This is a genomic window from Flavobacteriaceae bacterium, from assembly GCA_014075215.1.
Taxonomy (GTDB): domain Bacteria; phylum Bacteroidota; class Bacteroidia; order Flavobacteriales; family Flavobacteriaceae; genus Polaribacter.
Map to the genome: position 1 here is coordinate 3,457,981 of CP046177.1, position 115,343 is coordinate 3,573,323.

A 115,343-nucleotide genomic window follows, 5' to 3' on the forward strand; every position below is an offset into this window, starting at 1 on the left:
CCTTTTGATAAGGCTACTTCGTCGATAGATAATCGAGTTCCTATATTCTCAGGGAAGATCAACCACTCTTTGGCATGAGACTTTTCCTTCCACTGTTTAAACTCACTCAAATAATCTCGATACTGCCTTTGGAACTTCTTCCCATTCACGCCATAGATTCTTGCAATGGTTTTGCAATCACTCTTCTCAGTATCGACTAATCTCTTTTAAAAAAGCAGCAAACTCACCTGTCATGCGAGTTCCCTGAGCTACTAGATTCCAATCTCTTTGAATGATTTGCCTAGTCTCTTTATCTAACCATCTACGTCGCCTTACGTGAAGATACACAGTGTTTCCACGCAAAGGAAAGTCTTCAATAGTAATCTCTTTGTGGAAACCATGAGCAATTACATTAGGATTTATGACTTCTTTAGGAACAACATTACGCTCTTCAAAATACAAATGAAGTTCCTCATTTCGATGAGTGTGTCTTACCAAATCAAAATGTTCTACGAGCATCTCAGGTAAGATGAATTTTAAAAGGTCTAAGGATAATTCCAATCTCTGTTTTTTTTTACAAAGATCAAAACTTTAATTCAATCCACACAAAACTTTTGACCCTGATCCCTAATTGCTTCGTTTCACTCGCAAAGACACACTTCATTCAATCTTCAATTAACAATTAATCTTCATCTGAACTCACACACAACTTTTGTGACTGATCCTTTTAATACTTGTCGATTTTTCCCCTGGCTTTTTTCCACCTCTAAAAAATCGCCAATTATTAAAACGGTTTACCTCCGTTTTAAAAAGATGAGGATTTATAGAAAGGGTTATAGCAGGGAGATAAATCGTCAGCTTTTTAAAACCGACAAGCGATAGTGCGTTCAGCATCGGAACTACATCGTTTATGGTAAGTTCTTCCCTCTGTGATATCTCAAGTGTTTTCCGTACTGATTTTAAAAACTGTAAACTCATTTTAGGATTGATTCCGGGTTGTAAATCTATTTTAGGATTTAGCTAAAAAAACGGTAAACTTTTTGTAGGATAATAGCCCACTATGTATTTCCCTTTTTTGATTGGTACCGCAGAGTTTGTAGAGGCCAACGCCGATTGAGTGTTCTGCGTTGTACGCAAAACCAGCGCAGCGAAAGCGCAGCGCCAAAGCCGACTTGGACACAGGGGCTGTGAACGATTAAGTGAGCAGCGTGGACACGCCACAAGCATTTTTTTGTTCCTTGATTTAAAAAATAAAAAACTCCTTTTAAAAAAAAATGCGCAGTAGGCTTTGGCACCAGCGGCTGCGCCAGATAAGCAGCGGTGGATTTTTGTAGGCGACCCATGAGCCGTTAACAAAAATACAGAGGAGCTGCGAGTGAGCGGAGCAGAAGCAGGGAGGCAGCAGCTTTTTTTTGGACAAAAACGGCTGTAAGCCGATGTATTTTTTTTTGGCCAAAAAAAAGTGCTGCACAGAGGGGCGTAGCGAACACCTTTGATTCCGCTACTAAAGTTTGTTTCAAGTTTGAGAAGTTTCAAGTTACAGCAACTCTTAAATCACCCACTAGAAGCGGTATACTATCCATTTTTCTTATGGCGCTATAAATAAAATTGATAATAGAAGTTCCGAACTTGGGGTTCCGGATTCCGGGTTTAATTCGATTCTTTTTCTTTAATCCTGTAAACATAAGCACATTGTATTTTCCCTACAATCTCGACCAATTCTCGATCTACTAACTCAGTTAAATAACGGTAAGCAGTACTTTTAGTTTTTCTAAGCGCTAAAGCTGCTTTTCTACTGGTAAATTCGCGGTCGTAAAACTGCCGGTAGATTTCTTTATAAAACCAACGGGTAGCTGCAGGTAATAAAACATCTCGCTGTTTTAATTCTAATTCATTCTGCAGAAAATAAACAGCATTGCCTAAATCTTCTCTTGTGGCATACAATCTTCCGTATTTATCTTTATCTCTATACAACTCATTGATCATCGTAAAACTCTTGACCGTCTGATCAATGATTTGTAAATGTACTTTGGTAAAGCTCTCACTGTAGGCCAATAATTTGTTGTATGGATTGACCACTTGCCTGTTGGGATACATCAGTTTGATAATCAGATTAAAATCCTATGTGGTATTTTCTGTGGCTGTTTCTTTTGATTTTTACATAGCGTCCTACACGCTGTTTTTTGTAGCAAAGTTTCATAATAGTGAATGGGTAAAGGGTGATTTTTATAGCAATTTTATTTTTCCTTATATATTCTTGTTGTGGAATTTTGGAACGCTACTACTTTATATATTCATTATCAGTGTTTTGACCGTTCCAAAAGCGTTCCTTTTCCGTTCCATAGCGTTCCAAACATATACTGTTTTTAGGCGTTTTTTTGGTTTTTCCTGTAATTATCTATCTGATTGTAGAGATTCTCCCGGATTTCTTGTCGTAATTTCTCCTGATTGTCCAGATACACGATTTTATACACAAAGGTATTTCTACTTTTTGTAGTGCTTTTTTGGATGTATTCCAACTCTTGCAATTCGGTAAAATAACGGAACGTCTGTGTTTTACTAATGCTAAACTCCTGGCGTATTTCTCGTTGTGTAAACTCAATCTCTACCGGCATCTTGTCTTGCTTTGCTGCTTTTTTAGTAATGGATTCTTTTAATCTTTCATAGAACTGGCGAAGGATGCCATCGAGTTCATCGGTCTTTAAGACAATGCTTTCAAACATCAAATCTACGGCTATCTTTACATCGTCTAATGCTGTGATTAATACTTGCTCTGCTTTACGTTGATACTGATGCAATACCGTAATTTGTGCAATAAAGTCATGGAGCATTTGGGTAAGACGTCTACGTCCTTGAGTACTTTTAGGTAGATGTAAGCGGTAACTATTTTGTACCGGGTACGCCTCTAACAGATGTACCATATTTTGAAGTTCTTGTATCGCTTTTGATTCACTCTCATCGGTAATCATCTTGGAGGCTTTTTTTGCCATATAATCCAGTACCTTTTCTGTCTGTGCTTCGCTCTCATTAATGGCCACGGTAAACACTCTACTTTGGTTATCCTCGTAAATATGGAACCTGGTAGTAGTGGATATGCAACAAAAAATGGTACAAAAAGTTAAGCTACATTTTTGATTTGATATAATTTTTCAAATTCGATGATATTTTTGTAACCAAGAGCAGAATGTCTTCTGTATCTGTTGTACCAAGTTTCTATGTATTCAAAGACTTTAATTTGAAGACTTTTGTTGGATATAAACTTATTGTCTATCATTAGTTCTGTTTTGATTGTTTTAAAAAAAGATTCAGCTACTGCATTATCCCAACAGTTTCCTTTTCTACTCATACTGGGTGTTACATGATAACTTTTAAGGATATTAACAAACGCATGAGATGCGTATTGTACACCTCGATCAGAATGAAAAATCATACCTTCACAAGGCATTCTGTTGTTTACAGCCATTCTCCATGCAGCAATGATAGTTTGTCTTGCTTTGAGTCCATTGCTCAAAGACCAACCAATGACTTTACGATCAAACAGGTCAATAATTACCGTTAAGTACAGCCATCCTTGTGCAGTCTTTAAATAGGTAATATCAGAAACCCATTTCTGTGCAGCAGCGGTAGCTTTAAAATCTCTATCCAATACATTATCAGCTACTGGATATTGATGCTTAGAATCTGTCGTGACAACAAATTTCTTTTTACGAACTGCTTTAATCCCGTGTTTTTTCATCAATCGTGCTACCCTAGACCTAGATACTTTAAACCCTTTAGCTTTGAGTTCCTCTGTAATTCTAGGACTTCCATAAGTAGATTTACTTCGCTCACAGATACGGTGAATCTCAGAGAGTAGCATACGATTTTTTCCATCTCTATCTGATGGAACATAATTCTTACTCCTGTAATAACTTGTTTCTACTAATTTTAAAAATTTTACACATCTTCCCAACCGGATATTCTCTACTGTAATCTTTGATAAATTTCAATACTTCCGATCGCTCTTGGAGAAGATGCTCACGGCCTTTTTTAAGATATCCCGCTCCATGGTAACATCCTTGAGCTGTTTACGTAATCGCTCTAACTCTTTCTGATCTTCTGTGAGTTGTTTGACGCCATTACCGCTAAAAGCTAAATCAGGACGCTGTTCTAATTCTCTACGCCATCTGTAAATAAGATCTGCACTGATTCCCAATTCCATGGCAATCTGCTTTGTGTTACCTCGTACATTGCTTAATTCTACTGCTTTAATTTTAAACTCTTTACTGTATTTTCTTCGTTTCATATGGTTAAGTTATTTTAGATAAAATTAGCTTAACTCTTTGTCACTCTAAATGTAGCAAGTCCAGAACCTTCTGCAATGAATGAATAATCATTTTTAATCGCTCCCTTTTTAGTCTTCTTATCTCGCCATCGTCTTGTTTTTATATGTAGATAAACTGCTTTACCGCGTATGGGAAAATCTTGAATCTGTTTACTGCTAATAAAACCTTTGGACTCATAATTACCCTTTGAGTAACCCTCTGGTAGAATATTCTTCTCTTCTAAATAAATGTGAAAAGCATCCTTTTTAACTGAAATATCTCCTAATTCTTCAAAAAATACAATATCAAAATGAAGTAATAAATCTTGAGGGAGGATAGATGCTAATAATTCTAAATGCATCGTCTTTTTTTATGCATCTAAAATAATCAATCCCCATAAATTGTCGTTGACCCAGAAAATCTTGCCGATCACAATGCAGTTGTTTGTAAAGCAAAAAAGGAAGCCTCTAAAATACTGCCATGGGTACATATTGCCATAAGTAATGCAAAGAGGCTTCTACCGGACATACACCACTCAATAGGAAGTGACTATCTACAAAGCTATCTTGATGAGTTTTGCTATAAATTCAACAGAAGATACTTTGATTCTGTCTTTGATAGGATGTTAGTGGCAGCGCTAGAATACAAGTGGAAAAAGAATGTGCAAACTATCGGATAGTCATTATAAAAAATACACTTTTTCATTGATTTTGTAAACTAATTAGTTAACTTTGTGTTGTGATAAGAAAGATTACAACGTACAAAAACTATTTCATAGATTTTTACAAATCACAAGAGCCTAAAGTTCAAGAAAAGATTGAATATGTTCTTGACCTTGTTCGTTTTGAGCGGCAAGTGCCGAAAAAGTACTTCAAATCATTGGTTAGTACAAATGGAATCTATGAAGTAAAAGTAATAACAACGTTTAAGAGTATTAGAATTCTGTGCTTTTTTGACGGAGGGAATTTGGTTGTACTGACTAATTGCTTTTTAAAGAAAACACAGAAAACACCAAGGCGAGAAATAAAACTGGCTGAACGATTAAAAAAAGAATATTTTAACAATAAAAAAACGTGAAATGAATAATATAACTGATTTTGAAGACATACTCATCGCAAAATATGGTAAAAAAGGAACAACTATGCGTGATAAATATGATGCTGACTCATTGGCGTTCAGACTTGGGGTTATGTTAAAGGAAGCACGTAAAGAGGCAAATTTAACACAGGAGGAACTTGCTGAACGAACAGGAACTAAAAAAAGCTATATATCACGAATTGAGAGAGGATTGAACGATATCCAAGTTTCAACATATTACAAGCTAATTGAAATTGGACTTGGGAAAAATTTAACAATATCAATCAGATGAATACAGCTGAGAAAATTGAAAGATACTTTCAGAAAGACAACTATCAATGATTACTTTTACAATCTTTTTGCAAATTTTTGAGCCATTTCATTAAGATAATAAAGACCCTTTTCCATTGCTTCATTTATATCTTTAGAATAATTTAAAATAGCATCTGAATAATGAACTCCAAAATTTTTAAGAATCTCTGTATCTAAATCTATAATTCCACAAAATGAAGCAACTTTTATATTTTCTTTTTTAGCTGATGATATCACTCCTTGAATTGTTTTCCCAGACAAAGTTTGTTTATCTAATTTTCCTTCTCCAGTGATAATCCAATCAGAGTTTCTTATATTATCGTTAAAATCAGCCAAGTTTTTTACAAGTTCAATACCTGATTCTAAATTTCCATTTAAAAATACTTTAGAGGCAATTCCCATTCCTCCTGCTGCACCGGCACCTTTTACAGATTGTACATCAATATTATAAGTTTTCTGTATAATTTTAGAAAAATCTTGTAACCCTTTATCTAAAAGTTTGATATCTTTTTTAGAAGCTCCTTTTTGAGCTCCATAAATATAAGCCGCTCCGTTATTACCATATAATGGATTGGTAACATCACAAGCTATTTTAAATGTTATATCCCTTAAACTCGGGTAAACATTCTCGGTGTTAATAGTTACAATTGATGATAAATTTGACCCTATTGGTTTTAGTTCTTTACTGTCTTTATTTAAGAACCGATATCCAAGTGCAGTAGCCATTCCAATACCACAATCGTTAGTTGCACTACCACCAATACCTAAAATAATTGTCGTTGCTACTTTATAAATTGCATCTAAAATTAGTTCTCCAGTACCAAAAGTAGTTGCATTTTTACAATCAAATTCTTGTGACTTTAAGAGTTTTACTCCGGATGCTTCTGCCATTTCTATAAATGCTGTTTTTGAAGTTTCAGCAAATAAATAGGACGCTCTTACAGGTTTAAAAAAAGGGTCATTAACAACCACACTAACAGTCTTCCCTTTTAGATAATAATTTACTATTTCAATGGTACCATCTCCCCCGTATTCTATGATAAAAACAAGTAAAAGTTGAGATATTATTTTTACTAATTTATGCAGCAAATTTAAAAGTATCTACATAGGGTGTTTGTCGTTTGACAACGGCAAACACTCTTGCTATTAATTTGTTTCTAATAATGTTAACGGTACTCATTTTACTTTTGCCTTGTTTTATTCTTTTATGATAGTATAATTTCATTTCTGGGTTATGTTGTATAGCAGAAATAGCGCACATATTAATAATTGCTTTCAATTTTTTATTAGCCAAATGAGAGACTTTTGTACGTCCTTTAATACTAGTTCCAGATTGGTAAGGAAAAGGAGCAACACCACAATAAGAGGCAAACTTTCTCCAGTTTTCAAATTTTGAAAAATTGTCAGTAAACACAATCATCATTATAGCAGTTTGCATTCCTATACCTTTAACACTAGTAACAAGTTTATAGGTTTCTTTTAACATTATATTTTGGTCAATAATAGCTTGCATTTGAGTATTAATCTTGTGTATTTGTTTGGTTAGTTCTGCAATCATTTTTTGTTGAACGTCAAAGATTATTTTATACTCTTTTGCTTTATAAATTCTTTTTTGTTCTTTCAAAGTAACTTTAAAACCAGCTCTTTGTTTGTTAAGTTTTGTCCTTAAAGATAAGAGACTTTTTAGTTGTAATATACTTCTTTTAGGTAGCTTACTGGGTTTAAGTTCTTCTTTTAATCGATACCCATATAGAGCAATGCGTTTGGCATCAATTTGGTCATCCTTTCCACGAGCAATACCAATAGATCTTTTAATTTCTAAACCAGAAGCTATGAAAAAAGATAATTTTTGTTCAGTTAAAGACACAGATAATAAATGAGAGTACATTCCTGTATGTTCAAATACAAACATGGTTTCTTCTTTAGAGAAAGACGAATTTTTAAAACTCCACTTTAGCATTAATTTAAATCCAGATTTACTGTTCTCAAACTGTTGAACAATTTGTTTAGAATAGATACAAACATCAATTAATAATTTACTGACATCGATTCCGATAATTTCATTTGTTTTCATAATTTTGTAATTAGATATTAATAATAGTTACTTAAACTAAGACCTTTAATAAGGGCAGAAACTGAAATTCTATATGGTTCTAAGTAACTTTTAAAAAGAACGGAGACTAATACGGGGGATGGCTCTAAAAAGCTAGCTGGCCGCTAAAGTTCACTCCGTTCTTTTGTGTTTTTGGTTATCAACAAAATAAGAGTTATTAACAAAGAAAAAAAGAAGCAAAAAAAGAAATTTCATCATAACTATTATGTTTTTATTTTAAGTAATTATTTCTATTTGCTAATCTAAAGGTCAGCCAAAGGCAATTTTATAATTTCTGCTTCCGGGAGAATTGCTTCAATCCCTTCTGCCACCGCATTACAAAATTCTAATGCTGTTAGTGAATTTTTAAACTTATCCGGGGCTAATACAAATTTCAAAAGACTGTTTTTTAACTTAAAACTTTAACTACCAACAAAGAGATCAAATAAATAAGAATAAAGTATCCCACTAAAATAATTACTTCCCGCTTTCCGGCTTTATAAAATACCATTTGTAGATTTTTATTGGTTTCTTTTTTGATAAGGATGCTTATAGTATAAGCCACAAATAATGTCACAAAACAGCCTATTGCATTCCACCAAAACCAAAATACATTTGGTACATATAGCCATAGATACATATTAAAAAATACACCTGCCACAATACCAATATTTGCCCCTAAAGCATGTGTTCTTTTCGTTAGAATTGCCAATACAAAAGCTGCTAAAATAGGACCGTAAAAAATAGAACTTATTTTATTAATGACCTCTATAACAGTCCCTTCAATATTTCCTGCAAAAAAAGCAAAAAATAAACAAACCACCCCCCAAAAAACAGATAACAATCTAGAATATGAAACGTATTCTCTATCTGACATATCGGGTTTATAGCGTTTGATAAAATCTTCTAGAGACACTGCTGACAGTGAATTTACCGTAGAACTTAATGATGACATGGCAGCAGACATAATGGCTACAATAAGAATTCCAATCACGCCATTTGGAAGGTATTTTATGATAAATACAGGTACCATTAAATCTGCTTTTTTCCCCTCTAAACTTCCAATATTTGTTTGATAAATACTTTCCATTAATGTCTGAAAACTACCGTCTTGTAATAATAGAGTTCCTAAAACTAGCCCCATGATACAATAGGTAAGTGTAATTGGAAAACGAAGCAAACCATTTGCTAAAAGCAGTTTTTTAATGGTAGGCATTCCTTTTGCAGATAATAACCGTTGTGATTGTGTTTGATCTGTTCCATAATAAGATGCATACAAGAAAAACCCTCCGATAACCATAGGCCAAAACCCAAACTCATCACTTTTATCTGCATTATTAAAACCCCATTTAGAGAAATCTATCGCTGTTAAACGGCTTTTATCTACATGCGTTAAAAAGTTTTCAAAACCTCCTAACTCGCTAATACCGTACACTAAACAAAGAACAATTCCAAAGAACAAAATACACATTTGTATCACATCTCCCCAAATAACGGCTTTCATTTCCCCTTGGAAAGAATAAATTAGGGTAATTACTCCTATAACTAAAACGGAAATCCAAAAATTAATACCTGTAGTTGCCTGTAAAATAAGTGCCATAGTATAGACCATAACTCCTGTAGCTACGGAACGACTTATTTGAAAAACAAAACTGTGGATATGCAACAAAAAATGGTACAAAAAGTTAAGCTACATTTTTGATTTGATATAATTTTTCAAATTCGATGATATTTTTGTAACCAAGAGCAGAATGTCTTCTGTATCTGTTGTACCAAGTTTCTATGTATTCAAAGACTTTAATTTGAAGACTTTTGTTGGATATAAACTTATTGTCTATCATTAGTTCTGTTTTGATTGTTTTAAAAAAAGATTCAGCTACTGCATTATCCCAACAGTTTCCTTTTCTACTCATACTGGGTGTTACATGATAACTTTTAAGGATATTAACAAACGCATGAGATGCGTATTGTACACCTCGATCAGAATGAAAAATCATACCTTCACAAGGCATTCTGTTGTTTACAGCCATTCTCCATGCAGCAATGATAGTTTGTCTTGCTTTGAGTCCATTGCTCAAAGACCAACCAATGACTTTACGATCAAACAGGTCAATAATTACCGTTAAGTACAGCCATCCTTGTGCAGTCTTTAAATAGGTAATATCAGAAACCCATTTCTGTGCAGCAGCGGTAGCTTTAAAATCTCTATCCAATACATTATCAGCTACTGGATATTGATGCTTAGAATCTGTCGTGACAACAAATTTCTTTTTACGAACTGCTTTAATCCCGTGTTTTTTCATCAATCGTGCTACCCTAGACCTAGATACTTTAAACCCTTTAGCTTTGAGTTCCTCTGTAATTCTAGGACTTCCATAAGTAGATTTACTTCGCTCACAGATACGGTGAATCTCAGAGAGTAGCATACGATTTTTTCCATCTCTATCTGATGGAACATAATTCTTACTCCTGTAATAACTGTTTCTACTAATTTTAAAAATTTTACACATCTTCCCAACCGGATATTCTCTACTGTAATCTTTGATAAATTTCAATACTTCCGATCGCTCTTGGAGAAGATGCTCACGGCCTTTTTTAAGATATCCCGCTCCATGGTAACATCCTTGAGCTGTTTACGTAATCGCTCTAACTCTTTCTGATCTTCTGTGAGTTGTTTGACGCCATTACCGCTAAAAGCTAAATCAGGACGCTGTTCTAATTCTCTACGCCATCTGTAAATAAGATCTGCACTGATTCCCAATTCCATGGCAATCTGCTTTGTGTTACCTCGTACATTGCTTAATTCTACTGCTTTAATTTTAAACTCTTTACTGTATTTTCTTCGTTTCATATGGTTAAGTTATTTTAGATAAAATTAGCTTAACTCTTTGTCACTCTAAATGTAGCAAGTCCACTGATTAATAAACGCGAGGAAGCATCAAAACGTTTTTCTAAATATTCATAGACACTTACAATTCCGGAATTGTATAAAGTAGGGATAATTGCAATTAATAAAAATGCCATGGCTAAGGGAACCCCAAATTCATAGGTTAACCATTGCAAACCTCCACCATCTTTTAATCCAACAAATGCAGGGGCAGAAATAAAACTAATAGCAGACAATTGAGTTGCCATTGTAGATAAACTTAATGGAAACCAACTCATAGACTGCCCCCCTAAAAAGTAATCTTTGGAATTTTTGTTTTCTTTAAAAAAATACCCTATCCCTAAGAAAGCAAATAAATATGCTACAATGATAATATAATCTATGTAATTCATAATTTTGAAATTTTAGCTTTTAATTGTGTTTTTACAGTAGTAAACCATTCTTCCCTCAAAATACTCATCAGAATAGCATCTGCTCTTCCTTTTCCATTAATAGCAGGAAACATATTTCTTAAAACGCCTTCTCTTTGACATCCTACACTTTTCAGAGCTGCTATACTAATTGTATTATCCATATAAGCTCCAAAACCAACCCGTTCAACCTTTAATTCTTCAAAAGCAAATTCAAATAATAAGTATTTACAATGTTTATTAATGCCTTTTCCTCTAAAGTTTTTTCCATACCAAGTATACCCTAATTTTATTGTTTTTAATTCTGCTGAATATTCATAAAATCTTGTAGTTCCTGCATATTGATTTGTAATTTTATCAAAAACAATGAAAGGATATTCTTTCTGCAAATTTCTATTTGCTATTGCATTTTCAACATATCTTGTTATGTTTTTAATACCATTCCCTTTTTCAAGAAAAAAAATCCAAATGTCCGGATCATCAGAAATTTCTAAAAGAATTTCTGTGTGTTCTAATTGAAGAGGACTTAATGTAATGAAATCATTTTCAAAAATAAATTCTTTTTTGAAGTCCAATTTTTTCAATTAGAAAATCAATTATTTAACATATCAATTACCAAAGCTGCACTCCAAGAAAAATCATTTCCGCCATACCCGGCATTTTCTTTTAGATGGACTTCTTTTCTAGAATCAAAATATTCATAAAATCCATTTTTCTGAACTATTTCAATTGTATCTTGTTTTATACGCTCAGCAATATCATAATATCCATAATGTTTTAAACCATAAAAAAGCATCCAATTAAGGTTTACCCAAACCGGTCCTCTCCAATACTTTTTAGGGTTGAAAAGGTGACTCGTAGGATCGAAAGAAGCACATAAATATTGGTTTTTATTTCCAAATTTATCTATCATTATCTTTACCACTGTTGCAGCTCTCTCTTTTGAAGGAATAGTTGCAAACAAAGGAGAAAAAGAAGAGGAAGTTAGATATCTAAGAGGTTTCTGATTTCTTAAATCATAGTGAATATAAGCCCCAAGTTCTTCATCAAATAATTTATCATTGAAGGACTTCTTACTTTTTTCTTGCCATTTTTTTAATTGTTCAATCTTGCCGTTATTATTACCTAATAATTTATATAAATAAAGTAAACTCTCATTCGATTTTATAAGCATCGCATTAAACATAGGATCTTGTACTAAAAAAGGAGATAATTCTGCAATTTTCTTATCATCATAATTCTGCTTTTTAGCAAGCTCTATAATATGCAAATAATAGTCATATTCCCTTTTTGAAGGTCTTTCCGAAGTATCTACATGCATGGTATCTCTTCTTTCAAAACTATATTCAGGAGGATTCATAGTTTTCCACACATCATCCCAAATAGGAGAATTATCCGTACCTGACTCCCAATTGTGATAGATATAAACTAATCCTTCATTTTGTGGATCTCTGTTTTGATATAAATAAAGATGATTTGCATACACTTTATCTATAACCATTTCCAAATAGTGTAAAGTCTGTTTTTTATTTTTACTAATTTTATATATTTCTTCTAAAACAAAACCTATAACAGGAGGCTGTGTCATTCCTGTAGATTTATATTTTTTTGATGATAATGGATGCAAACTGGACTGATGAAAATCTGCTCCGGGAAAATAGCTGTCATTTTCGGTATGAAAAACAATATGTGGTATAAAACCATTATTCCATTGAGCATCTAACAAGGTGGTGATTTCTCTTTCTGCTTTTTGCATATCGAAATATGCAAAACCAATTGCAATAAAGCCGGAATCCCATTTCCACTGAAAAGGGTATAGATTTGCACAAGGGATGCTAAAACCATTTTTCCAGTTATTATTTAATATTTTTACAGCTCTGTTTTGTAGTTCTAACATTTTACAATTATAATTAAAATACTCACTATCCACATACTCCGTGGATAATGAACTCATCTTGACTTTTTCTATTTCCTAAAAAATGAATGAAATTCACCTATATTTCGTTACTTTTCTTACCTATAGCGCTGCTATAGCTTTCAAAAAGCGTCTTATCTGGTTAAATTTCAGCTCATTTTTTAGGAAATAGAAAAAGTCAAGATGAGTTCAATGAGTATTTGCTAAAATCAAAGTTTAACTTTACTTTATTATTCTTAACAAACTATTAAAAGTTTAATGTTGCTGTTAAAAACATTCTTCTAGGTAAAATAGGTCTTCCAAAGAAAAACTCACCATCTGTAGATTGCCCTGCAATTCCGGCTCTGGGATTTCCTTCAGTTAAGCCGTCACTATCAAATAAATTAAATATAGAAAGCCCCACTCTAAGTGAATTCGTATTTTGAGTTTTAAAAGTATACCCAACGCCTAACCTTATAATAGAAATCGCATCCAGTTCAACACCATTTGTATCATCTGTGAATTTTGCTCCTGTATGATTTACAGATAATAGTGCATCAAACTTTTGATCGTCATAGGCCAAACCTAAAGTACCTAAAATACTTGGTTGTCTAGCCAGTTTGTTTCCAACATTAGCTTCTGTTGAAGTATTGTCTATCAAATTTTCTTGAAGGTTTTTTGTTATTTCATGATTTTGATATGTAAATGTTGCAAAAGCAGCTAATTCATTAGTAAATTTATAATTTCCTGTAGCTTCTAATCCAAGTGTTTTGGTAGATTGGTTTGATCGTGACTGATCTACAAGCTCTCCATTTACAATTGCTTGACCTATCTTTATTCGATCACTCAAACTTACATAGAAAGCAGCTAAAGTTCCTGAAAATTTAGATGCTCCAAACTTTGCTCCAATCTCACCCTGTAGGATTTTCTCCATGCTATAATTCGTGTTTCTAATTCCCGGAGATGGGGCAAAACCTCTTAGTTGAGGTATGAAATAGCCTTTTGAAAAATTGGCATATAAATTGGTAGACGGAGTCAATTTGTACAGCCCTGCTAAAGAAAGTGCCCAGTCTGTAGCATCCACATTACCCGTTGTAAAGCTACCGTCTGCAAAACGAACCGTGCTCAACTCTGTAGTTAATTCAGAATTACTATATACTTGAGTATTTTCTAAACCTCCGTTTCTAAATATTCCCTTTGTATTTTCTATACGTATACCAACATCAAAGCGCCATTTATCAAAACGCATTTCATCAGTAAAATAAAATGCAGTTCTACTTTGGGTTAAAAACCTGTTTGATGTCATTCCAATTCTATTGTATAAACCTCCGTCAGAATAAATGACATTTCCTCCGCCGGCATCTGTGTACGTCAAATTTACCAATCTTGGGATTATTATTAAATTCCGAAAGTACTCTATATTGGTAATTTATATCTTCTGCTTCAGTCCTTGCAACGTACATACCACCCGTTAGTGTATGATTTCCATTTGGTGAATTATAAATAAAGTTAGCCTCACCGGAATAATCTGTCATTGGTCTTAATCTGTCTACATGTAAATTTTCTACAACCAAATCCGATGCACTTATTTGATCTCCTGATCCACCTTGATATGTTGCACTATACCCTATATTACCCGGTGCTATTGCAGAAGCATAATTGCTTAAAGTGATTGGATTTCCATAATTTCCGTTTCCACCAACATACAATGCAAAATTGTGCTCATAATCAGCATACTTTATTTTAGATTTAAACTTTAAGTTATCACTTAGGTTGTAATCAAAATCAGCCAAAATATAGCTTCCTTTTGTATAAACACCATCATCAATTGGACTTTCATACACCCCTCCCGGTGTTAAAAATGAGGTATTGGCTAATTCTCCGGAGAGCAGTTGCTCTACCGGACTGCCATCATTACCTGCAATACGTTCTCTTGATCCACCTTGTAATGGCAGTGGTAAGAAAAACTGTGCACGGTCATTAATGTATTGCCCATGAATAGTTAAAGACCCATTATCAAATTTTTGCTTAATGTTACCTCTTAGCTGGAAACCTCTCGTATCTAATCCTGTTTCAATGGGTCCGTTATCTTTTCTTACAAAACCGGTAAATGCATAATAGGTGTTTGAATCTTCGCCACCTAATTGGCCTCCGGTATAAAAATCAGTTTTTAAACGACCTCTACTCCCATACTCCATATTAATAATATTCTCATCATTGGAGTCACCTGTTTTGCTTGTGTAGTTGATCATCCCTGCAACTGAACCGGGACCATAAAGTATAGATGCCCCGCCTCTTACAAATTCAACCCCTTTAAACCCAATATCAGGACGTGCATATACGTCATGCGCCGAGGAGTTTAACCCAAATGTACTCATCAATGGCATTCCATCATACATTAAAGGATTAAATACATACTGACCCCCGGAAGGCAACCCTCTGACAAATAAGTTAGTGGCTGTTTCACCTCCACCTCCTTCAGCAGTAATACCCGGAACACTTCTTAATATATCTGCTTGACTATTTGCAGAAAGTCTTATAATTTCTTTTTGTTTTAAGGAACTTATAGACATTGGAGTTTCCTTTTGGGATCTGAAAGTCGCAGAAGCTGTTAATACAATTTCATCTAAATTGTTTCCCTCAATTAAAACAACCTCTACAGTAATTGTATTGCCATCCAAATTCACATTTTTTTCGAATATTTGATACCCTATAAACGACACTTGTAGTGTTTGTTCTCCTGAGCTTGTTGTCGTAAAATTGAAATTTCCATCAAAATCAGAAGTCGTCTCGGAAGCTGTTCCCTTGACAATAATAGTTGCTCCGGATATAGGCTCTCCAACATTATCTTTCACGGTTCCTTGTATTTTTGTTTGTGCTGATATTGTAGCAAAACAAAAAAAGGATAGTAATAGTAGTAAATTTTTTTTCATTGTTTTATTTATTAATTGATTTGGAGTAAATCTAATGATAACGACATCACTATTTTTGTTTATTTTTGGTCAAAGTGACCGCAAACGTTTGCAGTAACGTTTGCAATTCCTATTATTAATTTTTAAATACATAAAAATGAAAAAAGAAATCCCAACATTAAAAAAAATGGCACAATTACTGGGCCTTTCTATTTCTACAGTATCAAGAGCGTTGAATGAGCATCAGGATATTAGTGCTGAAACTGCTGAAAGAGTCAAAAAATTGGCAAAAAAGCTCAATTATATGCCCAATATTTTTGCAAGAGGTTTTAGAGATCATAAAACAAACATGATAGGAGTTATTGTACCTAATATTATCTCTTATTTTACATCTACAATTATCAAATCTATTCTATTGCAGGCAGAATTAAAAGGATATAGAGTTATTATCTCTGAAACCAACAATGATGTTAGAAGAGAAAAAGAAATGTTGCAAACCATGTTGCAATTTGGAGTGGACGGAATTTTAATGTCTTTGTCTAAAAATACAAAAAATATAGATCCTATATTATCCATTTTAAGTCAAAAACCATTAATCCTTTTCGATAAAGTTTCCAGTAAAATTCCGTGTACGCAAATCATTATTAATGAAGAAGAAGCAACATTCAACGCCATTGAGCATTTAATAAATATTGGTAAAAAAAGAATTGCTATTATCAAAGAGTTTGAATATTCATATAATTCCGAAAGACGTTATCAAGGGTATTTAAAAGCTTTAAAAGAATATAATATTCCTATTGATGAGCGATTAATTTTGAGTACAGATGATATTTCTCTAAAAAAAGGAAAACTTCTGGCAAGTCAATTAATTAGTTTAAAAAACAGGCCGGATGCTATTTTTTCTATTACAGATTCCGCAGCAATTGGTGTATTACAGATTCTAAAAAAAATCAATATAAGAATCCCTGAAGAAATTGCAGTAATTGGTTTTAGTAATTCTTTAAGTTCTACTATTGTAGAGCCAAACTTAACTACTGTTGATCAGCCTGGTAAGAGAATCGGTAAAATTGCAGTAGACCGATTAATAGAAGAGATTGAAGAACCCAAAGAATATTTAACAAATAAAACTATAGAGATACAAACTAATTTAATTATCAGAGAATCTACTTTTTTTTCCAGGGCGTGTTAACACTAAACGAGAATCATGGATTTTTTGCTGTTTTTTTGGATTTTGAGGCAGTTTTTGCAGAACATAGGCCGAGCTACGTTTAAAATAACTAACGAAAAAAGGCAGAAAAAGAGCAAAAAAGACAATTTTTGGCTTAGTGTTAACACGCCCTGGTTAAAATGGGTGCATAACATTTTGTCGCGAAATAGTTATTTTTAAGGATTAACTTTTAAAAGCGACACCATTATGATTAGCGAAGAGGAATTTTTAGCCCAAGCCAAGAAGCGTTATCAAGCGATAGCAAAATTATCAAACATAAAGAGTTACTATGATTACGAAAAGACTTTTGATCAAATATGGACGGACTATGGTCGAGAGGTTTTAGAGAGAAGTATAAGCGAACCATCTAAAGACAGGCGTAAAAAAAAACTTATCACGTTACGGAAAGATAGAGATTAACAACACTCATCCCTTTAGTGAAAAAGTCAATGGATTTAAGATAAGTCCCTATATGCAAAACAAAATGATTTATATTGGTCAAAACGATTGTTATGGAGATGGTCATGAAGTTTTATCGAATCTTCTAGGTGTTTCAGTCAATGCGATGCAGCTTTACAGAGTCACAGACTTTTATGGTGGTTTATTAGAGCAAGAAAAAGTATTGGAGGTTGATGCCGTTGAACCTGATATTCTTAAGGTAGATAACCAAGAGTGCATATATGCTATGGTCGATGGGTCGATGCTTTTCACTCGGGAAGAGGCTTGGAAAGAAGTAAAATTAGGCAGAATTTTTAAACAGAGTAGCTGTATGGACATATCAAATAAACGTGGATGGATACGCCATTCGTTGTATGAAGCATATTTAGGCAAAGCTGATAAGTTTACAGATAGAATGGATAGATACTTAGGCTGTTACAGGAGTATTGATAAGCGACTGATTTTTGTTGGTGATGGTGCTAGATGGATATGGAAATGGGTAGATCAACATTACCCTTTTGCCACACAAATATTGGATTGGTATCATGCTTTAGAACATTTACACGATTTTGCTAAGGTTTGTCTCTCTAATCAAGAGTCATATAACAGTTGGGTTGGTCAACAGGAGCAACTACTAAAAAACAGTCAAGTAAATCAAGTCATTGAGAATATCAAAAACTTAGAATTGACAAAGCAAAATCAACGTAAACAACAAAGCCAACTTATCACATATTATACCGAAAATAGGTCGCGTATGGACTATCAGCAATATCAAAATACAGGAGCAGGTATTATAGGATCTGGAGCCATAGAAGCAGCTAACAGGGAGGTTGTTCAAAAAAGAATGAAACTCTCTGGACAACGTTGGTCTAAAATTGGAGCTCAAAATATGCTCACATTAAGAACAACTAAACTGAGTGATAAATGGAACAAAGTAGTTAACCTAATCTGTACTGAGAAAAATAAAGCTGCTTAAAACGACAAAATGTTATGCACCCGTTAAAATCATTTAAAAAATGAATTAAAATTAATTAGTATTTTTATATCTTACATCGCTAAGTTATTAAAACAAAAACCGCTATGCTTAAAAAAGTCTATGGATCTGCCGTTTTTGGCATTGAAGCCACCACCATTACTGTTGAAGTGAATATTGATAAAGGAATTGGCTATCATCTGGTAGGGCTACCTGATAATGCAGTTCGCGAAAGTTCGTACCGGATTTCCGCTGCTTTAAAGAATAACGGTTATAAACTTCCCGGGAAAAAGATCACAATCAACATGGCACCTGCTGATTTACGAAAGGAAGGCGCAGCCTATGACTTAACATTGGCAATCGGGATTCTTGCTGCTTCCAGTCAAATAGTATCCGAAGAGATTGAAAACTATTTAATTATGGGCGAACTTTCGCTTGATGGTAGCTTGCAGCCCATAAAAGGTGCTTTACCCATTGCCATAAAAGCGAGAGAAGAAGGGTTTACATATTTAATTCTTCCAAAAGAAAATGCTAAAGAGGCTGCTATTGTAGATAATTTGGAAGTTTTGGGTGCAACAAGTATTTTAGAAGTCATTCATCATTTTGACGGGAAACACAAAATAGTACCTACAACTGTTGATACAAGAACAATGTTTTACAAAAATATCAATGCTCCCGAGTTCGATTTTTCAGATGTAAAAGGACAGGAATCCATCAAACGTTGTATGGAAATAGCAGCAGCCGGCGGTCATAATATTATTCTGGTCGGCCCGCCGGGAGCCGGAAAAACCATGTTGGCAAAACGGCTGCCCTCTATACTCCCGCCTATGACATTGCGCGAAGCTCTGGAAACAACTAAAATTCATTCTGTCGTAGGGAAAACCCAACATCATGGATTGCTGTATGAACGCCCTTTTCGTTCGCCTCATCATACTATAAGCGATGTTGCTCTTGTCGGTGGTGGACAATACCCCCAACCAGGAGAAATCTCTTTGGCTCATAACGGGGTTTTATTTTTAGATGAATTACCCGAATTTAAAAGAACAGTTTTAGAGGTAATGCGTCAGCCCCTGGAAGATAGAGAAGTCACAATTTCCAGAGCTCGATTTACAGTCAATTATCCCTCTTCTTTTATGCTGGTAGCAAGCATGAACCCTAGTCCTTCCGGATTTTTTAATGACGGTACGAATCCTTTCACCGGTTCGCCTCAGGAAATGCAACGGTATTTGAGTAAGATTTCAGGGCCTTTATTAGATCGTATTGACATTCATATTGAAGTAAATCCGGTTCCTTTTGAAAAACTCTCCGAAGAACGTAAGGGAGAGTCCAGTATCGAAATCCGAAAACGAGTTTCCGAGGCGAGGGAGATCCAATTAAAGCGATTCTTTGAATTTGAAACCATTCACTATAATGCTCAAATGAATGTCAAACAAATCCGGCAGTTTTGTGAATTATCTGCCGAAAGTAAAAGTTTATTGAAAACCGCTATGGAAAAACTCAATCTCTCTGCCAGAGCCTATGACCGAATTCTCAAAGTATCCAGAACCATTGCTGATTTGGCAAATGAAAAGGACATTCAGCCTCATCATATTTCAGAAGCGATTCAATACAGAAGTTTGGACCGTGAGGGTTGGTTGAGGTAGTCGGCACAACTGTTTTCTCCGGTGTTTGCTATTTTATATCATAAGCCAAAAAAGGCTATTTTTAGCGGTAAATTTAAGTCAAAAATGTATTAATTGAATGCCTGTTTAGATACCTAAGCAGAATCATTAAAGTATTTTTTAAACTCTTAAATCTTTCAATCTTTTAATTCATTAAATACCAACTAAGGATAAAAAAATAGCATTCCTCAGTACGCAGTCAAAAAAGATTATTAATTGTCATTAATTCCTTTATTCACAAGCTTTCTGATCAGCGATATCAGATCGTACGTAACAACAGCGCTATTTTGAAAGCTCATTTTTCCTGGTGCACATCAAATTTCGATAAAGAGATTAACCGAAGGTTTATAAGGAGAGCAGAAAAATTGAGAAATAAAAAATTGGGGTATTACTTTTCTATAGTAGAATTGTCATATCAAAATTACTTAGGAGAAATTGTTTTTTAAATAATAGAAATATCAATACTGTTTATGAATATCGTTTACAAATCAGAACGCTCTAACTTTCAATTGCATTATAGTCCGAAATCGTTATGTTTTATTATACTTTTCAACCTTTCATCACAAAGCACGCTCCCCAGTGTATGATTAGGATCGAACATACATACTACTGTCAAGTCAATCATTTAATGTCGGATAAAGTTTTTTTAGTTTGATTCTAGAATCTTTGGTTGTAAACTGCTAATTTATTTTTGCCTTTTTTTGATTTCTATACTTTACCCAAGCATTGACTTCTGTTTTGACCGTTTCAATATTGTCTATTCTTCTATTTAAACATTGTCCACCTAGTACGTTGAGTTCTATTTCCGCCATATTGAGCCAACTACCGTGTTTAGGTGTATATACAAACTCAAACCTATCCCATAACTTTTTTGCTTGTTCTGGGTTTAAAACGTTCATATAAGGAAGATGGCTTGTGTGTATTTAAATTATCCATAACGAGTGTTATTTTATTCGCATTAGAATAACTTTGAGCGATATCATTCAAAAAATCAGCCCAATCTAATTTTGTTTTTCGTTCTGTGACTTTGACTATTCGTTTTCCTGAAAGCGGTTCATTAGCCATAAAGATATTACAAACTCCATTACGTTTATATTCATAGTCAACAACCTTACTGCCATCTTTCAACCTTATTGGATGTTTGATCTCTCCAATGAGTTGTTTGAGTGATTCATCCATGCAAACTACCGGATTCCCTGAACAATAAGGGCGTTTATAAACATCTAACACATTTTCCATATTGGCAGCAAAATCAGCATTTTGATTTGGAGGAATCACCCAACCCTTAACTTTCCAGGGTTTCAACTCGTTTTTTTAAAACTCGACGAACCGTTTCATAAGACAGACTCTCTACATAATTTAATTCCACCATTTTGTCTGCTAGAAGTCGAAGAGACCACTTTGCCATCCCTTTGGGGGGTTCACTACAGGCTATCGATATAAGCTTTGCTTCTTTGCCTCCATCAATCTTCCTTTCATAAACACGAGTAGTCGATTTACGTTGCAAACAAGATTCAAAGCCTTCCTCTATAAAACGTCTCTTTACTCTGTCAATAGTTCGCATCGATATTTGTAGAACTTTTGATACTTCTTCATTGGTGACTAATCCCTCTGAATGAACTCCCTCATCTTTGTTTAAAAGAATATAAGCACTGCGATAAGTTTGACTACTATGCTTCCCCTTTGAAATGATTTGAGATAACTCTTCTCGCTCTTGCTTGGTTAAGGTTATTGTATATTTTTTTGCCATGGTTTCTTTCAAAGATACTAAAAATATACGACTTTTTATTCATGACTTGACACTAGTGTTTAGATAAAATTTCTCTTAACAGTAAGGAGTCTTTTTCTTTTTTTACAGTAATTACTTTTTGAATAGCATCATTAGGGATTGCAACAGATAGTATATAGTGTTTTATTTTCCATGAGTTTTTAGTCTTTTCCAAAACACCGGAACCTCTGCATATTCCCATCCAGGTATCTAATAACTCATCAAACCAAACTATTTTTTTTTCGGCACCTACATACATATTTCTTTCAACCGGCTTAAAAGACCATGCCTTTCCCCTGTCAAAATAAGGCTTGCTAAATTTTTTAAACTGCTTTTTATTCCAATTTTCAGAAGCATCAGTTCCTATAAATACGGAAGCACTATCCATTTTACTAAAGTAGTTACTAAAATCTGCATTCGCAGCAGACAAATGCCAATCATCTAATATAATATTAATTTCAACCTTAATTTCTGATGTATTTTGATTGCTGTTTTTTTCGTTACAGCTTACAAAAATCAAAAGTGTAAGTAGAAACTTTAATATATTTTTCATTTTCCGGATTCTTTGATATCTGATTTTAAATGTACTTCAAGCTATATATAATAATATCCACTTCTGAAAATACGATGCTTATTTTTAGGAGTGGATAATCTATTTAATTTAACCGCTTTTTACCTTTTTTTTATTCCAAGATAATTTTCTTTATAGCTTGTTTATTAGCACTGGTAATTTTTACAAAATATAATCCTTTACTATATCCTTTCAAATTTATTTCATGCTCATTTTGTAAAGTGCTTTCTTCGTTTAAGATCAATTTACCTAAATAATTATATACACTAATAGAAGCTTTTTCATTCGTATTCCAATGAATAGTAAATAGTTCATTTGACGGATTGGGATAAATGGACAAAGATTTTAATAACTCCTCGTCAGAAACAGATAGTACTCCGTTTATAACCAAATCATCAATCACTACGCCTTCTTCATTTACTGCCTGATCTGTTACAAATTTAAATCGGAAAATTATATTGGTTTCATTGGTAAATGCACCTAAATCATAACTGTAATCAGTTATGATTGCATTTGTATTTCCGGAAGGGTTGCTACTTTCTCCCAGCCCTGTCCATTGTCCCCCCGGCAATCCGTTTTCGATTGACGCACTTGTATACCAATTTGAATCCGAAGCACTTCCCAGAATACTCCAGCTTACTCCACTATCTGTTGAATACTCGGCAACCAAATAATCCCAGTTGTTTTCTATATCGAAACTCATTTTAAAGGCTAAAACAGGGCTTGTAAGTGTACTTAAATCGTAACAATTGGTATATAAATAGCTTATCGTGTTATCAGGATAATTTCCACTTGCTGCGGTGATGTACACTTTATTTCCCGAACCGGCAGCGTTAAGTAGTGTTTTTCCCGGCCTTGCTATTACAAAAAGAGAAGTGTTAGTACTTCCTGTAGTTACAGATGCAAGTGCATCATTCGTATTATCTTCAAATGAATTTACAGTGGCCGGAGTCGTATTGGAGCTATTCACTAAAAAAGGTATATCCAACGTATTATTAGATGCATATGCATCTCCGGCAGTAGTTACTTCTATTGATATGGTGTGTGATCCGAAAGCTACCTGCATGTCCGGAATGTTAATATTCGTGTCCTCCCCGGAATTTAAGTTCCCGGACCAGTTAAATGTATTTGTAGCTCCCAAATCTACTGTATAGTTAACAGTAATGGAAGTTAAAGGGTTAGCTCCTTTATTTCTTACGGTTATATTAGGAGAAATAGTAGTACTGCAATTTACCTGATTTGAAGGGGCGTTAATTGATAAGAGTCTTACATCTGCAGGAGGCAGTTGTTCGGGAATGTCAGTTTGAAAAACACCTCTGCCGTATGTTGCTGCTATCAACTTTGCTTCTTCTTCGTTAATTTCCAAATCTCTGATAGCTACATTGGGCAGATTGTTATCAAATACTTGCCAATTGCTAATATCGTCATTAATTGTATAAACCCCTAAAGCAGTTCCCAGATATACGGAATTATTGCCACTTCTTTCGTGATGTCTTAACACAAGTTTTGATTCTAAAGGTAAATTACCGGTGATATTAGAAAAAGTAGGAGTGGCACTTAATAAGTTCGTTATCTTATAAACAGAACTATTGGTAACTATCCAGGCAGTATTCTCGTCGGTGTGACTAACTTCAATAACATTTATAATACCATTAGCAAATGTTAACTGTGTAAAATTAACTCCTTTGTTGGTACTTCTGTATAAATCGCTTCCCATACTCACATAGATATTGTCATCATTTTTAGGATCTATTTCTATGTGTTGTAAATCTCCAAAAAAAGTTTCATTGGATATTTTTGTCCAGGCGCCATTTTCCAGTTTGTATAAATTTCCATATCCCGCATAAATTTCACCCTGGCTATTAGAAACCATAGGAGTAACCCACCTGCCACCACTATCTCCTGTTCCTGTCTCTTCTGACGGTGCTCCTATACCGTTATTACGTGTCAGGCCTCCATCTTTTGTTTCATATAGAGCACCTCCATATTGAATAAACCCAAAATAATTTTTTGGATCCAAAGGATTTACCGAACAATCCATACCATCCGCACCATGATAATTGTTCCAGTTATTTTGATAACGTGCATACCCTCCGTTATCCTGAAGGCCTCCCACAATATTTCTATGATTTTGAGCTGCAACAGCTATTCTGTAGAATTGACCAACCACTATGTTTTTCGTTAAATCCGTAAACTTAGTACCATCATTGGTAGAAACATATACTCCCCCGTCTGTTCCTGCAAAAAGTTTACCTCCTATATAACGCATAAAATGAATATCTGCATGGGTATAAGAATCCTGAGTAGGAGCATTCCAACTATTGATTCTTGTAAAATTTCCTCCGCCATCAGTGGATCTCCAGATATTTAAAACTCCTACAAACACTGTATTGGGTTGTGTATCAGAAACTGTTAACGCCAGATCAAACCAAGCTTGAGAGCTGCCAAAAATATCATCCGTTTCGACAGTTTTTGTAAAACTCACACCGCTATCTGTAGATTTATATACACCATTAAATGCATATGTATTAGCAGCAGCACTTACAAAATATACCAAATCGGGATCAGCGGGAGTGACATCTATAACGATTCTTGCCGAATTGGAAAAACCTGCAATAGTAACTGATGTAAAATTTTCTCCTCCGTCGGTAGATCGGTAAATAGTACTTCCGGAGGCAGCATACCAGGTAGAAGCATCATTGGGTTTCATTTTAAGGTCTATGATATTCGCATTTAATTTTCTTACCCAATTGGTTCCTCCATTCGTTGTTTTATATACTCCCGTACTCGTAGCTACCAATACCGTTTCATGGTTACTAGGGTGAATATAAATTTCATTCATTGAAGAAGCATTTAACGTTCCTGTATTATTCCACGTTGTGCCCCCGTCAGTAGATTTCCAAACGCCCACAGCACTGGAATCTCCGGCATCGTCATCACCGGTTGCGATATAAATAGTGTTAGAATCCGTAGGGTGTATGGCAATGCCTGAAACCCCTATTTGAGGTAAATGATCCGTTAACGGAGTCCAGTTAACTCCTGCATCCGTAGATTTCCATATTCCTCCTGCCGGTGCACCCGCATAATACGTATTTGAGTTAGAGGGGTCTACCGCTACTACATTTACACGCCCTTGCCCGGAAGACCAGGAAGCTGTATTTGTGTGACTATATGGCCCGACTGAAGTCCACATATTAGTAGAAGCAGCTCTTTGAGTAGCTCTCATTGCATTTTTCATCTCCCAAGCTTCCCATAAATCGTTAGAGTTAGAAATCGTTCCATCGGGCTTTATAAAAAAACTTGAGCGATATTTCCATCTTTCATAAGGTTTTAAACCACTTCCTTTTTTAAACTTATCTACGGTTTTGAAATAAGCTTCGGCTGCTTCAGTGATTTCCTTAAATGTCTTTTTACTGTTTTTTGAATCAGTAGCACCTGCATTCATCCAGGGTGCACTTTTTTGTAGCCCTTGTGTAAAACCATTTATAGAAAACACAAGTATACATATAAGTAATATATTTTTCACAATAGGAGTGATTTTAATTAATATATTGTCTATCGCGTAGTTCATTACTTTTTTGCTTTAACTATTTTAATTAATATTATTTACTTTGAATTTACGACTTTTTCTTTTTATATCCTTTTTTTAATAGGATATCTTCTTCACGGTTTGTGTTATTTTTTAATGGGATGCCTTTTTTAATAATACGCTCTTCCGCCTTTTGTCGGTTTTTATTCCATTTCCTGTCAGCATTATTTTTAGTATCTTTTATAATGACACCAAAATCTTCAATAATCACTTGTTCATTCAAATTCTTTTCTAAATAAACTGTGTTTATTTTTGAATTCATTGCAGAAAAAGCAGCTACTATGTTACTAATTTGATCATGTATTTCGTCAGCTTTTATTGACGAAATTTTCGTCATATCAGAAAGGCGTAAAGATTCATTTTCCAGTACATGTATTCTGGCTTTGAATGATAATGTATTTAAAGGTTCCGGTTTTATATTGCCTTTCAAAGCCTTAATTAAGGAACTTAACTCCAAAGCATTACTCAAGGCTTCATTTGGACTTGTTCGTTTAAATTTTTCCATAAATTCCTGAAGTACAATATAATGGCTCCAATCGGATAGTTCTTTTTCATTTGCCGTATCAATTTCAATTGGAATGACATACTCTTGAGGAATACTAAATTTTGATCCGGTTGCCGAGATTTCTTTTTTTTCCGGGGCACTATCTCCACAAGAAATAAAAATACTTACTACGAAAAAAAAAGGAAGAAAATTCATCTTATTATTTCAAGATCAAACACTTCAAAATTAATAAAAATCAAAGAATAAAGCGTTAAAAAATGTAAAATAAAATAATACAACTTTAAACACCTCACAAAATTTTCCTTTCTTTAGCTTTTATTTTTTAAAAATATGTAATTTAAGTACTTTTGAAATTAGAAAATCACAATTATTTATGAAAGAACGGATTTTAATTATTGGAGCTTGCGGCCAAATAGGAACTGAGTTAACAGCTCAATTAAGATCTATATATGGAAATACGAATGTTATTGCTGCTGATATAAGAAAAGGGGATGATTTAATGACCAACTCCGGGCCATTTGAAATTATAAATGCTACCAATAGAAAAGAGATTTCAACCGTTGTAAAAAAATATAAAATTACTCAAATATATCTGTTGGCAGCAATGCTTTCTGCCTCAGCAGAAAAGTATCCGGGTCAAGCGTGGAATTTGAATATGACATCTTTGTTAGCTGTTTTAGACATGGCAAAAGATAAGTCAGTTGAAAAAATCTACTGGCCAAGTTCAATTGCTGTGTTTGGACCTACCTCTCCAAAACAAAACATTTCCCAACAGGCAATTACGCAACCTTCTACGGTATACGGTATCAGTAAAATTTCCGGCGAGTTTTGGTGTAACTATTACCATAAAAAACACGATGTAGATGTGCGTAGTTTGCGATATCCCGGCATTATAAGCTGGAAAACCAAACCGGGAGGAGGTACTACAGATTATGCGGTAGATATATTTTTTAAGGCTGTTGAGGAAGGAAAATACAATTGCTTTTTAAAAAAAGATACCCGCCTGCCTATGATGTATATGAATGATGCAGTGGATGCAACCATACAACTCATGCAAGCAGATAAAAATCAAATTAAAATTAGGACATCTTATAATCTGGCTGCAATTGATTTTACTCCCCAGGAAATTGCTACCGAAATTCAAAAAATAATACCTGATTTTACCATTTCGTATCAGCCGGATTTCAGACAGGTCATCGCAGATAGTTGGCCTCAAACTATTGATGATTCCGAAGCCAGAAAAGATTGGAATTGGTCTCATCAATACGATTTAACAACTATAACTGCAGATATGATTCGCAATCTAACATCTAAAAATCAATTACCGGAAAATAAGTAACACTTTTTGAGGGTTGCAAATTAAAAAACGTAACTAACCCATATAAAAGCATAGCTAAGTTTTGATACCGTTGAGAAAACAGTAAAGGTTTTTATCTTTAACCGCAAAATTCATTTTATGAAGCGTTCTAAAAAGATAGGTTTACTTTTAGGCCCTGTTTTGTTTTTTTAGCATTCTTAATTTATCATTTTATTTGGTATCTGAAATAGGTGATGCCGTTATTGCCGTTGCTGCCTGGATGGTAATTTGGTGGACTACAGAGGCAGTGTATATTGCTGTTACTGCATTATTGCCACTGGTTTTATTTCCACTCTTAAAAGTAATGCCGGCAGCCGAAGTAGGAGCTAGCTAATGAGTAATGTTGCTTTGGTCGCTGTTCTGGCACCGGTAGTGGCAGGAATTGCTATCGGATTAAATATTCCTATACTAAATGTACTTATCCCGGTAACCATGGCATCCAGTTGTGCATTTATGCTGCCAATGGCAACACCTCCTAATGCCATAGTCTTTGCAAGTGGTTGTGTAAAGGTGAGACAAATGGTACAAGCAGGGATTATCTTAAATACTCTTGCTGTTGGTTTGTTAATTTTGTACTACCTTTTTGTAGTTCCGGTTATTTTTTAACCCGGATGATGCATTAGAACTTCGTAATGAAGGTTGAAATCGTGATAAAATATAGCGTTTTCCGGAATGTAGCGTAGCACTGCTACGGTTCATTTCAAAAAAGCAGTGGAGCGATATATTTTGAAACGATTTCAAGCTGTAATAGATTTTCTAATGCATCATTCTATCTAACTTAATTCCTGACACACTGATAATGTGCTAATATCGATTTTATGTTGTTTCATAATTTTTTTGAATTTGTCTTGTTTTGATTTGTTTTAATTTTTCTTTGTCTTGTTCTGAATCTATGGGATGATAGGCTTGTTTTTTGATAATCATATTCCATATAAGTATTGCTATTTTTCTGGCTATAGCTGTTATAGCTGCTGTTCTTCCTTTTTTATAGGCGATACGTTTAAAGAACTGAGCCAAATAACCTTCTTTTTTATTTTCTATGGTATTAGCTGCATTAGGCAAAGCTATTGCAAATTTATTTTTACCCTTAGGAGTTCTACTACTTAGGGTTTTACTGCCTGAAACTTTGTTATTGGTTGCTAGTCTTAACCAATTTGTAAATTTTTTGGCACTATCAAATTTATAGATATCGGTGCCTATTTCTGATAAAAAGCTTAGAACAGTGCTTATACTTACCGATTCAATAGCCATACAGAAAGTCTTTTTTGCATTCTAACCAAAATTCGGGCGGGGATCTTAATCACCATTCATACAATAGGCTTAATTATCGAACTCTTTGGCAAGTTAGCTCTTAACTGTCAAAGTGTAATCAGTTTCTTAAAATCCGGGTTTAATGAGTTCAATTATGATACGGTTTCAGATTAGAAAGTTTCAAGTTAAAATGCTCAACTTGTACAACTTTCAAACTTGAAATCTGGAACTTAAAACTATATTACCCACCAATTGTTGACATACTTTCGGAAATGCGTCCTTGTATACGACTGGCCTCTGCAACAAAACCATTTTTGGGTTTCTTTTTTACTAAAGACAAAAATAACTCCTTTACATCTTCATTGTCAGCTCCGTTTCTTAGGAAGTCCCGAATATGAAAGGCACCGTCGTCAAACAAGCAATTTTTAATAGTTCCTATCGGTGTAATTCTAATTCGGTTGCAATCTCCGCAAATAGTTCTGCTAAATGCAGGGATAATTCCTATGCTTCCTCTGTGGCCGTTAACACGAAAATTTTTAGAAGTCGATGACTTTTCCGAAGCGATCGGTTCAAGATGAAATTCGGTACGGATGGTTTCTAAAATACGGGTATAATTCCAATTTTCCCGGATATTGATCCAACCTTTTCCATTAAAAGGCATTTCTTCAATGAACCTGACAACGATGTCTTTATCTTTCGTTAAAGCAACAAAATCTACAATTTCATCCGTATTGAACCCTGCTTGCACAACCACATTTAGCTTTACATTTAAATGACTTTTTTCAAGTAACTCAAAGGTCTCGTATACTTCCGGAAACACATCACGTCTTGTAATTTGGAAAAACTTTTCTTTTTGCAAGCTGTCCATACTCAAATTGATGTTTTGCACTTTTTCCATTCGCTCCAGATCCGGAATATATTTGGAAATCATTGCTCCGTTGGTAGTAATATTGATGGTTTTTAATAAATCGTTAAATGATAATATTTCCAAAAAGCCCATAAAATCTTTTCGTACAAAAGGCTCTCCGCCGGTCAACCGGACTTTTGTTACTCCTAATTCTGTCAGTACCCGAACGATGCGATACATTTCCTTAAAAGTTAACAAATCTTTTCGCGGAGCAATTTCAATTCCGTGTGATGGCATACAATATTGACAACGCAAATTACATCGATCTGTTACGGCCAAACGGACATAGCTTATTTGTCTCCCAAAACTATCTATCAATTGTTTTTGCATACTAAAAAGGTACTAAATCCGGGTACAAAATAGTAGCTTTTGCTTCCGGCGAGCGAAAAATATCTTGGCTATAATGTTGTTTTATAATTCCTTTAAAATCTTCCGATAAAGAAGGAAACTCTTTGATAAAATCAGAAGAATGATCACTTTCGGATTGCTGCATATAACGATTCATGATTTGTAAAGAAGCGTAGGTTACAGTGGCGTTGAATTTCATAGTAGCCCCATACTTAATTGCAAAATGGTATATCTGTCTACCCATATGTTGTATGGATTGCTCTAATCTGTATTTCTTAATATGTATATAAGCCAATCTCAAATGAGCTTCGTGAGAAAAATAGAGCGGGGGAAATTTTCCTGACTTGAATTTTTCTTCGTAGATATCATCCGAATATCGATAATGTCTTTCCAACTTAATCAGGTAATTTCTTATGTAATAATCCGTATACGAATGCTCCTAAAATTGCTCCTAACAGCACAATTAAGATCATTATGGCTCCATGTCCGATTAACACAAAAACAGGGCCGGGGCATGCTCCTGCCAATGCCCAGCCTAACCCAAAAATACTTCCGCCGATAAAAGTTCTGATAAATCCTTTTTTCTTGGGCTTTACATGAATTGGATTTCCTTGAAAATCTCTGATAATGCCTCGTTTAAATAATTGCATGATGATGATTCCCAATACCACTGCAGACCCAATGATCCCATACATATGAAATGACTGAAATTTAAACATTTCATAAATTCGATACCATGAAACCACTTCTGATTTACTCAAAACAATTCCAAATACAATTCCGATAATTAAAAATTTTATATACTTCATGGCTTAAAATAATAAAGGAAATAGAAACCATACCATTAGCAATCCGCCGGCAAAAAAACCTGTTACGGCAATTAATGAGGGTACTTGTAAACTACTCAATCCTGTAATAGCATGACCCGATGTACATCCGCCGGCATATCGCGCTCCAAAACCAATACACAATCCTGCTACCAGTAAAATGCCAATACCTTTAAATGATGTTAGATTCTCCGTGCTAAATATTTCGGCAGGCAGGTATTGACTTCCGGCATCAGGAAAACCCAATGCTGCTAATTCTTTTATCGTTTCCGGATTTAAATCAATTGTTTGAGAAGGCATTAAAAATGTATTTGAAATGAATCCGCCCAAAATGATTCCGACTACAAAAATCAAACTCCACCGTTTTGCTTTCCAGTCAGTTTTAAAATAATCTGAAAACTTTCCCGCCCCTCCCATAGTACAAAATGTTTCCAGATTGGTAGAAATACCAAAGCTTTTTCCAAAATAGAACAGTAGCAGTAATACCAAAGCAATTGCAGGCCCTCCAATATACCAAGGCCAAGTTAGCGTTATGAGTTCCATAATTAAATTTTAAGTCATCAATATAGTACAGCAAGTTAGCGTATACGATTTAGATGGGCAATATTTTTTTGCTGATATAATCCATAATTATATTTGTAGCTCCCTTATTTTCCCGAACGTATTCTTGATTGATGTCCCCTGTTTCTTTTCTGTACTTTTTATCTGACTTTAATTGACGGAAAATACTTGAAAGCTCTTGTTGATTCTTTACGGAAAAACATCCTTTTAATGCTACCAAATCTACGGCCTCTTTAAACTTGCTAAACTGAGGCCCAATAACAACGGGAATCCCAAATGTAGCGGGTTCTAAAATATTATGCAGTCCTCCTTTTTTAAATCCACCGCCTATATAAGCAGTATCTGCATATGAATAAATAGCAGCTAATAACCCTATTGTATCCACTATCAAAACCTGATATTCCGAAAGATTGTACTTGTCTTTTTCAGAAAAAAGAAGAGTCTTCTTTTGAATTGCCGTAGTTAATTTTTGAATTCCTGCCGAATGGATATTATGTGGAGCAATAATAAATTTCTCATCTTCGGAATCGTTGATGTAGCGTACTAATAATGCTTCGTCTTCCGGCCATGTGCTCCCTGCGACAACGGTATATTGATGGTTTTTAAATGTTGAGATAGAGGGAATGGAATGATGCTGTTCAAGAATCGTAGTAACCCGGTCAAAACGGGTATCTCCGCTCACGGAAACATTATTAAAATGAATAAATGCCAATAGTTTTTTTGACGCCTCATCCTGCACAAAAAAATGATCAAATGCTTCCAACGAGTTTTTCATCCATTTTCCAAAAGGTGTAAAAAATATCTGGTTCTTTCTAAAAATTCCTGAGAGCAATAGAGTTGAAACAGCTTGTCTTTTCAATTCATGTAAAAGATTTGGCCAAAATTCGTATTTTATAATAATGGCGAGCTTGGGTCGGATCACGTTAATAAATTGCGATACCTTTTTTTTTGTGTCAAAAGGTAGATAACAAACAACGTCAGCCAGCTCGTAATTTTTTCTGATTTCATAACCTGACGGTGAAAAAAAAGTAATGAGTATTTTATAATCGGAATATTTTCTTTTGATTTCTTCTATTACAGGTCTGCCCTGCTCAAACTCCCCCAGAGAAGCAGTATGAAACCAAATAATTTTATCTTTTTTTCTAAAAACAGAGAGTTTTTGAAATGTCTTTTTTCGCCCATCTACAAATAACTTTATTTTAGCATTGAATAGTGCATACACCTTAAGAAATAAAAAAGTAAAATGCGCTATGCTGTTGTAAAGATTCATCAAGGTAAATATACTATAATGCGGTGAAAGGTTTCGATTTAAAATATCAGATGAAGAGATTTTGCTTAGGAAGAGGTTTTAAGGTTTTTATATTATTTTTAATAAGAAATAATTTTTTTTACCTCGCTGAAGCAGCACGTACTTTTCTGAAATTAAATTTGTAGTAGTAATGATAAAGCTTTCTTTTACTTTTTCTTTATTCACTGCAATTGCATTTTCTTTTAATGCTCTTCGGGCATCTCCGTTTGAAGTCATAAATCCTGTTTTTGCAGCCAATGCATCAATCATGCCCAGGCCATTTTCCATATCTTTTTTCGAAATAATTGCCTGCGGAACACCATCAAAAACCTCTAAAAAAGTCTGCTCATTCAACAATTTTAAATCACGGGCTGTAGACTTGCCAAATAAGATAGCTGATGCTTTTATGGCGTTCTCATATGCTTCTTTACCGTGTACCATGATCGTAATTTCTTCCCCGATTTTTTTTTGCAGCAAACGCAAATGCGGAGTTTCTTTGTGTTTGGTAATTAGTGCATCAATAGCTTCTCTGCTTAAAAATGTAAATATCCTAATATATTTTTCAGCATCTTCATCAGAAATATTCAACCAGTATTGATAAAATTTATAGGGAGAGGTTCTGCCTGTATCTAACCAGACATTTCCTCCTTCGGTTTTTCCAAATTTTGTTCCGTCAGCTTTGGTTACCAAAGGCACAGTTATAGCGTATGCTTTCCTCTGGGTTTTTCTTCGGATCAATTCGGTTCCGGTCGTAATATTTCCCCATTGATCGGCGCCTCCCATTTGAAGTGTACAGTTTTTCTCTTTGTACAAGTGATAAAAATCATATCCTTGAAATAATTGATATGTAAATTCTGTAAAACTCATTCCTTCTTTGGATGCTGCTCCCAAACGTTTTTTTACGGAATCTTTGGCTATCATATAATTTACGGTAATATGTTTTCCCGTATCACGAACAAAATCAATCAGAGAAATTGGTTTCATCCAATCGTAGTTATTTACTAATTCGGCAGCATTTTCCAGATGGATGTCAAAATCCAGAAATCGAGTTAGCTGGTTTTTTATTCCTGTGATATTTTTAGTTAAGGTTGCTTCGTCCAGTAAATTTCGTTCGGCAGATTTGCCGGAAGGATCTCCTATCATTCCTGTTGCCCCGCCAATCAATGCAATAGGTTTATGGCCTGCTCTTTGGAAATGCATCAGAATTAGTATTTGTACCAGGCTGCCAACATGCAGAGAATCTGCAGTAGGATCAAACCCAATATAACCGGTAGTCTTATTTTCCAGCAGATGCGTTTCGGTTTCCGGTATCATATCATGCAACAGTCCTCGCCAGCGTAGTTCTTCTACAAAATTTATCATTCTTCTACAAGATTTAAAAAAGTAAAGATACATTTATCCTTTAAAAAAACTAAATTAGCCGTATGATTTTAGTCACCGGAGGAACCGGTTTTTTAGGGGCTCATTTATTATATCATTTAACACAAAATGAAGATAGCATCAGAGCTGTTTACAGAACCGTTTCCGGCTTGGAAAAAGTAAAAAAAGTATTTTCGTATTATACGGAGTTTGCAGACACTTATTTTTCTAAAATCGAGTGGGTCCAAGCAGATATTACTTCTGTTCCGGAGATGATTCCTGCATTTAAAAATATTTCCAAAGTATATCACTGCGCTGCTCTTATTTCTTTTTATCCAAAAGAGTATATCACAATGAGAAAAGTAAATATACACGCTACGGCTATTATGGTGAATTTAGCAATTGATGCTAATGTTCAAAAATTATGTTTTGTGAGCTCTATTGCAGCATTAGGAGAAGGGCAAAAAGGAGTAGCGACCACCGAAGAAAATGAATGGGATACACATGGTAAAAATCATGGATATGCTATTACAAAGCACGGGGCTGAAATGGAAGTTTGGAGAGCAAGCCAGTAAGGGATTGATGTCATTATTGTAAACCCGGGAGTTATCTTAGGCGCGGGATATTGGAATACCGGTTCCGGAAAACTGTTTACTCAGCTATATAAAGGGTTTAAATTTTATACTGAAGGAATCACCGGTTTTGTAGGGGTAAAAGATGTTGTAAAATCAATGCATCATTTAATGGAGGGCACTGTCAAAAACGAGCAATTCATTTTGGTGTCGGAAAACAAATCTTTTAAAGAAGTTTTTTTTACAATTGCAGATGCATTTCATAAAAAAAGACCTTCATTTAAAATAAAACCCTGGCAAACGGCTGTTCTCTGGCGGGCGAACAAAATGTTGATGATATTAACAGGAAAAGAACCTTTAATAACAAAGCATACTGCAAAATCTGCTCATGAAAAAACATATTACTCTTCGGATAAATTCATTCAAAAAACAGGTTTTGCTTTTGAAAACATAGCAAATGTAATTAAAGAAACGGCTTCTTTATTTCTTCAAAAAAATACAGTTAAAAAGTCGAAAAGTATAAAAGTTCGAAAGTAATACCACTTATCACTTGAAATTACCGTAATAAAATGCTCTTTTTTCCTTTCTTGTTCGCTATAAAAAGAAACCGTAACGAATGCACGCTTTATTTTTCTAACTCCAATAAAGAAAAAAATCATCATTTTCTTTTACAGTAATTTCAAATAATAACTGGTATAAAAATATTGGCATGAGCATTGAGCATGTCCAAATAGGGTCTGCTGAAAAATACTACATTTCTGAAAGGCAATGACTTATAATAATTCTCTTGACAAAAAGTGCATGCCTTTTAACCTAACTGATGCTAAAACCTTGCATTTTGTTACACAATTAAAGAACATTTTTTTGTTGCTCAGAGGCACATCACTTTTGCAACTTTCTCAATTTGAAGTATTTATATACATCTACATCTTCGAAAATTACAAAATTAATGCACCTCTGAACTTTTCAGCAAGCCCTATATATGACGTCTGATATCTTTTTTTGATCGGATATTGGAAAGTTCGTGATGTTGGTTTTTATTTTTTCTAAAATAAAGCTATTTCCTCAGTTTTTAGAGGAATTTGCAGTACGGCTTTTTCATGTTAAAAGAAAAATATCCTCATTTTTTTTAAACACAACATTGGATATAAAGAAATATTTTTATAGGTTTGTTGTAGTGATAACTTTAATAACCCCTAAAATCTTTATCTTTTGAATAAATTTTTCCATTTTTTTTGAGTAAAACAATAGGCATAGTCAGGCAATAAATAAATGCCTGTAAAAAGAGATATTTGGTAGCCATTTGAAAACAATATTGCGTTAAAATCAGAGGTTCCGAAAAAAGAAAAGTTGTACATTGAAACAACAAAAGTCATTCGCTTAAAGAGATTTGAACATTATGAGTAAACAAAATAGTAAAATTGAATGAATACCAAAAACGGGAATAATTCCCAAACCTACAATTTGTAGGGTAATTTTTAAAACCTTTTTAAAATATGAAAAAAGTAGTTTTAATTTTTGTTTTTTTATTTGCATTAACAAGTTCTTATGCAAATAATTTTAGTAATAATGACTTAAAAATTTCAGAGATTGAAGACATATCAATTGAGAATGTTGCTTCTAATGATTTGGATTTTGAGTCATTATCTATTGACTTAATTAGTTTTACTTCTTCATATGAAGTAAAAAATAACTCAACCTCAATGAATACATTTCAAGCAGAAAATATTGAAGTTGAAGTTTTTGATTATTGGGTAAGATATTGTATTTACAGAAACGGTAGAAAATATTGTACTGAATGGGAGTATGTTATTGAACTTGAAGAAATAGTAATTATTGCTAATTAATCAATATCTATCTGGTCTTAATTAAGACCAGATAGATTATTACTTAAATATAGAAATATGAAAAATAAAATTTTATTTATTATGTTTTTTGGTTTATTCATTAATATGAATGCACAAAAAAATAATATTTGTGGAAAAATAGAATACACTTATACCATTAATTTAGATTATATAAATCAAGAAAAATATGAGTTATATTTTAATAGAAAAATTTCCTATTCAAAAGAAATAGCCATAACTAAGGCTGAAAATGAAAAATCACAAGAGAATAAACCAATGGGTACTCAAGTGAATATAGTTGTTGGCAGAAAAAATACAACAAGTAAGTTTTATTATAATTCAATAAATTCTTTTTTCTTTAGAGATAACTTTTTCGATGAAGTAATACTAGTAAAAGAAGAAAAATTTAAAAACTCTTGGAAATTACATTCAGAAACCAAAAAATTGTCTAATTTTTTATGCAAGAAAGCTACGATTCTATTTAGAGGCAGAAATTATACAGCGTGGTATACAGAAGAAATTCCTGTTTCATTTGGTCCCTGGAAATTAAGAAATTTACCAGGAATGATTTTAGAATTTTATAATACTGACAAAGTATTTCATGCAGTTGCTAATAAAATTAAAGTTGGAAATGATAATTGTTTTTTTGAGTTTGATAAAAAAGAGTTAGAGAAAGCTATAAATTTAGATGCTTATTTAAATAAAAAAGAAGAGTTGATTGATAATATGTTTGCTGAAATGTCTGCTAGAAGACCAAAAGGGTCTAAACCATTTAAAAGAGATAAAAAATGTGATGATTGCAGTAAAGAAATAGAAATATTTAATGAGAAAAATTAAACTATTAATTGCTTTTTTTTTATGTAATCTTACCTTTTCTCAAACTACTTTAAAAGGATTGATAAGCGATTATTCAAAAAATCCTATTTCGTATGTAAGTATTATGATAAAAGATAGTTTGAATAATAATATTAACTATACTTATTCTGACGAAAATGGAACTTATTTATTAGAAATTAATAAAAAAGGTATATATAATATGTCTTTTTCCTCTATGGGTTACAAAACAAAAATGATTGCTTTAATATTAAAAAAAGATAAAAGTGAAATTGTTAAAAATATTTCTTTGCAAGAACAAACTTTAGAATTAGATGAAATCATTATTCAATCAGAAAAGGTTATAAAAGTAAAAAAAGATACTGTAGAAATAAAAGTCAATAAATTTTTAAAAGGTAGTGATGCTACTGTAGAAGATTTGTTAAAAAAAATACCGGGCATTACTGTAGATATTGAAGGAACTATTAAAGTAGGTAATCAAGAAATAGAAAAATTAATGATAGATGGTGATGATTTTTTTGAACGAGGCTATAAAATATTATCTAAAAATATGCCTCCAGACCAATTAGAAAAAATACAAATTTTGCAAAAATATTCTAATAATAGGTTACTAAAGAATATTGAGGAAAGCGACAAAGTTGCGCTAAATTTAGTGTTAAAAGAGGATGCGAAAAGGCAATGGTTTGGTAATGTTTCTCTTGGTTATGATTTGCATTCAGTTAATAGATATCATCTTAAAACTTATATGATGAATTTTGAAAAAAAAAATAAATTTATTTTTTTTTCTAATTTTAATAATATTGGTTATAATGCAACTGGTGATATCAATCATCTCATCAAATCTTCAAGATTTGATGAGGATGCAAGCATAGGCGATAATCAAACTGTAAATTCATTACTAAACCTATTACTTAACAATCTTAATTTTAAAAAAGACAGAACTAACTTTAATAACGCAGAATTAATATCATTAAATGCCATTTTTAACCCAACAGAAAAACTAAAAACAAAAATTTTGGGATTTTTCAATTGGGACGAAACCAATTTTTTTAGAAAAAGCATTGACGTTGTTGATGTCAATGGAACAAATTTTACCAATACTGAAGATTATAAATTGCGTAACAAAAAACGAATAGCTTTTGGTAAACTTGATTTTACCTACAATATTTCAAAGACCAAAATGCTTGAAGCGACTACTAAATACAATAATGGCGATTTTAACGATAATTCTAATTTAATATTTAACGGTAATTCTACTATTGAGAACTTGCAGTATCAAAATACACTTTTTGACCAAAAAATAAGCTATACCAATAAGTTTGCAGACAAAAAAGTATTTTTATTGACTGGTCGTTTTATTGATGAAAAAACACCACAAAACTATACCATTAATCAATTTTTTTATCAAGATTTATTTCCTGCTTTTACCAACGCTAATAATGTAAAACAACAAAGCACTAACCAAATGCAATTTGCAGGTGTTAATGCACATTTATTAGACCGAAAAGCCAATGGTCATTTATTAGAACTTCAATTAGGTAATGAATACCGAAAAGACATATTATCTACTACTTTTTCACTTTTAGAGAATAATACCGTTTTAGAACAACCAATTGGCTACCAAAACCAAACCAATTATGTGTTCAATGATTTGTACTTTAAAAGCAAATACAGATTAAAACTTAAAGATTTTGGGATAGTCGGCAAACTAGATGTACATCAGCTTTTTAATAGTTTAGATAACAATAATATAAATAGTAATCAAAATCCATTTTTTGTCAATCCAAGTTTAGGTTTTGATTGGGAAATAAATGATAAAAACAAAATAACATCTTCTTACTCTTACAACACCACAAATGCAAAAGTTTTAGATGTCTTTAGTGATTTTGTATTAACTGGCTTTCGTTCTTTTAATCAAGGTACAGGAAATTTTAATCAATTAGAGGCTTCAAGTGTTGTTTTTAATTATCAACTTGGAAATTGGAGCGACCGTTTTTTTGCAAATACATTTATCCTTTACAACAAAAATCACGATTTTTTTTCAACAAATACAGCAATAGAACAAAACTTTACGCAGGCTGAAAAAATACTGATTGAAGACCGAGAATTTTTAAGCATCAATTCAAAATTAGATTATTACTTTAAATTTATATCGTCAAATTTAAAAGTAGATTTAGGCTATACAAAAAGTGAGTTTAAGAACATTGTAAACAATTCTAATTTAAGACAAGTAACCTCAAATAATTACAACTATGGTTTAGAATTGCGTTCTGGTTTTAAAGGTGTTTTTAATTATCATTTGGGTACTAAATGGACAACAACTGAAATAGAAACTACTATAAATAATTCGTTTACTAATAACGTGAGTTTTCTAGATTTATCATTTATTTTCAATAATAGACTAGATGTTCAATTACAATCAGAACGTTACTATTTCGGAAACTTACAAACTGACAATACCTATTATTTTTTAGACCTTGATGCAAGATGCAAACTCATTGATAACAAACTGACTTTGGGTTTAACTGGGAAAAACCTTTTTAACACCGAAAGGTTCAAGAATTTTATAATCAGCGACATCGGAACATCAACAACTGAATATAGATTATTATCAAGATTTGTACTTTTAAAATTGGAATACAGGTTTTGAAAGTTGAAACGAATAAAAACGGCTACCAATAACTAAGCGTATGTTGCGCCGATAGGCTAGCAATATACGCCTTGTTGACTGATTCGTTTTTGATTTTTCATCCCCTATGGGTAAAACGATTTTTAGATTCGTTTGCTGCTTATCAATTGGTCTTGATTACGAGGTTTTTTCTATTGTGAAGTGTTTTAAAAGTTTACCTATCATCACTTTATTGAGTTTATTTTACTTTTTGAGTCTCTTTTTCAGTGTTTTTTAGGGATATTCGTAAAATATTCAATTATTTGTTTTTCAGTAAATTAGATTAGATAAAGATCCCTAAAAAACCCCGAAAAGTGAGCAAAAAGCCCTAAATTCGGGGTAATCTTATTTTTTATCTATGACTAAAGTACGAAAATTATCCCAGTCAATCAACCAAATAAATTTCGAAACCCCCTCAGAGAAGTTTGAGAGTTATTATCAAAACTTTCTCGGTTCCGATTTGGGTTACCTCCATCAATCTATTCCATGGGGTTCACTTGCCCAATCGTTTAGCAAAAAGATCAAGCGAAGGTATACAGTGGCTGGAACAGCAACGAGAGTGGTACACCACCAAAGAGAAGCCCAAGGATCTTATTGTGAGCATAGACAAAAGGTATATCCGTCCTATAGTAAGGGGCAAGGAAACCAAGCGTGTTGAGTTTGGTGCCAAGGTCAATACCGTTCAAATCGATGGCATCAATTTTATAGAAAACTTAAGCTTTGACGCCTTTCACGAAGGTATCCGCCTGCAAAGCTCCGTCTATCAAGCCCAGTCCTTAACCCATACCAAAACCAAAGCTATTGCCGCTGACAATATCTACGTCACCAATGCCAACAGAAGTTACTGCACCAAAAACAATATCCAAATCAGTTTTGTCCCCAAAGGGAAACCTTCTAAAGACGCCCAACAACAAAAGCAATTAAGGCAAATCTTGTCCAAAGAAAGGGCTACCGGAATGGAAGGTAGTTTTGGAACCGAAAAACAGCACTACTCCCTTGACAAGATCAAGGCAAGAACACAGAAAACGGAAACCTTGTGGATCTGCTTTGGCATCCATACCGCCAATGCGGTAAGGATTGCCAAAAGGGTAAAGGATCAAAAAGCATCTGCCAAAGCTCGGCAACACGTAGCTTAACAATACCGCAAAAAAAACACTTTCTTAGCCAGGTCCATGGGATAACTATGTCTAAAAATCAGTGAAAAAAACACTTTTTGCCAATAAAAGCGTGCAAAAGCCTCAACGTATGGATATTCTTCTTGCTCAAAAAGAAAATCTTAGTGGAATATTAATCTTGATGGATAGTTTTACGAATATCCCTTTTTATGTCTTTAAGCGTAGCGGTCTTATATCTAAACTTTCGGATGCTATTGACTTTCCAACTTTTTAACTTTAAACTGTATTAAGCGTCATAGCCCGCCATTATTTTTTGGAGGCCTTTGCAAAATAGTGGTATATTCTGTGTTTGAATTGATTTGACTTCAAATTTCTTCCTTCCCGAAAATTTTAAATCCTCAAAACCACCAGGTTATTCCGGTTGAAAATGTTCTTCGGGCATCGAACTTTTTTGTCAAATCAATTTTGCAAAGGCCTCTTGTTTAATAAATCTCCCGAACCTTTTTTATATGTCTTATTTGGAGCTTCTATAGTTGTCTTTGGAGCTAGTTTTTTAATAGAATCTCTCCTGATAGAATCTTTTATCCGTCTTTCATCTACATATTTTTTCTTGTAATTTTCCAAATTACGTTTTACCTGTTCCAGTAATTTTTGATATTCATCTAATCTTGTTGTATAATAAAAATTACTTCTTTTGAAACGTGAGCTGTCAATTTTATACTTATTATATATCAAGGGAATATAATCCACTTTTGCCTGGAAATAACTATTTTTTAAGTCTCTGGAAGCACCGGCAATATACAAATCGGTAAGTAAAGAAACTATGGTATCTCTTGGAATTAAATCCTGAGGCTTTTTATAGATAGTATTACTGGTACAGGAGAAAAAAGAAATGATTATAATAATTAAAAATAGTCTTTTCATGTTGGCCATTATCTGTCAAAAGTAATTCTTCTTCCTTTAGTTACTTCATTAAATATTCCGTTATTATATGCTAAAGTTCCGTTTACAAAAGTATGTGTTATGGTTGATGAAAATTCAAGCCCCTCAAATGGAGACCAACCACATTTATACAATAGATTTTCTTTAGTTACTTGTTGAGGTTTTTCTAAATCTATCAAAACCAGATCTGCAAAATAGCCTTCTTTGATATATCCTCTTTTTTCAATCCGGAATATTTTAGCCGGATTATGGCAGGCTTTTTCTACTAATTTTTCTAAGGAAATAGTTTTGTCTTTCACTTTCTCCAGCAAAGCCAATAAGGCGTGTTGTACCAAGGGGCCTCCGCTGGGGGCATTTTTATAGTGATTCGATTTTTCTTTCAAAGTATGCGGCGCATGATCTGTGGCTATGATGTCTATCCTGTCGTCGAGCAGCGCATCCCACAAGCTTTTTCGATCTTGTTCGGTTTTTATTGCGGGATTCCACTTGATAAGCGTTCCTCTTGTTTCGTAGTCTTTATCGGAAAACCACAAGTGATGTACACATACTTCAGCGGTAATTTGTTTTTTTTCTAACGGGATATCATTTCTGAATAGGTTTGTTTCTTTAGCTGTCGATAGATGAAAGACATGCAATCTGGCTCCTGTTTTTTTTGCCAAAGCAATTGCTTTTGACGATGAAATATAACAAGCTTCCTCACTTCTGATAACAGGGTGTAATGTTACGGGAATATCTTCACCATATATAGCGGAATAATGAGCCGTATTTTTTTTGATTGTAGCCTCGTCCTCACAGTGTACGGAAATAATAAGTTTTGTTGATGAAAATATTTTTTCCAGTACGGTTTCATCATTTACTAACATATTTCCGGTAGATGAACCTAAAAAAAGTTTGATTCCGGCTACATTTTTCGGATCTGTTTTTAGCAGTTCGTCCAGGTTGTCATTAGTACCGCCAAACATAAAAGAGTAGTTTGCATACGACGTGTTTGCTGCTATCCGGAATTTTTCTTCTAATAATTCCTGAGTAGTTGCCTGGGGAATGGTATTGGGCATTTCAATAAAAGTGGTAATTCCGCCGGCAATGGCGGCCCTGCTTTCTGTCGCGATATTTGCTTTGTGAGTCAATCCGGGCTCTCTAAAATGCACCTGATCGTCAATTAATCCGGGAATTAAAAGTTTTTTATTGGCGTCAATAATAATAGCACCTTTTTGTGGAGTAATATGTTTGGTAATCTCTTTTATGTACTCATTTTCTATAGATACATCTCCAACAAAGGTTTGGTTATCGTTAACAATCGTTGCATTTTTAATTAAGTAAGCACTCATTTTAACCCGTTAAATCTCATTTTGATTACACCAAACAATGCTTCATAAACTATTGAGCCACTCATTTTAGATTCCCCTTGTGTACGGTCTGTAAAAATTACCGAAATTTCTTTAATATTAAATTTATGTTTCCATGCTTTAAATTTCATTTCTATTTGAAAAGCATATCCCACAAATTTAATTTTATCCAGTTCTATAGTTTCTAAGACATTTCTTTTATAGCATACGAATCCGGCAGTAGTATCGTAAATAGGAATTCCGGTTATTAAGCGTACATATTTCGAAGCAAAATAAGAAAGTAATACTCTTTTCATAGGCCAGTTTACCACATTAACACCTTTAGAATATCTTGACCCAATAGAAACATCTGCTCCCTCATACACACAAGCATTATAAAGTTGGATCAAGTCATTCGGGTTGTGAGAAAAATCAGCATCCATTTCAATGATATAATCGTATCCCCTCTCTATGGCCCAATAAAAACCGTGAATATATGCAGTGCCTAACCCATTTTTTTCAAGTCTGTTTTCAATAAAAAGGGTTTTGGGGAATTCATTCATTAGAGCGATAACAATTTCAGATGTCCCGTCCGGTGAATTGTCATCTACCACAAGTATATGAAATGCTTTTTTTTGATTGAATATGGCCCTGATAATGCTTTCAATATTTTCTTTTTCGTTATAAGTAGGTATGATTACTAAAGCGTCAGACATCTAAAATTTGAAAATATTAAAAGCAAATATACATTATTTAATTGCTAATTTTGTGTTAATTGCAGTTTCAAAAACGTCAATATGGAAGCAACAGAACGGGTATTGATATCTAGAGATTGGGTTACGTTAATGGTTTTAGTATCATTTTTTTTTCTGGCGTTATTGAAGTTCTTAAATCAAAAAAAATTAAGAGGCTATTTCTTATCATTCTTAAACAAGAGTTTTATAGAATCGGACTCTTTTGAAAACTCTTCTTTTTTTTCTGTGTTTAATATTTTTTTTTCTGTGTTTAGTTCATTGGTTTTTTCTTTATTTCTTACACAGTTTTTAGACTTTTATAAAGCATCAAATGAGCTAACTTTTTTAAATTTTTTGGTATTATTTTGTGTATTGTTTTTATTCCAATTGGTGCAAAATGGTATCCAGGTGGTACTGGTTTCTTTATTTTCGATAAAAAGTACTGCAATTGACATTTTATTTGTGAGTCAGAGAAGTTATTTGTTTTCCGGTTCAATCCTGATGTTTATTTTATTTGTCTTATATTTTTATACAGGACTGAACTTCAACTATATACTATTTGTTGTTATTGCTATCATCAGTCTGATGTCATTATTTTATATAAATACAAACAAAAAGCTGATTATTAACAAGTTGTTTTATTTTATTTTGTACCTTTGCGCGATTAAATTGGCACCATTACTGGTGCTGATTAAATTGATTTTATAAAACGAAAAGAATGAGTATGAAAGTGAGAACAATATTGGTATCGCAGCCGGCACCAAAAACAGAGACATCTCCTTACCACGATTTGTCTACTAAGCAAAAAGTAAAAATTGATTTCAGGTCTTTTATTCACGTAGAAGGGGTTACTTCCAAAGAGGTCAGAGCACAAAAAATTGATTTATCTAATTTTACGGCAATTATTCTGACAAGTAGGAATGCAGTAGATCATTTTTTTAGGATTGCAGAAGAAATGCGTTTCAAAGTTCCGGATGCTATGAAGTATTTTTGCCAGTCGGAAGCAGTGGCTTTTTATCTTCAGAAATATGTAGTATACAGAAAACGTAAAATTTATGTTGGAAACAGAACGTTTACGGAATTATGCAAGTTGATAAAAAAGCATAAGGAAGAAACGTTTTTATTACCCTCGTCTGATAGGTTGAAACCAGAGATTCCAAATTCGTTAGAGATGTTGGAAGTAAACTGGAAAAGGGCTGTTTTATACAAAACCATAGTTAGCGACCTCTCCGATTTGGAAAATGTTTTCTATGACGTATTGGTATTTTTTAGCCCGTCGGGAATTGATTCGTTATTTAAAAATTTTCCGGACTTTAAACAAAGTAATACCAGAATTGCAGTATTTGGAAATTCGACTATAAAAGCAGCAACTGCTGCAGGGTTAAAGTGCCATATTACAGCACCGTCGCCCGAGACACCTTCTATGGCTATGGCTTTGGAAAGATACATTAAAGAAGTAAATAAGAAATAAGTTGAGTTTTCTTAGTTTTTATGCAAATAAGGTAGCAAAAGCCTCTTCTATTTTTCCTGCCGGAATGAGTTTAATTGTACGTTTTGCCGGAGTGATTTTATTATACTTGGAAGTAACAAAAGTAGTATACCCTAATTTTTCGGCTTCAAGGATTCGCTGATCAATTTTAGAAACGGGCCTGATCTCTCCTGCCAAACCTATTTCCGCAGCAAAACAAACTTGAGGAGAAATGGCAATGTCTCGTCCGGAAGATAGTATGGCAGCAACAACTGCCAGGTCCATTGCAGGGTCGTTTACGTGTATTCCGCCGGTAATGTTTAAAAAAACATCTTTGTTTCCTAGTGCAAATCCGGCGCGTTTTTCTAACACAGCCAAGAGCATGTGCAAACGTTTTAAATGATATCCTGTGGCTGCCCTTTGCGGTGTTCCATAAACCGCACTACTAACCAATGCCTGAACTTCTACCATTAACGGTCTTATTCCTTCCAAAGTGGAAGCTATTGCCGTACCGCTTAAATCAACATCTTTTTTTGAAATCAATATTTCGGAAGGATTGGAAACTTCCCGTAAACCGTTGGATAGCATTTCATAAATCCCCAATTCAGCTGTAGATCCGAATCTGTTTTTTGGGGAGCGCAAAATTCTGTACGTATGATTCCTGTCCCCCTCAAACTGCAAAACAACATCTACCATATGTTCCAGAATTTTAGGACCGGCAATATGCCCTTCCTTATTTATATGTCCAATCAGCAGGACAGGAGTGGCGGTTTCTTTAGCAAACTTTATTAACTCGGCAGTAGTTTCTCTTATTTGGGAAATACTTCCGGGAGAAGCTTCCATAGTATTTGTATACAACGTTTGTATGGAATCAATTACCAATAGTTGAGGTTTTACCTCTTCAATATTCTTAAAGATTAATTGTGTATTGGTTTCGGTTAGAACTAAACAGTTTGAATGGTCAGGTTGTAACCTTTCTGCCCTCATTTTTATTTGAGATTGACTTTCTTCTCCCGATACATATAATACACTTTCGGAAATGTTTAGAGCTATTTGTAGAAGCAGTGTTGATTTTCCAATTCCGGGCTCTCCGCCTAACAGTATAACAGAACCTTTTACCATACCACCACCTAAAACCGTATCTAGTTCAACATTATTTGTAGTGATTCTCTCCTCGGGGTTTAATTGGATCTCATTTATTTTTAATGGTTTGGAAGTGCCTTTTGTATTTGTAGGTTGCTGCCAACTCCTTTTTTCTCCTTTTTGAATACGTTCTTCAACAATGGTATTCCATTCATTACATATACTGCATTGCCCCATCCATTTCGGATATTGAGTACCACAATTTTGACAGAAAAAAGTAGTCTTTATTTTAACCATTAAAAGTAGGTTTTATACATAGAAGGAAAATTTATTTAGGCGGCCTTATTATAAATAGGCAACAGTAAAAAAGCCAATCCGCCAAAAATAATAATCATAGCGGTTTGGGCAGACCACATAACACTTCCAAATGCAAGTGAAGGCTCTTCAGCTACTCCAAATAAATTAAAAGCCGTGGCTACAGCTATAGGGTATAACCCAACACCGCCGTTAGTGGCGGCAATACTTAACCCGCCGGCAATAAAACCGACCAAAATACCTCCAAAAGGGACATGCAATCCTTTGATGGCCGGTATGGTTGCCCAAAACATTAAAACATATAGTACCCAAATAAAAACAGTATGAAAAATAAACGCCCATTTTTTTTTCATCTTAAAAATACTGGAAACACCATCGATTAAACTAATGATGAAATTCTTTATTTTTAATAATATTCCTGATTTGGCTCTTTTAATGAAAGATAAAAAAATAAAAAACCCAACAGCTATAGTCAGTAATACAATGCTTATTTTGATTGGATTAAAATTTTCAATTAAAAGAGTATATATAAAATCGAATTGAAAAAAAAGTGTAATGATAATAATGACAAACATCATTATTAGATCTGCAATTCTCTCGGCAACTATGGTTCCAAAACCTTTTTCAAAAGGGATGCTTTCATAGTTTGTCATGACCGTTGCTCTTGAAATTTCCCCTGCCCTGGGAATCGCTATATTGACAAAATATCCGATTAAAACAGCTAATGTACTATTTACAAATCTCGGCTTATAACCCATAGGTTCTAATATGAATTTCCACCGATACGCTCTCGAAAAATGACTCAAAACACCAAAAAGTAAACCTAAGGCAATCCACCAGTAATTGGCATTTTTAAAATACTCTAAAAGTGTTTCAGGAGGAATGATCGTAAATAAATACCAAACTAGAAGCCCTCCAATGACCAGTGGCAGTATTACTTTTAAAAACTTTTTATGTCTAGGATTCAAAATTAGGCTAAAGTATTTGTTGTTTCATTTGGAAAAACCAATGCAGGGTTAAAGTTTTTAGCTTCTTCTAAATCCATATATGCATAAGCAATTATTATAAGAATATCCCCTACGGCAACTTTTCTGGCAGCCGCTCCGTTTAAAGTAATTTCACCCGTTCCTCTTTTGCCGGGAATGACGTAAGTTTCCAGCCGCTCTCCATTATTGTTATTGACAATCTGCACTTTTTCACCTTCTATGATATTAGCAGCACCCATCAAGTCCAAATCTATGGAAATACTGCCGATATAATTTAAGTCGGCTCCTGTTACTTTAACTCGGTGGATTTTTGATTTTACTACTTCAACTAACATGTTACAAAAATACTATTTTTTTAAATCTTATATAAATTACAAATTTTAAATTCACCATTACGGGCTCGGCTATGCGTAGTTCGGGATTTTGAAGCACTTCACTTTTAGTTTAGTACTTGGTTTATTTGATGCAAATAACTTCATTTTCAACACTTTGCCCGCATTACGTATAGCTTTTGTTGTGCCTCCGTTGTTATTTCTAAATATTATCACTATATGGCAATGTTTTAATATAATTTTCCATAAACAACCAATCAGGATTCCCGTCTTTTTTTGTTGGAAGCTTTATTATTTCATTTTTAAATTTATTCATAAATGCCTTACGTCCAAACTTAAATTTATATTGATTTTGTTTCATTATCGTAGTGATAAATAATGCATTATACTTGTTCAAATTAGGATTATGAAAAGCATAGATTTCGTCAGAGGCAGTAAACTCTCCGCTTACCCAAAAGGCAGTTCCAAAAGTAGAATAAACAATACAATCTTTTTCTACAAAAAGAGGATTCTCTATACTGTCAGTTAAGCTATTATTATATTCCGAAGCAGAATAATAAGGCATTTCACCTTTGATTCTATCTGATTCAATAAGTCGTTCTCCGTGTTTAATTTTTGTCCATAATTTTTTATCAATAAAGCTAAACTCTTTCCAATCACTCCTATCTATTGGTGTGCCTTTACTTTGATTTTTAGTATCTATTTTTCTAAAATTAATTTTATTTCTCAAAGATTTTATATACTCTTCCATATATTCAAAGTCAGGATTTCCATCTTTGTTAATTGGTAAGTATATTTTTTCTTTTTTTAATCTATCGTTACTTATTTCTCGCCCGAAATTGTATCTGTATTTTATTTTTTCAAAAATTGGTTTGAAGAATATTGCAATATGTTTGGTCAATTCCCTGTTTTTTAACCAAATAACAGTAACGTGGTCAGATGCGACAAATTCATAATCGTGATAAAACAGATAACCGACACTTCCACTATTTGAAAGTGTCATTTTGTTGTTATGAATTACCATATAGTCAGGAGGAGAAATGTAATTATCTACGCCATTATTATGAGCAGTTGAGGAGATATAAGCAATATCACCTGAAATCTGATTTTGTGTAGTTAATCTTCTCCCACGCCGGAACTCACAAACTTGACAAAATTTAAAATATTTATATTGCTTATTCATCTTGATTATTTTCGTAATAAGAACTAACTGCACCCAATAATTCGGTTTCTGATAAATCTTTGTCCAAAATATTCAAATCTTTTTTAACCTGAAAAATCATATAATCAGAAATAGATTTGATGAAATCGTCTTCATTCAGTGTTGAATAATCTGTTTTACTATGAGCATAAATTGTCCATTCATCTTTAGGTTTTATTTTTGTACGAACAAGTGTAATGTCATTGGGCGTTGAAGTTGGTTTTAATGCATCAAGTAATTGTTGTTCGATTGATGTCCATCTTCCATATACATCAGTTCTCCCTTTATTTTTGGCAAGAACAAAGCCGTCATCTCTTAAATCATAAAATACTACTTCATCGTTTTTGTAGTCAAAACTTCGGTTTGTTTCAAATACGGCTATTGCGGTATGTGTTGATGCATTAGGTTGAAATAGTTCCCCCGGTATATTAATTACATATTTTAACGTGTGTTTCTTCAGAATTTGTTCACGAATATTTTCCTCTTTGAAATAAGTAGATAAAGGAGCAATAATTATACCGTATCTTGAACAATTATCTAACATCTTTACTAAAAAAGTAATCTCTTTTGGAGTAGGGTCATTTTTATTCTCTTTACCACTATATGGTGGATTGATGAATCCAATAGTTGGCTTAAATTTATCTAACTCATTTTGTGCTTTTGGGTTTCGTATTGAATCGTAATTAAAAATAGATGATTTACCATCACCACGAAATAACATATTAGATATTGCACTAATATACATAGTAGGATTTAGTTCAAAACCAAGTAGTTGATTTTCTTTTACTTTCTTAATTGCAATATTTTTATCTGTACGATGACTTTTACTGATTTTATCAATTAAAGCATTCATCCCTGCAATTAAAAATGCACCTGTCCCGCAACAAATATCTACAATCCTATCATTATCTTTCAAATCTATTAACTTGGTAAATAGAGTAGTAATATGTCTTGGTGTAAGTACAATTCCCTTTTTTACATTTGAAACTCCTGCATATTTTAAAAATTCTTCATAAAATTTTCCTATAATATCGTAGTTGGAATTGCTTGCAAACTGATTTTCAAATAATGGAATTACTGCTGTTTCTAGCTCAATTAAAATATCTTTTAAAATACTTGTACTGTTCAATGTCTGGTCAGTAGATAGAAACGCTAATTCTGTGCTCAAGGCTTGAAGTTTTTCATCAGGAATACCTTCAATCTTAAGAATATTCTTTACTGTGTCAAGAACACGATTAGTAATTGTAGTAGATTGATATGTTTTATAGTGGTCAGGAAAATCATTAATGTAATTTTCAGAATTCTTTTCAACTCTATGTAAACAAATCATCAGTGCGGAAAGTAAAACAGGACGTTTTTGAGAATCAACACTACGTAGTAAATTGTTGATTTTCTTACTCGAACTACTTACAGTTGCAACAGCTTCTTCTTCATTTAACGAATTAAACAATGCCAAAAATTGTTCTTCATTCATAAAATTAGTAACCTGACTAAGCGGGATAATTTTATTTTGCTTTGTATCTATGGTATAGCAATTAAATTTATATTGATATTCCAACGACATATCTCCACTTACGGCAATGCCAAGAATTTTCCATTTATTAAAAAAATCTTTAAGATTATTCTTTAAGTTACTGTTGAAGAAACGACTTAAATACCATTTAATTCCACTTATAGCACCTTTTTCTTTATCGGGATTCTCGTGGTCTTTGATTGATGATTTTTCTTCAACTAAAACAAGAAATTTATTATGAACATCAACAAAAATTCTGTCAGGGTATCCTATTTTCTGGTTTTCCTTTTTTGAAGCTGTGCTTAAAACTTGTTTGATTTCATTAGTCAACTTATTTTCTGTTTGGCTATCATCCCAATCAGCTACATTATATCCTAATGATTGCAACTTTTGAGTAACACTTGGTGTTATATTTTTATCTTTTCGTGCCATAATTACAATTCTAATTTACCTTGTTTGGCGTTAATATTCTTATAATAATGTGCAGTACTTTCAGCAACGGCAAAAACATTGTCAGAACAATGATTTTTATATGCTTCTTTAGCAAATTTGTCAGCAAATAACAAATCGCGTATTTTCTGTAAGTCAATTTCAAAAATCTCAGAGAGTTTTTTTAGTTTTGATACACTAAACTTTTGAGTACCATTTTCTATACGGCTTATAGCACTCGAATTAATCCCAATTTTAGCTCCAAAATCAGTTTGTGTCCACTCTCTTTTTTCTCTCTCGGCTTTTATAAAATGTCCAAAACTTGTCATTTTCTATAATTCTATTATACGATTTGATGTATTTTTAGCAAATGTAATCATAATTTGCGAAATAATAGTCGAGATTTTTGTTTTTATCAGAGACTTAATATCGTTTTAGTGGATTCTTACAATGAGGCACAACGAGTTTTTATCTCCTAAATATCAACTGATTAAATTTAATTTTTGTGAAGTTAATTTTTAGATTCAATATAGTGAACTCATTTAAACTTTTTGGATGTAAGCGAACATTAGAAGTTTTTAGGGCTGTTGAAGGATTTTTTGAGTTTCATAGTAGCGCTACGGAAGGAAAAAAAGACAAAAACAGAGCGGAAAACAGTAATTTTTTAGCAAATTGAAAAAGTTTAAATGAGTTCAGTATAAAAAAGAAGAGATTTTTATAAAAAGGTGATATATTCCGTATTAAAATTGATTTGGCTGCAAATTTCTTCTTTCTTGAAAATTTTAAATCCTCAAAACCAACAGGTTATTACGGGTCAAAATTTTCTTCGAGCATCGAACTTTTTTGCCAAATCAATCCTCCAAAGGTCTCAAGAAGTTAAGCTTCCAGTGCAATATTGTCTATCAAACGTACTTCTCCTGCAAAAACAGCAATAAAGGCCCTGTATTTTTTAGCGCTTTCTTTGTTCGAAATTTCTTGTAAGGTAGTAGCATCGGCAATTGTAAAGTACTCTAATTTTAGAAAGGAATTGTTTTGAAATTGATTTTCAACCCATAGCACAATTTCTCCAACAGGCTTTTCTTTAAAAAGATGTGTTACTTTTTTTAAGGTAGCATAAATGAATGGAGCTTCTGATCGTTGTTTTTTACTCAATCTAAGATTTCTGGAACTCATAGCCAAACCATCTTCTTCTCTATGGGTAGGACATCCGCGTATTTGAACAGACATTTGCTGTTTTTCAACCAGTTTTTTTATAATCTGCAGTTGTTGAAAGTCTTTTTCCCCAAAATATGCTACATCGGGCTGTACAATTTCAAGAAGTAATTTTACAATGGTGCTAACACCATCAAAATGACCTGCTCTATATTTCCCTTCCATTTCAAGCTCTAGCCCTTCAAAATTAAAACACTTAGCCACAATACTGTTGCCATACATTTCATGTACTGAAGGAAGAAATAAAACATCACATTGTTCTTTTTTTAGGAGCTCAATATCTTGGTCGATGGTTAAAGGGTAATCGGTGAAATCTTTTTTATTGTTAAACTGAGTGGGATTAATAAAAATACTGACTACAGTGACGTGGTTATTTCTCTTTGATGCTTTTATCAGGGAAAGATGTCCTAAATGGAGTACGCCCATAGTAGGGACAAAACCTATGGAAAGATTTTGAATCTTTACACTTGAGAGATGGTTGATTAAATGATTCTTTGTCTTACAAATATACATTAATCTCGGTTATAGCATATATACAAACTTAGCATTTTAACAACAATTTTACATAAAAATTTGTAGTTTTGCACTTCTTGTAAAGATTAGGCTTAATGAAAGATAAGAGAATATTATATGTTTCTTCCGAGGTAATTCCCTATCTGCCTGAAACAGAAATAGCGTCAACTGCATTTAATGTAGCGAAAAACACACATTCTAATGGAGTGCAAACGAGAATATTTATGCCTCGTTTCGGAGTTATTAACGAAAGAAGGCATCAATTGCACGAAGTGATAAGGCTCTCGGGTATGAATCTCATTATAAATGATATGGATATGCCTCTTATTATTAAAGTAGCCTCTATTCCCAGAGAAAGAATGCAGGTATATTTTATTGATAATGATGAATATTTTAAGAGAAAAGCCATTTTTACTGATGAAGATGATGCGCTTTTTACTGATAATGATGAAAGAGCTATCTTCTTTGTCAAAGGAGTTGTGGAAACGGTTAAGAAACTAAACTGGGCACCGGATATTATTCATGTACACGGATGGATGGCTTCTTTACTTCCTTTATATTTAAAAGAATATTATCCCGAAGAACCTTTATTTACGGGGAGTAAAATAGTTACTTCCATATATAATAAAGGGTTTGAAGGCTCGTTAAATAAAAAACTAATCGATAAAATTCGGTTTGATAAATTACCTGAACATAAAATTTCAGAGCTTTCAAAACCAAACTATATAAATATACTAAAGAATGCTATTGTAAACTCTGACGCTGTTGTTTACGGAAGCACGGAGGTTGACGAAGAATTGTCTTCTTTAATTGAAAGTGAAAATAAACTGGCTCTTCACTATAATCCGGAGGATTATTTGGAGCCTTATTTAGGCTTTTATAAAGAGATTATCTCTGCAAATTAATTAAGAATTTATGTTGAAAGGAAATATGAAAACAGTGATAACGGTTAGTTGTTTGACTTTACTGTTGATTGGTGTGATTTCGTGTGAAAAAGATTTCATCGATATTGGCTCATCTATTATTAACAACAACGAATTTAATGTTAAAGATACCATATTGGAAGTTGTGGTGACGGAAAAACCCGTTACCAGTGTAAGAGCAGATGGTTTCTCACTGGGAGGAGCTTTAGGTCAGTATTTGTTAGGCGTATATAATAATGCTAATTATGAAAAAATAGAAGCTTCCGTAATTTCTCAATTATTAATTAATCCTATTGCCAGAGTTGTGGATATGGATTATGGAGCAGATACAACTGTTGTTACTAAAATAGATACTGTTTATTTAAAATTACCGTACCAATCTACATTAAGAACTGACGGTTCCAATGAATATGATTTGGATTCTATTATCGGGAATAGAAATGCGCCTTTTAATCTGAATATTTACCAAATATCAACATTTTTAAATACGCTGAATCCCATGAATCCGGCTGTTTCCAATTCCTTTCAGTCCAATGCAGTCTACCAAACCATTTCTGCTGAATTAAATGCTGATGTAAATTATCAATTTATTCCAAAAGCGAGCGATACCATAGTTATTGTAAGCAGAAAGTTGCATGATGGAAGTATTTATGATAAAGATACTATCAAATTAACACGCAGTATTCCATTTGCCAGAGTACCACTTAAAAATGACCTGTTAAAACAATTGTTTTTAGACAGATATCAAACAGCAGATTTTGCAACACAGGAAGCCTTTAATAATTATTTCAGAGGAATTCTCCTGGAAGCAAGCGGAAATACAGGATCTTTAATTTCTTTTAATTTTAATAACCCTACTACCGAATTCGTCCCGTCAATAGAAATCTATTATACAAATACGGTGTTAGCTTCGGGAGCAGTGATTGATACGATAAAAAAAAATGATTCTTTTAGATTGTCCGGAGTTAGAAACAGTATTTATAAAATGACACCCAATAATCCTTCGCCTTCGGGAAGTTTTCAAATTCAAGGTACGGCAGGAAGCCATGCAGATATTACTGTTTTTGGACCAGATGCCAATAATAATAACCTCTCTGATCAAATAGAAGCACTAAGGCCAAGAAACTGGCTGATCAACGATGTGTCCTTAACCTTTCATATAAATCAGGATATTGTCGGATTTGATACCATAGCAACACCATTCAGGCTGTTTTTATACAAAAACGGGGAGGGTCAAAATTTAAATCCCTCACAGATTAAAGATATATTATCCGAAGGAACAGGTATTTTTGGAGGGATATTAGAGTTGACTACTGAGAAAAAACCAGATAAGTATACTTTTAGAATTACGGATTATGTATCCGACTTATTAAGTGGAGCGACAAATTATTTACCTCCTTTAACACTTAAAGTTTTTAACCCTACGGATATACCGACAAACAATGCAGATACGATTGTTAATACATATAACTGGAATCCCAAAGCTGTGATGCTCTTAAATCATTTACCAACGAATGGGGACAGAAGAGCTCAATTAAAGATTTCGTATTCTGAAAAAATAAATAACTAGTTAAACATAAAAAGGAAAAAGCATGTGTGGAATTACGGGTTATTTAGGCTATAGGAAAGCATATCCCATAGTCATAAACGGACTCAAAAGGTTAGAATACAGAGGCTATGACAGTGCAGGAATCATGATGTTTGACGGAAAACAAATGAACCTGTCTAAAACAAAAGGAAAAGTTTCCGATTTGGAAAGAATAATAGAACAAGAGCCCTATAGAAAAGAAGGAAATATCGGTGTAGGTCATACACGATGGGCAACACACGGAGTGCCAAATTATTTGAATTCACATCCTCATTTTTCCGAATCGGGTGATTTGGTAATCGTACACAATGGAATTATAGAAAATTATGATACCTTAAAAAAAGAGCTGATTTCCAGAGGGTATATCTTTAAAACAGATACCGATACAGAAGTCTTAGTCAACTTAATAGAAGAAGTAAAAAAACAAGAGCAATGTAAATTAGGGAAAGCTATGCAAATAGCTTTAACTCAGGTTATAGGGGCATATGCAATTGCGGTTTTTGATAAAACAAAAACAAATGAAATAGTTGTTGCCAGATTGGGAAGCCCGATTGCAATTGGTATAGGTAAAAATAACAATGAATTTTTTGTAGCTTCAGATGCTTCTCCTTTTATTGAATATACTAAGGATGCAGTCTATCTGGAAGACGAAGAAATGGCCATTATTAAACTCAATAAAGAAATTAAAGTACGTAAGATAAAAGATGACTCTCTTGTTGATACAAAAATTCAGGAGCTACAATTAAGCTTAGAGGAAATAGAAAAAGGAGGCTATGAACACTTTATGCTCAAAGAGATTTACGAACAACCTAAAGCCATTGTAGATACCTATAGAGGAAGAATGCTTCCGGATAAGGGAATCATCAGAATGGCGGGAGTTGATAACAATTTGGAGCGTTTTTTAAATGCCGACAGGATTATTATCGTAGCTTGTGGCACCTCCTGGCATGCGGGATTGGTTGGAGAATATTTGCTGGAAGATATGGCAAGAATTCCGGTAGAGGTAGAATATGCTTCGGAATTTAGATACAGAAATCCGATTATAACATCAAACGACATTGTAATAGCCATATCACAATCGGGCGAAACAGCAGATACACTTGCCGCCATTAAATTAGCAAAATCCAAAGGAGCTTTTGTTTTTGGAATATGTAATGTTGTCGGATCTTCTATAGCAAGAGAATCACAAGCGGGAGCTTATACACATGCAGGACCTGAAATAGGAGTTGCATCTACAAAAGCTTTTACAACACAAATTACCTTATTGTCTCTCATCTCATTAAAATTAGCAAGAGCTAAGGGAACGCTTTCTCATTCTACATTTCATATGTACTTACAAAAAATGCAGCTAATCCCGGAAAAAGTACAAAAACTGTTGGAAATTGACGAAAAGGTAAAAGAAATTGCAGCAGTTTTTAAAGATGCCAAAAATTGCCTGTATCTGGGAAGAGGATTTAATTTTCCGGTTGCTTTGGAAGGTGCTTTAAAATTAAAGGAAATATCATATATCCATGCGGAAGGCTACCCCGCTGCCGAAATGAAACACGGCCCCATAGCGCTAATAGATCAGGATATGCCCATTTTTGTTATAGCAACAAATAAAGGACACTATGAAAAAGTAGTAAGTAATATTCAGGAAATTAAATCCAGAGCAGGAAAAATAATAGCTATTGTAACAGAAGGAGACGTAACAGTTAAAGAAATAGCAGATTATGTGATTGAAATACCGGAAACAGAAGAAGCACTAACCCCATTGTTGACGACAATTCCCTTTCAGTTACTATCCTACCATATAGCAGTGATGTTAGAAAAAAATGTAGACCAACCCAGAAACCTGGCTAAATCAGTAACCGTGGAGTGAAGAAGCAATTTGGGCCTAAAATAATGCAGCCACATATGATTTTATACCAAAATGAATATTAAAGTGGTCTAAAGATTGTGTGAGGAAAATTTCAAAGTTCGAGTTAAAAAACACAGACATAGCCTTAATTACGCCAAGTATTTTTAGCGATGAAATTTGGAATTTTCATAGCAAGATTGGACTATTTTAATATTCTTTTTGGTATTACCTCATGATTGCAAATATACTCTTATTTTACCTATTTTACAATAAGAATGATAATTGCATTTTCCTTGTTCTGGTAAAGAAGATGAACTCATTTAAACTTTTTCAATTTGCTAAAAAATGGGTGTTTTTAGCTCTGTTTTTATCTTTTTTCCTTCCGTAGCGGTGCTATGCAACTCAAAAAAGCTTTCAACATATCTAAAAACTTCTAATGTTCGCTTACATCCAAAAAGTTTAAATGAGTTCGATATAAAAAAACAAAATAATTATTCGAGTTTCGGAAAATTTTAACGAACTTGCTACACAAATTAATTTATCTAACCTTAAAAAAATAGATGCTATATGTCCGATGATTTTGATTTACTAGAAACAAATTCTAACGAAAAAACCGATAAAGTTGACGTCAACTGGGGGAAAGCCATAGATACTATGAAATCTAAATTGGCACAGGAAGACGATCCTGAAATGCGCCAAAAGATATTAAATGCAACATTAGATGATGTTGTACACATGGCAGAAAAAGACAGAACCAGTTTGCTGGATGCTATCAAAGATTTGACAGATTACCAGGATGAAGTGGGGATCATTTTTGAAAAATTTTCATCATTAAATGCAGATGAACAAAAAATAATTGACGACGCACAAAAAGATCTGGAACGTGCAAAAATAAAACTCGAAAACGCAGAGAAGAAACCGGATACATGGTGGAATAACCTTTGGGGGCGAAAAAGTAAAATTAGAAAAGCCCGGGAAGAATTAAAAGAAGCTCAAAAAGTAAGAGATAGTGCCGATAATAAAGCAAAAGCCATGTTCCAGGAACGTATTGAAAAAGCCGATATTCAAACACTTTTAAATGAATTGTCCTATAAGAGCCAGGCTGCGGTCAAGAGGTTGAAAACCCGTGAGGTTGAAATTAAAGAAGTAGAAGATAAGTTGCAAACAGCTATTGTAGAAGCCACAAAAAATCACACCAAAGCCTTAGAAAAAAAGAAAGAAACAGAAGCCAAACTGGAAGAACAATACAGTTTGCTAAAACAGGCACGACAAGAACTGGAAGAAATAGCAGATAAACAATCTACCGAATATGCAGAAGCAATTGGTAAAGTAACCGAAGTAGAGCAAAAAGTAGAAGAGTTAGAAGGCCTGCGAAATGCATATACAACACTGGCGGCCAGTAAAGATAGTTTTGTTCATAAACACAATTTAACCATTAAAGTACTAACATCATTAAGAAGTAACCTGCAAACACATCGTGCAAAACTAAAAAGCGATACCGAAGAGCGATTAAAATATTATGATGGATATGTAGTGGCTTTAAAAGCGAGAACAGACCAGGAATTTGCAGCTATTTTGGAACATTTGGGCGTAAAAACAGATGAACATATCGGGGAAACACTCGCATCCATGCATACGGCTAGTGCAAAAGCACGTCAGGAAATGATGGATAATATCCCTGTTCATGAGAAAGTCATGCAAGGAGTCTATAGTAGTTATGCCGAGGCTTTACACGAGATTAGAGAAAAAGATACCGATATTCAAAAGAATTTTTCAGACCGTTACGGAATAGATATGAAACAGCTTTTTGAAGATTATTATAAGACAAATCCTTCAACTGATAATAGCCATGACCCTTCGGAAGCTCCAAAACCTAAAGGAAATACAGACGACTTATTATCCTGAATTTGATGTAACACTTGCGTAAAATAGATAACTAATTTAAACAAGGAAGAAGGTCATATGGTTTTTTGAATAGCTAAAAAAGGCTTTTGTAGCTATTGGTCTGGTAAAGAAGCTCAACCTCCAAAGGAAATTTAAGAGAAAGCCATTTGAAACCAAATTCATACAAATACAGAGGGCTTTCTATTTTGCAAAAGCCTTTAAAAGTTAATAGAAGTATAAAATATAAAAATGTCTGTAAGTCACATTACCACACCTTTAGACACTGCGGTTTTAGATTCTAAAGAGCAGTATGTGTTCTACCATACAATGTTGGATTTTTCGCTCAAAGAGTTGGTAGTTAGTACACAAAGACAGCAGATATGCAATAGCAAAGAAATTATTTTCTTTAAACAATATTGCGATTTGCTTTTGTATTCCGTTGAGGCAATGCGCATAAAATATATGTACGATGCAGAGGAGAATATGAAAATAGACTTAACCGACTCAGGTTTTCCAAACTACCTGGAATTCAGATATTTATATAATGATTTGCAATTGCGTAAAAATTATTTGGGGAAACTGATAAGCCCGGATATTTTAAAGGAAGAATTTTTACACACACTACTCCATAAGAAAAAACCCGTTGAAAAAGACAAGCTGTTTCAAGCAGTGTCCGTAGTGTATTATACCTCTGTAAAAGAACAATATATATTTAATCGTTTTGTACAGGGAAAAATAATTGACGCGCCAAAAAATATAACAGCAGATTTGCTAACCAGTTGGAGTTTTTATGATGTTACCACCAACAGGCCTTACATCTGTTTTATGTATTTTGATTTTGCCGGTGATCATATGGCGAATTATAAAAGAAGATTATACAACGTTTTAAAATCCAATGCGGATAGAGATATGAAACTGGATACCATGGCATATGCCATTGACAAAAAATTGCCGGAAATACACCCCAAACATATCAAGAGAATAGATCTCGGTCCCCTGCATACTGTCTTTGCAAAAGATAAAAATGAAATTACACATACCATCTTAGAAGCCATAGGAAAAAAAGAAATAGCTTTAGCATCCTACGCGCTATCACTCACTGTAGATGAAGTACGGTCCGGAGGTACATTTAACGAAGGAAGTTTTTTTGCTAAACAAAAAATGCAGCGATGGAATAAAATTGCTACACAAAAATATGTTTTGGCACCACATAGAATTATACAATTATTATATAATAAAGTACCGGAAGTTTTACATAATTTAACAAAACCTCCAATTCAAGTTGCCGACCTTAAAATAAATAAAAAATAACGCTAAGAAGTTTGGATTCGCAATTGCAGAATATTGAAATATAGAAACAAATGGAACAAAACCCAACATTTCCGATAAAAAAATCAGAACTGAATATACTCAGAGATGAAGCATCATCTTATATAAAAAGTATACAATGGCAACAAAGTCAACGCGCAAAAAATAAAGATAAAAACGCAAAAAACGAATCTATTTTATTGTACCTGTCAAGAGCAAATAGCGGAAGCAGTGTAGCGGTTACTTCAGTTTCAAAAACAATATTAGCACTCAAAAAACGCCTGCTACCCGACTCTGTTGCACTTCCTCTATATCTGAACCAAACCTTATATGCAGTACAAGAAGGGCTTACAGTAGGCCTTTGGATTAAAGATAGTTTTTACGACAGTTCCGGTTTATCCGGATTAAGCGAACGCAGGGATACATTGGATTCAAGTGGAAAACGAGCGTTTGAGAGCAAAATGCACACCGCTACGGCGTTTATACTATTCTCAGCAGCATATCATATGCTGTATCACTTAAAACCACACGCTTCCGATGACCTGAGTGTAATGGAGCAAAAGTTTGCCGGAATTCCGGAGGTATCGCTTCTATCACCTTTAAAAGGGGTGGCCTGTAGCCTGTTTTATTACGATAAATATCTGGGACACCCGGAAATCATAAAGTCAGATAAAGATGTTATTGACTTTACAGTAGTCTATTTTGAAGCGTTGACAGATGAAATTCAACTGCGAAAAAGTAGCTTGGAATATACGGAAACCATTGAAGACAGAACGTACAAACTTGAAGGCTCGGACTTTACGATTTCAGGTTGGAACAACGTCTTTTCGGGAACAGCCGTTAGTATTGAGTTTAACAAAATTCAATTCGAACAGATAGTAGGAAACAGAGATGCAAAACATTTTGCAAGGCGGCTGACCGAGCGTATGCTAAGCTATGATTTTGAAGCTAAAAAAAATCCGTTTCAAGAGTTAGGCGGATTTATGCCTGCATTTATGGGATATGGCATCCCGGGAACCGGAAAGAGCATGTTGATTGCCGCCATAGCCACACGCTTAAAAGAACACTGTGATCATTTGGAAATTCCATTTCTGTTTCATCCTATGCCGGATACTCTGATTAGTACATTTCAAGGAGGCTCTGCAGAGAAAATGGTAGCTTGGATGAAACCAATGCAAGACCCGACCAAACTCATTTTTGCACCGATTGACGATGCCGAAAATAATTTACAAGAAAGAACCGCACAAGGAGTTTCTGCAGGAGTAAAGGAAGTCATAGGAGTATTCCTGCGCTATACCGAAGGAGCCTATGCAGTAAATTATGGAAACAGCTCGATAGGCTTGTTTACCAACCTGCCGGAAATGTTAGATAAAGCAGTGATTTCCAGAGTGCAAGGCAGGTTTAAAATCGATGGAGCAAGAACAACACATGACTTTTTAGATCAGGACTATTTGTGGTGGTCTAAACTGGATAAAACGATGCCTGATTTTGTAAATATGAAAAACCCGTCAAACTATACGTTTTTACAAGATCAGGGGTTGGCTAAAAATATGGGCGACATTTTGAATACTGTAGAAAAACCCGTGGAAGAACGCGTTTTGCAAGCCTACGACAAAGCAGAAGCCAGACACAAAACAGATGAACATGCATTCTACGCTGCTCTCTACAAAGAAATTCAGACTATTTTTCCGTTTTTTTCTTCAAGAGATATACGTAATATACAATCCGCTATTTCTTTAAGGTTGACAGATTTTGACTTAGAACAAGACTGGTTCAATAATCCGGAGATATATTTTAAACAAAATTACGAAACAAAATATCAAATGCTTCGGGAACTTATGAAATCAAATATGAAAGGATTGAACTTCTCTGAAATCAGAAGACAGGAAGTAGTGCACTATCTGGATAACGTGGCAACCATTGCAGATACTGATTTTAAACGGAAAGTAGAGGCAAGAGTAACCCAATTACATATTGATATGGAGGCAAGAGAAAAATTTGAAAAATTATGAAAAAGGAAGTCAACCATAAAAAATAGGAAGTTTATGGATGGCTGTATATTTTAAAATATGATTTTGATAAGAGAAGAATGGAAAAACTAAAAGAAGCAAACCTGTATTTAAGCAAACTGATTCCTGTTAGCGGGAAATTAGTAGAACGCTATAATGCCTGCTTGCTGAAATTGGGTTTTACTAAAACAAAACTCAAATCATTTTCCATAGACGGTATGGGCTGGAGTCCTGAAATTGCGGAAGAAAAAAAGAATACACACTATTTAAACAATGGAGAAGCAAACCCGCATTGCATTATCATTAGCCCTTTACAAAGAGAATTACCCATATATATGCCCTTTCACTCTTTTGATAAAGAATTAATGAAACAAATATTTAAAATCCACGGAGATAAGATCAATGATATTACCCGGGATGCTGCAATATGTGTAGATTTTGATCAAAAAATAGATGTTTTTTATGAAGTGTGGGATATCATAAAATATAAAGAAATTGTTATTAGTTTTCGATTGATGAATGATTTGGATAAAGCCAAAGAAGAACAATCGGAACTCATCGCTTATTTTCATAAAGAAAACAACTTTATAGATGAGGTCATCCATTGGAAATTATTAGAATCGGGTAAAAAATATGGTGATTTAAGAAACAGGAATCTGAATATGGAAGAAATCCACTATCCGTTAGAATCATTTTATACAAAAGCTTTTGGCGGGGTGTATATGTTGCGGAATATTGTGTTACCGGTACTCATTTTTGAAGATGATACACATTATGATGAAGCATTAAAAAGCAAAACCGGAGACGTGCTAATGTATCATATTTCAGATGCCGAATTAATAGAAAAACTACAAAGTTATTCTTTGATTGAACTTGATTTGGAAGAAGAACTAATGAAGAAAAGATATCCCCGGATAAAAAAATACATGTTTTCCGAATATTTAACAAAAACAAACCATTTGGTTAAAGATATTTTGGAAGACAGAATGCTGTTTAAAAGCTATCTGAATAAAATAGATATAGATGCACGTAAAAAAGTAATGAGCGTTGAATTATATTTGGAAAAGAAAAAATCAGGAATGTTTATCAAACCGGATGAAGTTATTGATAAAGAAATGTTACATGCTTTGTATAAGCCGCATTCGTCGTTACAACCTGATTATCAGGATTTAATATGGAAGTTGCTGGTAAATATAGCACCAAAAGATATATTGTTTATGTATTGGTATGACAAAGAAGAGTTTTATAAACAGTTTAAAACCTGGAATACTTCCATGAAAGACTGGGCAGTGGAAGTGATACGTAACCATATATAAGCGAGCTCAATTATAAACCAATTTAAAAACAGATTATCATGACACTGGAATTTATCGCATTTATTGCTTCTGTATTATTTGGAATTTTAATCTATTGGAGAGAATCCAATGGAAATGGACTGTATCGGTTTTTAAATAAACTAATCCATTCAAAGAAATTACAAATGAAACCCGAAGATAAAACAGGTTTCGTATATCAGCAGAAATTTATCTTGCGGCTTGTTTTTATAACATTCTTGTTTTTGATAATTATTTTAGCCTTACGCTTTTTAATTCCTGTTAGTTATGGTACAGTTTCTATGTTTGTATCCGGTATAGTAGGGACACTCATCGGAACATATATTGCCGGAATTGTTCTGAAATCAAGTAAAATAATAGATGAAAAAGCAGCAGATTTGAAAGACATGATTCACGATACCTTTGACGATACAAAAGCAGATGTTACAAATACATCGGAGACGCCTGAAGAAAAAGAAGAGAAAAGCGCCCGGGAAAGATTAAAAGATAAAGGGCTTTTATAGAATACCTGTTTAGATACTTACATGAACACTCTTTAATATTCAGTTAAAAAAGGTGTAATAACGGATAGAGACCTTTGCAGAATTGATTTGGCAAAAAAGTTCGACGCCCGAAGAACATTTTCAACCGGAATAACCTGTTGGTTTTGAGGATTTAAAATTTTCGAGAAGGAAGAAATTTGAAGCCAAATCAATTTTAATACGGAATATATCACTATTTTGCAAAGGTCTCAGATATCAAATAATAATTATGATCAAAAGATATTGGCAAAAGGGAAGAAAGCAAAAAATAATTGTCAGCGGATGTATATTACTAGCAATGCTTGCCCTATTCATTTTGCGGGATGACTATCAACCCGGGCTGTTATTTCTTAGAAAATACATTGCTGTCATACTACTAAGCCTGGCAATATTGTTTTTCGGTTTACAAAAGTTTAGAAGATCTGCAAGCACTCTGAAAAGATTGGGAATTTTAGGACTGCTGGCGTTGTTTTTTAGCTTGTCATATATAGCAGGTTGGCGCTATGAACTCTATAAATATATGAAAACATATAATGTTTTTAATAATTTAAACAGATTAGCAATCAACGAATTACCACTTACTCGAAATGAACGTATTCAACCATTACAGAATATCTTTTCAATGGCAAACGAATCCGTAGGGGAGACAAAAGATGTGTCGTTGCCCCAGTTGGTAAGGGTAGACGGAGAGAATAAATGTACCATGGCAATACAACCTACGAAAAAATATATTTGGCAACGAATTAGCGATCATACCGAAGAAGTTTTTGCAGTATCAAGTACCACACCCTTTCCAAGATTTTCTAACGAAAATAGAATTCCGGTAACTTTTTCAATTGGAGAATCACTTAAATTTAGTCGAAATACTTACAATGCAGTAGTACAAAGGTTTGGTTTTTTTCAATTGTTTACTACAGAACCCGGTGATACGTTTTATATGAAAGATGATGAAGGACAATGGGTACAGGTAGTAAGCCTCATTAAATGGAAAGGTTTTTTATTTCCTTACCCGACTTTTGGAGGCGTGATGATAATAAAAAACGGAAAACATCATTTTTCTGATTACCTGGAACGTATCTTTATAGGAAAAGGAACCTATATAAGCCCTGAAAATATGGCAAAATATCCCTATTTAAAGAAGCAGAATATACTGTCGGAAAAAGTATCGCGCTTACAAGCAGAATCATTAAAATTCTTAGGCGGGTTTACCGATCCCTTACCCTGGAAGATGAAGACAGCCGTTAAAATTCCTGATTTGCCCGATGACCAAAACCAGCAGCCCTTTGTCACAGATTGTGAATTCAAAGGAGTAGTACCCGATGCATACAATGGGTTATATCATTGGTTCGGATTAGAACCCATAGGAGACGAACGTACCAGTTTGGCTTACAGTGTTTTTATTTCTGCAGATGGGACAGATGCACTTTATTATTATGATCATGCATCAAAAAGACAAGGATATGCAGGCGTTTCTGCCATGCCTTTAAAAGTCATAGAATCTCGTAAAGAGTTTGACTGGTCTGTAAATAAACCGGTAGAGTTCAGACCCTACATCAAACATATTGCAGGAAGGAAAAGAATGTTTTTCCTCGGAACAATCTCGACTGTTAGAAAAGATTCGGAAAAGTTTGACGGTGCTGCCACTCCGGATCTGGCACTGATAGATAGCGAGTATCGTGATGTAGTCTGGATAGATGCCAAACACCCAAGCAAATGGGATGAACAAGTATATGATCAACTAAATGAAGCATGGAGAGCCGGCGAAAAAATTGATTTTTATTATAAAAATGATGATTTCTTGCCAGCAGCCGAAAAATCAAAACAATATACGGACTCTATTCAGTTGGTTTCCGAAAAAGAAAAAGATCTGAAAGAAATTGAAAAGCTGGAAAAAAAGATAGACTCTATTAAAAGAAATCAAAAAGAAAAATAAGAAATTTTTAAACATGAAAAAAATACTCGCCTTTGCAGGAAGTATCAGTAGTACTTCTATTAACAAACAATTAGCAGTATATGCCGCCGGTTTACTAGACAAAGTGGAATACGATATTTTAAATATGAATGAGTATCCTGCACCTCTGTTTAGCATAGATGAAGAAAAAAACGGTTTCCCGGAAAATATGCTACGATTATCGGAAAGACTAAAAACATATGATGGCTTTATAATCTCCTTGGCAGAACATAACGGTTCATACGCTGCAGCATATAAGAATACCATAGATTGGCTCTCTCGAATTGAATTAAAAGTATTTAACAAAAAACCAATGCTACTGATGTCAGCTTCGCCGGGAGGTAGAGGAGGAGCTTCCGTATTAGCAGCAGCAAATGCATATTATCCTCATTTAGTAGCCGAAATTATCGCAAATTTTTCTTTACCAAAGTTCTATGACCACTTCAAAGAAGGAAAAATTACAGATGCGGAATTAGATCATGCATTAGAAAATGCAGTAAGTCTTTTTCTCAAAGAAATACAGTTGGAAAGTTAGAGAGTTTCAAGTTCAGTTTTAAAAAACACTTTTATAATGCAGGTGATGAATATTTATAATAGATTTTCTTATAGCACCATAGATTAAATCTATCAAATATCAAAAAGTAGGTATTAAAGTTCTCCTGACTTGTCCGCTATTTATTGGGTTCAAAAATTTAGTTTTGATAATCAGTAGTTTATCTTCAAAAAAGTGTACTTTGACCGTACTAATTGGGTCAAATGCTACATGTCAGAGTCATCAAAACCAAAGGGGATTCTAAATCCGTACAGGTATATCATTACCAAAAAAGCAAACGCGTTATCGTTAAGCACATTGGTTCGGGTTCTACTGAACAGGAGATAACTGCTCTATTAGAAATGGCTAAAGTTTTCATAGCAGACCACACTAAGCAAGTCTATTTATTTGAAGAACAGCAACCCAATGAGCAAAACGTTTTGCTTAGTCAATGCGTTTACTTGGGTTCTTACTACACATTCTTATATGATATCCTTAGATCAATACAACATCACATAGGCTATACCTTAATAACAGATAGCTTACTTAATGATTTAGCTTTGATGCGTATTGTAGAACCCGCTTCAAAGCTTCGCTCGATAGTATTAATGGAAAGCTATTTTGGTATTGTTCATAGACACCAAGGTTATTACGAGTCAGTTCTAAAGTCTTTAGAGTTAAAACATGCCATAGAAAAACAAACTCTAAAATTTGCCAAGACAGATTATGGTTTTGACTTTTCAATGGTATTCTATGATGTAACCACCCTTTATTTTGAGAGTTTTACAGCTGATGAACTTCGTAAAACAGGATTTTCAAAAGATGGCAAAGCACAACAGCCTCAGATATTAGTAGCACTTTTGGTAACACCTCAAGGTTTTCCTGTGGGATACCATGTCTTTTCCGGTAATACTTTTGAGGGGTATACGCTAATACCAGTCATTCAGGATTTTATTAAAAAGCACAAGGTAAAGCACTTTACCGTAGTTGCAGATGCCGCCATGATAAGTGCCGATAACATACAAGCACTAAAACAAGAAGACATCCACTACATTGTAGGTGCTAGATTAGGCAACCTGTCTTCGGATATGTTAACCCAAATAGATAACGCTTTAAAAAGAGAAGATGGCAAAAATATAAGGCTCAAAACAGATAAAGGTTCTTTAATCTGTAGTTTTTCTAAAAAGAGATATAACAAAGACAAGCACGAGATGAACAAGCAAATAGATAAAGCCAAAAATCTTATGCAACAACCCTCAAAAATCAAAAAAGTAAAGTTTATAAAAACTGATAATAGCAAAACTAGTCTCAATGAAGAACTCATTGCAAAAACCAAAATGCTACTTGGAGTAAAAGGCTATTACACCGACATTAAAGCTAATGTCGTAAATAATGCAACAATCATCAAAAATTATCACGAACTCTACAGGGTAGAGCAAGCCTTTAGAGTATCAAAGAACGATTTGAAAACCAGACCTATCTTTCACTTTAAATCACACACCATACAATTGCACAGAGACCTTTACAGTTGAAGGCTACAATAGTTTATTCAGACATTTCTTAGCTCGATTAAGAAGAAAGAGCAAGTGTTACTCAAAGAACGTTAACAGATTAAAAGAAGCCATTATGATGCTAATGTTAAAAAGAAATAATCAACTAAATATACTTTATTAACAATGCCTGAATTTGGTTATTTCCGTACTTCAGAGGCCTCCATATCCTTTTTAAAATCCGACAGGTTCTTTTCCAAAATAGTTTTTATTTTGGCAGTATCCGTATTGTATTTTAGAGCTATCGGCTTTTTCTCCGGAAATTGTTCTATGGTTACTGTGGTAGACGGAAAAGCAAATTCCACACCTAAATCTTTAGCTAATTTTAAAATTGCCAGATGTAATATATGTTTTGATCGTTGCTCTTCTGCCCAGGCCAAGCTTTTAAAATACACATTTACCATAATGAGCAAGGCCGAATCTCCAAAACCGGTAAATTCCACATGATACGAGTCTGCTTTTGTTCCCGGATATGCTGTAATAATATTTCGCACGCCTTGTATAAAAGCTTCTATTAGCTCTGACGGAGTATCATAGCGTAATCCCAAATGAGTAGTATACCTTCTGTATAAGAGCAAGCCTTTATTATTAACTACCATTTCCGACAATTTACTATTCGGAATCTGATATAAAGAAGTGTCTGCAGCTCTTATTCTGGTAGATCTGAAACCTACTTCTTCTACGGTACCTTTTACCTCACCGGCTTCAATCCAATCGCTAATATGAAAGGGTTTATCAGCAAAAATCATTACTGTTCCAATTAAATTTTTAACAGTATCCTGTGATGCAAAAGCAATGGCCAAACCACCAATAGACGCGCCGGTTAAAACAGCTGTGGCATTCACCCCAAAAAGAGTGATCACTTTTAAAACACCGATAAAAATGATGAGTCCGTTTAGGAAATTACCGAGTATAGGCACTAACTGATCATCTAACTTTCCTTCTGTTTTTTTAGCAAATTCCTGGTAAATAGTCGTTAGTACCTGAGCCAGTTTTAGAAACACATAAATCCAAAAAACAGTAGCTGCAATATTAAATGCCAGAAAAAGCCATTTATTTACGGTTAAACCGAACTGTAATGACGGATATACTTTATTTAATAAAGTAATTGCTATTAACAAACTTATAGGATGTGCCAGCTTTTTTAATGCTTTTTTAATAAAAGGATTTCCTGTCTTGATAAACCGGTATAGAATTCTTTGTAAAATAAAGTAAGCAATGCTCCTGGAAATATAAAACAACAATATTGCTACTATTATTAACAGGATGAATGCAACGAGTTGCCATATTTCCAAACCTACTATTTTTTTATGTCCGTAACCCGGTATCATTTCCTGGATTTTATCTATATACCAGGGAAAAACAGCAGCATATAAAATATCTATTTTTTGTACGGTTTCCGATGAATAATACCATTGATCTCCTTTTTTTTCTACGGAAATTAACGGCATTCTCTCCGGAAATAACATATATTTATGAACGGTAGTAACACCTATTGTATCGTTGTAATCAGGATCATTAGGAATCGTATTAAATTTTATCTCCAATCCTTTTCCATCTAACACTTTTTTAATTTTGATAGCTATAGTTATTGCTTCTTTTTCGGGTAACCCGTGAATTGTTTTTGCCGATTTTTTGGGTTGATAACTATCTTGTTGTAAATAATAAATATGTGTATAAATAGTAGCATTAGGGTTGCTCAAATCTACACTGTCCTTTACTTGTGCTATTGAACATAGAGAAAATAAGAAAACCGGAATAAATATTTTTTTCATTATCAAATGTTAAAATCATATTAAAAGGAATATCAAATTTAAACCTTTTTTTTGTTCTTAGGTCTTAAAAGCAATAAACTTATTTAAACTTTTTGGATGTAAGCGATTTTTTAGCAAATTGAAAAAGTTTAGATGAATTCAATAATAAAATAATGTATAAATATTTGAATCACATGAAAAAATTAATGTCCCTTTTAGTACTTGTATTAGCTTTTACGATAACAGCACAAGCACAGAAAAAACGCGTAAAAAAGTATATAGAAAAACTTACCGTTGAACAGCAGGCTTCCCTGATAGTTAAAAAAATGACTTTGGAATTGGAACTGTCTGACAAACAACAAGACCAAGTTAAACCGCTGGTATTAGCCCAAGTTAAAGATAGGAGAGTAAATTATGAAAAAATGAAGGAGCTAAAGAAAAAGTATAAAGAAAATAAAAAAGAAGTAACTGCAGATACCCGTTACAAAATGGCGAATGCTCAGTTAGATAAAAGAATTGCTTTTCAAAGAGAAATGAAAGCTATCTTGAATGAAGCTCAATATGAAAGATTCAAAAAGTTGGAAAAAAATAATAGAAAAAGAATGAAAGGAAAAATGATGAAGCGTAAAAAAATGATGAAAAAACATAAAAAGCATATGGAACACAAAGAATATAAAGAGGAGCACGAAGAAAAAAACGAATAGTAAACATATATAAATTACGAATTATAAATTCACAATTACGAAATTTTTATCTCCTCAATACCAACTGATTAATTTAATTTTTAAGCTAAATAGTTAACCCTTAAAAATAGGCTATTTGTTGGTTAGGTTTTATTATTAGAGTCCGATTTTTCTCTAACAAATTTTTGCACAGGTAACCAAAGGTATTAAGAACAAGCCAAAGAATTTCTTGTTTGAGTTTTCTCATTAATTTTTTGAAGTTGAACCCAGCGGCGGCCATCATAAAGTTGATACTATCTCCCATCTGACCTTTTAGGAAGTTGTTTGCTACCCTATGGTCTTGTTTAAGATGGGATATTGTTCATTCTTGCCCAATACGCTGACGAAAGTGAACTAGATCGCTGGCAGCGAAAGGTTGGCCACAACGTTGAACGGTAGCACCACCTAAATACTGAAAATAAGCGTTCACCTCCCAGTGTTCTTCTACCAAACGCTCATCGGATAAATTGTAAATGGACTTCAAAATCAAAAGTGAAATCATCAAACGAATCGGACGAGCAGGGAGACCTTTATCCGAATAGAACTTTGAAAACTCTTTATCAAAATAATACCAGTCTATCTCGTCTGCTAACAGATAAAGCTCATGCTTGGCATTCAATTGTTCCTGTAAGGTTGGAGCTAGAAAAGTTAACTGATTTTGAGGATTATTTTTTGAACGCATTTGACAAGGTTTTACAATACAATTTAAAAAACGTTGTCTTTTTTACAATAGTTCTCCAGGCTTTTTTGTATGAACTCATCTTGACTTTTTGTTTTTAACCGAAAATGAACTGAAATTTAACTAGATAAGGCACTTTTTGAAAGCTATAGCAGTGCTACAGGTAAGAAAAGTAACGAAATATAGGTGAATTTCAGTCATTTTTTAGGAAATAGAAAAAGTCAAGATGAGTTCTATATTAATAACTGAAATTCAATATGTTAAAATTTTTTTAAGAGTTGACTAAATATAATTGCGACACCTGTAATTTACCCGGTTTTATACTGAACTCATTTAAATTGAAAAAGTTTAAATGAGTTCGCCATTGAAATCGGGTTCACTTTGAACTTGAAACTTTTGAACTTAAAACTACATCATATGTGCAAAGCCTGCTCTAGGTCTTGCAACAGGTCATTTATATCTTCTATTCCTACACTTAATCGGATTAACGAATCTGTGATTCCGACTTTTAACCGCTCTGCTTCGGGTATGGATGTGTGTGTCATCGTAGCAGGATGATTTGCCAGGCTTTCCACACCCCCTAAGGATTCGGCCAATGTAAAAATCTTTGTATATTCCAGAAATTCAAATGTTGCTGCTTTGCTTCCATCCTTCAATTCGAATGAAACCATACCACCAAAGTCTTTCATTTGTTTTTTAGCTACCGAGTAATTCGGATGATTTTCGAATCCCGGATAGTACACTGTGGCTACTTTAGGGTGATTTTTTAAAAAATCAGCAACTGCCTTTCCGTTTTCGCAATGACGTTGCATTCTTACATGTAAGGTTTTGATTCCCCGCAAAGCTAAAAAGCTATCCATAGGGCCGGCAACAGCACCCCCTGCAAACTGAATAAAATGGAGTACTTCTGCCAAGGTTGCATCTTTAACCATAAGAGCACCCATCACCAAATCCGAGTGCCCTCCGAGGTATTTTGTTGCTGAATGCATCACAATATCCGCACCTAACGTGAGGGGCTGTTGCAGGTAAGGAGTTGCAAATGTATTATCCACCGCAATGTATGTATCTTTATTTTTTGCCTTTACCTTTTTGGAAATTTCTTCAATATCGGCAATCTTCATCAGCGGGTTTGTAGGAGTCTCCAGCCAAACTAGTTTTGTGTTTGCTGTAATGGCTTCGGCAACAGCATGTGCCGAATACATGTTTATAAACTGAAATTTTAATCCGTATTTTTCGAACATGTTTGTAAACATTCTATAAGTTCCTCCGTACAGATCATCTACTGCAATCACTTCATCGCCCGGATGTAGTATTCTGAGTACACAGTCAATTGCTGATAACCCCGAAGCAAAGGCAAATCCATGTGTGCCGCCTTCTATTGCTGCAAAGTTGTTTTCCAGTGCTGTCCGGGTGGGGTTAGCTGCCCTGGAATATTCATAACCTTTATGAATCCCGGGGCTGGATTGTGCAAAGGTAGAGGTTTGAAATATGGGGGGCATTACCGAACCTGTTGCTTCTTCATGTGTCTGCCCTCCGTGTATTGTTTTTGTATTGAATTTCATGAATCTATACTCTTAATGATGTTAAAACTACCCTAAATCTATTGTGTTTTTGGAGGTAGTGTATTTCTTAATTAATTTTCCAACTGTAAGCCCTTGTACAATGATTGAAAATATCACGACCATATAGGTAACCAGTAAAAACAAATCTCTTTGCATTGCTTCGGTCAGACTTAAAGCCAAGGCAATGGAGATGCCTCCTCTTAAACCTCCCCAAGTCATTATCAAACTTGTTTTTGGAAAAAAATTTAATTTTTTTGCATACAGTTTTACAGGTAATAATAATGAAAAATATCTTGATACCAACAGCATCGGAATTACTATCAATCCGGCTACGATATAGGCACTCTTAAAAGCTAATACCAATAGTTCCATGCCTATCATGACAAACAAAATGGTATTTAATAACATATCTATAAGCTCCCAAAATTTATCTACGTATAGTTCCGTAACCTCACTCATAGAAGATCGTCTTACAGTGTCCGTTCCTACGATCAGACCTGCCGTAACCATTGCTAACGGAGCAGAAACATATAATTTTTGAGCTATAATGGTTCCACCCATCACAGCAGCAATGGTGATGATGACTTCTATATGATAATCGTCAATGCTTTTTAACAGTTTGTAAGTAAGCCAACCTATAATGAGCCCCAATGCTATTCCACCCATTACTTCAACTAAAAAAAGAGTGGAGATATCTGTGAAGGTTATATTGGTATCTCCTTTTGCGATTTGGTACAGCGTGAGGAAAATGACTACTCCCACACCATCATTAAATAAGGACTCACCCACAATTTTGGCTTCTAATTTTTCCGGAGCACCTACTTTTTTCATAACTCCTAATACGGCAATTGGGTCTGTAGGGGCAATCAAAGCACCAAAAAGCAGGCAGTAAATAAAATCAACAGGCAATGCCAGCCATTGTAATATATAATATACAAAAATTCCGGCTATAAAAGTAGCTGCCAGAGTTCCTAAAGAGGCAAATATGAGAATGGGCTTGCGCTGTATTTTTAATTGCTGAAAGTTCGTATGCAATGCCCCGGCAAATAATAAAAAACTCAGCATGATATCTAGCAATACCGTCTTGAAATCGATACTTGTAATGAGTTCTCTTTCTTTTTGCAGTAAGGTATCGTCAAAATAACTAAGTCCTAGTACTGCCAACGTAAACAGTATGGTGATGATCATTAATCCGATAGCGTTGGGTAATTTGATGAATCGTACGTTGATATATCCAAATCCTGCCGACAATACAATGAGTATGGTAATAATAAAAAAATAATCCATAATATTAACCCCGTTTTTTGAGAGACATAATGACTCCCAAAGAGATAATACCAAAAAGAATACTAAAATACCTCTGACTTTTAAGTGCCATTATTTGTGTCTCCATTTTTATCGTTACTTTAGCCAAAAGTACATGAATTTTTTCATTTGAAAATTCACAAAAAACAGATGAAAAAAATTTATGAACTAACGAAGTGGTTACTGAAGTGAAACTAAATGTTGTATTTTTTAATCAAAATTAAGTTTTTTACAGAAGAAATATAGTTCATAATAATGAAGAAAGTCTATTTTTTACAAACTTGTGATACCTGCCGTAGGATTTTAAAAGAAATAAATGTAGAAGGGTTTGAAAGGCAGGAAATTAAGGAACATCGGGTTACCGTAACACAGTTGGAAGAAATGTATCAAATGTGTGGCAGCTATGAAAAGTTGTTTAATAAAAGAGCTAAAAAATATAGGGCAATGGGCTTAAAAGATCAATCTTTGACCGAACAGGATTACAGGCAACTTCTTTTGGAGGAATATACTTTTTTGAAACGGCCTGTTTTTATTGTTGAGAAAGATATCTTTATTGGAAATAGTGCCAAGGAAATCAAAAGATTGAAAGAACGGGTTGTACGGTTTTAAGTTTGAAAGTTCCAGGTTTCAGGTTCGAGGTTCCGAGTTCAAAGCAGTTTTTTATTTTGATGATGGCGCTCATGATCTCTTTTGGTTTTGACAGCTAATTTCTTTTCAAATGCTTCCTGTAAGTTTATCCCTGTTTGGTTTGCCAGACATAAGACCACAAATACGACATCTGCCAACTCTTCTCCAAGATCTTTATTTTTATCGGACTTTTTTTCGCTTTGTTCTCCGTAACGACGCGCAATAATACGTGCTACTTCACCCACTTCTTCTGTAAGTTGTGCCATATTGGTAAGCTCATTAAAATAACGAACCCCATGGCTTTGTATCCATTTTTCTACCTGCTGTTGTGCGTTTTGTATATTCATATTCCGGTTATCTTGGTTTTTTAGTATTAAGTATTATTATTGTGTACATCCCTAAATAGCGTTGACTGTTTTATTTGACTTTTTATTTATGCTTTTGTTTTTATATTTCATTTCGAGATTTGAACCTGAGGTTTTTCCCCGGTTGCTAAAATAAGTATTTTCAACTTTAACATAAACGAGAAAATGAAACAAACAGGAATAAGAAGCTACTTTGATTTACAATGTAAAATTAGGTTTAGAACTTTCCGGTTTTTACACTTTAAACTGTATTGGAAGGTGCTTCAAAAGGGATTTGAAGATCGTATATTTTTAAGAGCAGTTGTTTTATTTTAGTCATAAAATCATCTAGTCTTTCTTGTGTGATTTGCGTATCTTTTCCATTTCGTTTTTCTGAAAAATTAATTTCAATTAACCCTAAACTTAAGTTTTTAAATGAAAAAATACCGGCAATAATTGGTTTTTTAAAGTCGAAATTTTTGTTTTTTACATATAAGTATGTGTATAGAAGAACTTGAATTGATTTGCTATATTTATAATCTTCAATAGTTTCCGCATTGCCAATTCTAAGGGCAGAAGATTTTACAATTCCGGTTTTATAGTCAATTACTCTAACGGTACCATTTAATTCATCAACTCTGTCTATAATTCCTTTTATTTTTATAGGAAAACCCAATGCATCCACAGTAATAATAGCCTCTAGTTGTTTTTCAGTAGCAATGATTTTTAATTGGTTGTGTCGTACTGTCTCCAATTCTTTTTTTAGAAAACGCTCAATAAGCCGGTTTACTACTTCAAAAATTAACCTGTTTTTACCAGTTGTAATGGTACCTTCTTTAAAATGCTTCTTAAAATAGGTAGCTATCAGGCTATTTTTTAGTGTTAACATGGAATGTATATCTGCTTCTTTAATACGTTGGTCGACAAAAGGGGTATATAAAGCGTCTAAAACATCATGAATAATATTTCCAAAAGTACTTGCCGTAATCGTTTCTTCTATTGTTTCAAATTCTTTAAGGTGTAAAACTCTTTGCTTATAAAAGGTGATAGGATGGTACAGATAGCCGGTTAAGGCAGAAGGCGAAATTCCTTGCTGAGCCAGCATTTTCAATTGATCTAAAATAAACAAATCTTTTTCAATGGTAAGAGGTTTTTCTTCTTTTACAAATACTTTAGGGCTGACGTTTTTAAAAATAATATCTGTTCTTATGAGTTCCAATTGCTTTAAAAATCTGCTCTTTTCTCCGGTTCCGTGAGCCTCATTCTCCGTGTTATAGAGAATAAAAATCCGTTTTGCTCTTTGTAATAGCCTAAAAAAGTGATACGAAAAAACAGCTTCTTTTTCTTTATAAGTGGGAATATTAAAATGAACTCTTACATCAAAAGGAATAAAAGAGTTCGCGGTTTTGTTGTTGGGTAATATTCCCTCGTTTACAGAGGTGATGATTATATTTTCAAAATCCAAAACCCTTGTTTCCAACATACCCATCAATTGTAACCCCTTTAAAGGTTCTCCCCGAAAAAACAAATGTTCCGTGACAGTAAGCTGCTTAAAAAACCTGAAAGCAGTTTTTAATTCTTTCAAATATTGATATTTTTCCTGTAGGTTGTTTAACTGCGTAAAAACCATATACAAGCGGTATAAGTATTCTTTTTCCAATTTTGTCGTTTTTTCTTTCATATCGTCAATAATCACCAGCACTTTATTTAAAAAATCCGAAACATTGTCAATCGGATTAAAAATAATTGCTATCGTTTTTTGTATGTGTTCTTCTTTTTCATTGTATATTTTGGCAATGGTACCTGCTCTTAAAAAAAAACTATTTTTCTGGCGAATATAGTCGTCAATTTCATCTGAAAAATTAGTATCGTGTAGCACATAGTTGGAAAAGACAGCATTTTTAAAAATCGCTAAAACATCTTTGTAAAAAAATGCATTTGTTGCTCTTTTCCGGAACTTTTCCTGGGATATAAATAATTTAAAAATAGTATAAATTAGTTGAACAACAGGAATATTTTTTAACGGATATCCCATGGTTATATTAATATCATGAATTTTTTCGGGTAGAGAAGAAAGCGCTACGGGAAGTAATGATTCATCTCCTAATACAAAAGCAGTATGATTATAACCGGGCAAACCATCCAAAATTTCTCCGGCGTGTTTTATTTGTGTAATGTTCTTTGAGGCACCAATAACATTGATTTCTTTTTTTGAGCTAAAAGAGGTCCCTATTGTTTTTAATGTATTTTTTTGATAGTATTCCCATTCCTTGGTATATTTTCTGATAAAAGAACCTGCCTGGTGATTTGAATGGAAGAACTGCTCGTCAATATCCCAATAAATATCAGCGTTTTGTTTCGCCAAAACTTTTTGCACCAAATATTCTTCTGCTTTATTCATGGCATTGAAACCAATAAAAAGGTGCTTCTTTTGCGAGTTCTTTTTTAAATAAGCATCTATATATTTTGTTGCTTCTCTGTATAATAGCCCCTGATAGCCGGATTTGGCATTTCGCAAATGTGTGTATAGCTTAGTATAATAAAGCTGTAATTTTTCCAAAAAAGAATGGTGATCTTTTATAAATTCCGTTTCCTGAAATTCACCTTTTACAGACCATTTTTTCAATCGCCGGATATCTCTTATATAAGCAAATACATCTTTCGTATCTATTAAATATTGATCTATTTCATTAAAATCCTGCAAAACCGTATATGCCCAGGAAGAAAAATGATCAAAAGAAGCAGGTGCGTTTTCAATATCCTTATAAATCGTGTAAAAATCAAATAGCAGTTGAAGCGTATCTGCTTTTTTTAACCCTGAAACGGTTTCTACAAATTGTTCTATGGTTAAAATTTCCGGTAAAAATCCCGGAGCGATTTTATTTTTTAACGCTTCTTTTATGTAAACACCAGCTCTTTGGGAAGGTAAAATAAGTACTACATGATTAAAAGTATCCGTACTTTTTAAAATATCTTCGACTGTTTCACTAATGAAAGTACCCATAATAAGCTTATGTACTAAACTGCTAAGTAACTAAGAGCAAATATAACCTTCTCTCTTCAACTGTATATTTTTGAGAAAAATAATAACATTGAAATCATCTTGACTTTTTCATTTTCGGTTAAAAACAAGAAGTCAGTTCATCAAAAAATGCCTGAGTATAGCATAAATTCAAGGCATTTTTGTTTTTTGCACAATGGAGTGCCCGAGCTAATTTTTGTCTACAATACCTCCTGATCCTGCGGAATTACTATTTACATATGTCGGTTTTCCTTTATAGTAAACACTTCCGGAACCTGCAATGGATGCTTTGATTTTTGTATTGACATACACTCTTACATTTCCCGAACCTGCAATAGACGCTCTTGTGGTGTCAGTTTCCAGTTCATACGCTTTGACATCTCCGGAACCTGCAATAGAACATTTTAATTCATTTGCATTTCCGGATAATTTTATATTTCCGGAACCTGCAACAGATGCTTTTAGCGTTTCTGCCGATACTTTAGCTTCAATATTTCCGGAACCACCAATGCTTACTTTGAGATCTGTTGCTTCAATAACAGCCTTACTGATTACATTTCCCGAACCTCCTAACGATAGTTTTTTGATATCTTCAAAAGGTACAGTTACCGTTAACTTTCTTGTGGTTCTGATATTGGTGTTCTTTTTAAACTCGATTTTTAAATGCCCGTTTTTTACTTTGGTTTCAATATAAGGTAAAATATTTTCTTCACCTTCCAGAGTAATTTTCCCTTCTTTTCCTTTTACTAAGATCACATCAAAAGAACCGCCTACGCCAATACCGTCATAATCGGATGTACTCCTGGTTTCCGTAACCACATGACCATTCCCTCTTACTTTTTTATTTTTTCCCCAACCCTGAGCATTTACAGAATACGTTAATAATAAAATGATACTTGTTAAAAATAATTTGTTGTTCATAATTTTATAATTGATTGTTATACGTTAATTTTCTTTGAAAGAAACACTTCCAAATTCTGATTTAATAATCATTTTAGATGTCGGTTTTCCTTTTCCGTACACCCCTTCATAGTATTTTTTATGAGACTTGGAAATACTTTTATACAGTGTTATGTTCGGACTGTTTTTTTGCTTGAAACCGGCATATTGTAGTTCAATGGTAAAATTGAAATTATTAGAGGGAGATGTACCAATTTTAATGCCCGCATATTCACTATTGATATCAATAAAATCAAATCCGTTGGCCAGATCTTGAATTTTGATATAACCATAATCAGACCTTATTTTTAAACTGCCGGTGATTGTTCCGAATTTTAATCCCGTATAATCCCCGTTACCTGCTACGGTATCGGATTCCCCTACGGTAATGCTTCCATAATCGGCATTAAAACTCAAATTTGTTAATTTTTCGAATTTTATAGTGGAATAATCCGTATTTAAATCGATTTTTTGAGCAGTATCAACTACTAACTTCGAGTAATCCGTGTTTATAAAACCATTCGTCATCGAATGAATGGTGGATTCGCTACAATAATCTAAATTAATGCTGTTGGTATTCCCTTTTAAATCACCGATGGTTATTTTACCATAATCACAATTGATAGTAGCATTTCCGTTGATCTCATCTAATGAGATAGCACCGTAATCATTACTCAGGTTGACCTCATTTGTAATGGGCATTTTTACCAGATAATCTATCTGATAATTAATCTTTTTGTGCTTCCCCCACCAACTCCAATTCGTTTTTTTACTTCCGATAATGGTTTTGGCATTTACAAAATCCGATGTATTCGAAAATGTTACATCAATAGCTTCCAGTTTATCTTCTACATTGTCTATATCATTACCTTTTACAGTAATTTTGATATCTATTTCGACTACATTTTTATTCCAGGTTGTTACCTTAATAGTACCATATTTATTATTAACAGATACTTTGGCATTCGCATTCACTTTAAACTCCTTGTGAATCGATTTACTTTTTTCATGTTTCTTTTTATGATGATTTCCAAGACTTGCTAACGGAATTAAAAATAAAAGGATGGTAGTTTTATATATATATTTCATCGCCGATATTTTGAGGGTTTTTAATTAATTCTATTTGTTGTAATGTTCTTTGTAAGATGTCCAGACGTTGTTGATAATTATGGATCATTGCATTTATAATTTTTCTTTGTTCACCATTTTTAGTCAATTCCTTTACAAATACCTTGTAATTATCTTCAAGCTCTTCTATATCATCCAAAGCTTGTTCTATAATATCTTCTGTTTGTAAGCTCCTGTTTTTCTCAATTTCTTTGATTCCCTGATGAATAGTATTTAAAAAATAGGTTTGTACTTCATCCATTTTAGGAGAAATAGTTGACAAATCTACAGTATCAGATGAAGTAAGATTTCCCAGGCCAAAACCAATGAGTAAAATTACAGATGCAGCTATACTCATCCATTTTCGGGAAATGGTATTCCCGGGCCGGATTCCCTGTAAACGTTTTTCGAATCGATCTACATGATCCGAATGCGGTTCATAAATGTCAAATTCGTTTGTAGTAAAAAAATGATGTAATTTATCTTCCATATGTTTGTGTATGAGTAATGTCTTGCAGTAAGACTTGTTTTAATTTTTTTTTAGCTCTGGAAATAGTAGTTCTTACATTCTCATTTGTGTAATTTAATATTTGACTAATTTCTTCATAGTCAAACCCTTCAATTAAATGTAAATTTAAAATCAACCTGTAGCTATCCTTTAAGCTATTCATTTTTTCCATCACATCTGAGGCCTTCAACTTCAACTCATCAATCGCGTTTTCTTCTGTTTCATAATTTGGAATCACTTCCAGTTTTACTTCCTTATACCGAGCCTTCTTTTTTAGTTGTGTCAAACTTTTATTAATAACGATTTTTTTCAACCAGGCCCCAAAAGTTACTTCGCCTTTATAAGAATCCAATTTTGTAAATGCCTTTAAAAATGCCTCCTGCATGATGTCTTCAGCTTCAAACGTATCTTTTAAAATTCTAAATGCACTATTGTACATAGCCTTATAATAAGCCTTGTATATCTGCATCTGCGCTGTTTGATCCGATTTTTTACAGCGTTCTATCAGTTGGTTGATATGTTGATTTTTAGAGTTCAATAAATAAATACTATACTAGAGACAGCTCGCTTTTTAAATTGTGACAGTTATAATAATATCATTTCTGCCCTAAATTTACTCATTAAAAGTTGCTCTTTTTTGCTTATGCTTCAAAATAAACTTAAACTTTTTAGATAAGATAGTTTTTTACTGCCAGAGCAAAGAAAATAGATATATGAAAGTCAATGAGTCTATATTCTTGCATCTAAAAGCAGAGCGGCCTCTATTCAAACTTTCGACAGCAAGGTCGTCTAATTAAAAATAACTGTTTTTTTAGTTGACTATGTTTTAAATCAGAAACGGTATAATTAGGTAATTTTATTTAAAGTGTAAAAGCATACGCTATTGGCATAAGAATTGCCCTACTATTTGCAAAGAGTGATATATAAAATAAACAACATTCTGATTATCAGTTTAATAATAAAAATTATGGTAATTGCTGGAGGTAGATATGAAAAGCCAATGCCATAATGACAGATATATAGTATTATGAGTAAATCAAAGATGATGACTTTTGACACTTTGTCGCTTCACGATATGTTGAATGAGGACTCTGAATTAATTCCCTTGATGACACCAGAGGATGAAGAGTTGATAAATAGCGAAAATGTTCCCAATGTGCTTCCTGTTTTACCTTTAAAAAATACGGTGCTGTTTCCCGGTGTGGTGATTCCTATCACTGCCGGCAGAGATAAATCAATCCAATTGATCAGAGATGCCAATAAGGGAGATAAGGCGATTGGTGTGGTAGCTCAAAAAAATAGAGATGTTGAAGAACCTTCCGCAAATGATATTTTCAGTACGGGAGTGGTAGCACAGATTTTGCGGGTATTAAAAATGCCGGATGGAAATACAACGGTCATTATTCAAGGCAAAAAACGTTTTGAAATTGAATCCATCATTCAGGAACAACCTTATTTAAAGGCAAATGTTAGAGAAGCTGTGGAAAATAAGAGGGAGGATGACGTTAAGGAACTAAATGCCATTATGGACTCGGTCAGGGATTTGGCTTTGGAAGTAATCAGAGAGAACCCAATGCTGCCCTCGGAAGCATCGTTTGCGATCAAAAATATTCACAGCAATTCATTTTTGGTGAATTTCATTTCATCAAATATGGATTTAAGTGTAAAGCAGAAACAAGTACTCCTGGAAAAGGACAATCTGAAAGAGCGCGCATTATTAGTACTGAAAAATTTAAATAAAGAGCTGCAAAAGTTGCAGCTAAAAAATGATATTCAATCCAAAACACGTTCTGATCTGGATCAACAACAGCGAGAATACTATTTAAATCAGCAATTAAAAACCATTCAGGAAGAGCTGGGCGGAGTTTCGTATGATCAGGAACTGGAAGAAATGCGTATACAGGCAAAATCCAAAAAATGGACAAAAGAAGTAGGAGAAACTTTTGATAAAGAGCTGGCACGTCTGCAAAGAATGAACCCTCAAATGGCAGAATATGGAGTGCAGCGGAACTATTTGGAGTTAATGTTAGAACTTCCGTGGAGAACCTATTCCAAAGATAAATTTGATTTAAAACGCGCGACAAAAATTCTGCACAGAGACCATTTCGGTCTGGAAAAAGTAAAGGAGCGTATTATAGAACATTTGGCAGTTTTAAAACTAAAAGGAGATATGAAATCTCCGATTATCTGTTTATATGGCCCTCCCGGTGTAGGAAAAACTTCTTTGGGAAAATCCATAGCAGAATCTTTAGCCCGTAAATATGTGCGAATGTCTTTAGGAGGTTTGCGTGATGAAGCCGAAATTCGGGGTCATCGCAAAACCTATATCGGAGCAATGCCCGGGCGTTTGATTCACAATATAAAGAAAGCAGGAACTTCAAACCCTGTCTTTGTTCTGGACGAGATTGATAAGTTGGGACACAGTCACCAGGGAGACCCGTCTTCTGCCATGTTAGAAGTACTGGACCCGGAGCAAAATACGGAGTTTTACGATAACTACCTGGAAGTTGGTTATGATCTGTCAAAAGTACTGTTTATAGCAACAGCAAATAATTTGGGAGAAATTACCTGGGCATTACGTGACAGAATGGAAATGATTAATGTTACGGGGTATACAACTGAAGAAAAAATAGAAATAGCGAAGAGACATTTGTTACCTAAACAAATAAAAGAACACGGACTCATTTCCAAACAACTCAAATTAGGAAAAGTTCAGATAGAGAAGATTATTGAAGGATATACCCGGGAGTCCGGCGTACGTGGTTTGGAAAAACAAATAGCAAAAGTAGTGCGTTTTGTGGCCAAATCCATTGCTTTGGAAGAACAGTATAATGTGGCTATCACTTCGGAAGATATTGAAACTATTTTGGGGCCTGCGCGGCTGGAACGCGACAAATATGAGAGCAACGGAGTAGCAGGAGTCGTAACGGGTCTGGCATGGACAACTGTCGGAGGAGATATTTTGTTTATAGAATCTATTCTTTCAAAAGGAAAAGGAACACTGACCATTACCGGAAACTTAGGAAAAGTAATGAAAGAGTCCGCAACCATTGCCATGGAATATATCAAAGCAAATGCAGAAGATTTTGGGATACATCCTGAAATCCTGGAAAAATACAATGTACATATTCATGTACCCGAAGGTGCCACACCAAAAGATGGCCCCAGCGCAGGCATTACGATGCTAACATCCTTAGTATCTGTATTTACACAAAAAAAAGTAAAAAATAAGCTAGCCATGACAGGAGAGATTACGCTACGAGGAAAGGTATTGCCCGTAGGGGGTATCAAAGAAAAAGTATTAGCTGCCAAAAGGGCCAATATCAGGGAAATTATTTTATGTAAAGACAATGAAAAAGACATTCTCGAAATTAAAAAAGAATATCTGAAGGGGTTGACTTTTCACTATGTAACGGAAATGAATCAGGTATTGGCTATTGCACTCACAAATACAAAAGCAAAGAATGCTAAGGAACTGGTATAGATTAGCAACTTTAACCCGGAACTCATTTAAACTTTTTCAATTTGCTAAAAAATTGCTGTTTTTAGCTCTGTTTTTATCTTTTTTTCCTTCCGTAGCGCTGCTATGCAACTCAAAAAAGCTTTCAACATATCTAAAAACTTCTAATTTTCGCTTACATCCAAAAAGTTTAAATGAGTTCCCGATGATACATTAGAACTTATAAAAAATACCTAAAGTTTTAGAGCCTTAGGTTTTTATTTATTGAAAAAGAGGTGGCTACTGTTATTTTTGGTATACACTATTTTTTTACGTATGCTTAGTGCTAAAAATCTGATTGGGAAGAAATTTTTACAGTTTCAAATTTTTATTTGGAGAATTGGATAAAAATAATTAATATTGCATGGTAATATTAAATTATAGATAAAAGATAAATTTATGAGAAAAATAATTAGAGGCGTTATCTCTTTACTGGTGTCCGGGATATTTGGGGTAATTCAGGGGCAGCAAATGTCTGTTGGTTCCGGCGGATCGGTGACGGTTTCAGCGGGAAATTATGTACATGTAGGCGGTAACCTTACGGTGAATGCGTCGTGCAGTCTGACAATTCAATCGAATGCTACAGCAAGCGGTTCGTTAATAGTTACAGGTACCGCTACAGGAGATATTACATATGAGCGTAATATTCCTACTGGAGGTGCCGTTGCGAATGATTGGTATTTAGTATCTCCACCAGTTCAGAGCCAAAGTATAAATAGTTTTGTAACCAATGCTAGTAATAGTGTTCGGACAAATGGTGCTAATTATGCGGTTGCTATCTATAATAATGCTAATCCAGTTACGCGTTGGGAATATTATACTACTACCAATGCACCTGGTGCAGGTAATTTTACAAATGGTGTTGGTTATTCTACCAGTAGAGGATCTGCAGGTAATTTTACCTTTACAGGCACTATGGCCGTTACAGATGTATCCGCAACTTTAATGTCTACTACTACGGGGATTGATTATTGGTTTTGTATAGGGAATCCGTACCCTTCGTTTTTGCCTGGTAACAATAGTGCGGTTTTGACAAATAATGTTTTACAACAGAATATAGGTAGATTAGATACTAATCGTGCTGCTTTATATGTATGGGACAGTTCGTTATCGACTCCGGCCTATGTGGCTTATAATCATGCGTCTGGTAGTGCATTTTATTTGGCACCGGGTCAGGCTTTTATGGTAAAGACAATAGACGACAGTGAGATGTTTACATTTACTGAATCTTTTCAAAGCCACCAGAGTGGTACGGATAATTTTAGCAGGAGTGTTGATACTATGCCAGTTATAGAATTAGAGTTGTCTAATGGTAGTGCTACTAAAATGACGACAATTAAATATTTTAGCCATACTACAACGGGATTGGATATAGGGTATGATGCAGGAACTTTTGACGGTGGACCAGGAGATAGTTTCTCTATTAGTACACATTTGGTATCGGATAGTACGGGCACAGATTTTATGTTGCAGTGTTTACCGGACAGTAATTATGAAACTATGGTAGTTCCATTATCTGTAAATGCAGGTACCGGAGAGACTTTAACGTTTAGTGCAGTATCGTCTAATTTACCTGTAGGAATTTATGTGTATATAGAGGATTCGTTAACAAATGAAGTAACCCGGATAGATGACGGTTCGTCGTATGAGGTAACGCTAACGGAAACGGAGAACGGTATAGGACGTTTTTACCTTCATACGACTCAGAGTGTATTAGATGTGGAAGATTTGTCATTGTCAAATAGTATTAGTATGTATAAGACAGATGCTACAAACCTTAGAATTACCGGTCTGGACGCTGTTGGAGAGGCATCACTTAGAATGTATACGATTACCGGTAGAGAGGTATTTAATCATCGTTTTACTGCACTACGTATAAATGATATTGCATTACCAGATAGTTTGGGTACAGGCATTTATATTACTGAGGTTGAGTCAGAGCAGGGCAGGTTTACGAAGAAAATTATAATAGAATAATAATACTTGGATAGAATAACTATAAGAAGATTATAATGAAAAGAACAGAAACAGAACAACAAGATAAGATAACACGTAAGGCAGCTCTCTCTAAATTGGGGAATTATGGTAAGTATGCTGCATTGACAGCGATAGGGACCTATATATTATTAAGCCCTAAGAAAGCCCAGGCAGCAAGTGCAGATCCTCCGGGATCAGGGTTTTAAATAAAGGACAACCCATCATCAGGTCAGGTTATAAGTAAAATTATAATAACTTTGAAAAATATAGTTTTGATTTCTTAGAGATAATATTATCTCTAAGAGATCTTTTATATGGTTTCAATCCACAGTTTGTTTTAAATGGTTTTACTTACGTTACTCAAACAATAATATTGTTTTCTTATACCGGTCATTTTAAGTGATAAATGGTGCTAGTGTACTCAAAAACTTGGAACTTTCTTACTTTAAATTATATAGGCCTCTAAACAAACATTCAAAATTAAAGTAAGAGAAAGAGACCTTTTGCCGTTAGTGTATATTCTGTATTGAAATTGATTTGGCTTGAAATTTCTTCTTTCTCGAAAATTTTAAATCCTCAAAACCAACAGGTTACTCCGGTTCAAAATTTTCTTCGGGCGTCGAACTTTTTTGCCAAGCCAATTTTGCAAAGGTCTCAGAAAATGAAAATCGCCCGTAAATAGCTTTTACAGACGATTTTCTAATCAACCAAAACTTAATGAAACGTAGTTAAACCCCTTTAACTGATGTAAAAATAAAATAAGAACTTACAGCTCAACTTCGGAAAAAGCCGAAATATGTCTTATTACAGTTCAATGATGATAAATTATCGACAAATGGAAAATGATATGAGATAGCGTCATTTAAAAAATCTAATGGTTGATATTCGTAATTTGAAATCAATATATTATTTTTACACATGCAACAAGATAAGGTACTTATTTTAGATTTTGGATCGCAATATACGCAATTGATTGCAAGAAAAGTAAGAGAGTTAAATATCTATTGTGAAATACATCCTTACCATACATTATCCGGAAATAGCAGCGATTACAAAGCAATTATTCTATCCGGAAGTCCTTTTTCGGTAAGATCCGAAAACGCACCGCATATAGATTTGTCAAAGATACGAGGCAGACAACCTTTATTGGGAATTTGTTACGGGGCACAATATCTGTCACATTTTTTTGGAGGGAAAGTCACTCCTTCGGTTACAAGAGAATATGGTAGGGCCAATATATCATTTATTGAAAATAGCGAACCCTTTTTTGAAGGTATTACGGAAGGGAGCCAAGTATGGATGAGTCATTCGGATACGATTAAAGAATTACCCGCTAATGCTGTTCGTCTGGCGAGTACTGCTGATGTCGAAAATGCAGCATATAGAATTGAAGGGGAGCAGACCTATGGTATTCAATTTCACCCGGAGGTATATCATACAATTCACGGTAAGCAGTTTTTAAAAAATTTTTTAGTGACTATTGCAGGAACTGCACAGTCGTGGACACCCGCTTCTTTTGTTGAAACAACCATAGCAAATTTAAGAGAAAAATTGGGGAATGATAAGGTGGTTTTAGGATTATCGGGGGGAGTGGATTCCAGTGTAGCTGCTGTTTTATTGCATAAAGCCATCGGCAAAAATGTATATTGCGTTTTCGTAAACAACGGACTGCTTAGAAAAAATGAATTTGAAAATGTCTTGAAGCAATACGAAGGCATGGGATTAAACGTTAAAGGGGTAGATGCATCGGCACGGTTTATGAAAGCACTTATCGGGTTAAAAGATCCGGAAGAAAAACGGAAAGCCATTGGAAATACATTTATAGACGTTTTTGATGATGAAGCTCATCAAATACAAAATGTTAAATGGCTGGCACAAGGAACTATTTATCCTGATGTAATCGAATCTGTATCTGTAAACGGAGGGCCATCGGCTACGATTAAAAGCCATCATAATGTAGGAGGGCTGCCTGACTTTATGAAATTGAAGATTGTAGAGCCTTTGCGAATGATTTTTAAAGATGAAGTAAGAAGAGTGGGAGCATCAATGAATATGAATAAAAAATTGTTAGGACGCCATCCTTTTCCGGGACCGGGACTGGCTATTCGGATTTTAGGAGAAGTAACAGCAGAAAAAGTGAGCATTTTACAAGAAGTAGATGCTCTGTTTATAGACGGATTGAAAGAGAGCAGATTGTATGATACTATTTGGCAGGCCGGAGCTATTCTGTTGCCTGTAGACTCAGTAGGAGTGATGGGAGACGAGAGAACGTATGAAAAAGTAGTAGCTTTACGTGCCGTAGAAAGTACAGATGGAATGACGGCAGATTGGGTGCATTTACCGTATGAATTTTTACAAAAAATAACAAATAATATTATAAATAAGGTAAAAGGTGTAAATAGAGTAGTATATGACATTAGCTCTAAACCTCCGGCTACTATTGAATGGGAATAAAATATGAAAGGAATTAAAATACTTATTGCTTTTCTGGTTTTTGCAATAGCTGCCTCTTGCGGCCAGCAAAAAAAGTACATTTCTTATACGGTTAAGAAAGGAGAAACCATGAAAGTCATTGCTAAGAGGTTAGATATGAAGACCCGGGACTTATTGCGTTTAAACCCTGACGTAGGGAGAAAACCAAGCCCGAATACCATCATTATCATTCCGAATAAAGATTTTATAGCCCCCCCCCCCAAAGATACCCTGAAAATAGCACAGGTTGTTTTGGATTCTTTAAAGCTCAATATGGGCGAGTTAGAGAAAGAGTATTTAACACATACGGTCAAAAAAGGAGATACCTACTATAACTTAACCCGACGTTATAATGTTTCCGAGAATACGTTAAATAAACTGAACCCGGAATTAGTTACTGAAGATCTAAAATTAGGTATGGTTTTAAAAATAAAACCTGTTGAGGAGAATGAAATAGTATTTTATAAGGATACTGTCAGGGAAGGTATATCGCTAAAACTTGCAATGTTACTGCCATTTAAAGCTGTTGAATTTGATACGATTGCTGCAAAAGATATATTTGGTGTTAACCGATTAGCAAATATTACCACAGATTTCTACCTGGGAGCGGAAATTGCAATCGATTCTCTTCGAAATCAAGGGGTAGCTATAGAGGTGTCTCTATTTGATACAGGGAAAAAGAATTCGAAAATCAGAGATATTATTAATGAAAATGACTTGGATGAAAATGATGTAATCATTGGTCCTATGTATTCTGACGAAGCAATGATTCTTGCTAGTAAAGTAAGAACAGAGGCGATATTTCCGGTTTATTCAAAAAATCAAGAGGGTTTTGCATCTTCCGGACTCATCAAAACATATGCAGATAAAGAAGTGCATCAAAAAATAATGTTGGCACATATTGATGCTGTTTACAGTAATGAGAATATTTTAATTATTGGAGATAGTACGGCCACATCTATAAAAAAAGCAGATGAGATACAATCTGTTCTTTTAAAAAATGATTCCATTACGGAAGCCAAGATCATACATGCTACAAATGGTTTTATTCGTAAAGATTATATAATTAATGCGTTAAAAGCAGAAGTAGAAAACTGGGTGATTTTAGCAACTCATAAAAGCGCAATTGCCTCTGATGCTATTAATAGTTTGATTAGTTTACCAACGGAAGAAGAAAACGGAGAGGAAAACGAAGACGACAATAAAAAAGAAAAAAAGAAAAACAGTAATGAACCGGAAATGCAAATATTGCCTGAAGATACGGTTGTTAAGATTTTCGCATGTGATAAATCTACTACTTATGATAAAATAGACAATACGAAATTAGCAAAATTAGGATTTACGTTTACTTCTGATATTTTTGCAGATGACACTTCTGTGGCGGCTAACGTTTTTAATAAGAAATACCAGGAAAAAAACCATACCTACCCTTCTTATTATGCTACCAAAGGTTTTGATATTACCTATGATATTTTAGCACGTTTAGCATCCGGAGACGACCTGAAAGAGACCTTTCAAAAAGGAACCTCTTATCGATTAGAAAGCAAATTTGAATTTAGTAAAGAACTCTTTACTACATCTGATAATAATGGGATATTTATCATACAATATAACCCGGATTTAACAACTACCAGAATTAGATAATAAGTGATGTATAGTAATCTAATATATATTTAAGAAGAATGCATAAGAACATTTTGAAAATCTTCTGACTTTTCAATCTTTTAATCCTTTAATTCAAGACTCTTTAATATGCATTTAAAAAACACAGTTAGGTGTGGTAAGATGTTTATATTTTCTTCATTTGCTGTTTAAGCATTTGCATCTGCTCTTTTAGCATACCATGTTTATCCAGTTTTTTAGCCTCGGTCATCAGGTTCATTGCCTCACGTTTGCGCCTTTTGGTCATTGCAATTCCTGCTAACTGCAATTTTGCCATAGCCAAATCATGATTCATAGATAATCCCAAACGAATCGCTTTACGCAAATATTTTTCAGCCTGAGTGATATTGGTTTGACTCAACATGATCCCATGCAAATAGTTATAATATCCTTCTTGTTTTTTAGTCAGGGAAGTTGTCGGATTTTTGATATATGCCAACCATTTTTGAGCACCTGCAAAATTTTGTTTTCTCAATTGTAAAAAAGCAAGTAAAATAAACTCATTTTTAAAATACAGAAGTATAAAAATTCCTGCCAATAGTACGATAGAAATCCCATTCATAATATGACCTTGGGAAAATTCATACACAGACCAGGAAAATGCCAATATTGCTAAAACTAATTTTATATTTTTATGAAACATATGTTATTTTTAGAATACACAAAAATACATTTTTCAATTAGAATTCTTTTAAACTTTTAAATGAAAGATAAAAAAGGAATCCTTATTTCCAAGTATTCTTGTTTGCCCTTGAGTAAAAACCTTCACAAGTGATTTAGGAGTATGAAACAAAAATTGTGCATTACCCATAAGAAAAAAGAAATTGTTATGGCAACAACGATAGATTTGAGAAGTATAGTAAAAGAGTATATAAATACGACAGATACAAGACTTCTGAAAATGGTAAAAGCATTAGTAGAAAGTTATCAGGAAGCAGAATTATCTAAACGTATTAGTAATGAACAATATAAGAAACCTTTGCAAAATAGTGATATATTCCGTATTGAAATTGATTTGGCTTCAAATTTCTTCCTTCTCGAAAATTTTAAATCCTCAAAACCAATGGGTTATTCCGGTTTAAAATTTTCTTCGGGTGTCGAACTTTTTTGCCAAATCAATTTTGCAAAGGCCTCTAATAAAGAACTGGAAGCCTCTGAGAAAGAAATAGAATTGGGTTATTTTATACACACGAACAGGTTAAAGAACGAATACATCAATGGGAAAGAAAATATTAAAATCCCCTCTGTTTTCTGTTTGTCTCCTCACAGTTGGGCAAGGTATAATCCTAATCATTACCGGGGGTAGACCTACTTGGTCATTGGGTTCTTAACTATAATATTTTTTGTTTTTAAACCAGGCAAAAATCCCAATGATACATACAAAGCCTATGGAGTAGTACACAGAAGAAGGAGTAATTACTTTATCACCACTGGCATAAGAATGTAAACCGGACAAATAGAAATTTACTCCAAAATAGGTCATCATAATGGAAGCAAAAACGATAACAGACCATAGGTTAAATGTATAACTACTTCTCAATCCCGGGATCAACCGCATATGTAAGACAAAGGCATATACCATAATGGAGATCAATGCCCAGGTTTCTTTAGGATCCCAACCCCAGTAGCGCCCCCAACTTTCATTGGCCCACATGCCTCCCAGAAAGTTTCCGATAGTTAGCATCACCAATCCTACCGTCATTGACATTTCATTAATAACAGTCAACTCTTTAATATTCAACCTTAGTTTTTCTTTATTTTTTTCGTTCGTAAAAATCATTAAGAGTAGTGATAATATTCCTAAAATCATAGCCAGAGCAAACGGGCCATAGCTCGCAACAATAATAGATACGTGTACCAATAACCACCAGGAAATCAAAACAGGCTGTAGGCTTGCAATTTCAGGATCTAACCAGTTTTGATGTGCAAAAGCCAGAATGATAGCAGCTAAAAAAGTAGCGGCAGCTATGGTTAAAGATGATTTTTTGCCCATATACAACCCAAACAACATTACTGCAAAAGCTACATAAATAATAGACTCATAGGCATTGCTCCAGGGGGCATTTCCGCTGATGTACCACCTGTTGCCAAGCCCTAAAATATGTACTATGAATAATCCTATCACTATACCAATAAGGGCTTTTACAAGATAATGTACCCATCGGTAGTTATTAAATATTTGAAAGATGACAAAAAAGATAAGGAACAGGCTCACAAAACCATAATACTTGGAAAGTTGCACAAAAACCCTGGTTTTATTATATCGAATTTCCATATCAATTTTTCTGTCTGACGGATATACGGCCGCTCCGTATTTTTTTTGAAAATTTTTAATACCTCTTAATACCTTTGTTGCTTGTGTATAATTTTTGGTCTGTTTTGCTGTTTGCAGTAGTTGCAGGTAAACAGGGAGTATCTGTTTCACAAAAGAAGAATCTTTGACTTTGAAATTAGAAGTATTTAACTCTAACTGAGAAACCCAAGTATTGTTCTCATTACCGGGTATAGGATAGAATTTAAAAATGCTTCCTCCGATTGCCCGATATAGCAATCCCACTCTTCGGTCAATTTTTATAAGATCTTTTTCAAATTTGTTTTGTATTTTTTTCTTTTGAGCTTCTTGTATTTGCTTCCCTATTTTTGAGGCCCCGTCCGGAGTGAAAAAATCCGCTAAGCTGGCATATTTCGCATCTTTTTCCAGATTCAAAAGCATCCTGATTTTTGTATTTCCCCTTTCTAAATAAATAATGGGTACATAAAACCAAAACCTTGGATTTTCTAAGATGGAGAGCACCACCTGGCTTGGCTGCATGCCTTTAAATGTTTCTGATTGACTGACTTTCCGAACCAACTCGGAAGAAAATGTATGCAAAGGTTTCATCCGTCCGCCATCTTGTACGACTAATGTATTAAATTCTTCCGCGTGTTTTATATCAACGATGTTGGCTTTTAAAATAGAATCTATTTGCCGGTTGGTAAAGCTTTGCCGAGCGTGATTTGAATGTTCCTGGGCAGTTGCAACTCCTGTAAAAGCAAATAGTATAACAGGAAGGGCTGCTTTCTTTTTTTTGATTTTGGCCAGTGTTTTTTTAAGCATATCAAAACGAGTGTGTTTTGCGAATAACATACAAATAAGACCAGTATATAAGAAAGAATACCCTATGTAGGTAACCAGAGTTCCCCAAAAATCATGATTGACCGATAGATGTGTTTGTTCCACAGGACCGGATAAATCGTAGCTTGATTGAAAAAACTTATATCCTTTTTGGTCCAGGATATGATTCATATAAATACGATAGTCAAAAGTTTCTTTTTCATCAATAACCGTAATTTCACTGGCATAAGAAAGTGCGCTTTCGGAACCCGGATATTTCTCAAGTTGAAAATCATTTAATTTGATACTAAACGGAGTCTTGAAAACTCTGGAACCATACCACATTCTGAAATTCAATCCGCCCACGCGTATTTGTTGCACCCCGTCATAGTTAAATTTTCCTCCTATCAGGTCAAGAGATTTGGTCTCATCGCCTATTGAGATGTCCAGGCTGATTTGATCAAATTTTTTATCATCTTTAGGGCCGCTTATTTTTTGCTTTGAACCTTTTAAAGGAGGTTGGGGAATGACAAAAGGCAACCCGTCTATGTTGTATAAAGATCGCAACCGGAAGATTTGTAAACTGTCTTTGGTAACCATACCTTTTTCCCGGGTGGCCATCACCTGAAAACTCCCGGAGCTTTTACTCAGAATTTTAAGCGTGTCGTTTACCTTTCTAATGGTAATATTTGCATGAGTATTTGGTACATCATACCCGATTAAGATTCCGTGAATATTTTCTATTGTTCCCTTTTCAATATAATGTTCATGACGGCTCCCTCCCAATGATTCTATCAGGTAAAGATGTTCCTTGCCGGTTTCATCTTCTATGAATTCTTCTTTTACCCAAGGGAGGTATTTTGTTAGCGCAACATGAAAAGGAGTGTCTTTAAATTCATCGCTATACTTCCAGTTATTTTTACCCCAGGCAGATAATAGTATTTTAGGATGATATGCTTTTTGTAGTTTACTATTATCAACAACTATATTTACATAGGTGGTTTCCGAAAGAAATTCATCAGTAGTTTCTCCTTCGTTAATCAACATAATACCTTCATAACTAATATATCTGGTGATGCCTGCTCCTAGAATGATGAATATAAAAGACAGGTGAAACATTAAAACAGGCCATTTCTCTTTTCTAAGCAAACGATATCTGAAGATATTTCCAAAAAAATTAATCATAAAGAAAGCCAGAATGGCTTCAAACCACCAGGTATTGTATACCAAGACTTTAGCGGTCTGTGTTCCGTAGTCGTTTTCTATAAAAGTAGCGATTCCCATTGTGGCAGCAAATAAGAGAAATAATACAGCCATTAAACGGGTGGAATAGAGTATATCTAAGATTTTTTTCATCCGAAAACTGAACTTTTAAAAAGTATTGCAAATTTACGTATTAAACGTCGGAACGAGATACTTTTTAGAGGTAAAAAAACCTTATAAATTTGACTCATTTAACGAGGTTTTACGGATCAATCCGAAAACTTGTGGGATTTTAAAGATATTATTGAAAACATTTAAGTTGAGTCAATCGCAAAAGCATCATTCAATAGAGTTTAAAAACTTAATAAACAGTTATTTAATGGGTATTCATTTAAAAAAAAATCTGAAATGATAAAATTTTTATTCAAGTCTTCCCCACAACTTTTTTGCTTGATCCGGTTTTACATTATTTTTTCGAGAAGGAAGAAATTTGAAGTCAAATCAATTTCAATACGGAATATATCACTATTTTGGCAAAGGTCTCCTAAAATGAATACTAAGCATCTGCTATGGAATCAATTAAAATGCGAATCAAATCAATAGCAGTTTGTGCAATCTTGGTTCCGGGTCCAAATACACCCATAGCACCGGCATCAAATAGGAATTGATAATCTTGGGGAGGAATCACACCTCCGACAATCACCATAATATCTTCTCTACCGTAATTTTTAAGCTCTTTTATTAATTGAGGGACTAAGGTTTTATGGCCTGCTGTCAGGGAGGAAATCCCTAAAATATGTACATCATTTTCTACAGCCTGTTTTGCTGCTTCCTGCGGTGTTTGAAACAGGGGGCCGATGTCTACGTCAAAACCTAAATCCGCATAGCCTGTAGCCACTACTTTTGCTCCTCTGTCATGCCCGTCCTGCCCCAGTTTGGCAATCATAATGCGGGGCCTTCTGCCTTCTAACCGGGCAAACATATCTGCCAGTTCAGAGGCTTCTTTGAATAGCTTATCATCTTTTATTTCTCTGCTATACACGCCGGATATGGTTTTATGGATGGCTTTATGCCTTCCGAATACAGCTTCCAAGGCGTTGGAAATCTCGCCTAAAGTGGCTCTTTCTCTGGCTGCTTGTATTGCCAAATCTAATAAATTTCCATCACCTGATGTTGCACAAGCAGTTAAATTGTGCAAGGATTGCTTCACTTTTTCCGGGTTCCTGTTTCCTTTTAGCTTATGTAGCCGTGCTATTTGAGCATTTCGTACGGCTTCATTATCTATTTCCAGGATATGTAATGGGTCTTCTTCTTTTAATTGGTATTTATTTACTCCAACAATGATGTCTTGTCCGCTATCTATTTTTGCTTGTTTTTTTGCAGCGGCTTCTTCAATTCTCATTTTTGGAATACCTTTTTCGATGGCCTTAATCATCCCACCTAATTCATCAATCTCCAGGATTAGTTCCCATGCGTTATTGGCAATTTCTTCGGTCAATTTTTCCACATGATAACTACCGCCCCATGGGTCTACGGTTTTTGTAATAGCTGTTTCCTGTTGTAAATAGATTTGAGTGTTTCTTGCAATTCTCGCTGAAAAATCCGTAGGTAAAGCAATGGCTTCGTCCAGTGCATTGGTATGCAAACTTTGTGTGCCTCCAAAGACGGCAGCCATGGCTTCTATGGTCGTTCTGGCAACATTATTAAAAGGATCTTGTTCGGTCAAACTCCAGCCACTGGTTTGGCAATGAGTTCTTAAAGCTAAAGATTTTGGGTTTTTAGGATGAAATTGCTTCATTAGTTTTGCCCACAACATTCTTCCGGCTCTTAATTTTGCTATTTCTTTAAAGTGGTCCATGCCAATGGCCCAGAAGAAAGACAGACGAGGTGCAAAACGATCTATATCTATACCGGCCTCCAATCCTTTTTCAACATATGCCAATCCGTTTGCCAAAGTATAGGCCAATTCAATTTCCGGAGTGGCGCCTGCTTCCTGCATGTGATAACCCGAAATAGAAATTGAATTAAATTTTGGCATGTGGTTGCTCGTAAATTTAAAAATATCAGCGATGATTCTCATAGAAGGTGCAGGAGGATAGATATAGGTATTACGAACCATAAATTCTTTTAAAATATCATTTTGGATAGTACCTGAGAGCGCTTCTTTTTGTACTCCTTGTTCTTCTGCGGCAACAATATAGAATGCCAAGATGGGTAATACCGCTCCGTTCATAGTCATAGAAACCGATATTTCATCTAAGGGAATCCGGTTAAACAGGATTTTCATATCTTCTACGGAGTCCACCGCTACTCCTGCTTTGCCTACATCTCCCTGGACTCTCTCGTGATCAGAATCATATCCCCTGTGAGTGACTAGGTCAAAGGCAACTGAAAGTCCTTTTTGGCCGGCTTCCAAATTTCTCCTGTAAAAAACATTGCTTTCTTCTGCCGTAGAAAATCCGGCATATTGCCTTATGGTCCACGGCCTGCGGACATACATAGTAGTATACGGCCCGCGTAAATTGGGTGCTATGCCCGCGGCAAAGCCTTCGTGCCTAAATTTTATTGCAGACGATTTATCTTTTTTTAATGTTAAATGATCCAGGTTTTTTCGTGCCATTTTATTCTTCCTTATTAAGTCTATCTATTTCATAAGGTTCTGATAAACGCCTGATGACGATAGGAGAGAGTAGGGTTTTTAGGTGTTTTTTCTTTGAGAAAGGATCAATTTCCATATTCTTTTTCATGGTATCTGCCCTGTTAGGTAATAGATTAGAACCCAGGAGCACTCGTTTTTTTGCATGAAATCTTTGCTGTTCTTTTGCTGCACTTTCCGCAATTTTTTTCTGTATGGTGCCTTTCTTTAAAAGTTTTAAAAATCCGCCCGATTTTTCTATTTGTTTGAATAGCACCAATGATTTTTCTGCTAATTGATTCGTTATATAGTCAATATAATAAGATCCTTCTGCAAAATTTTGTGCGGTTGCCAGATAGCTTTCCTGTTGCAGGATTAATAGCTGATTTCTGGAAATGTGTTCGCCAAATTCGTTGGATTTACGATATAGGCTGTCGTATGTAAGGTTTGAGATAGTGTCCGAACTTCCTAATATTGCACTTATACACTCACTGGTTGTTCTTAGCATATTTACGTTATAGTCATATAAAGTTTTGTTTCGGATACCGGGTTGTGTAAAAATATGAGGCATTGTATTTTCAGTATGGTATGCCGTAGTCAGCGTATCCCACAAAGCCCTGAAAGCTCTTATTTTTGCAATTTCAAAGAAATAATGACCGCCAACGGAAAAAATAAAATGGATATGATTCGCAATTTCCCCTGAAAAATAATGCAGGTATTCATTTGCATGCGCTAGTGTGTATGCTAATTGCTGGACACTATTTGCTCCTGCGTTTTGATATAAACTCAGGTCAACTGCTATTGAATTTTCAGTATGTTTTGCAATGTTTTCCAGTTTGAGAAAATCTTCTTTTCGATTCACAAACCAATTACTGCTTCCCGCTAGATTTCCGATGATATCTATTTGGAAAAAAGGATTGTTCGGGGTTGTAAAATTTGACAATTCTGTGATGAAATCGGAATTGAGGAACTGAAATTTAAAATAAATAATGACAGTATTGAAGTTTATCTCTTTAAGTAGTTCTTTGTAGTCAAATTTTTTATCAGCGATAAATTGAATTGCGTTTGCACCTCTTTGCAGTGCATCTAAAGCTAAGGAATTTGTAATTTTTTCATCTCTTATATGAAGTGTTTGGCAGATGTTAAATTGTTTTTCAAAGATAGGAACTTTAATATAAGAACGGTCTTCATCGGTATAAAAAGGTTTTACGACAATTCCTTCTTCTGTCATGTGCAATAGCGTATCCTTATAATCCAAACCCTTAAGTTCTACCTGAACTTTTTGTTTCCAGGCAGCAGCAGAAACGGAAGCAAATTCATCGAACAAAAAATCACTCATTATCTTTTATGGTATCGGATTCAATAATATAAACATTTTCGTTTTTTCTTTTTAATAAGTATTGTTCTCTGGCAAATTTTTCTAATTGGGAGCTGTCTTTCAAGCTCTGAATTTCTTTGTTATTGCTTTTTATTTTTTTAGAGTAAAATGAGTTGATATGCTCCAAATCTTTGATTTCTTTATCAAATTCCTTATTTAAGTAATAATTTTCATCAAAAAAGAACATCCAAATAAAAAAAATAACTAAAATTAAGACGTATTTGTTTGTGCTGATTTTAAACAGGATATTTTTCTTAATTTGTTTGCTACTCATTTTTATAACCTTTCGTTAATCACCGTTCGTACAATATCTGTGGCTACGGTATTATATTGATTGTTTGGGATGATGATATCTGCAACATTTTTAGTGGGTTCTATAAATTGTTCATGCATAGGTTTTAAAGTATCCTGATATCTTTTTAAAACTTCATTGATATCTCTTCCTCTTTCACTAATATCTCTTCGGATTCTTCGTATTAACCTCTCGTCAGCATCTGCATGTATAAATATTTTGATGTCAAACAGATTTCGCAATACCTCGTTGTTAAAAACTAAAATCCCTTCGACAATGATTACTTTTCCAGGGTGTACGGTTACCGTATCTTTTGTTCTGTTATGTGCAACGAAAGAATAAACAGGTTGCTGTATTGCCTTACCTGCTTTTAGGGCTTTTAAATGTGTGGTGATCAAATCAAAATCGATGGCTCCTGGGTGGTCAAAATTAATTCGGTTTCTTTCTTCGTACGAAAGGTGGTCGGTAGTTTTATAATAAGAATCCTGAGATATGACACAAACTTCATCAACCGGTAATTCATTAATAATCTGATTTACAACGGTTGTTTTTCCACTTCCCGTACCTCCTGCAATTCCAATTATAAGCATCTTCTGAAATGGTTCATTTGACAAATAATTATATGACATTTACACTTTTTCAAGAGATTAAAAAATTTTCATTCCAACTCAAAAAGTGTAAATGAGTTTCATAACAAATTTAGGGAAATAAATAAGGAAATTCGTAAAACCGGTTTCATTATAATTTTGTATTTGATCTTGTCTTACAAACAGTGGTGCTAAAGCACCTGCCTTTCAAAGTTTTTTATTCCTGTAAAATAAAGAAATATAACCGTGAAATGTCCATAAGTACCTTTGAATCCAATAAAAACAGCAGAAAAGAACCAACTTTTAAGGCCAGTTCTTAACTGCTGTTTTTTGTATATTATATACCTGTTATATTAACCCGTTGTGCATTTTGAACTAAAAAGTAAATTTAAACGTCAGTTCGAGTGATTTTGAGCTACGAAAAATCGTATCGAGAACATATTTAGAGCAAAAATTCTATTCTCGATACAAATTTTTCTCATTTTCAATCGAAAAATTTACTCGAATTGACGAATTTTATCAAAATGCACAATGGGTTATATTAATAATTAAGTTCTTGAATTAACAGATATCTCTTTGAATCAAAAGTTAAAAAATTTATTGGGATTGAAAAAATATAAAAACCAATAAACTTAGCTATAAAGTTGACAAAGAAAGAATCAATAAAATAAAAGAAAGAAAAAAATATGCCAAGCATAATTAATAGTACATAAATGTGTCTCGTCCTAAAATAGGGCTACAGTTAATTATTAAAATTTATGCTACATTTTTGTGCACGTAATTAGGTGTTTTATAATCTAAAGATAAATGTAATCTTTTATTATTATATAATTTGATTGCATTTTTTGTTGCTTTTTTGGCGTGATTGATATTTGTAAATGTTTGGTCGAGGAAGAATTCATCTTTTAAAATTCCGTTAACTCTTTCGGCCATTGCGTTTTCGTAGCAATGATTTTCTTGGGTCATACTGATTTGTATCTTTTTTCTTTTCAAAATTTGAGTATAAACATTGCTACAATATTGTATTCCTCTATCAGAATGATGTATGATTTCTTCGGTATTTTTAGTTTGATAAATAGCTTTATTTAAAGCTCTAACACAGCCTTTAAGTTCTAAACTATCACTAATATCATAGCCTACTATTTTTCTTGAATACATATCAGTAATAAGTGCTAAATAACAAAATCCATTTATAGTTCTTATATAGGTAATATCCGAAGCCCAAACTTGGTTAGGTCTATTAATGATCAGGTCTTTTATGATATTTTTATATTTATAAAAACGATGGTAAGAGTTGGTTGTTTTAGAAGAATATTTTTTCCTTCTAATTAACAAATTATTTTCTTTTAAGATTCTAAATAACTGGTCTCTACCTATATTTATATTCTGTTTCCTAAAATCATTATGTAAGGATTTCATTAGCTTTCTAGTACCTTCTCTGGGTAATGTTTTCCTGCTTTTTTTAACAAGCATTATTACATTTTGTTCTATTTGTTTTTTAAGAACAAACCTTTTTTGATATTTGTAATAAGCATCTCTTTTTAACTCGAAAGCATTACAAATAGTAGCGATGGCGTACCTTCTTTTTTTTCTATTAATCGGTGCTATTTTCATTAAGGCTTTATGTTTAAGTTTTTTTTTAATTCTTCAACATTTTTATAGCCAAGATTTTCAGCAGCTACTTCAAGATAACTATCATTCACAAGTTTATCTAGATCCTTTTTAATAAGAAGATCTTTGAGTTGTTTTAGCTCTTTTTGAAGGGCTTTAATACGGGATAATTCGTCGTCTGTTTGCACGGTTACACGGGTGTTCATTAAATCTTTACGGTCATATTTTTTAATCCATACGTTTATCGTACTAGATTGTATGCCGTAAGTTAAGGCAATTTGTCTTTTGGAATGGTTTCCTTTGGTAAGTTCTGCTAATACTTTGAGTTTAAAACTCTCACTATAACGTCTTACATATCCATCATTTTTATACATATACTTGTTGTTTTTTGTATACATATTTCAGGACGGGTCACTATTAGGCTTATTATCTAGTTTAAGTTTAAAACCCTTTAATTTCATTAGAGTTACTTTAGTTTCTATAAAGTTTTTTGGGTTAGAAGCGGTAAGCTCGAAGTATGAAGAAGTTATTAAAGATTCTATTTCGGTGCTTCCAACTTCTTTCTTCAAACTAAGAAAGGCTGATAGAAATCGAATTTTATTCGATGATTAAAACGATGTATTTCCAATGTATAGTGGTTTATTTTTTTCATAAGCTCTAGTTTAAAATTGCGTTGATATTAATTTTTGATACTTCAATCCAATATTTTGATATTTTTGATACGCATTAATATGTTCTGACACTTTATTTACAAAGGCATTGAGTTTATCGTTTCTATATTTTAATTTTTCTTTGATGCGATACCAGTTCAAATATTGTTGCAAGTATTTGGTAGATACTCCCCAAAACTTGTTATCTATCCATTTCTTAACTCTGTTATGAGTTGAGTTGACATGTTGTATATGATACACTTTGTTTTTGACACGTTGTTTTATGACGCCTTTTAGAGTGTGATGCTCTATTTTATTGTCTATTGCAAATCCTTTGTAGCTTAGATGTGTGTCCCTACATAAAATGGCTTTACTTGCCTTTATTCTGCTGCCAATAGCATTTACAATATCTATTTTCTTTAATCTTCCCATAGTGGCTACAGTAATATCTGGATTAGATGTTCTATCTTGGGTTACAATAACAGCTACTTGATCATTACTGATGCCTTTGGTTTTAGAGCTACCACCACGTTTTCTTGATTCCCGATGATTTACTGGTCGCCCTTTTTCTGAATTTAAAAAGAAGGTCTCATCACTTTCTGTAATGCCTGTAAAATCATCTTTATCGTTTTCTGATAATGGGACTAATATCTTATGAGGCCAGTCAAAAGCCGTTTTCTTGTTTATCGATAAGGCTACTTTTATCTTATCTAAGCTCTTTTCTTCTAGCATTAATTCAAGGTAGTCATCAATCTTGTCCTTATGTTGCAAACCTGCCATCCAAGTACCTGTGTATTCTGTAAAACTGCGTTTGCAGGATTTACACTTATAGCGCTGAGAGCCTTTGTCAATACCAAATTTTACATACTTTGGATGCGAGCAATGGGCGCAACAACCTAACTTATTGTCTAATAAAAAACGCCTAGATTCTTGGCTTCTTACCGTTGGAACTGAATCTTTTGGTGATGTTGACAATTCTTTTAACAATTCCTGCCTTTCAGATGGGGAAAGTTTGGAAATTCCTCGCTTTATTTCTTGTAAATTCATGTATTAAATATACAAATAATAGCTGTTATTAACTAGAGCCTTTTCATATTATAAGTGCTTGAATATGTTTTTTGTAGTGTTGGTATGTATAGTTGGATTAATGCTTACATAGATTGTAAATTAACCTTGCATTTTCTGTAAAGTACCTTCTAACAAAGTTGCAGTGGCTTCCATGAGCTTGATACCGATCTTATCGACATGGCGGTTTCGCCAAGACTCGAGTTTTGTTCCTTTGACCCACCGGTTAAAAGCACCCAAAGCTGGACCGGTATGTACTTGAAAGTTCACTTTGTGTTCCAAATCACCAGCAAAAGCTACTTGACTACTATAGCTAAAATACCAGCGAAAAACCAAAGCCATTTTATGACGGGGCTTTTCTTCAGCTTTTTTGATTTCCTCGGATTTACCAATCTTTTTAAAATAGGTTTTAGTCTCTTTCCATATCTCTGAAATGGGCTTTTTAAAGTAGCTGCGTTCTAACTGCCAAATTGTTTTTTGGGGGATTTCATCAAGCGAATTATGATGATTATACAAATTGTAAAGATTGTTAGCACGTGCAGGAAAGAGTACCCCTTTTTTAAGTACCTGAACTTTGGCTCCAATTTCAAACATATCTCCAGCCTTTAGATTAGCAAATAGAAATAATTACTTAAAATAAAAACATAATAGTTATGATGAAATTTCTTTTTTTGCTTCTTTTTTTCTTTGTTAATAACTCTTATTTTGTTGATAACCAAAAACACAAAAGAACGGAGTGAACTTTAGCGGCCAGCTAGCTTTTTAGAGCCATCCCCCGATTAGTCTCCGTTCTTTTTAAAAGTTACTTAGAACCATATAGAATTTCAGTTTCTGCCCTTATTAAAGGTCTTAGTTTAAGTAACTATTATTAATATCTAATTACAAAATTATGAAAACAAATGAAATTATCGGAATCGATGTCAGTAAATTATTAATTGATGTTTGTATCTATTCTAAACAAATTGTTCAACAGTTTGAGAACAGTAAATCTGGATTTAAATTAATGCTAAAGTGGAGTTTTAAAAATTCGTCTTTCTCTAAAGAAGAAACCATGTTTGTATTTGAACATACAGGAATGTACTCTCATTTATTATCTGTGTCTTTAACTGAACAAAAATTATCTTTTTTCATAGCTTCTGGTTTAGAAATTAAAAGATCTATTGGTATTGCTCGTGGAAAGGATGACCAAATTGATGCCAAACGCATTGCTCTATATGGGTATCGATTAAAAGAAGAACTTAAACCCAGTAAGCTACCTAAAAGAAGTATATTACAACTAAAAAGTCTCTTATCTTTAAGGACAAAACTTAACAAACAAAGAGCTGGTTTTAAAGTTACTTTGAAAGAACAAAAAAGAATTTATAAAGCAAAAGAGTATAAAATAATCTTTGACGTTCAACAAAAAATGATTGCAGAACTAACCAAACAAATACACAAGATTAATACTCAAATGCAAGCTATTATTGACCAAAATATAATGTTAAAAGAAACCTATAAACTTGTTACTAGTGTTAAAGGTATAGGAATGCAAACTGCTATAATGATGATTGTGTTTACTGACAATTTTTCAAAATTTGAAAACTGGAGAAAGTTTGCCTCTTATTGTGGTGTTGCTCCTTTTCCTTACCAATCTGGAACTAGTATTAAAGGACGTACAAAAGTCTCTCATTTGGCTAATAAAAAATTGAAAGCAATTATTAATATGTGCGCTATTTCTGCTATACAACATAACCCAGAAATGAAATTATACTATCATAAAAGAATAAAACAAGGCAAAAGTAAAATGAGTACCGTTAACATTATTAGAAACAAATTAATAGCAAGAGTGTTTGCCGTTGTCAAACGACAAACACCCTATGTAGATACTTTTAAATTTGCTGCATAAATTAGTAAAAATAATATCTCAACTTTTACTTGTTTTTATCATAGAATACAGGGGCATAGTCGGTATCTTGAACATTGATTGCTTCCAGAAGATCTTTGACCGCATCACTGGTACCGGCTTCTACCGTACAGTGGTTAATAGAGCCGGTTAAGATAAAATCGGTGCCCATCACAAAGGCACTTGCTGCCGATTGAGGGGTACCGATACCTCCTGCCAGACCTATACGAATGTCTTTGGGATATCCATATTCTTTCTGGATATCATCTCTTAGTCTTTGGATGGAGGGTAGTAATACCGTGGCTACACCACGATCGGTGTGACCACCCGAATCGGCCTCCACGCAGATATCATAACTCACAGGAATTGTTTTGGCAGCTTCGGCTTGCTCTAAAGTGATTTTCCCCTGTTTGACAAGATTATCTAGTAATTGCTCTGGAGCAGGACGCATAAAAACCTCTGCCACTTTGGGATGGGAGATCTTGGCCAGGATTCGATGACGATTGGTCAAGGAACCATCGCTATTTTTTTGAATCCCTGATGAGTGAAAATATACCAATGATGTGGTCATTTTCATATAAGCGGAAGCCTCTATATTTTGAACGCCTTTTTGAAGATAGAGTTCTACAGTTTTCATTTCGGTATCTGGATCGTCAAGATGATGTAAGAGATTCATCCCATAAGCTTGTCCCTTACTACTAAGCGATTTTTGTATGACATCAATATCGGAAGCTATCCTGTCCATTGACAGCCCACCAGTACCCAAATAGCCCATCATGCCAGCTTTCCCCATAGCAATTACTAATTCTTTGGAAGCTGTACCGCGGTACATAGATCCAGAAATGTAATTGTATTTCAATCCGTAGTCTTCCCGAAAAGCTTTACTGCCTAACCTTTGAGCTAGGAATTTTTCTTCTTTTTCGGGGAATTTATCGGAAGAAGGTGCTTTAAGAATTATTTGCGCTCTTCCATTGGACGTCATTTTTTCAGAATCGGTTTTTTCAGATTCGATATCTTTGATAGGGGAGCAATCCTTTATAATCTCCTCTACCATTTTAGTTAGAATATCCCTTCCGATTTCTTTGTATTCGACTATCGCTTTGCCCATCAAATAGCTTACGCTATTGGCCCACTGAACCGAATCCGCAATCTGGCGGCTCAGTAGTTTGGCTACTTGCTCTTTTCCATAAGGATGTGCCGTGGCATTGCTAATCACAGGGATTTTGGGAGTGTCAAAGGTAAATCCTTCTAAAAATAAGGCAAACTCTTTTGCCACCGATTCCATATATCTTGAATGAAACGGTGCCGTAACAAACAGAGGAATACTTTTAATCCCTTGGACATCAAAATCTTTTACCACCCTGTTGATGCTCTCTCTAGGACCCGATAAAACCGTTTGGGTAGGGGTATTGTAATTGGCAATGTCCAAACCGCCATAATCTCCTTCTTGTAGTTTTTCTTTGAGTGAGTCGATCCCAATCCCTAATACTGCTGCCATACTGCCCCCCGAAGCAGAAGCCATCAGTTTGCCGCGCTTTTGTACCAGTTTGAGCCCTGTCTCAAAGTCATACGCTCCAGCAGCCAACAACGCATTGTACTCTCCTAAACTATGGCCGGCTAGGTAATCGGGTATAATACCTTTTTCCAAATACCTCAAGTGATTCACTACATACAATGCAGGCTGTGTAAACTCGGTCTTTGCCAGTTGTCTGTTAGGGTCTTTTAAGCAAAGCTTTTTAAGGTCATAACCCAACATCTCAGAGGCTAATTTCATCTCTTTGGGATAATGGTCAAACAGATCTTTACCCATCCCTTTGTATTGAGAGCCTTGACCGGGGAAAAGTATTGCTGTTTTCATCGGGTATTTGTTTTTGTTGTTCGTGATAGTTGTTTGATCCGGCTACTTAATTTACGACGTTGTATTTTACCTGACACAGTTCTTGGCAAATGTGTTACTTCTATAACCGTAATTGAATTAAAAGCACTTACACCAAATTCTCGTAGAGCTTGAGATACAAGCTTGTGCAAATCCCTTTTTTTTATGTTTATTTCTTGAGTTACAGCAACCAAAAAACCCTCTCTGTGAGATGATTCCGTATTGCGACAAATGGCCAATCCATCTTTACAATCAAGTTTCTCATAAATCTTATTTTCTAATAGTGCAGGTGAGATTTTTATTCCGCCATAGTTGATAATATCATCGGATCTTCCTTCATAGTATAAATAATTGTTGCGTATGCTGCCCAGATCTTGAGTGACTAACCAACCGTCCTTATTTTTTAAGGAAATTTTTTGACCATCTACAATGTAGGCTTGAGCAACATGGGGACCCTTAATGGCAATGTTCTGAGTAGCGGTTAATTTAATTTCTACCGTATCTGTAGCCTGTCCAACGGATTCGAGCTTGTCTCCTTTTTCTTCATGAATTTCCAGCAATGTGGTCCTTGATGCCTCGGTCAAACCGTAATGTTGTACAATTATGGCATTCGGGAACAATGCTTTTAACGTTTCTTTTTCTTTTTGATTCATATATTGACTGCCAATCTCTATCCATTGAACACGCTTTCCGTATTGACCTATCAGGTCTTTGTTTGTCAGCAGGATACGCCATAGGTCCGGTACAGCAGAAATCGCATTAATACTCCCTTTTTTAAGCATGTCACCAATTTCGGCTGGTCTGAAAAGATGGGGAATAAAAAACTGCCCGCCAACAGCTGCAACAGCACGGCATCTCCCTAACCCAAAAGAATGATAAACGGGTATGCCGATGTATTCTCTGATGTTGCCATTTAATTGCATTAAAGTATTTAAACGAGTTATCACATTGGATAAATTAGTATGACTCAGTATCACCCCTTTTGGATTGCCTGTTGTACCGGAAGTAAAAGCGACCAGGGCTACATTATCTGTATCAGGTGCCTTAAAATCCGGCGCCATCCAAGCACCGTCCGGTTCAGGGCTTATAATTTTCCTGACTTGTGTAGCCTTAATGCGATATTGATCTTTTTCATTTCTCAACGGAACAGCAACATTCCCTGCTTCCATATAAGAAAATAATGCTTTTATATAACCCGTATGATTAGCGGCGACAATGCCTATGGTTTGATTACTATTTTTCATTTCTATTGATCTTACATTAGGGTCTCTTTTTCATCGCCTCTTTGGTCTGCCTCCATCCACCATATACACGCTACCTGTACAATAACTGCTATCGTCACTGGCAAGAAACAACATACATTTTGCAATTTCTTGCGGAGTGGCATAACGCTTTAAGAGATTGAGTCTGGCAAAATTTCTTTTGGCTTTTTCCGGATTTTCAGGCAATGTTTTTTGTTCCATAGAACGCATCATCCGTGTCTCTGTTATGCCGGGATTAATCGTATTCACACGGATGTCAAAAGGAGCACATTCTACGGCAACAGAACGCATGATCCCGATAACGGCATGCTTGCTAGCTACATAAGCAGATAATCCCGCCGCTCCGCTGACTCCTGATGTGGAAGAGGTGATCACAATACTACCTCCATGCTTTTTCATTTCGGGAATCACATATTTGAGCCCCAGCCAAACCCCTTTTACGTTGACGGCCATTACTTTGTCAAAGGTTTCGATACTATGTTCGGTAACAGGTGAAGGATCATCTTCAATGCCCGCATTATTAATGAAAACATCAATATGTCCGTAGCGTTCAATGGCTTTATTGACATAATTTTGTACCTGCTCCGGTTGAGTGACATCCGCTATAGCATAACTTGCCGCATCGCTATTGATCGAATGTAAAGCTTTTTGTAACGTTTTTTCATCACAATCAACAAGCAACACCTTAGCGCCTTCCCTAATAAAAAGGGCAGCAGTAGCCAACCCTATGCCTCCTGCACCACCGGTAATAACAGCTACTTTATTTTCCAGTCGTTTCATATTTAATAGTATAATTTTGTAAAAATGAAACCAGGTGTTTTACATCCTGATCATTAATATCTTTATGACACATAATTCTAAGTGTACGGGCATTAGGTGCCAGTAGTAAAATATTTTCTGATTTGGCGTCTTTTACCAGTTGATGGCTATCAAAAGGTGCATGCTCATCAATAGACAGGTAAAACATATTGATGGTGATACGAGGATTTGGCAATGAAAAATAGGGGAGTGCAGAAAGGCTTTGTGCGAGTAATTGGGTACGTTCGTGGTCTTCTGCTAGCCTGTTGATATTTTCAAGGCGCAAGGCTTCCAACCCACAGGCTGCCAGAATACCGGACTGGCGCATGGTACCTCCCAGATATTGTCTGACACCACGCGCTTTTTCAATAAACAAGCGATCACCACACAATACAGAACCTGCCGGAGCACCTAAACTCTTAGACAAACAAAACATAAGGGCATCTACAGGAGCAGCAAGTTCCTTAAAAGGTATACCGCTTGCTATTTGGGCGTTAAACAACCGGGCTCCATCCATATATACAGGAACTTCATTTTGATGTGCTATATCACACAAGTCCATAACATGTTGTTGATCAATAATGGTACCGCCGGACATATTATGAGGATTTTCTATACATAACAAAGCGGTTCCCGGTTGATACTTACTCGCTTTTTTTATCCTTTTCTTTACATCGCTTATTTTTATGACCCCATGAACGCCTTTTACGGTACGTGTTTGAATCATAGCATATGCCAAGGCTCCTTTCTCATAATTAAACATATGACTGTCTTCTTCAAGAATGATCTCCTGTCCCGGATCGCAAAATACCCGGATCGCTGTTTGGTTGGCCATAATCCCCGAAGGGAAGAACAAAGCTTTAGCTTTTCCGCTGAGTCCGGCACATTTTTCTTCCAAGGCAATGACCGTAGGATCATCGGAGAAACCATCGTCTCCCAATTTAGCATTGCAGATAGCATCATACATTGCCTTCGTAGGACGCGTGACGGTATCACTTCTGAAATCGGCTATAATATCGTAGGGCATGGCACTATTTTTTTAAATATTATACTATTATTTTTTCCCCTCATCTTTCTAAGGATTAAAAATTTGTAAAAATTGCTCCAAAGGAAAAGGGAAATCAATCGTTTTTAATTTTTCTTCCGTAAAGCCATATTCAGGTTTTGGGTGCTTTAAACGCCACCCTTTTACACGCTCAGCCACATCTTTTTCGGCAACTCCGGTATCCAGCCCCTGGATAAATATCTCCGCCAATTCTTTCACTTCTTCAGTTTTCAAGCCAAGTTTGGTAGCCTCGGCCATAGAAAGGCGGAAAGTATGAGCATTGATTCCCGGTAAAGCGTCAAAATTATTAATCAGCAAACCACAACGATGTAACCTGTCGGTAATTTCCCAGGGGTCATTATCCAATTCGGGAGTAACCCACAACTGATGGCAATCGGTAAAACCACGTTCGGCTTCCGCAACATGGAGTTTCTCATGTCGGTGTAATAAAGATGCAAATGCCCTTGAATTTTCAACCACGGTCTTTGCATAATCAGCACAGCCGCAATGCTTCATTTCGAGTAGCACTAATGTCAGAGAAACAAGTCCGGCTGCATGAATATGACTGACGAAATAGATCATTTTATCATTAATTTTTTCAATAATCTCTTTTTGGTTTGAGGCTAGGAATGTCTTATGCGGCCCCGGTAGCGTTTTATGGGTTGATCCGCCAAAAGAATCTGCACCCCGGTCAAGAGCATTCCAGCAAGCTCCGCCGAGAACCAAACCGTTCAAGTGACTTGAATCGAAATGGATTAAGGTTGCCGGCGAATGTTGATCGACCAACTGACGTACCGGCATCGGATCAATGGGAAACAAAAAGGTGGATTGATCAATATAGATCAAACGTGGTTTTTCTTTTTTGATCATGGTTTCCAGTCTATCCAAATCCAAGTCATGGGGAGATAACATGGGCATGTCTAACAAACGAATCCCCAAACGCTTTGCAATCATAGGTGTACTAGGATGCCCGCCCATATTTGCAGGAATGGAAATTACCGTATCTCCTATATCCGTTAAGGCTGCCAACACTACCGTCAAGCAATTCATCCCCGAAATCCCTTTCAGATTGATAAATTCTGCTTTTGTCAACTCTTGTAATAGCGGAATGAGAATTTCTTCTTTAATCTTGTCAATACCCCTGTCACCACGGAAAGCCTGAGACATCGGCTTATAATCAAAATGATAACGGGAATAATTGTCCAAAATAAAAGGTAACCTCGAAATGGGCGACATGGTATTTTCGCTGGGTACAAAAGAAATGGAAGCACGCGCATGCTTTTCGTGATCGGATAAATAGTGTAATACGTTTTCCGGTGTCATAACGGATCAGTCACAAAAGTTGTGTGTGAGTTCAGATGAAGATTAATTGTTAATTGAAGATTGAATGAAGTGTGTCTTTGCGAGTGAAACGAAGCAATTAGGGATCAGGGTCAAAAGTTTTGTGTGGATTGAATTAAAGTTTTGATCTTTGTAAAAAAAAAACAGAGATTGGAATTATCCTTAGACCTTTTAAAATTCATCTTACCTGAGATGCTCGTAGAACATTTTGATTTGGTAAGACACACTCATCGAAATGAGGAACTTCATTTGTATTTTGAAGAGCGTAATGTTGTTCCTAAAGAAGTCATAAATCCTAATGTAATTGCTCATGGTTTCCACAAAGAGATTACTATTGAAGACTTTCCTTTGCGTGGAAACACTGTGTATCTTCACGTAAGGCGACGTAGATGGTTAGATAAAGAGACTAGGCAAATCATTCAAAGAGATTGGAATCTAGTAGCTCAGGGAACTCGCATGACAGGTGAGTTTGCTGCTTTTTTAAAAGAGATTAGTCGATACTGAGAAGAGTGATTGCAAAACCATTGCAAGAATCTATGGCGTGAATGGGAAGAAGTTCCAAAGGCAGTATCGAGATTATTTGAGTGAGTTTAAACAGTGGAAGGAAAAGTCTCATGCCAAAGAGTGGTTGATCTTCCCTGAGAATATAGGAACTCGATTATCTATCGACGAAGTAGCCTTATCAAAAGGAGAACTCTACACCATCGTTACCAATAAAAAAGCTAAAGGAAAGAAAGGAAGTATTGTGGCGATCATAGCTACTACCAAAGCAGAACCTATTATCAAACACCTATTTAAAATCTCATCTGCGAAAAGAAACAAGGTCAGAGAAATTACCCTAGATATGGCGAACTCCATGAAGCTGATTGCCAAACGGTGTTTCCCCAAAGCCATACAAGTAACCGATAGATTCCATGTACAGAAACTAGCTCTAGAAGCACTTCAAGAAATTAGGATCAAACATCGATGGGAAGCCATAGATACAGAAAATGAACGGATCAAACTTGCCAAAACCAATAACAAAGAATATTACCCTGAAATATTAGAAAATGGAGATACCATAAAGCAACTCTTGGCTAGAAGCAGATACTTACTCTACAAAGCACCAAGTAATTGGACAGAAGATCAAAGAGTAAGAGCTAACATCCTCTTTAAAAGATATCCTGATATCAAAACAGCTTTTAAGCTCGTACAAGGACTTAGAAATATCTTCAACACAGCAAACTCAATACAAGTCGCTTATACAAAACTAGCGCATTGGTATAAAGATGTAGAACAAACAGCATACAAGGCTTTTAATACCATAGCAAACTCTATCAGGCTTAACTATAGATCAATATTGAATTACTTCATTAATAGAAGTACTAATGCAGCGGCAGAATCTTTCAATGCCAAAATCAAAGCCTTTAGATTACAATTTAGAGGGGTCAAAAACACAGAATTCTTCCTCTATAGATTAACTACAATTTTTGCATAAACACAACAATTAGTCTTGATCCGTCATAACTGTTTGGTTTTTTAGTGATTATAAAGTTTATTGTTGCTCATCAGACAGAATACTGTGTGTTTCTTGCCGATATATATTTTTAAATGGTTTTGCTTCATTAGGAAATAAATACTATCATAGTAAAATTATAAGGCCCGCATCAATGGTAATCACTATAATGATAAGCCATCTTAACGGAGATATTTTATAAAATACACGGCGATCTCGTTTTTGCACAACTCTCAACAGATAATTATCCATATGCTTTCCTGCTTTTCCTCCTGCATAGCCTCCAAAGAGTACTCCCGGTATTGTAAAGATCAGCATGTCCCCAGGGGATCTGCTCTAAGCGGATGTGCAATATGAAACCCAGAACAGAATCAATAGCTAAGATGGCAACACCCCTGTGGCTATGGCAGTTTCTATACTGGTTCGATATATAAATAACAGGTATAATGCTATCAATTCACCTACGCCTATGGCTGTCCATGAAGCTATAAAACCGCCAATAATTCCAACTATGGCCAACCCTGTTACTTGCATGTTGATACCCTTATATTTAATTTTGGATGCGGTAATTTTATCATTCCCATAGTAGGCTTCTAAGACCAATGCCAAAGCAATGAAAATTGATATATAGCTTTACATATTCAGGAGGCACATTCCAGATATACGTCCCTATTGGAGGTAATGTACCAATGGGAACAAGGAAAATAATGCTACCAACCGATACAATAGCTATTAATAATAGAATAAACAGGTCTTTTTTAGCAGCCATAGACGATACGCTTTTTATCCTGTCATGAAAGCCATTTTGTTTGGAAAATTTTTTTTAAGCATGAGTTTACGTTATCAATAAGTAAAATACTTTTTAAACATGGCTTTTCTCAACACTTCCAGGGTAACTTCCTGGCCTTCTTTCAAATCTCCGTTTTGTATGGCATTGTAAGAAATACTCCCTTTAATCTTTGACAGTTTTAATTTTGTCTGCGGATCGGGAAAATAAAAACTTACAATAGTCATTCGCTCACTTTCAGGCAACTCTTCCTCAGTGGGAATTCTTACACCATGATAGTTTGCCTCAACCACTCCATTGGTAAGATGATGGATCAATTCTCCAAAATTGACCAGAAAGGTACCTCTTACAGGAGGTATGGGGATTCTCTCTCCTTCCTCTTCCAATTCAAAGCCGATATAAGGATCCTCAGAAAATTTTCCCAGGGTAGGAATCTGGTACAATATCGTGATGAGGCTGGTATCATAATGGCTGGTCATCCTTTCCCTGGCGTCTTCATCTTGTTCAACTGCCGGGTACAAAAGTGTCATATTACGGGTAAATCCTTTCTCTAAAAAAAACTCCTGGACCTCTTTGGTATAGGTAAAATCGGATGGAATGAGTTGAAGCGCATCAAATAATTTTTCGAGTAGCAGCCGGATAAGAGCGGTTACTTTTTCCGTATATAATTTACAAACCCGCCCGAATGTCTCATTAGGATATGTGACGTCTGTATTGTGGACAGAAAACACATATTGCATGAGCTGATCAAAACTCTCTCCGGTTCCGGAGACTTTTGCAACACTTCCCTTTTTGAATCCTTTATACCCTGCGACGTCGATTTTCATATCGGGTGGAACGAATTTTGCCTTCTCTTCTTCCGACAGGCTGAAGAAAGCTCTGTGGACATTGAGTAATTCTTCTATCAGATATTCTTCAATACCGTGATTTTCTATACAGAAGATCTTTTTCTCCAGAACTTCATTTATAAAGGCAGTGAGTTCTTCTTTGCTGTTTAATTTTTGCATGTCAACAACCGGAATATCTCCCAGGCTTTCCTTTGAGAACCAGTGTAGCCGGTCCAATTGAATGGGAGGGAAGTTGAACGGATTTTCAAGATCATAATTCGTTGTTCTCATTTTATTTTACATGATTTAATAAATGTTTGTATAGGCTTT

Annotated in this window: 94 protein-coding genes and 12 pseudogenes (1 of these 106 running past the window's edge); 41 read left to right on the top strand and 65 right to left on the bottom strand. The window is 34.4% G+C overall.

The features are described 5' to 3' along the window. From GKR88_17205 to GKR88_17240, 8 genes and pseudogenes are all read right to left on the bottom strand, one after another. On the bottom strand, positions 1-167 hold the start of the coding sequence (locus GKR88_17205; protein ID QMU65844.1) for a DDE transposase. 787 nt of this gene lie to the left of the window's left edge; the window shows 167 of its 954 coding nt (coding positions 1-167); its start codon is at positions 165-167; its stop codon lies beyond the left edge, outside the window. Positions 168-186: 19 nt separating this feature from the next. Next, positions 187-540 (bottom strand): transposase, encoded by a 354-nt coding sequence (locus GKR88_17210; protein QMU65845.1) that lies wholly within the window; start codon positions 538-540, stop codon positions 187-189. Between the two features lie 138 nt (positions 541-678). Then, on the bottom strand, positions 679-957 hold the full coding sequence (locus GKR88_17215) for a hypothetical protein (protein QMU65846.1): 279 nt from the start codon (positions 955-957) through the stop codon (positions 679-681). A gap of 42 nt (positions 958-999) precedes the next feature. Next, positions 1,000-1,335, bottom strand: a complete 336-nt coding sequence (locus tag GKR88_17220; GenBank protein QMU65847.1) for a hypothetical protein — start codon at positions 1,333-1,335, stop codon at positions 1,000-1,002. A gap of 294 nt (positions 1,336-1,629) precedes the next feature. After that, positions 1,630-2,076: a hypothetical protein gene (locus tag GKR88_17225; GenBank protein ID QMU65848.1), complete on the bottom strand. Its 447-nt coding sequence runs from the start codon at positions 2,074-2,076 to the stop codon at positions 1,630-1,632. Between the two features lie 269 nt (positions 2,077-2,345). Beyond that, positions 2,346-3,017 (bottom strand): hypothetical protein, encoded by a 672-nt coding sequence (locus tag GKR88_17230; GenBank protein QMU65849.1) that lies wholly within the window; start codon positions 3,015-3,017, stop codon positions 2,346-2,348. Positions 3,018-3,097: 80 nt separating this feature from the next. Further along, positions 3,098-4,264 (bottom strand): annotated as a pseudogene (locus GKR88_17235) (IS3 family transposase). A 29-nt stretch (positions 4,265-4,293) separates the two neighbouring features. Further along, positions 4,294-4,644, bottom strand: a complete 351-nt coding sequence (locus GKR88_17240) for a hypothetical protein (protein ID QMU65850.1) — start codon at positions 4,642-4,644, stop codon at positions 4,294-4,296. Positions 4,645-4,752: 108 nt separating this feature from the next. Between GKR88_17240 and GKR88_17245 the strand changes: the two are divergent. The 3 genes and pseudogenes from GKR88_17245 (at position 4,753) to GKR88_17255 (ending at position 5,652) form a co-directional block, all read left to right on the top strand. After that, positions 4,753-4,962, top strand: a pseudogene (locus tag GKR88_17245) (IS1595 family transposase). Positions 4,963-5,021: 59 nt separating this feature from the next. Further along, positions 5,022-5,360, top strand: coding sequence for a type II toxin-antitoxin system RelE/ParE family toxin (locus tag GKR88_17250; protein QMU65851.1), 339 nt, complete (start codon positions 5,022-5,024; stop codon positions 5,358-5,360). 1 nt (position 5,361) lies between these two features. Next, entirely contained in the window at positions 5,362-5,652 is a 291-nt protein-coding gene (locus GKR88_17255; GenBank protein ID QMU65852.1) for a helix-turn-helix domain-containing protein, read from the top strand. A gap of 56 nt (positions 5,653-5,708) precedes the next feature. Here the strand turns inward: GKR88_17255 and GKR88_17260 are convergent, their stop codons facing one another. From GKR88_17260 to GKR88_17300, 9 genes and pseudogenes are all read right to left on the bottom strand, one after another. Continuing rightward, positions 5,709-6,773 carry a glycerate kinase gene (locus GKR88_17260; GenBank protein QMU65853.1) on the bottom strand — a complete coding sequence of 355 codons (1,065 nt, stop codon included), beginning with the start codon at positions 6,771-6,773 and terminating at the stop codon, positions 5,709-5,711. Further along, entirely contained in the window at positions 6,751-7,746 is a 996-nt protein-coding gene (locus tag GKR88_17265; protein ID QMU65854.1) for a transposase, read from the bottom strand. Before GKR88_17265 ends, GKR88_17260 begins: the two co-directional genes overlap by 23 nt. A 281-nt stretch (positions 7,747-8,027) precedes the next feature. Then, entirely contained in the window at positions 8,028-8,162 is a 135-nt protein-coding gene (locus tag GKR88_17270; GenBank protein ID QMU65855.1) for a hypothetical protein, read from the bottom strand. Positions 8,163-8,173: 11 nt separating this feature from the next. Continuing rightward, positions 8,174-9,418: pseudogene (locus GKR88_17275) on the bottom strand (sodium/solute symporter). 31 nt (positions 9,419-9,449) lie between these two features. Next, positions 9,450-10,615, bottom strand: a protein-coding gene (locus GKR88_17280) for an IS3 family transposase (protein QMU65856.1) whose coding sequence is annotated in 2 segments (ribosomal slippage) — positions 9,450-10,366 and positions 10,366-10,615 — 1,167 coding nt in all. Because the reading frame shifts where the segments join, the coding sequence is not laid out codon by codon here. Between the two features lie 32 nt (positions 10,616-10,647). Then, positions 10,648-11,043 (bottom strand): annotated as a pseudogene (locus GKR88_17285) (sodium transporter). Then, on the bottom strand, positions 11,040-11,645 hold the full coding sequence (locus tag GKR88_17290; GenBank protein QMU65857.1) for a GNAT family N-acetyltransferase: 606 nt from the start codon (positions 11,643-11,645) through the stop codon (positions 11,040-11,042). Before GKR88_17290 ends, GKR88_17285 begins: the two are co-directional and overlap by 4 nt. A gap of 8 nt (positions 11,646-11,653) precedes the next feature. After that, a complete protein-coding gene (locus tag GKR88_17295; protein ID QMU66769.1) occupies positions 11,654-12,958 on the bottom strand; it encodes a glycoside hydrolase in 1,305 nt (434 codons plus the stop codon). Between the two features lie 265 nt (positions 12,959-13,223). Then, a pseudogene (locus tag GKR88_17300) lies at positions 13,224-15,888 on the bottom strand (TonB-dependent receptor). Between the two features lie 136 nt (positions 15,889-16,024). Between GKR88_17300 and GKR88_17305 the strand changes: the two are divergent. The 4 genes from GKR88_17305 to GKR88_17320 all read left to right on the top strand — a co-directional run bounded on the left by GKR88_17305 (position 16,025) and on the right by GKR88_17320 (position 20,128). Further along, positions 16,025-17,056 (top strand): substrate-binding domain-containing protein, encoded by a 1,032-nt coding sequence (locus GKR88_17305; protein QMU65858.1) that lies wholly within the window; start codon positions 16,025-16,027, stop codon positions 17,054-17,056. Between the two features lie 225 nt (positions 17,057-17,281). Continuing rightward, a complete protein-coding gene (locus GKR88_17310) occupies positions 17,282-17,494 on the top strand; it encodes a hypothetical protein (protein QMU65859.1) in 213 nt (70 codons plus the stop codon). A 52-nt stretch (positions 17,495-17,546) separates the two neighbouring features. Next, complete coding sequence (locus tag GKR88_17315; protein ID QMU65860.1) at positions 17,547-18,488, top strand: hypothetical protein; 942 nt, start codon at positions 17,547-17,549, stop codon at positions 18,486-18,488. 104 nt (positions 18,489-18,592) lie between these two features. Further along, positions 18,593-20,128 (top strand): YifB family Mg chelatase-like AAA ATPase, encoded by a 1,536-nt coding sequence (locus GKR88_17320; protein QMU65861.1) that lies wholly within the window; start codon positions 18,593-18,595, stop codon positions 20,126-20,128. A 635-nt stretch (positions 20,129-20,763) separates the two neighbouring features. On the opposite strand, the pseudogene GKR88_17325 reads toward GKR88_17320, so the two are convergent. The 4 genes and pseudogenes from GKR88_17325 to GKR88_17340 form a co-directional block, all read right to left on the bottom strand. Then, a pseudogene (locus GKR88_17325) lies at positions 20,764-21,896 on the bottom strand (IS630 family transposase). A gap of 52 nt (positions 21,897-21,948) precedes the next feature. Next, positions 21,949-22,467, bottom strand: coding sequence for a hypothetical protein (locus GKR88_17330; GenBank protein ID QMU65862.1), 519 nt, complete (start codon positions 22,465-22,467; stop codon positions 21,949-21,951). Positions 22,468-22,597: 130 nt separating this feature from the next. Beyond that, positions 22,598-26,056: a T9SS type A sorting domain-containing protein gene (locus GKR88_17335; protein QMU65863.1), complete on the bottom strand. Its 3,459-nt coding sequence runs from the start codon at positions 26,054-26,056 to the stop codon at positions 22,598-22,600. 46 nt (positions 26,057-26,102) lie between these two features. Further along, positions 26,103-26,774 (bottom strand): hypothetical protein, encoded by a 672-nt coding sequence (locus tag GKR88_17340; GenBank protein QMU65864.1) that lies wholly within the window; start codon positions 26,772-26,774, stop codon positions 26,103-26,105. Between the two features lie 178 nt (positions 26,775-26,952). Here GKR88_17340 and GKR88_17345 point away from each other — a divergent pair, with 178 nt between their 5' ends. The 3 genes and pseudogenes from GKR88_17345 (at position 26,953) to GKR88_17355 (ending at position 28,542) form a co-directional block, all read left to right on the top strand. Then, complete coding sequence (locus GKR88_17345; protein QMU65865.1) at positions 26,953-27,918, top strand: NAD-dependent epimerase/dehydratase family protein; 966 nt, start codon at positions 26,953-26,955, stop codon at positions 27,916-27,918. Between the two features lie 193 nt (positions 27,919-28,111). Next, the gene (locus GKR88_17350) at positions 28,112-28,270 is read left to right on the top strand and encodes a hypothetical protein (GenBank protein ID QMU65866.1); all 159 of its coding nucleotides are present in this window, start codon (positions 28,112-28,114) and stop codon (positions 28,268-28,270) included. Continuing rightward, positions 28,267-28,542 (top strand): annotated as a pseudogene (locus GKR88_17355) (anion transporter). The gene GKR88_17350 and the pseudogene GKR88_17355 overlap by 4 nt, the downstream one beginning before the upstream one ends. 210 nt (positions 28,543-28,752) lie before the next feature. Here the strand turns inward: GKR88_17355 and GKR88_17360 are convergent. From GKR88_17360 to GKR88_17390, 7 genes are all read right to left on the bottom strand, one after another. Next, the gene (locus tag GKR88_17360) at positions 28,753-29,187 is read right to left on the bottom strand and encodes a transposase (GenBank protein ID QMU65867.1); all 435 of its coding nucleotides are present in this window, start codon (positions 29,185-29,187) and stop codon (positions 28,753-28,755) included. Between the two features lie 241 nt (positions 29,188-29,428). After that, positions 29,429-30,424, bottom strand: a complete 996-nt coding sequence (gene moaA / locus GKR88_17365) for a GTP 3',8-cyclase MoaA (GenBank protein QMU65868.1) — start codon at positions 30,422-30,424, stop codon at positions 29,429-29,431. A 1-nt stretch (position 30,425) separates the two neighbouring features. Then, positions 30,426-30,836: a hypothetical protein gene (locus GKR88_17370; protein QMU65869.1), complete on the bottom strand. Its 411-nt coding sequence runs from the start codon at positions 30,834-30,836 to the stop codon at positions 30,426-30,428. Between the two features lies 1 nt (position 30,837). Continuing rightward, positions 30,838-31,251: a YeeE/YedE family protein gene (locus tag GKR88_17375; protein QMU65870.1), complete on the bottom strand. Its 414-nt coding sequence runs from the start codon at positions 31,249-31,251 to the stop codon at positions 30,838-30,840. Positions 31,252-31,254: 3 nt separating this feature from the next. Next, the gene (locus tag GKR88_17380) at positions 31,255-31,812 is read right to left on the bottom strand and encodes a YeeE/YedE family protein (GenBank protein QMU65871.1); all 558 of its coding nucleotides are present in this window, start codon (positions 31,810-31,812) and stop codon (positions 31,255-31,257) included. Between the two features lie 49 nt (positions 31,813-31,861). Further along, a complete protein-coding gene (locus GKR88_17385; GenBank protein ID QMU65872.1) occupies positions 31,862-33,100 on the bottom strand; it encodes a 3-deoxy-D-manno-octulosonic acid transferase in 1,239 nt (412 codons plus the stop codon). Positions 33,101-33,187: 87 nt separating this feature from the next. Next, on the bottom strand, positions 33,188-34,480 hold the full coding sequence (locus GKR88_17390; protein ID QMU65873.1) for a tyrosine--tRNA ligase: 1,293 nt from the start codon (positions 34,478-34,480) through the stop codon (positions 33,188-33,190). 62 nt (positions 34,481-34,542) lie between these two features. Here GKR88_17390 and GKR88_17395 point away from each other — a divergent pair. The 6 genes and pseudogenes from GKR88_17395 to GKR88_17420 all read left to right on the top strand — a co-directional run bounded on the left by GKR88_17395 (position 34,543) and on the right by GKR88_17420 (position 41,787). Further along, positions 34,543-35,586: pseudogene (locus tag GKR88_17395) on the top strand (NAD-dependent epimerase/dehydratase family protein). 1,052 nt (positions 35,587-36,638) lie between these two features. Continuing rightward, positions 36,639-36,896: pseudogene (locus tag GKR88_17400) on the top strand (hypothetical protein). 57 nt (positions 36,897-36,953) lie between these two features. Next, a complete protein-coding gene (locus GKR88_17405) occupies positions 36,954-37,733 on the top strand; it encodes a GLPGLI family protein (protein ID QMU65874.1) in 780 nt (259 codons plus the stop codon). Then, entirely contained in the window at positions 37,720-40,380 is a 2,661-nt protein-coding gene (locus GKR88_17410; GenBank protein ID QMU65875.1) for a TonB-dependent receptor, read from the top strand. Before GKR88_17405 ends, GKR88_17410 begins: the two co-directional genes overlap by 14 nt. Before the next feature lie 419 nt (positions 40,381-40,799). Further along, positions 40,800-41,534 carry a transposase gene (locus GKR88_17415; protein ID QMU65876.1) on the top strand — a complete coding sequence of 245 codons (735 nt, stop codon included), beginning with the start codon at positions 40,800-40,802 and terminating at the stop codon, positions 41,532-41,534. 61 nt (positions 41,535-41,595) lie between these two features. Further along, the gene (locus GKR88_17420) at positions 41,596-41,787 is read left to right on the top strand and encodes a hypothetical protein (protein QMU65877.1); all 192 of its coding nucleotides are present in this window, start codon (positions 41,596-41,598) and stop codon (positions 41,785-41,787) included. A 185-nt stretch (positions 41,788-41,972) separates the two neighbouring features. Here GKR88_17420 and GKR88_17425 read toward each other — a convergent pair whose 3' ends face one another. From GKR88_17425 to GKR88_17435, 3 genes are read right to left on the bottom strand one after another with little or no spacing between them, the layout of a single operon-like run. Next, positions 41,973-42,446 (bottom strand): DUF4296 domain-containing protein, encoded by a 474-nt coding sequence (locus GKR88_17425; protein ID QMU65878.1) that lies wholly within the window; start codon positions 42,444-42,446, stop codon positions 41,973-41,975. Continuing rightward, a complete protein-coding gene (locus GKR88_17430; GenBank protein ID QMU65879.1) occupies positions 42,446-43,783 on the bottom strand; it encodes a dihydroorotase in 1,338 nt (445 codons plus the stop codon). The genes GKR88_17425 and GKR88_17430 overlap by 1 nt, the downstream gene beginning before the upstream one ends. After that, the gene (locus GKR88_17435) at positions 43,780-44,496 is read right to left on the bottom strand and encodes a glycosyltransferase (GenBank protein QMU65880.1); all 717 of its coding nucleotides are present in this window, start codon (positions 44,494-44,496) and stop codon (positions 43,780-43,782) included. The genes GKR88_17430 and GKR88_17435 overlap by 4 nt, the downstream gene beginning before the upstream one ends. A gap of 81 nt (positions 44,497-44,577) precedes the next feature. On the opposite strand from GKR88_17435, the gene GKR88_17440 reads away from it, so the two are divergent. Further along, positions 44,578-45,222: a DUF4271 domain-containing protein gene (locus GKR88_17440; protein ID QMU65881.1), complete on the top strand. Its 645-nt coding sequence runs from the start codon at positions 44,578-44,580 to the stop codon at positions 45,220-45,222. A gap of 16 nt (positions 45,223-45,238) precedes the next feature. Further along, the gene (locus GKR88_17445) at positions 45,239-45,985 is read left to right on the top strand and encodes a uroporphyrinogen-III synthase (protein ID QMU65882.1); all 747 of its coding nucleotides are present in this window, start codon (positions 45,239-45,241) and stop codon (positions 45,983-45,985) included. An 18-nt stretch (positions 45,986-46,003) separates the two neighbouring features. Here the strand turns inward: GKR88_17445 and radA are convergent, their stop codons facing one another. The 5 genes and pseudogenes from radA to GKR88_17470 all read right to left on the bottom strand — a co-directional run bounded on the left by radA (position 46,004) and on the right by GKR88_17470 (position 52,170). Continuing rightward, a complete protein-coding gene (radA, locus tag GKR88_17450; GenBank protein QMU65883.1) occupies positions 46,004-47,362 on the bottom strand; it encodes a DNA repair protein RadA in 1,359 nt (452 codons plus the stop codon). Between the two features lie 35 nt (positions 47,363-47,397). Then, positions 47,398-48,348, bottom strand: a complete 951-nt coding sequence (locus tag GKR88_17455; protein QMU65884.1) for a flippase-like domain-containing protein — start codon at positions 48,346-48,348, stop codon at positions 47,398-47,400. A gap of 2 nt (positions 48,349-48,350) precedes the next feature. Further along, positions 48,351-48,701 (bottom strand): aspartate 1-decarboxylase, encoded by a 351-nt coding sequence (locus GKR88_17460; protein ID QMU65885.1) that lies wholly within the window; start codon positions 48,699-48,701, stop codon positions 48,351-48,353. Positions 48,702-49,425: 724 nt separating this feature from the next. Next, positions 49,426-51,844, bottom strand: a pseudogene (locus tag GKR88_17465) (N-6 DNA methylase). A 2-nt stretch (positions 51,845-51,846) separates the two neighbouring features. Next, positions 51,847-52,170 (bottom strand): helix-turn-helix domain-containing protein, encoded by a 324-nt coding sequence (locus GKR88_17470; protein QMU65886.1) that lies wholly within the window; start codon positions 52,168-52,170, stop codon positions 51,847-51,849. 203 nt (positions 52,171-52,373) lie between these two features. Here GKR88_17470 and GKR88_17475 point away from each other — a divergent pair, with 203 nt between their 5' ends. Continuing rightward, positions 52,374-52,517, top strand: a complete 144-nt coding sequence (locus GKR88_17475; protein QMU65887.1) for a hypothetical protein — start codon at positions 52,374-52,376, stop codon at positions 52,515-52,517. 200 nt (positions 52,518-52,717) lie between these two features. On the opposite strand, the gene GKR88_17480 is transcribed toward GKR88_17475, so the two are convergent. Next, positions 52,718-53,566: a pantoate--beta-alanine ligase gene (locus GKR88_17480; GenBank protein QMU65888.1), complete on the bottom strand. Its 849-nt coding sequence runs from the start codon at positions 53,564-53,566 to the stop codon at positions 52,718-52,720. A gap of 95 nt (positions 53,567-53,661) precedes the next feature. Here GKR88_17480 and GKR88_17485 point away from each other — a divergent pair, with 95 nt between their 5' ends. The 11 genes from GKR88_17485 (at position 53,662) to GKR88_17535 (ending at position 68,988) form a co-directional block, all read left to right on the top strand. Continuing rightward, complete coding sequence (locus GKR88_17485) at positions 53,662-54,471, top strand: glycogen synthase (protein ID QMU65889.1); 810 nt, start codon at positions 53,662-53,664, stop codon at positions 54,469-54,471. 25 nt (positions 54,472-54,496) lie between these two features. Continuing rightward, a complete protein-coding gene (locus GKR88_17490; protein ID QMU66770.1) occupies positions 54,497-56,059 on the top strand; it encodes a DUF4270 family protein in 1,563 nt (520 codons plus the stop codon). A gap of 22 nt (positions 56,060-56,081) precedes the next feature. Further along, positions 56,082-57,938: a glutamine--fructose-6-phosphate transaminase (isomerizing) gene (glmS, locus tag GKR88_17495; protein QMU65890.1), complete on the top strand. Its 1,857-nt coding sequence runs from the start codon at positions 56,082-56,084 to the stop codon at positions 57,936-57,938. A 546-nt stretch (positions 57,939-58,484) separates the two neighbouring features. Beyond that, complete coding sequence (locus GKR88_17500; protein QMU65891.1) at positions 58,485-59,822, top strand: microtubule-binding protein; 1,338 nt, start codon at positions 58,485-58,487, stop codon at positions 59,820-59,822. A 228-nt stretch (positions 59,823-60,050) separates the two neighbouring features. After that, complete coding sequence (locus GKR88_17505; protein ID QMU65892.1) at positions 60,051-61,112, top strand: hypothetical protein; 1,062 nt, start codon at positions 60,051-60,053, stop codon at positions 61,110-61,112. A gap of 50 nt (positions 61,113-61,162) precedes the next feature. After that, positions 61,163-63,121 (top strand): AAA family ATPase, encoded by a 1,959-nt coding sequence (locus GKR88_17510; protein ID QMU65893.1) that lies wholly within the window; start codon positions 61,163-61,165, stop codon positions 63,119-63,121. A 77-nt stretch (positions 63,122-63,198) separates the two neighbouring features. Continuing rightward, a complete protein-coding gene (locus GKR88_17515; GenBank protein QMU65894.1) occupies positions 63,199-64,434 on the top strand; it encodes a hypothetical protein in 1,236 nt (411 codons plus the stop codon). 38 nt (positions 64,435-64,472) lie between these two features. After that, the gene (locus GKR88_17520) at positions 64,473-64,955 is read left to right on the top strand and encodes a hypothetical protein (protein QMU65895.1); all 483 of its coding nucleotides are present in this window, start codon (positions 64,473-64,475) and stop codon (positions 64,953-64,955) included. A gap of 247 nt (positions 64,956-65,202) precedes the next feature. After that, the gene (locus GKR88_17525; protein QMU65896.1) at positions 65,203-66,906 is read left to right on the top strand and encodes a hypothetical protein; all 1,704 of its coding nucleotides are present in this window, start codon (positions 65,203-65,205) and stop codon (positions 66,904-66,906) included. A gap of 13 nt (positions 66,907-66,919) precedes the next feature. After that, the gene (locus GKR88_17530) at positions 66,920-67,459 is read left to right on the top strand and encodes an NADPH-dependent FMN reductase (protein QMU65897.1); all 540 of its coding nucleotides are present in this window, start codon (positions 66,920-66,922) and stop codon (positions 67,457-67,459) included. 221 nt (positions 67,460-67,680) lie between these two features. Further along, positions 67,681-68,988: an IS1634 family transposase gene (locus tag GKR88_17535; protein ID QMU65898.1), complete on the top strand. Its 1,308-nt coding sequence runs from the start codon at positions 67,681-67,683 to the stop codon at positions 68,986-68,988. Between the two features lie 158 nt (positions 68,989-69,146). Here GKR88_17535 and GKR88_17540 read toward each other — a convergent pair. Beyond that, positions 69,147-70,800, bottom strand: a pseudogene (locus GKR88_17540) (mechanosensitive ion channel). A 154-nt stretch (positions 70,801-70,954) separates the two neighbouring features. Here GKR88_17540 and GKR88_17545 point away from each other — a divergent pair. Continuing rightward, a pseudogene (locus tag GKR88_17545) lies at positions 70,955-71,374 on the top strand (hypothetical protein). A gap of 430 nt (positions 71,375-71,804) precedes the next feature. Here the strand turns inward: GKR88_17545 and GKR88_17550 are convergent. The 3 genes from GKR88_17550 to GKR88_17560 form a co-directional block, all read right to left on the bottom strand. Next, complete coding sequence (locus tag GKR88_17550) at positions 71,805-72,164, bottom strand: hypothetical protein (protein QMU65899.1); 360 nt, start codon at positions 72,162-72,164, stop codon at positions 71,805-71,807. Positions 72,165-72,574: 410 nt separating this feature from the next. Continuing rightward, positions 72,575-73,723 (bottom strand): cystathionine gamma-synthase, encoded by a 1,149-nt coding sequence (locus tag GKR88_17555; protein QMU65900.1) that lies wholly within the window; start codon positions 73,721-73,723, stop codon positions 72,575-72,577. A gap of 27 nt (positions 73,724-73,750) precedes the next feature. Further along, positions 73,751-75,010 carry a sodium:proton antiporter gene (locus GKR88_17560; GenBank protein ID QMU65901.1) on the bottom strand — a complete coding sequence of 420 codons (1,260 nt, stop codon included), beginning with the start codon at positions 75,008-75,010 and terminating at the stop codon, positions 73,751-73,753. A 273-nt stretch (positions 75,011-75,283) separates the two neighbouring features. Here GKR88_17560 and GKR88_17565 point away from each other — a divergent pair, with 273 nt between their 5' ends. Further along, a complete protein-coding gene (locus tag GKR88_17565; GenBank protein QMU65902.1) occupies positions 75,284-75,637 on the top strand; it encodes an arsenate reductase in 354 nt (117 codons plus the stop codon). A gap of 38 nt (positions 75,638-75,675) precedes the next feature. On the opposite strand, the gene GKR88_17570 is transcribed toward GKR88_17565, so the two are convergent. The 6 genes from GKR88_17570 to GKR88_17595 form a co-directional block, all read right to left on the bottom strand. Beyond that, positions 75,676-76,002: a pyrophosphatase gene (locus tag GKR88_17570; protein ID QMU65903.1), complete on the bottom strand. Its 327-nt coding sequence runs from the start codon at positions 76,000-76,002 to the stop codon at positions 75,676-75,678. A 259-nt stretch (positions 76,003-76,261) separates the two neighbouring features. Further along, positions 76,262-79,003: a PD-(D/E)XK nuclease family protein gene (locus GKR88_17575; GenBank protein QMU65904.1), complete on the bottom strand. Its 2,742-nt coding sequence runs from the start codon at positions 79,001-79,003 to the stop codon at positions 76,262-76,264. A 207-nt stretch (positions 79,004-79,210) separates the two neighbouring features. Next, entirely contained in the window at positions 79,211-79,942 is a 732-nt protein-coding gene (locus GKR88_17580; protein QMU65905.1) for a DUF2807 domain-containing protein, read from the bottom strand. Between the two features lie 24 nt (positions 79,943-79,966). Beyond that, positions 79,967-81,049, bottom strand: a complete 1,083-nt coding sequence (locus tag GKR88_17585) for a hypothetical protein (protein QMU65906.1) — start codon at positions 81,047-81,049, stop codon at positions 79,967-79,969. Further along, complete coding sequence (locus GKR88_17590; protein ID QMU65907.1) at positions 81,033-81,557, bottom strand: hypothetical protein; 525 nt, start codon at positions 81,555-81,557, stop codon at positions 81,033-81,035. Before GKR88_17590 ends, GKR88_17585 begins: the two co-directional genes overlap by 17 nt. After that, positions 81,547-82,113 (bottom strand): sigma-70 family RNA polymerase sigma factor, encoded by a 567-nt coding sequence (locus GKR88_17595; protein ID QMU65908.1) that lies wholly within the window; start codon positions 82,111-82,113, stop codon positions 81,547-81,549. The genes GKR88_17590 and GKR88_17595 overlap by 11 nt, the downstream gene beginning before the upstream one ends. Before the next feature lie 489 nt (positions 82,114-82,602). Between GKR88_17595 and lon the strand changes: the two genes are divergently transcribed. From lon to GKR88_17615, 4 genes are all read left to right on the top strand, one after another. Further along, positions 82,603-85,059: an endopeptidase La gene (gene lon, locus GKR88_17600; protein QMU65909.1), complete on the top strand. Its 2,457-nt coding sequence runs from the start codon at positions 82,603-82,605 to the stop codon at positions 85,057-85,059. Positions 85,060-85,473: 414 nt separating this feature from the next. Next, a complete protein-coding gene (locus GKR88_17605) occupies positions 85,474-87,051 on the top strand; it encodes a T9SS type A sorting domain-containing protein (protein QMU65910.1) in 1,578 nt (525 codons plus the stop codon). Between the two features lie 918 nt (positions 87,052-87,969). Next, entirely contained in the window at positions 87,970-89,505 is a 1,536-nt protein-coding gene (gene guaA / locus GKR88_17610; protein QMU65911.1) for a glutamine-hydrolyzing GMP synthase, read from the top strand. Between the two features lie 3 nt (positions 89,506-89,508). Continuing rightward, positions 89,509-91,167 (top strand): LysM peptidoglycan-binding domain-containing protein, encoded by a 1,659-nt coding sequence (locus tag GKR88_17615; GenBank protein QMU65912.1) that lies wholly within the window; start codon positions 89,509-89,511, stop codon positions 91,165-91,167. 145 nt (positions 91,168-91,312) lie between these two features. Here GKR88_17615 and GKR88_17620 read toward each other — a convergent pair whose 3' ends face one another. Beyond that, on the bottom strand, positions 91,313-91,828 hold the full coding sequence (locus GKR88_17620; GenBank protein QMU65913.1) for a DUF2892 domain-containing protein: 516 nt from the start codon (positions 91,826-91,828) through the stop codon (positions 91,313-91,315). Between the two features lie 186 nt (positions 91,829-92,014). Here GKR88_17620 and GKR88_17625 point away from each other — a divergent pair, with 186 nt between their 5' ends. Continuing rightward, positions 92,015-92,491, top strand: coding sequence for a hypothetical protein (locus GKR88_17625; protein ID QMU65914.1), 477 nt, complete (start codon positions 92,015-92,017; stop codon positions 92,489-92,491). A gap of 21 nt (positions 92,492-92,512) precedes the next feature. Here GKR88_17625 and GKR88_17630 read toward each other — a convergent pair whose 3' ends face one another. The 9 genes from GKR88_17630 to GKR88_17670 form a co-directional block, all read right to left on the bottom strand. Next, the gene (locus GKR88_17630; protein QMU65915.1) at positions 92,513-95,635 is read right to left on the bottom strand and encodes a cytochrome C biogenesis protein; all 3,123 of its coding nucleotides are present in this window, start codon (positions 95,633-95,635) and stop codon (positions 92,513-92,515) included. A gap of 403 nt (positions 95,636-96,038) precedes the next feature. Then, complete coding sequence (scpA, locus tag GKR88_17635; protein ID QMU65916.1) at positions 96,039-98,102, bottom strand: methylmalonyl-CoA mutase; 2,064 nt, start codon at positions 98,100-98,102, stop codon at positions 96,039-96,041. A 1-nt stretch (position 98,103) separates the two neighbouring features. Beyond that, on the bottom strand, positions 98,104-99,456 hold the full coding sequence (locus tag GKR88_17640) for a methylmalonyl-CoA mutase (protein ID QMU65917.1): 1,353 nt from the start codon (positions 99,454-99,456) through the stop codon (positions 98,104-98,106). Further along, a complete protein-coding gene (locus GKR88_17645; protein QMU65918.1) occupies positions 99,449-99,769 on the bottom strand; it encodes a septum formation initiator in 321 nt (106 codons plus the stop codon). The genes GKR88_17640 and GKR88_17645 overlap by 8 nt, the downstream gene beginning before the upstream one ends. A 2-nt stretch (positions 99,770-99,771) precedes the next feature. Further along, complete coding sequence (locus GKR88_17650) at positions 99,772-100,377, bottom strand: uridine kinase (protein QMU65919.1); 606 nt, start codon at positions 100,375-100,377, stop codon at positions 99,772-99,774. Positions 100,378-101,130: 753 nt separating this feature from the next. Continuing rightward, entirely contained in the window at positions 101,131-101,988 is an 858-nt protein-coding gene (locus GKR88_17655) for an IS3 family transposase (protein QMU65920.1), read from the bottom strand. Continuing rightward, positions 101,988-102,359 carry a transposase gene (locus GKR88_17660; GenBank protein ID QMU65921.1) on the bottom strand — a complete coding sequence of 124 codons (372 nt, stop codon included), beginning with the start codon at positions 102,357-102,359 and terminating at the stop codon, positions 101,988-101,990. The genes GKR88_17655 and GKR88_17660 overlap by 1 nt, the downstream gene beginning before the upstream one ends. Before the next feature lie 288 nt (positions 102,360-102,647). Beyond that, positions 102,648-103,682 carry an IS1595 family transposase gene (locus GKR88_17665; GenBank protein ID QMU65922.1) on the bottom strand — a complete coding sequence of 345 codons (1,035 nt, stop codon included), beginning with the start codon at positions 103,680-103,682 and terminating at the stop codon, positions 102,648-102,650. Between the two features lie 120 nt (positions 103,683-103,802). Beyond that, positions 103,803-104,294: a hypothetical protein gene (locus GKR88_17670; GenBank protein ID QMU65923.1), complete on the bottom strand. Its 492-nt coding sequence runs from the start codon at positions 104,292-104,294 to the stop codon at positions 103,803-103,805. A gap of 295 nt (positions 104,295-104,589) precedes the next feature. Between GKR88_17670 and GKR88_17675 the strand changes: the two genes are divergently transcribed. Further along, positions 104,590-105,585 carry a transposase gene (locus tag GKR88_17675; GenBank protein QMU65924.1) on the top strand — a complete coding sequence of 332 codons (996 nt, stop codon included), beginning with the start codon at positions 104,590-104,592 and terminating at the stop codon, positions 105,583-105,585. Between the two features lie 25 nt (positions 105,586-105,610). Here GKR88_17675 and fabD read toward each other — a convergent pair whose 3' ends face one another. The 5 genes from fabD to GKR88_17700 are packed head-to-tail and all read right to left on the bottom strand — an operon-like array spanning position 105,611 to position 111,886. Next, complete coding sequence (gene fabD, locus GKR88_17680) at positions 105,611-107,440, bottom strand: ACP S-malonyltransferase (protein QMU65925.1); 1,830 nt, start codon at positions 107,438-107,440, stop codon at positions 105,611-105,613. After that, positions 107,437-108,702: an AMP-binding protein gene (locus tag GKR88_17685; protein ID QMU65926.1), complete on the bottom strand. Its 1,266-nt coding sequence runs from the start codon at positions 108,700-108,702 to the stop codon at positions 107,437-107,439. Before GKR88_17685 ends, fabD begins: the two co-directional genes overlap by 4 nt. A 30-nt stretch (positions 108,703-108,732) precedes the next feature. Further along, positions 108,733-109,500 carry a glucose 1-dehydrogenase gene (locus GKR88_17690; protein QMU65927.1) on the bottom strand — a complete coding sequence of 256 codons (768 nt, stop codon included), beginning with the start codon at positions 109,498-109,500 and terminating at the stop codon, positions 108,733-108,735. Beyond that, positions 109,481-110,545 (bottom strand): aminotransferase class I/II-fold pyridoxal phosphate-dependent enzyme, encoded by a 1,065-nt coding sequence (locus GKR88_17695; GenBank protein ID QMU65928.1) that lies wholly within the window; start codon positions 110,543-110,545, stop codon positions 109,481-109,483. The genes GKR88_17690 and GKR88_17695 overlap by 20 nt, the downstream gene beginning before the upstream one ends. 48 nt (positions 110,546-110,593) lie before the next feature. Next, the gene (locus GKR88_17700; GenBank protein QMU65929.1) at positions 110,594-111,886 is read right to left on the bottom strand and encodes a hypothetical protein; all 1,293 of its coding nucleotides are present in this window, start codon (positions 111,884-111,886) and stop codon (positions 110,594-110,596) included. A 168-nt stretch (positions 111,887-112,054) separates the two neighbouring features. Here GKR88_17700 and GKR88_17705 point away from each other — a divergent pair, with 168 nt between their 5' ends. Together GKR88_17705 and GKR88_17710 are read left to right on the top strand one after the other, a co-directional pair. Continuing rightward, complete coding sequence (locus GKR88_17705; GenBank protein ID QMU65930.1) at positions 112,055-112,408, top strand: transposase; 354 nt, start codon at positions 112,055-112,057, stop codon at positions 112,406-112,408. Positions 112,409-112,427: 19 nt separating this feature from the next. Then, on the top strand, positions 112,428-113,381 hold the full coding sequence (locus GKR88_17710; protein ID QMU65931.1) for a DDE transposase: 954 nt from the start codon (positions 112,428-112,430) through the stop codon (positions 113,379-113,381). Between the two features lie 144 nt (positions 113,382-113,525). On the opposite strand, the gene GKR88_17715 is transcribed toward GKR88_17710, so the two are convergent. Continuing rightward, a complete protein-coding gene (locus tag GKR88_17715; GenBank protein QMU65932.1) occupies positions 113,526-113,717 on the bottom strand; it encodes a hypothetical protein in 192 nt (63 codons plus the stop codon). A 60-nt stretch (positions 113,718-113,777) separates the two neighbouring features. Beyond that, on the bottom strand, positions 113,778-114,008 hold the full coding sequence (locus GKR88_17720; GenBank protein QMU65933.1) for a hypothetical protein: 231 nt from the start codon (positions 114,006-114,008) through the stop codon (positions 113,778-113,780). Positions 114,009-114,019: 11 nt separating this feature from the next. Between GKR88_17720 and GKR88_17725 the strand changes: the two genes are divergently transcribed. After that, entirely contained in the window at positions 114,020-114,196 is a 177-nt protein-coding gene (locus GKR88_17725) for a hypothetical protein (GenBank protein QMU65934.1), read from the top strand. 46 nt (positions 114,197-114,242) lie between these two features. Here the strand turns inward: GKR88_17725 and GKR88_17730 are convergent, their stop codons facing one another. Next, positions 114,243-115,304, bottom strand: coding sequence for a hypothetical protein (locus tag GKR88_17730; protein QMU65935.1), 1,062 nt, complete (start codon positions 115,302-115,304; stop codon positions 114,243-114,245). Between the last annotated feature and the right edge of the window lie 39 nt (positions 115,305-115,343).

What these genes read in the sequence shown, in the direction of transcription:
- GKR88_17430 (QMU65879.1), bottom strand. Translation starts at nt 43,783, where the DNA reads ATGAGTGCTTACTTAATTAAAAATGCAACGATTGTTAACGATAACCAA.
- GKR88_17730 (QMU65935.1), bottom strand. Translation starts at nt 115,304, where the DNA reads ATGAGAACAACGAATTATGATCTTGAAAATCCGTTCAACTTCCCTCCC.
- GKR88_17655 (QMU65920.1), bottom strand. Translation starts at nt 101,988, where the DNA reads ATGAAAATAGCACCGATTAATAGAAAAAAAAGAAGGTACGCCATCGCT.
- GKR88_17695 (QMU65928.1), bottom strand. Translation starts at nt 110,545, where the DNA reads ATGCCCTACGATATTATAGCCGATTTCAGAAGTGATACCGTCACGCGT.
- GKR88_17535 (QMU65898.1), top strand. Translation starts at nt 67,681, where the DNA reads ATGCTACATGTCAGAGTCATCAAAACCAAAGGGGATTCTAAATCCGTA.
- GKR88_17500 (QMU65891.1), top strand. Translation starts at nt 58,485, where the DNA reads ATGTCCGATGATTTTGATTTACTAGAAACAAATTCTAACGAAAAAACC.
- GKR88_17425 (QMU65878.1), bottom strand. Translation starts at nt 42,446, where the DNA reads ATGGCCAACATGAAAAGACTATTTTTAATTATTATAATCATTTCTTTT.
- GKR88_17330 (QMU65862.1), bottom strand. Translation starts at nt 22,467, where the DNA reads ATGAAAAATATATTAAAGTTTCTACTTACACTTTTGATTTTTGTAAGC.
- GKR88_17505 (QMU65892.1), top strand. Translation starts at nt 60,051, where the DNA reads ATGTCTGTAAGTCACATTACCACACCTTTAGACACTGCGGTTTTAGAT.
- GKR88_17215 (QMU65846.1), bottom strand. Translation starts at nt 957, where the DNA reads ATGAGTTTACAGTTTTTAAAATCAGTACGGAAAACACTTGAGATATCA.
- GKR88_17240 (QMU65850.1), bottom strand. Translation starts at nt 4,644, where the DNA reads ATGCATTTAGAATTATTAGCATCTATCCTCCCTCAAGATTTATTACTT.
- GKR88_17580 (QMU65905.1), bottom strand. Translation starts at nt 79,942, where the DNA reads ATGAACAACAAATTATTTTTAACAAGTATCATTTTATTATTAACGTAT.
- GKR88_17255 (QMU65852.1), top strand. Translation starts at nt 5,362, where the DNA reads ATGAATAATATAACTGATTTTGAAGACATACTCATCGCAAAATATGGT.
- GKR88_17310 (QMU65859.1), top strand. Translation starts at nt 17,282, where the DNA reads ATGATTAGCGAAGAGGAATTTTTAGCCCAAGCCAAGAAGCGTTATCAA.
- GKR88_17650 (QMU65919.1), bottom strand. Translation starts at nt 100,377, where the DNA reads ATGCTTATAATTGGAATTGCAGGAGGTACGGGAAGTGGAAAAACAACC.
- GKR88_17665 (QMU65922.1), bottom strand. Translation starts at nt 103,682, where the DNA reads ATGAATTTACAAGAAATAAAGCGAGGAATTTCCAAACTTTCCCCATCT.
- GKR88_17690 (QMU65927.1), bottom strand. Translation starts at nt 109,500, where the DNA reads ATGAAACGACTGGAAAATAAAGTAGCTGTTATTACCGGTGGTGCAGGA.
- GKR88_17345 (QMU65865.1), top strand. Translation starts at nt 26,953, where the DNA reads ATGAAAGAACGGATTTTAATTATTGGAGCTTGCGGCCAAATAGGAACT.
- GKR88_17225 (QMU65848.1), bottom strand. Translation starts at nt 2,076, where the DNA reads ATGTATCCCAACAGGCAAGTGGTCAATCCATACAACAAATTATTGGCC.
- GKR88_17520 (QMU65895.1), top strand. Translation starts at nt 64,473, where the DNA reads ATGACACTGGAATTTATCGCATTTATTGCTTCTGTATTATTTGGAATT.
- GKR88_17570 (QMU65903.1), bottom strand. Translation starts at nt 76,002, where the DNA reads ATGAATATACAAAACGCACAACAGCAGGTAGAAAAATGGATACAAAGC.
- GKR88_17305 (QMU65858.1), top strand. Translation starts at nt 16,025, where the DNA reads ATGAAAAAAGAAATCCCAACATTAAAAAAAATGGCACAATTACTGGGC.
- GKR88_17440 (QMU65881.1), top strand. Translation starts at nt 44,578, where the DNA reads ATGGAAGCAACAGAACGGGTATTGATATCTAGAGATTGGGTTACGTTA.
- GKR88_17550 (QMU65899.1), bottom strand. Translation starts at nt 72,164, where the DNA reads ATGCGTTCAAAAAATAATCCTCAAAATCAGTTAACTTTTCTAGCTCCA.
- lon (QMU65909.1), top strand. Translation starts at nt 82,603, where the DNA reads ATGAGTAAATCAAAGATGATGACTTTTGACACTTTGTCGCTTCACGAT.
- scpA (QMU65916.1), bottom strand. Translation starts at nt 98,102, where the DNA reads ATGGCACGAAAAAACCTGGATCATTTAACATTAAAAAAAGATAAATCG.
- GKR88_17320 (QMU65861.1), top strand. Translation starts at nt 18,593, where the DNA reads ATGCTTAAAAAAGTCTATGGATCTGCCGTTTTTGGCATTGAAGCCACC.
- GKR88_17340 (QMU65864.1), bottom strand. Translation starts at nt 26,774, where the DNA reads ATGAATTTTCTTCCTTTTTTTTTCGTAGTAAGTATTTTTATTTCTTGT.
- glmS (QMU65890.1), top strand. Translation starts at nt 56,082, where the DNA reads ATGTGTGGAATTACGGGTTATTTAGGCTATAGGAAAGCATATCCCATA.
- radA (QMU65883.1), bottom strand. Translation starts at nt 47,362, where the DNA reads ATGGTTAAAATAAAGACTACTTTTTTCTGTCAAAATTGTGGTACTCAA.
- GKR88_17685 (QMU65926.1), bottom strand. Translation starts at nt 108,702, where the DNA reads ATGAAAAATAGTAATCAAACCATAGGCATTGTCGCCGCTAATCATACG.
- GKR88_17265 (QMU65854.1), bottom strand. Translation starts at nt 7,746, where the DNA reads ATGAAAACAAATGAAATTATCGGAATCGATGTCAGTAAATTATTAATT.
- GKR88_17585 (QMU65906.1), bottom strand. Translation starts at nt 81,049, where the DNA reads ATGAAATATATATATAAAACTACCATCCTTTTATTTTTAATTCCGTTA.
- fabD (QMU65925.1), bottom strand. Translation starts at nt 107,440, where the DNA reads ATGAAAACAGCAATACTTTTCCCCGGTCAAGGCTCTCAATACAAAGGG.
- GKR88_17715 (QMU65932.1), bottom strand. Translation starts at nt 113,717, where the DNA reads ATGCTGATCTTTACAATACCGGGAGTACTCTTTGGAGGCTATGCAGGA.
- GKR88_17575 (QMU65904.1), bottom strand. Translation starts at nt 79,003, where the DNA reads ATGGGTACTTTCATTAGTGAAACAGTCGAAGATATTTTAAAAAGTACG.
- GKR88_17560 (QMU65901.1), bottom strand. Translation starts at nt 75,010, where the DNA reads ATGGATTATTTTTTTATTATTACCATACTCATTGTATTGTCGGCAGGA.
- GKR88_17620 (QMU65913.1), bottom strand. Translation starts at nt 91,828, where the DNA reads ATGTTTCATAAAAATATAAAATTAGTTTTAGCAATATTGGCATTTTCC.
- GKR88_17360 (QMU65867.1), bottom strand. Translation starts at nt 29,187, where the DNA reads ATGGCTATTGAATCGGTAAGTATAAGCACTGTTCTAAGCTTTTTATCA.
- GKR88_17315 (QMU65860.1), top strand. Translation starts at nt 17,547, where the DNA reads ATGCAAAACAAAATGATTTATATTGGTCAAAACGATTGTTATGGAGAT.
- GKR88_17480 (QMU65888.1), bottom strand. Translation starts at nt 53,566, where the DNA reads ATGTATATTTGTAAGACAAAGAATCATTTAATCAACCATCTCTCAAGT.
- GKR88_17510 (QMU65893.1), top strand. Translation starts at nt 61,163, where the DNA reads ATGGAACAAAACCCAACATTTCCGATAAAAAAATCAGAACTGAATATA.
- GKR88_17485 (QMU65889.1), top strand. Translation starts at nt 53,662, where the DNA reads ATGAAAGATAAGAGAATATTATATGTTTCTTCCGAGGTAATTCCCTAT.
- GKR88_17615 (QMU65912.1), top strand. Translation starts at nt 89,509, where the DNA reads ATGAAAGGAATTAAAATACTTATTGCTTTTCTGGTTTTTGCAATAGCT.
- GKR88_17670 (QMU65923.1), bottom strand. Translation starts at nt 104,294, where the DNA reads ATGTTTGAAATTGGAGCCAAAGTTCAGGTACTTAAAAAAGGGGTACTC.
- guaA (QMU65911.1), top strand. Translation starts at nt 87,970, where the DNA reads ATGCAACAAGATAAGGTACTTATTTTAGATTTTGGATCGCAATATACG.
- GKR88_17435 (QMU65880.1), bottom strand. Translation starts at nt 44,496, where the DNA reads ATGTCTGACGCTTTAGTAATCATACCTACTTATAACGAAAAAGAAAAT.
- GKR88_17605 (QMU65910.1), top strand. Translation starts at nt 85,474, where the DNA reads ATGAGAAAAATAATTAGAGGCGTTATCTCTTTACTGGTGTCCGGGATA.
- GKR88_17385 (QMU65872.1), bottom strand. Translation starts at nt 33,100, where the DNA reads ATGAATCTTTACAACAGCATAGCGCATTTTACTTTTTTATTTCTTAAG.
- GKR88_17630 (QMU65915.1), bottom strand. Translation starts at nt 95,635, where the DNA reads ATGAAAAAAATCTTAGATATACTCTATTCCACCCGTTTAATGGCTGTA.
- GKR88_17445 (QMU65882.1), top strand. Translation starts at nt 45,239, where the DNA reads ATGAAAGTGAGAACAATATTGGTATCGCAGCCGGCACCAAAAACAGAG.
- GKR88_17530 (QMU65897.1), top strand. Translation starts at nt 66,920, where the DNA reads ATGAAAAAAATACTCGCCTTTGCAGGAAGTATCAGTAGTACTTCTATT.
- GKR88_17375 (QMU65870.1), bottom strand. Translation starts at nt 31,251, where the DNA reads ATGAAGTATATAAAATTTTTAATTATCGGAATTGTATTTGGAATTGTT.
- GKR88_17590 (QMU65907.1), bottom strand. Translation starts at nt 81,557, where the DNA reads ATGGAAGATAAATTACATCATTTTTTTACTACAAACGAATTTGACATT.
- GKR88_17625 (QMU65914.1), top strand. Translation starts at nt 92,015, where the DNA reads ATGGCAACAACGATAGATTTGAGAAGTATAGTAAAAGAGTATATAAAT.
- GKR88_17460 (QMU65885.1), bottom strand. Translation starts at nt 48,701, where the DNA reads ATGTTAGTTGAAGTAGTAAAATCAAAAATCCACCGAGTTAAAGTAACA.
- GKR88_17675 (QMU65924.1), top strand. Translation starts at nt 104,590, where the DNA reads ATGAAAACAAATGAAATTATCGGAATCGATGTCAGTAAATTATTAATT.
- GKR88_17515 (QMU65894.1), top strand. Translation starts at nt 63,199, where the DNA reads ATGGAAAAACTAAAAGAAGCAAACCTGTATTTAAGCAAACTGATTCCT.
- GKR88_17335 (QMU65863.1), bottom strand. Translation starts at nt 26,056, where the DNA reads ATGAACTACGCGATAGACAATATATTAATTAAAATCACTCCTATTGTG.
- GKR88_17700 (QMU65929.1), bottom strand. Translation starts at nt 111,886, where the DNA reads ATGACACCGGAAAACGTATTACACTATTTATCCGATCACGAAAAGCAT.
- GKR88_17295 (QMU66769.1), bottom strand. Translation starts at nt 12,958, where the DNA reads ATGTTAGAACTACAAAACAGAGCTGTAAAAATATTAAATAATAACTGG.
- GKR88_17490 (QMU66770.1), top strand. Translation starts at nt 54,497, where the DNA reads ATGAAAACAGTGATAACGGTTAGTTGTTTGACTTTACTGTTGATTGGT.
- moaA (QMU65868.1), bottom strand. Translation starts at nt 30,424, where the DNA reads ATGCAAAAACAATTGATAGATAGTTTTGGGAGACAAATAAGCTATGTC.
- GKR88_17660 (QMU65921.1), bottom strand. Translation starts at nt 102,359, where the DNA reads ATGTATAAAAATGATGGATATGTAAGACGTTATAGTGAGAGTTTTAAA.
- GKR88_17410 (QMU65875.1), top strand. Translation starts at nt 37,720, where the DNA reads ATGAGAAAAATTAAACTATTAATTGCTTTTTTTTTATGTAATCTTACC.
- GKR88_17640 (QMU65917.1), bottom strand. Translation starts at nt 99,456, where the DNA reads ATGAGTGATTTTTTGTTCGATGAATTTGCTTCCGTTTCTGCTGCTGCC.
- GKR88_17525 (QMU65896.1), top strand. Translation starts at nt 65,203, where the DNA reads ATGATCAAAAGATATTGGCAAAAGGGAAGAAAGCAAAAAATAATTGTC.
- GKR88_17470 (QMU65886.1), bottom strand. Translation starts at nt 52,170, where the DNA reads ATGACAAGTTTTGGACATTTTATAAAAGCCGAGAGAGAAAAAAGAGAG.
- GKR88_17565 (QMU65902.1), top strand. Translation starts at nt 75,284, where the DNA reads ATGAAGAAAGTCTATTTTTTACAAACTTGTGATACCTGCCGTAGGATT.
- GKR88_17380 (QMU65871.1), bottom strand. Translation starts at nt 31,812, where the DNA reads ATGGAACTCATAACGCTAACTTGGCCTTGGTATATTGGAGGGCCTGCA.
- GKR88_17645 (QMU65918.1), bottom strand. Translation starts at nt 99,769, where the DNA reads ATGAGTAGCAAACAAATTAAGAAAAATATCCTGTTTAAAATCAGCACA.
- GKR88_17390 (QMU65873.1), bottom strand. Translation starts at nt 34,480, where the DNA reads ATGATAAATTTTGTAGAAGAACTACGCTGGCGAGGACTGTTGCATGAT.
- GKR88_17555 (QMU65900.1), bottom strand. Translation starts at nt 73,723, where the DNA reads ATGAAATTCAATACAAAAACAATACACGGAGGGCAGACACATGAAGAA.
- GKR88_17405 (QMU65874.1), top strand. Translation starts at nt 36,954, where the DNA reads ATGAAAAATAAAATTTTATTTATTATGTTTTTTGGTTTATTCATTAAT.